The following is an 87108-nucleotide window of genomic DNA, read 5'->3' as shown; positions in this document are numbered from 1 at the left end:
TGGCTATCACTCATGCACACCCCTACGGCTCGGCCTGCCCCCAACCACACGAACCTACTGGCCTTCGACCTTGACCAAACACATAGGGGCACCCCCCCGCGCCGCGGCGTCCTGGCACGCGGTGAGGACCAGGCCGGCGCTGTCGCCCGCCCGGGCCGCACAGGCACTGCACCGCATCTTCGGGCTCCCGGTCAGACAGCCCGGGAGAAACTCGACGTCTCCCCCGCCGGGGACGGACTGTGCCGGTGGCTGACGTACGGACCGTCCCGGCCGAGCAGGACCCGCCAGGGGCTCAGCCACGGGTCTCGGACACCGTGAAGGACTGATCCCCGTAGTACTTGTCACCAGGCTGCACCCGCGCGCCTTCGGTCTTCGCAGGCCCGGCCCACAGGCTCGCCATCAACATGAACTCTGCGACAGGGGATCCGTTCGCCCTCGCCACACGCAGGGAAGCGCCCGGCCGCCTGCGGCGAAATCCTCACAGAACCGTCCCCCGACGCCAGAGCCCGGGTGGCGAACCGGTCGCACGGTGCTCGGTGAGACGGCGGTGACGCGGCTGCCACCGACGCGACGGCGACGGCTCGTCCTGCCGCTGCTGGCCCCTCGGTCCCGCCGATCCCGTTCTTCCCGACACCGCCGATGCCCGTGGCGCTGTCGCCGCCGGCCCTCTCCTGGACGGGCCTCGGCAGGTGATCGCCCGGCCGGCCGGGCTCGGGTCAGCGGGTGCGTTCGTAGTGGCGGCGTGCCTTTTCGCGGTTGCCGCAGACGGCCATTGAGCACCAGCGGGCGCGGTTGGCGCGGCTGCGGTCCAGCAGGAACATCTGGCATTCGCCGTTGGCGCAGGGGCGCAGTCGGCCGGGCAGCCGCTTCTCGGTGGCCGCCCAGGCGAGCACCGTCTCGACGGCCAGCCGGGCGTGCGGAGGAGTCTCAAGCGTCCATTCCAGACCGTCCGACGTGATCTCCGGTGTCTGACGGACCCCGTCGAGCAACGGCTTGAGCACGTCGGGCGCGCGTTCCCCGCGTACGACGTCCCGCAGGGCGTCCCGGGCCGCACGCAGCAGCGCCAGTTCGGCGAGGCTGCCGTCGCCGCCGTGCTCCCGCGCCCAGCGGGTGCCGGTGGCAGGGTCGCCGAGCGCGTCCTGTTCCCTTCCGTCGACCAGCGGCCTGCTGTTGAGCAGGTCCAGCAGGGCGTCCATCGCACACCACCCTCTCTCTAACCAGATTGCGTCGCTTGACAGGTTAGTCCACCCCGTGCTTGCCTGGCGACACCTAACCACATCAAGCATCCAAAGGGGTTAGACATGAGTTCGGTGCACCACCGGACCGCCACCGTCGGCGGCCACAGGGTCTTCTACCGCGAGGCCGGCCCCGCCGACGCCCCCGTGATCGTCCTGCTGCACGGTTACCCGACCAGTTCGTTCATGTTCCGCGACCTCATCCCGCTGCTGGCCGACAGGTACCACGTCATCGCGCCGGACCACCTCGGCTTCGGCCACTCCGACGCCCCCCTCACCGACGAGTTCACCTACACGTTCGACGCCCTCGCCGACGTCACCTCCGGGCTGCTCGACCATCTGGGCCTCGACCGCTACGCCCTGTACGTCCAGGACTACGGTGCCCCGATCGGATGGCGCCTCGCACTCCGGCACCCCGAGCGGATCACCGCCGTCGTCACCCAGAACGGCAACGGCTACGAGGAGGGCTTCGTCGAGTCGTTCTGGAAGGACGTGTGGGCCTACGGGGCCGACCCCGGCCCTGCCACCGAGCCCGCCGTCCGTGCCGCAATGGACATCGACGCCATCCGCTGGCAGTACCTGCACGGGGTGTCCGAACCGAGCCTGGTCAGCCCGGACACTTGGGAGCACGACTTCGCCCTCGTCTCCCGCGAGGGAAACGACGAGGTCCAGCTCGCACTGTTCCGCGACTACCGGAACAACCGCCCGCTCTACCCGCTGCTGCACGAGTTCCTGCGCAGCAGTGAGGTGCCGGTGCTCGCGGTGTGGGGACGCAACGACGAGATCTTCGGCCCGGCCGGCGCAGAGGCCTTCGCCCGTGACGCCAAGGATGCGGAGGTGCACCTGATCGACGGCGGCCACTTCCTGCTGGAGAGCCGGCTCGACATCGTCGCGGGGTACCTGCGCGGCTTCCTCGGGCGGGTGCTGGGCTGAAGTCTGCCGGTGGATTCGAGTGCAGCCATTACCGAGGGGGGAACGACGCACGTCAACGACGGGCAGCACACCCCGGAGGGGCCGAGGTCGGGGCCGGCTCCGGGGGAGTCCTTCGGCTGAATGCGGAAGCGGGCCGGCTCGGGCCCGGCCCGGCAGGCCGCCCGCCGGCTGTGCACACGGCCGGTGGCTCCGAGACGCAGTCGGCACCGGCCACCCCGGTCTCTTCGCACTCACCGGGCTGCTGCCGGACCCGATGCCGCCGGTGCCCGGCTCGCGCATGGTGTCGGTCAGCAGCAAGGCCACCGCGTCCGGGTCTCCGAAGATCTCACCGGCGTGAAGTTTCCCGTCATTCGGCCCAGCGGAAGCGAGAGTGGTTCGCAACAGGGCGTGCACAGGTGCGAGTCCTTGCCCTCGTCGGCGCACGACTTGCCTTCTGCTTCATTCCGGCAACCTCGCGACGCCGACGTGGAAGGCGCTTCGCTCCGGCAGCGGCGCCGGGCCCTCCTGGTACCACTCGGTGGCGTACACCAGCCCCGGCGAGACGAGTTCCAGTCCCTCGAAGAACGGCTCGACCTCGCTGCGGGTGCGCAGCCGCAGCGGGATCGCGCCCTTCTCGAACCCGGACTCGATCCTCCTCCCCCACTCCGGGTGCTGGTCGACCGTCCCGTGCGAAAGCAGCAGGTGACTGCCCAGGGGGGAGACCCTTCACCAAGGTGCACACGACAGCGTAGGGTTCGCGTCGTCGGGCAGGAAGTGCCGGACCGCAAGCAGGGACAGGGCGATGGGCCGGTCGAAGTCCAGTACCCGGGCGGCGCGTTCCAGGAGGGCCTGCGGCCGACGCACATCCGCGTCGAGGTACTCGGTGGCACCTTCCGGGGTGCTGGTCAACAGCGCTTCCGCGTGCGGCAGGACGCTCGGGGATACCGGTGCCGATGTCGAGGAACTGGGTGATGCCCTTCTTCGCCAGCCAGGCGGTGGCGCGGTGCATGAACGCCCGGTTGCGGGCCGCAATGCCGCGAGTCTCCTCCGGCAGGTTCTGGGCGACCTCCCGGTCGGCGGGGTAGTTGTCGCTGCCGCCCAGGAGCCAGTCGTGGACGCGGGCGGGGTGGGGCTTGTCGGTGTCGATGCTGGGACGAGATGGAGCAGTGGTCACTGAGCACTCCTCGCTGTGGGGAATTTCGGTGCGACGGATCCAGGCCGGATGCCGTACCGGGTCCTGCGTCCGGCGTGGGTGGACGGCTCCGGTCGCACGGCGGACACGGCGCCCTCGTGGATGACGCGACTGCCCGCCACGCTCACGGATGGATTCAGCCGAACGCCGCGCCGCCACCGCCGATGACGGCGAGCCGGCCGGGAACCGTGCGCGCGGCGGCGGCCTCGCGCCTGCTCCACGGCTTCGCGTCGGCCAGACCGGGGGTGTCCGGCAGCAGCGCGGCGGTGCCGCCGGTCGCTACCACGACCACGTGTCGCGCGGTCAGCGAGGTCGTGGCGCCGGACTCGTCGGTGACCTCGACGACCCGGTCGGAGCCGTTCCGTCCGTGCGCCCGGTACAGGGTGATCCCGGCCGTCCCGAGCCGGGACACCTGCCCGTCGCCCTTCCAGTCCGAGGCGGAGACGTCGCGACGGTGGAGCACGGCCGCGACGGCGCGGTCGCCGGAGACCGCCTCCCGCACTCCCGGCAGTTGCCCGGCGGCGCGCAGCGCCGCCGGGTGCGCAGCAGCGCCTTGGTCGGCATGCACGCCCGCTGGGAACACTCGCCGCCCACCGGTCGACGGCACGGGCGGGAGAGACCGGCACGGGGCGGGCCTTCGGCGGTGGGCAGGCCGGCCCCGGGGCGTGGCTGCCTGGTCCCGCGCCCGTGCCGGAGCCCGGTCAGTGGGTCTCGGTCACCTTCGCCAGGGCGCGGGGGGCGTCGGGATCCTGGCCGCGGGCGACGGTGACCTCGTGGGCCAGCAGTTGCAGCGGAAGGATCTCCAGGATCGGCTGGACCTCCTCCGCCACCCCGCCCGGCAGGACGAAGCCGGCCGGTGCCGTGTCCACCTGGTCCCGCTGTCCGATCACCGCCAGGTCCGCCCCCTGTCCCCGGAGCCGCTCCAGCACCGGCCGCAGGGCGTCGCCGCCGCGCCCGTCGGGCACGACCGCGATCACCGGCGAGGCGGTGTCCACCATCGCCAGCGGCCCGTGCAGCAGGTCCGCCCCGGAGAACGCGAGAGCCGGGATGTACGTGGTCTCCATCAGCTTCAGCGCCGCCTCCCGGGCCGTCGGGTATCCGTAGCCGCGCGACGTGAGCACCAGCCGCTGTGCGAACCGGTACCGCTCCGCCAGCGCCCGGACCTCCTCACGGCGTTCAAGGAGGGAGGATGCCAGCTCCGGCACCACCCTCGCGGCCCCGCCGTCGGAACCGCGCAGCCCTTCCACCAACAGGTACAGCGACAGCAGTTCGGCCGTGTAGGTCTTGGTGGCCGGCAGTGCCTTCTCCGGACCTGCCAGGACGTCGATGTGGTACTCCGAGACCGCTGCCAGCGGTGAGCCGGCGTTGTTCGTCACCGCCAGTGTGATCGCGCCCGCTTCCCGTGCCGACCGGGTCGAGGCCACCAGGTCGGGGGACCCGCCGGACTGGCTCACCGCTATCACCAGGCAGTCGCGCAGGTCCGGCTCGGCGCCGTACACCGTCGCCGTCGACATCGAGGTCAGCCCGGCCGGTCTGCCGAGCACCACCTCGACGAGGTACTTGGCGTACAGCGCGGCGTTGTCGCTGGTGCCGCGCGCGGTGAGCAGGACGAACCGCGGGCCGCGGGCCGCTATCGCCCTCGCGACCCCGAGGATGTGCGGCGCCCCCTCGTCGAGCACGCGCTGCAGTACGGCCGGCTGCTCGGCGATCTCGCGCGCCATGATCTGGCCGGGGCGAGCGGAACCGGCGCCGACCGAAGGGGTGGCCGAAGGGATGGACATGGGGAAACCTCCAGGTGGATGGTCTGCAGGAGGGGGGATCGCGGGTGTGACCGGCGAGACCCTGGCCAAAAAGCAGAATACTGTTTATTGTCGCGGTGTGAACAGCATCGATGAGCCCCTCCTGAGCCGGAACGGCCTGGCGGCACGGCAACTCGCGGTGTCGCTCCTCGACCACGAGGAAGAGACCCGACTGCCGCGCCTGCGCGACTTCGCGGAGGAGCTGGGCGTGGGCAACGGCACCGTCCAGGCCGCCTTCCAGCTCCTGGAGGAGGCAGGCGCGATCAAGACGGTCGCCCGCGGGCACCTGGGCACTTTCCTGGTCCGCGCGGACCGGTCCGTACTGTGGCGCCTGTCCGGTCTCGGAACCCTGCTGGCCGCGATGCCACTGCCGTACTCACGCCGCTACGAAGGGCTCGCCACCGGCCTGCGCAGTGCGTTCGAACAGGCCCGGGCGCCGTTCGCGGTCACGTTCATGCGCGGCGCCCACACCCGTGTCGCCGCCCTGCTGGAAGGCAAGGTGGATCTGGTCGTGCTCTCGCGCTTCGCCGCCGACCGGCTGATGGCGCAGCACCCGCTGTCCCTGGTCGCCGACCTGGGTCCGGCCACCTACGTCGGTGCGCACGGCCTCCTGGTGCGCCAGGGCGTCGACGTGGAATCCGCCGGCCTGCGGATCGCCCTCGACCGCAGCTCCGAGGACCTCGAGCTGCTCACCCAGCGCACCTTCGCGGGCCGTACGGACGTGCGATGGGTGGAGGCGTCGTACATGCAACTGTGGGACCTGTTCGCCCGCGGCGAGGTGGACGCCAGTCTGGCGAACCTCGACGAGGCGCGGCGGCACAAGGGGGAAGGGGTCGACGTGCTGCCGCTCGGCGACGAGGTGAGCCGTGAGCTGGCCCTGCGCAACTCCTGTGCGGCGATCGTCGGCCGGGCCGACACCCCGAGCGCCCTGCGCGCGGTACGCCGATCCCTGGACCTGACGTTGGTGACCGCATTGCAGGACGAAGTGGTACGGGGCGAACGCCTCCCCTCCTACTGACCGGGCGTCAGCCGGCCCTCCTCGCGAGGAGCTGACGCGCCGTCGGAGAATCCAGAATCCCGAATACTGCTGAGTCAAACGAGCGGCGAGTGCCGCCGGACGGGCAGTGGACCAGGAAGGACCCACGCAGATGGAAGAGCGGCTCGCACTGAGGCTGCAGATGTTCCGCGAGGGCGGCCAGGCCGAGCCGCGGGTGACCGACTTCGTCGCCGGCGAACTCGATGCCCTGGCGGCCGCCGGAAACGTCGTCACCGAGGAAACCGCCGGCATGCTCACCAGCCATCTGGTCATGGCGCTCACCCGGCTGCTCAGCGGCGAGGCCATCGAACAGTTCCTCACCGACGAGCAGGTGGTGGCCGAACTGGCCCAGCACCCCGAGGCCGTCGCCTCGGCCCGTGCCGTGGCCGCACGGGCCGAGGCGGCGCTGGGGGCGGCCCTGCCCGAGTCGGAGATCAACTTCCTGGGCATGCACCTCGCCGCCCTGGCCCAGCACTCACGCACCTGACCCCGCTCCGGCCCCGCGGCCCCCAGACGGCCCACGACCCGGCAAACCCGGGTCACCCCGTACAGCCCGTACAGGACCTACGAGAAGAATCGAGGAAAGACCATGACGAAGATCCTCACCGGCGGTGTCGGCAAGACCGAGGTCGCCCAGACCGTCACCGCGATGGCGCTCGACGGCATCGAGGCCGTCGTCTCCAACGACATGGACGCGGCGATGAAGCTGCGTGCGGGCCAGGCCCAGTACTACCTGGGCACCTGCCACACCGGCGCGGGCGCCTCCCTCGGTGTCCTGGTCGGCCTGATGGGCAAGAAGGCCTGCCACACCTTCGGGCGCTCCGTGCCCACCGAGGACGAGGTCACCGCGCTGCTGGACGACGGCATCAAGGTCTTCGGTTTCAGCATGGACCAGATCGACAGTGTCGCCCCGGTGATCACGCGTGCCATCGCCGCGAAGAGCAACTGACCGTTCCCGACCCGCAGGGGCAGGGAAAAGGAGCCACCCTTGACCACGTTTCTCGCCGCCGGCAGCACCGATCTCAGCTTCTCGCTGCCCCAGGCAGCCGTCGTCATCGCCCTGTGCGCCCTGACGGCCCTCATATCGCACCAGGCCCTGGCGGTCTTCAACGACGGAGTCCGGCCCTTCATGCTCGACTTCATCCGGGGCGAGAGCACACGCAGCGCCACCACCGCGGTGTCGTTCGGCCTGTCCGCCGGATTCATCTTCGGCCTCGGGGCCCCGATGGCCCTGTCCACCGGCGTGCTGAACCCGTGGCTGGTGTTCCTTCCCACCGACATCCTCGGCATCCTCTCGCCGAAGCGGTGGCTGGCGCCGATCCTCGGAGCGGCCTGGGGCGCCGTCGTGGTCTTCGGCCTCGGCGGCGCCAACAGCGCGGCACACCGCCTGCCGGTCGACTTCCTGACGGCCCTGCAGGAGATGTCCACTCCGATCCTGTTCCTGTTCACGCTCTTCCCGGTGCTCGCCATCACCAAGCAGTTCGGCAGGCTGCGCGGCGGCATCGCGGGCGTGGTCGAACTGGCGCTGGTCGTCGCCACGATGAAGCTGTGGCCGAACGTGTTCGCGGGCTCGATCGCGATGGCCGCGGGCGTGCTGATGCTCATCGGCTTCGCCGCCTCCCGTGACATCCGCCAACGCCGCGCCGAGCGGGCCGCCGCCACCGGCGGCGCCACGGGCCAGGACACCGCGGGCACCGAGGACGACGACCCGATGGCCTCGCTGTTCGGCGCGAGCGCGGCCCGGCTGCGCAAGCACCTGCCGCTGTTCATGCTGCTGGGAGCGGGCGTGTGTCTGCTGGCCCAGCTCCACATCTTCGGCGGCGGCGAGGCCACCAGCTTCCTGATCGCCAAGGGCGACTACAGCGGGGCGGCCCAGGTCGACTTCTACCGCGTCTTCGGATTCATCCCGCTGATCGCGACGACCGCGCTGGCCTCCGGCGCCTACGGCATCGCCGGCTTCACCCTGGTCTACCCGATCGGCTACCTGCTGCCCAACCCATGGCTGGCGCTGGTCTGCGGTGCCCTCGTCTTCGCCGCCGAGGTGCTGCTGCTGTCCCGCCTGGGCAAGCTGCTGAGCGTGTTCCCCTCGGTCCGCGACAGCTCGGAGCACCTGCGCAACGCGATCACCGAGACCCTCGCGCTGGCGATCCTCTTCGGCTCGCTGATGGCCGCCAACACCATGGGCGGCGGGCTCGGCATCCTCGTCGTCGGCGGGCTGTACCTGCTGAACGAGGCCATGGGCCGGCCCGTGGTCCGCATGGCCGCCGCTCCCGCCGCGGTCATCGTCGGCGGCGTCGTCCTCAACCTCCTGTACTGGCTGGACCTGTTCACGCCCGTCAAGGGCTGAACGGGAACCGGAAGGCACCCTCATGCACCACATCCGGACCGTCACCGGTCCACTGGACCCCTCCACCGTCACCGGCCCCGTCCTCGCCCACGAGCACCTCGCCCTCGACCTGCGCCGCGACAGCGACGACGAGGCCGTGCTCGACGCGCGGCACGCCGACCCGGTCATCCGTGAACTGGCCGGCCTGCGCGAAGCGTTCGGGCTCTCCCTGGTCGTCGAGCAGACCTGTCGCGGCATGGGCCGTGACGTGGCGTCGCTGGCCCGTCTCAGTGCGGCCTCCGGCGTCGCCGTGATCGCCGCCACCGGGTGGTACTACGAGCCCTTCCACCCGCAGGAGGTGGGCGCGACGGACGTCGGCCTGCTCACCGACACCCTCGTGCGCGACGTCCACGAGGGCATCGACGGCACCGGCATCGCCCCGGGTGTCATCGCCGAGGTCGGCAGCCACGGGGAACGGCCCAGCGAGCCCGAGCGGCGCACGCTCACCGCCGCGGCCCGCGCCGCCGTCCGTACCGGGCTGCCGGTCGCCACCCACGCCCACCTGGGCGTGGGCGGCCCGGCCCAACTCGCCCTCCTCACCGCCGAGGGCCTGCCCCCGCACCGGGTGGCCCTCGGCCACCAGGACCTCCTCGACGACCCGGCCGTGCACCGCCGGCTGGCGGCCGAGGGCGCCTACGTCTCCTTCGACACCGTCGGCAAGAACGGCTACCAGAGCGACGAGACGCGGCTGCGGCTGGTGCTGGAACTGATCGAGTCCGGACACGCCGACCGCGCGCTCCTCTCCTGCGACATCTCCCGCCACGGCTACCTGACCGACGAGGGCGGCACCGGCTACGGCCACCTGTTCCAGTCCTTCCTCCCCGCACTGCGGAAGGCGGGCGTCGACGCGGACACGCTCGACCTGATCACCCGCCGCAACCCGCTGCGCTTCCTGGCCGGCGCCGACCCGCGGGAGAGCTCCGATGACTAGTCCCGCACCCCGCCTGCCGCAGACCTTCCCGCTGCCGACGGTGCCCCTGGACGACGCCGTCGCCACGCAGTTCCGGCTGCTGGAGTGCACCGCCCGCCACTTCGAGGGCGAACAGCTCTTCGCGGCCGACGCCGGAGTCGTGCCCGGGCTGGGCCGTCCCCGCACGACCGCACGCGTGGAGGCCGTACTCGCCGACTTCTTCGGCGCCGACGCCGCCGCCCTCGTCCAGGGCGCGGGCACGGGAGCCATCCGGGCGGCGCTCGGCGCCGTGCTCGACGCGGACGCCGAACTGCTGATCCACCGCGCGCCGGTCTACCGCACCACCGCAGCCACGCTGCGCGCGCTCGGTGTCCGCACCGCCGAGGTCGACTTCAACGACCCCCGCGCCCTGGACGAGGCCCTGGCGTCCGGACGGTTCGCCTGGGCGTACGTCCAGCACACCCGGCAGCGGCTGGCCGACCGCTACGACCCGGGCGCGGTCCTGGCCGCCTGCCGCGCCCACGGGGTACGCACCGTCGTCGACGACAACTACGCGGTGATGCGTGTCCCCGCCTGCGGCGTGGAACTGGGCGCGGACGCCTCCTGCTTCTCGCTGTTCAAGCTGCACGGCCCGGAGGGCGTCGGCGTCGTGGTCGGCTCGCGGGACCTGGTGGAACGCGTCCACGCCGACAACTACTCCGGCGGCGGCCAGGTCCAGGGCCACCAGGCGCTGGACGCGTTGCGCGCCCTCACCCACGTACCGGTGATGTGGGCCGTCCAGTCCCGGGCGGGCGCCGAGGCGGCCGAACGGCTCGCCGCCGGGGAGGTCGACGGTGTCGCCGAGGTCCGCGTCGCCAACGCCCAGGACCGCTGCCTGCTGGTTCGTCTGGAGCGGCCCGTGGCCCGGGAACTGCCCGCCGTCGCCGCGCGGTACGGCGCCGCGCCCTACCCGGTGGGGTCCAACTCCCGCTACGAGGTGGCGCCGCTCTTCTACCGGATGTCCGGATCGAACCTCGACGACGCTCCCGAACTCGCCGACTGGACGGTCCGCATCAACCCCATGCGCGCCGGCGCGGACCTGGTGCTGGACATCCTGCGCCGTTCCCTCGCCGACCTGTACCACCGCAAGGACGACTGACCGTGTTCCTGGACACCGTGCTGACCCGCAATCCGGAACTGGTGGAAAGTGCCGCCGAACTGCACACCAGTGGCGCGATCCCGCCCGACACGTACGTGATCGACCTCGACGCCGTCGAGGCCAACGCGCGGCTGCTGGCCGCCGAGGCCGAACGCCTGGGAATGACGCTGTGGTTCGTCGCCAAGCAGTTCGGCCGCAACCCCGAGCTGATTCGGGCGATCGCCCAACACATCCCGAGGTTCGCCGCCATCGACCTGCCCGAGGCCCGCATCCTGCACGCCTCCGGGGCCCGGGCCGGAAACCTCGGCCACCTGGTGCAGATTCCCACCCGCTCGCTGCCCGAGGTGCTCGCCTGGCGCCCCGAGGCCGTCACCGTTTACGACGCGGCCAACGCGGAGGCCGTGGGCCGGGAAGCCGAACGCCTGGGCACGGTCCAGGACGTCCTGGTCCGGCTCCAGGGCGCCCCCGGAACCGTCTACCCCGGCCAGGAGGGCGGCGTACCCCTCGACCGGCTGGACGACTTCGCCGAGCGCGTGGAGCGGCTGCCCGGCGTACGGATCGCGGGTGTCACCGCCTTCCCGTGCGTGCTGTGCGACCCGGTCACCGGAGAGCCGGAGCCCACCGCCAACCTGCCGCTGGCAGTGGCCGCCCGGGACCGGCTCGCCGCCCGTGGGCACGAGGGCCTGAAGCTGAGTGCGCCCAGCGCCAGCTCGGTGACCACGCTCGCGCTGCTGGCCCGCCACGGCGCCACCCACGCGGAGCCCGGACACGCGCTGACCGGCACCACCCCGCTGCACGCCGTCGACACGCACCAGCCCGAGCGCCCCGCCTACGTCTACGTCACCGAGGTCGCGCACACCCTCGCCGACGGCCGCCCCGCCGTCCTCGGCGGCGGTTTCTACCCCCGCGCCCGGATCAAGCAGGCGCTGCTGCCCCGCTCCGGAGCGCGGCTGGCCGTGCAGGACGCGCCCGCCGAGAACATCGACTACTACCGGCTGCTGGACGTGCCGGCTACGCCCGACGCCGCCCGGATCGGCGACACGGCCGTCCTCGCCTTCCGCACCCAGATCTTCGTGACCCGCAGCAACGTCGCCGTCGTCGCCGGACTCTCCCGCGGCACGCCGAGGTTGTGCGGCCTCTACGACGCACTGGGCCGGGCCCTGGACCAGGAGACCCCCTCATGAGCAAGACCGTCATCGTCGTCCTCGACGGATTCGGCGTCGGTGCCATGCCCGACGCGGGAACCCTGCGGCCCGGGGACGCCGCCGCCGACACCCTCGGCCACCTCCTCGACCACTGGCGCACCGCCCACGGCCGGGACCTGAAGCTGCCCGCCCTGGCCGGCCTCGGTCTGGGCCTGGTCCACCCGCACCCCGCTCTGGCCGCCCGCACCGGCCTCCCGGTGGCGGTGGGCCGGGCCGCCCTCGGTTACCCGGGCGCGGACACCTACGCCGGCCACCAGACGATGATGGGCGCCGACTTCAGCGCGGTGACCGTGGCCCTCCTGGCCGACCACCTGGACCCCGTGGCCGGTGCGCTGCGGGCCGCCGGGCACGCCGTGGAGCCGCTCAAGGACCTGCCGGTGCTGGTCGTGGACGGGACTGCGCTGGTGCACGACAACCTGGAGGCCGACCCCGGCATCAACTGGAACGTCTCCGGCCGCCTGGAGGACCTGTCGTTCGGGCAGATCCTCTCCATCGCCGAAACGGTGCGCTCGGTGGCGCCCGTCGCCCGCGTCATCGCGGTCGGCGGCCACGCGGACGGCCCGCTGTCCGCGTTCGTCCGCCGCGGCGACGGCGGCACCGTCGGTCTGGACACACCCGCCAGCGGCGTCTACCGCAACGGCGGTCTCGAGGTGCAGCACCTGGGCGCTCCGCTGGACCACACCCGCCAGCTCCCCGACCTCGCGGCCCGTGCCGGAATCCCGGTCACCCTCGTCGGCAAGGCGGCCGACATCCTCGCCTGCGACGCCGCGGTGCGCCGGCCGGCCGTGCCGACCGCCGACGTCCTCGCCCACGCCCTGGAAGCCGCCCGCGCCGACGGCGACGCCCTGGTCGTCGCCAACGTGCAGGAGACCGACCTCGCCGGGCACCAGCAGGACGCCGACCGCTACGGCACGGTACTCGAACGCGCCGACCAGGGGCTGGGCGACCTGATCGCCGTGCTGGACTCCCCCGGCGACCGCCTGATCGTCACCGGCGACCACGGCAACGACCCCACCCTCGGCCACGCCTTCCACACCCGCGAGTACGTGCCCGTCCTGGTGCGCCGGCCGGGCACGGCCACCGCGCACCTGCCCGACGCCGCCAGCCTGGCCGACCTCGGCGCGACGGCGGCCGAGAGCCTCGGCCTCGCGCCCGCCGGAATGGCCAACGGCACGGCTCTGTCTGTGTCCTGACGCTCCGTCACTACTACACGCGGTCCGCCGGTCCGACCGGCGGCCGCTCCCGACGAAACCCCCGAAACAGGCTCCCGAAAGGAACACCGCCCATGCCCAGCATCCAGGCCACCGTCGCCGCGGCCGAGGGGCTGCACGCCCGCCCCGCCTCCCTGTTCGTCCAGGAGGCCGCCCGCCAGCCGGTCAAGGTCACGGTCGGGCGGCCGGGCTCGGCGCCCGTCGACGCCCGCAGCCTCCTCGCCGTGATGACGCTGGGCGCCCGGCACGGCGAGACGCTCGAGCTCAGCGCGGAGGGAGACGAGGCGCTTGCGGCCCTGCACACCCTCGCCGCCCTCCTCGCAGCCGACCCCGTGCAGTAGGCCCTCGCCGCCGGAACGGGCCCCGGGCCGTGACGAGTTGCCGGTGCCGGCGCTCTCACGCCTGGTGCACGGTCTTCACCGCCCTGCATGCGGTCTCCGCCGGAATCGTCGACGCCGCCCGGGTCGGACTCATGGGCGGCAGCTACGGGGGGTTCATGTCCTCCTGGCTGGTCACCCAGGACACCCTCTTCACGGCGCGGTCCCCGTCTCCCCCGTCACCGACCGGTACAGCCAGTCCCTGACCGGCAAAGTCGGTAAGTGGGGCAACTCCTTCCTCCGAGCCGACCACACCGAGCCGGAAGCGCCCGCCCGCACACGCAGCCCCGCGCTCCGGGCTCGCGGGGCGCACGCCCTGTCTGGTCGTCTCGTCCGTGCCCGGCGGACCGATCATGGGGGATCTCCCCCGGACCCGAGGACGCGGGCCTGGAGGGGGGTTCTACGTCGCACCGACCGTATTCGCCAACGCCGGCAACGCCCAGGCCATCGCCCGCGAGGAGACCTCCCGTCCGGTACTGTCCGTGATCCCCCACACCGACGAAGACGAGGCGGTGGCGCATCGCCAACGACTCGGAGCACGGCCTCGGGAGCACGGGGTGGACGGACGTGACGAGCACGGCATGCGTGAGAACCCTCCGACCGGTGGTCGTGTCCCGTCGCACTGCGGCCGGACACGACCACCGATCCGTCATCGAGCCGTTCTTGCTCCTCGAGTCCCGGCAAGGGCGAGGGCTCATCCGGCGGCGCCCGTTCCTGACGTGGCGTGAGGCGCGGCGTCCGGCCCCTCTCATACCCCGTCAGGAGCACTTCCAGCTACCAGCCCCCGCCCGTCGACCCACCCACGGAGGCATTCATGTCCGCTTTCGCGGTCGGACCAGCCTCGACCGGACGTGGTGCTGCCGTCGAGGGAGGTACAGGTCGGCCTCGGCCTGCGCGGAGGACTGGTCCTGACCGCGTCTGACGTCCGCGGCGCAGACCGGCATGCCCGCCGCCGTCGTCCGGCAGCCGGAGATGGAACAGGGAGCGGTAGGGCATCTGCCACCAGCGGAACCGCCGGAGCGGCCGGCCGTCCCCAGGGGTGATCCGCCGGGCGGCACTGCGGTTTCGCATCGCCTCGAACATCTCCGGCTCCTTTGTCACTCGCTCACTTGGCCGGTCGCGCCGCACAGGCGAGGTCCCGCGCAGGACGTTCACCGGTAGTCAGGAACCTCGTCGCCGCGTCGTTGGCGCAGGTGTTGCGGCCGTACGGATAGACACCGTGGCCGCCCTGGTCGACCGTCACCAGCGTGGCCCGCCCGCCGAAGGCCCGCCGCAGCTCCCGGGCGCCGGCGAGCGGGGTGCCCGGGTCTCGCTCGTTCTGCAGCATCAGCACGTTGGACGGCCCCCTGCCGGTGATGCGTACCGGCGGTTCCGTCCGCTTCCGGGACCAGAACGCGCAGGGGTTGATGCTCGACGTGGAGCCGCCCAGCATCGGATACCTGAGCCGGTCGGCGGCGACGTTGCGCTGGTACTGCCGTATCGTCCCCGGCCAGCGCGAGTCGCCGCAGACCACGGCGAAGCGCGAGGCCATGAGGTTCTCCAGGTCCGCGGGTGGCTCCGGGAGGGGCAGTTGCGCGCCGGTGTCGGCCGCCTGCCAGAACTCGGCGAGTCGCGGCATGGAGCCGTCCGCGTAGAGCAGTTCGAAGGTGTGCGCGCGGAACGCGGTCCCGTCGACGTCCTGTTGCGGCTTGGCGTCCAGTCGGTCCGCCAGCTCGAAGAACTTGGCCCTGATCTGCTGCGGCGTGGAGCCCAGGCCGTACTCCGGGTGCGCGACGGCGAACTCGGCGAAGTCGGGGAAGCGGTCCTCCAGCCCGCGGGCGAACAGCCGCATGGCCGTGATGTCGTAGCCGCCGGGCCCCATGTTGCTGTCGAGCACGATGCGGTCGCCGCGCCGCGGGTACAGCGTCGTGTAGACCGCGCCGAGGTAACTTCCGTAGGAGGCCCCGAGGTACGACAGCCTCGGCTCGCCCAGCGCCGTCCGGATGCGGTCCATGTCGCGTGCCGTATTGGCGGTGGTCGTGTGCGGCAGCATCCACGCCGTCCGCGAGCTGTCGCACTGTTCGGCGATCTTTCGCGCGGGCCCGGCCACCCGGGTGACGTGGGCCGCGGTGTGCGCGTACGGCGGGAAGTTGCCGCGCCACTGCTGCTCCCGCGTCAGATCGCAGGTCACCGGCGTACTGTGGCCGACGCCGCGCGGGTCGAAGCCAATGATGTCGTAGGAGTCGAGCACCTTCTGGGGCAGCCCGGAGACGGCGAGCACGGCCGGGTACAGAAGACCGGAGGCGCCCGGGCCGCCCGGGTTGGTCAGCAGGACGCCACGCCGCTGTGACGGCTTCTCGCTCGCCAGCCGGGAGACGGCGACCTCGATCCGGCGGCCGTCCGGGTCGCGGTAGTCCAGCGGCACCCGGAGCGTGGCGCACTGCAGGCGGGGAGCGGCGGCACCCTCGGGGCACGGGCCCCACTGCAGGGCGCCCGGCGGTGCCGTCGCGGCCGCAGACGGTGACGGCGCCGCGGTCACCGCCAACGCGGCGGCGGCGAGAGCGAGGGACAGGCTTTTGCGCATGAGGTGTCCTCCTGTGGGGGGGGGCGACCGGGACGTGAACGAGTCTGTTCATCGGGCGCGGTCGGCACATCGGCCCGGCGGACGGCTCCGCCTCCGACCGCGGGAGAGGCAGCGGTTAGACCTGGGTCGAAGGCGCCTCGGTCCCCGGTCTGATCCGTCGGTCGCACGGTCTGGCGACAATGGCCTGGTGAACAATGACGTTGTGCCGCGGCTCGGAGAGTGGCAGCACGCATGGCGGCTGCTGGTCGCCGCGGTCCTGAGCGTGCCGGTCTGGCTCGCGACCGTCGCGCTGGCGCGGAAGGGGTCCGGCGACCCGGGGTTCTGGATCCTCGTCGGAGATCCGCTGGTGGCCCTGGGCTGCCTGACGGTGCTCCGGTGGCGGCGGCGGTGGCCCCGCGCGGTCGCGGTGACGGTCACGATCGCCTCGGCCGTGTCGGCGCTCGCCACCGGCGCCGCGCTGTTGGCCCTGTGCTCGGTCGCCACCCGTCGTCGCCCGGTGGAGATCGGGGTCGTCGTCGTGGCCTACGTGGCCGCGTCACAGCTGGCCGGCGGGGTCTACCCGGTGCAGGACGTGGCCGAGGGACTGTGGTGGGTCCAGGTCGTGGTGTCGGCGCTGACCGCGGGAATCGCGGTGGCCGCCGGCATGGCGGTCGGGGCACGGCGGGTCGAGGTACGGTCCCTGCGCGAACGAGCGGAGAGCGCGGAACGGGAGCAGCACGCGCGGGCGGCGCAGGCACGGGCCCTGGAACGCAACCGGATCGCCCGCGAGATGCACGACGTCCTCGCGCACCGCATCTCCCTGGTCGCCATGCAGGCCGGGGTACTCGACCACCGCGGTGACCTCTCCGCCGACGAGAGCCGGGTCCTGGTCCGCGGTATCGCCGAGGGCTCCCACCAGGCACTGGAAGAGCTGCGGGAGGTCCTCGGCGTGCTCCGCGCCGACCCCGGCAGCCCGGAACCCCCGCAGCCCTCCCTCGACCGCATTCCCGACCTGGTGGCCGACACCCGCGCCTCGGGTCTCGACGTCAGGCTCACCGACACCGTGGCGGGGACCCCGCCCGACGGCGTGGGACGGACCTGCTACCGGATCGTCCAGGAAGCGCTGACCAACGCCGCCAAGCACGCCCCCGGCGCGGTCGTGCGGGTCACCCTCGGCGGCGCCGCGGGCGGCACCCTCGACATCGGCGTCCGTAACGGCCCGGCCCCGCTTCGCCCCGCAGGGCCGCCGGCCTCCGGTTTCGGCCTGCTGGGCCTCGGCGAGCGGATCACCGTCGCCGGCGGCGAACTCGGCCACCGCCCCACATCCGACGGCGGGTACCTTCTCACCGCCCGGCTCCCCTGGCCGCACGGCCCCGCCCACCGCCACGAAAGGGGCGCATGAGTGGACACTCGACGTGATCCCGTACGGGTTGTCATCGTCGACGACGAGCAATTGGTGCGCATGGCCCTGCGGCTCGTCGTCGACGGCGAACCGGACCTGACCGTCGTGGCCAAGGCGGCCGACGGGAACGCCGCTCTCGCCGTGGTGGCCGAGCAGCGGCCCGACGTGGTGCTGATGGACGTACGGATGCCGGGCCGGGACGGTCTGGAGACGACCCGGGAGTTGCTCACCCGGCCGGCGCCGCCGCGGGTGCTGATGCTGACCACCTTCGACTCCGACGACCTGGTGCTCGGGGCCCTGCGCGCCGGAGCGCTCGGCTTCGTCCTCAAGGACACCCCGCCCGCGGGGATCCTCGACGCGGTGCGCACCGTGGCCGACGGCCACCCGATCCTGTCCCCGGCGGCCACGGCACGAGTGATCGCGGCGGCCACGGGCCCGGACTCCTCGCACGTTCGTGGCCGTTCCCGCGAGGACGCGCGCGAGCGGCTGTCCGTGTTGACGGAACGGGAGCGGGAGACCGCCCGGGCCGTCGCGGACGGACTGGGCAATCCGCAGATCGCCGAGCGGCTGCGCATCACCGTCGCGACAGTCAAGGCCCACACCGGCAGCCTGTTCGCCAAGCTGGGGGTCGAGAACCGGGTGCAGATCGCGCTCCTGGTCCGCGATGCGGAGGATCCTCCGCAGGCGTGACCCGGCAGCCGTTGACACGGCCGTGCCGGACCGGCACGGCGGCGGGTGCCCGCCCGCTCTGTGCCCGTCGGTCTCGGCGGCTCCCCACCGTCAGCGTGGTCCGTCGGTGTGGTCGGTAAGCCGGATCACGTTACCGTGACCCGGCCCTCTCAGAACCGGACGTGCGCCTTTCAGCGCATCCGGTTTCAAACAAGCCCCGTGGGCTTCGCAGGTCAGCAGGGTTATGTGGCCCTTTTGCCGTCGCCAGCGTGATGTTGGCGGTGGCGTTCGGAGTGCACGAGGCGAAGGTTGTTCCGCTCGTCCGTGCCTCCGTCTCGCCGGTAGGTGAAGTGATGCCTGTGGAGCATCTTCTTCGAGGCTGCGAACCAGTTGATCCACTCGCGTGGGCTGTCTGGTTCGTACTCGGCTCCGACGATCAGCGCTTGTTTGCAGAGAGAGCAGAGGCCCTCCTGCCGGACCGCGAGGAGAAGACTCTTCTTGTCCATCGGCGGTGGCGCCTTCCTGCGGCGGCGATCCCGCCAGTACTCGGTCAGCGCGAGGTCGTCCGGGGACGTCTCCGCCCTTGACGAGCTGGTGGCGGACGATGCCCGTCCAGCGAACCTGATGAGGAAGGCCCGTACCTCGACTTGTTGCGGTGACGACGCCTGGCCCATTTGAAGGTCAGCCGCCACACGCAGTGAGCCCGTTTCAACCTGACGTTGCTGGTCGCGGGGCTGGTGGGGGTGCGGTGGCCGGTGCCCGTGCAGGCCGTACGCGGTTGCTGAGCATCGTGATCGTCTGACAACGAGCCCCGATCGATTCCGTGGCCGGCCGCGACGTGCGCGACGGATCGACATCCCGCTGTTCAGGCTTGCGGACGGGGTCAGTCCTTGCGGATGCTGAGCAGGTCGCCGGGTTGGCAGTTCAGTTCGCGGCAGATCGCGGTGAGGGTGGAGAAGCGGATCGCCTTCGCCCTGTCGTTCTTGAGGATGCAGAGGTTGACCACTGTCACCCCGACCCTGGCCGCCAGTTCGGACAGGGTCATGCCGCGCTCGGCCAGCAGTCGATCCAGGTGGACCTGAACCCGGTGCTCCTCTTCTGGAGGCATCAGACCAGCCCCTCCATATCAGCGCGCGGCTTGGTTCCGCGTCGGAAGACTTCCCCCAGCGCAAGGATGAGGAAGGCCAGTAGCACGTACTCGCCGGTGAAGGTGACCGAGAACGGAACCTGCTCGGCCATGGGGGTACCACTTACCAGCATTCCTGTGGTGAGGGTCGGCAGTACCGGGGCGAGGACGGCGTACACCAGCACCACGAGCCCTATGACGCTCAGGCGTCGCGCGTTCACGGGCACGAAGACGTCGCCGCCGCGCAGGGTCCGGGCCATCTTGAAATGGAGGGCGAGGATGAGGAACAGGAGTGGGCCAGCGACGATTTCGGGCAGGGCCAGCAGCAGGCGCTGACCCAGGTCGGGGTCGGCAAAGACGAGATCCGCCTGGTGGGTGCCGGCGAGAATCACATCGTGCCCCGCCACCGCATCAGTCACGATGTCCGGTACCTGGGTCGCCGTCGCGGCCTCAACCTCGCGGGTGTACGTCGGCTCCCTCAGACCGGCCACTCCGAGGGCCGGAAACAGTACCCCGAAGACGCCGACCACCAGAGCAGCCAGGCCCAGAGCTGCCTCCAGCAGCCGGCTGTCGGTCTGGCTCCACCAGGACTTGGCACCCATGTTTTCCCTCACCCACTGCATCCCGCCCGCATCCGCCCCTGCACCTCCTGGGCCGACGGCGCCGCCCTCGCCTCCGCCCCGCACCGCAGGGACCGCCGCTGACCGGCACGGTCCTCGCTCTGCCGGCCCTGGTACCGCTCGGCCTGCCGGCCGCCACGCACCGTACGGCGGCACCGGCACCGGCACGGGCACCCGCACCGGACCGGCCGAACGAACAGGCAGGCCAGGACCTCGCCTCCGGCCAGTCGGCACCTCGGTCCGTCACCGATCCGGCCGACACCCGCGGCGTTGCTCCCACCCCTGGACCGTCGTCCCGCCGACGCTGACCACACCCCTCCCTCCCGAAGGAGCACCCATGCGATACCGCAAGCTCGGCAGCTCGGACCTGGAAGTCTCGGAGATCTCCCTCGGCTCCTGGCTGACCTACTCCGGCGGCATCGACGCCGACCGCACCCGCGCCTGCACCGAAGCGGCGTTCGACGCCGGCATCAACTTCTTCGACACCGCCAACGTCTACGGCCAGGGCGCAGCCGAGACGGCCTGGGGCGAGATCCTCTCCGCCCACCCCCGGGACTCCTACGTCCTGGCCACCAAGGTCTGGGGCCCGATGTCCGACGACCCGGCCGACCAGGGATTGTCCCCGGCGCAGATCGCCAAGCAGATCGACGCCTCCCTCACCCGGCTGAACACCGACTACGTCGATCTCTATCAGGCGCACCGCTTCGATCCGGCGGTTCCGGTCGAGGACATCGTCGAGGCGTTCCAGAAGGTCGTCGAGCAGGGCAAGGCCCGCTGCGTCGGCTTCAGCGAGTGGACCCCCGAACAGATCCAGGCCGCGATCGACATCGCCGGAGCCGACCTGTTCGTCTCCTCCCAGCCGCAGTACTCCATGCTGTGGCAGGCCCCCGAGGCCCAGGTCTTCGGTCTGTGCGCCGCGAACGGCATCTCCCAGATCGTCTGGTCCCCGCTCGCCCAGGGCGTGTTGACCGGCAAGTACAAGCCCGGCCAGCCCGTCCCCGAGGGCAGCCGCTTCGCCTCCGCGGACATGGCGGTCTCCCAGGACCTCGTCTACAGCGACGCCGCTCTTGAAGCGGTCCAGCGCCTCGTCCCGATCGCCGAACAGGCCGGGATGAGCATGCCCACCCTGGCCCTCGCCTGGGTCCTGCGCCGTAGCGAGGTCGCCTCCGCGATCACCGGCGCCTCCCGCCCCGAGCAGGTTCACGCCAACGCCGCCGCCTCCGGCGTCCACCTGTCGGACGACCTCCTCACGGCCGTCGACCAGGCCCTCGGTGACGTCCCCGTCACCGAACCCACCCTCGCCCCCGGCGCCCAGCCCGGCATCCTGCATCGCTGACCGGCCCGTCCCTCACCCGGCCCCGCCGGACAGCGCATGGGGTATGTCCACGTCGCCGACTTCGCCGGGTACAGGCTCTCCGGAAGCGTGCCACAAGCCGGGTGAGGGCCTGATCGGCGCTTCACACACCTGCCTCCGGCAGTTGCTCGAAGCGACGCTGCTCCGGGGCGAGGCCAGGGCCGGCCTGCTGATGCTGATGGCCGAGTCAAGACACAAGAAGCCGGGAAGCGTCCGCCGCTACGTCAAGCCCTCGCCCGAACGCCCTTGTGGAGAGCAGCAGTTGCTTCGCGCCAGGCGCCAGCAGGCGCTCATCGCGGCGCCTGCCATGAGGTGGGGTCGGCCCACAGATCGGTGCTGTGGGCCCCGATGAGTGCGCTGATGTGGGCGAGTGCGTCACTGACCGGCCGCGGCGCGAGGCGACGTCCGTCACGCAAGCGCAGTGCGACGTGATCGTCGGCGGTCTCCTTGGCACCGATGACGGCTTGGTAGGGAACCAGGCGGGCCTCTCGGATGCGGGCGCCCAGGCTGCCGCGGTCCGGTCCCGCGATCTGGGCGCGCAGTCCGAGGCGGGTGCAGCGTTGGGCGAGGGCTGCGGCGTTCGGCAGTTCGGTGTCGGAGATCGGGAGGATCTCCATCTGAGTGGGGGCGAGCCAGGCGGGGAAGGCACCGCCGTGCTGTTCGATGAGATGGGCGACGGCTCGTTCCACGCTGCCGATGATGCTGCGGTGGACCATGACCGGGCGGTGTTTGGCGCCGTCCGCGCCGATGTAGTGCAGGTCGAACTGCTCGGGCTGGTGGAAGTCGACCTGGACGGTGGACAGGGTGGACTCCCGGCCGGCGCCGTCGGTGACCTGCACATCGATCTTGGGGCCGTAGAACGCGGCCTCTCCCTCGGCTGCCTCGTAGGGCAGGCCGGAGCGGTCCAGGACGTCGGTCAGCAGGGCGGTGGAGCGCTGCCACTTCTCGGGTGCGGCGACGTACTTGCCGCCGGGCCCCGGGAGGGAGAGCCGGTACCGAGTGGGGGTGATGCCGAGCGCCTCGTACGCCTGGCGGATCATCCCCAGCGCCGCCTGCGCCTCCTCGGCGACCTGGTCCAGGGTGCAGAAGATGTGCGCGTCGTTGAGCTGGATGGCCCGCACCCGGGTCAGCCCGCCGAGCACGCCAGAGAGTTCGGAGCGGTACATGCCGCCCAGTTCTGCCATCCGCAGCGGCAGTTCGCGGTAGCTGTGGGAGCGGGAGCGGTAGATCACCGCGTGATGAGGGCACAGGCTCGGCCGCAGGACGACCTGCTCTCCGCCGAGGTCCATCGGGGGAAACATGTCGTCGCTGTAGTGCGCCCAGTGCCCCGAGATCTCGTACAGCTCCCGCTTGCCGAGGACCGGTGAGTACACGTGCTGGTAGCCTGCCCGGCGCTCGGCCGCACGGATGTACTCCTCCAGGGTGTGCCTCACGGCCGCACCGTCGGGCAGCCAGTACGGCAGGCCGGCGCCGATCAGCGGATCGGTGTCGAACAGGCCCAGTTCACGGCCGAGCCTGCGGTGGTCGTGCACGGCGGTCATCGCGGTCTCCCTGCTGGTTGCGGAGCAAGTGACCCGGGCCTACGACGAAGCCCCGGGGCACTCGCCCCGGGGCTTCGGATCAGATCGTCTGTCAGCGCGCCGGGACACTCTCCGGCGTCGTCGTCACAGCGGCGCGCTTCATGTCGCAGACGTTAGCAGGACGCAGCGATGTCCACACGGTCATTCCTCGTCAGGGTGACCGGGTCACGCAGAGGTCGCAGGCCGCCGGGCAGAGCACGAAGCGGGAAGGAGTACCGGCCCAGCATGGTGATGTGACGCCGTACAAACGGTGAGAGGCGGGCCACGTCCTCGACCCTCACGATGTGCTCCTCCGCACCGGCGCGAGCCTCGGCCAAGCCGGCCAAACCAGCCAGGCCGACGCCGCCGCCCACTTCCATCGCTTGGCCGAGACCATCGGCCACCGCCTGGGCCCTGAAGGGGAAATGGCCGTTGAGGAGTCAACCATTTCCGCGAGCAGCGCACCGTCACCGCCGTCACGCATGGTGACTTCGTTCACCTGCCCGTTCCCCGACTCAGATACCGTGCGCCGATATCGATGCTCGTCATTGAGAGGCCAGGGCATGGACACGTCCGCTCCACCGGCCGGACCGGGAGAACTGAAGCGGCACCTGGGCGTGTTCGACGCCGTGGTGATCGGCCTCGGCTCGATGATCGGCGCGGGCATCTTCGCCGCCCTCGCCCCCGCCGCGGCGGCCGGTGGCTCCGGGCTGCTGCTCGGCCTGGCGCTCGCGGCCGTGGTCGCCTACTGCAACGCCCTCTCCTCCGCCCGGCTCGCCGCCCGCTACCCGCGGTCCGGCGGCACCTACGTCTACGGCCGCGAACGCCTCGGCGACTTCTGGGGCTACCTGGCCGGCTGGGGCTTCGTGGTCGGCAAGACCGCCTCCTGCGCGGCGATGGCCCTCACCGCCGGCTCCTACGTCTGGCCCGCCCAGGCCCACGCCGTCGCGGTCGCCGCCGTGGTCGCGCTGACCGCGGTGAACTACGTCGGCGTGCAGAAGGCCGCCTGGCTCACCCGCGCGGTCGTCGCCGTGGTCCTGGCGGTGCTCGCCGCCGCAGTCACCGCCTGCCTCACCGGCTCGACCGCCGACACCGGCCGCTGGACCATCGGCACCGGCAACGGATGGCACGGCGTGCTCCAGGCCGCCGCCTTCCTGTTCTTCGCCTTCGCCGGGTACGCGCGGATCGCCACCCTCGGCGAGGAGGTCCGAGCCCCGGCCCGTACCATCCCCCGCGCGATCTCGACCGCGCTCGGCATCACCCTGGTCGTCTACGCCGTCGTCGCGCTCGCCGTGCTCGCGGTACTCGGCCCCGACCAGCTCGCCCGTACCACCGCGCCACTGGCCGACGCGGTCCGCGCCGCCGGCGTGCCCGGCCTGGCCCCGGTGGTCCGCGTCGGCGCGGCGGTCGCGGCCACCGGCTCGCTGCTCGCGCTGATCCTCGGCGTCTCCCGCACCACCCTGGCCATGGCCCGCGACCGCCACCTCCCCCACGCCCTGGCCGCCGTCCACCCGCGCTTCCAGGTCCCGCACCGCGCCGAACTCGCCGTCGGCGCCATCGTGGCGGTCCTGGCCGCCACCGCGGACGTGCGAGGCTCAATCGGCTTCTCCTCCTTCGGCGTCCTCGCCTACTACGCGGTCGCCAACGCCTCCGCCTGGACCCTCACCCCGGCCGAGGGCCGCCCGCCGCGCATCGTGCCCGTGCTCGGCGCCGCCGGCTGCCTCGTGCTGGCCTTCGCCCTGCCCGGCGCCTCGGTGCTGTGGGGCTCGGTCGTGCTCGCGCTCGGCGCCGCCGCCTACGGCGCGCGCCGTATCCTGCACCGCGGCTGAGCGGGCGTCAGGGCGGGAGCTGGTCCGGAGGAGCACCTCGCGGCCAGCTCCGCCGTCGCCGACCGGTCCTCCTCCAACGCCCGTTGTGCGCATCCCGTACGAGCGGTGCGTGCTCGTGTCGCTGCGCGACGCGGTACGGCGCCGGGACGGGTGGTGGGCGCGGACCGGTGGCGCAACAGCGCGATGCCACGCTTGGAGTCGTCGCTCACACCTCGGTGTGTTCCATGCGGGTGCTTCAGGAGGCACGTCTTTCGCAGTAACTCATGAACCATGACTGCCGCAGGCTGACCGCCGGGCGGTCGGGTGTTTCACGGGCACACCTATGGAACGCGCCGAGGCGAAGCCGCACTATCGGCGCGGGTCTCCGGGCCGTGTTGGGTGATCAGCTGTCTGCTGGAAGTGGTCTTGGCGCCGGGTGGCGTGCAAGGAGCCGAGCAGGTGGAGGGAGTGGGCGCTGGGGCTGCCGGGTTCGGCATGGTAGATGACGAGCTGCTGGCCGGGTGCCTCGCGTACGTCGAACGCCTGGTAGGTGAGCGTGAGCGGACCGACGTCCGGGTGGAGGAAGTGTTTGGCGTCCTGCGTCTTGCCTCGCACGGTGTGGGACTGCCACAGGCGCACGAATTCCGCGCTGTACTCGGTGAGGGTGCCGACGAGTTCGCGCAGCCGCGGGTTGTCCGGTTCGAAGCCGGTCGCCTCGCGGAGGTTGGCGACAGTGGCTTGTGCCGCCCGGTTCCAGTCCGTGTAGAAGGTGGGGCCGGCCGGATCGAGGAAGGTCATGCGGGCAAGGTTGTCCGCCGGGGTGAACGCCGAGTAGAGGGCCTGGGCCAGCGCGTTGACCGCGAGGAGGTCGAGGGTGCGGTTCATGACGAACGCCGGGGTGTTGGGGTAGCCGTCCATCAGCTGTCGCAGGGCTGGGCTGACGCGCCCGGTGGAGTGAGGCGAAAGTCGGTCGCCGGGCGTGGCCCCGGCCAGTCGGTACAGGTGCGCCCTGGCGTCCTCGTCGAGGTGCAGCGCATGACTGAGAGCGTCGATCACCTGGGGCGAGGGGTTGCGTTCGCGGCCCTGTTCCAGACGGGTGTAGTAGTCGGCGTTCACTCCGGCCAGGACGGCGACCTCCTCGCGGCGCAGCCCCGCGACTCTGCGGGTCCCGTGGCTCGGCATCCCGACGTCGTGCGGGCGCAGGGCGGCGCGGCGGGCGCGCAGGAAGTCCCCCATGCGGTTGTCGTCCATGCCTTCAGGCTAGGCGGCGCGCCGCCGGGCTGCCTGGGTGTGGTGCACCCAGGCAGCATGCGTCCTGGTTGGCCGCCGCTGACCTGCGCAGACTCGGTGGAGCGGAAGAGACCGCACCGTTCGAGGAGAGGGGGCCGCCATGGCCGAGATCGAGGACGGCCACGTGGATGTGGTCGGTATGTGGGTGACCGAGGACGGGCACATCCGGCAGGAGCTGCTGCCGGACGGCCGTTACGACGAGGCTCGCGGCGAGCGGGCCAGTGCGTACACCGGCCGTTACACGGTCACCGGTAGTCACCTGGACTACGTCGACGACACCGGGTTCACCGCCACAGGAGACATCCGCGACGGAGTGCTCTACCACGAACACCTCGTGCTGTACCGGGAGTCGCGCCCGTCGTAGCGGGACAACGGAGTTCGGGGGCGGTCGCTCCGGTCGGGGAGACCGACTCCTCGTGGGAGGGGACCGGCTGCCGAGGCCGGCACCAGTCAGCAGTCAGCAGTCAGCAGTCAGCAGTCAGCAGTCAGTGACAGGCGTATCAACGCAAGGAAGGACCGTATTCATGACCGGACGACGCCTTGAGGGCAAGGTGGCCCTGATCACGGGAGCGACCGGGGGGATCGGTGCGGCGACCGCGGAACTCTTCGCCCAGGAGGGTGCCCGGCTGGTGATCACCGATGTGGCCCAGGAACCCCTCCAGAAGCTGGCGCGGCGCATCGAGGCGGGTGGCGCGGAGGTGGCGACCGCCCTCCTCGATGTCTCCTCCGCCCGGAACTGGGAGGAGGTGACGGCCCTCGTACGCGATCGTTTCGGCGTGCTGGACGTGCTGGTGAACGTCGCTGGAATCCTGGACTGGCCGGGTATCGAGGACACGCGGGAGGAGGTGTGGGACCGCGTGATCGACGTGAACCAGAAAGGCACCTGGCTCGGTATGAAGGCGGCGATGCCGCTGCTGCGAGCGAGCGGCAACGCGTCGGTGATCAACACCTCGTCCGTGCTCGGCCTGGTGGGCAGCGGCGCGGCCGCGGCCTACCAGGCGTCGAAGGGCGCGGTGCGCCTGCTGAGCAAGACGGCCGCGGTCGAGTACGCCAGGCAGGGCGTACGGGTCAACTCGATCCATCCCGGAGTGATCGCCACACCGATGATCCAGGACCTCCTGGAGGAGCAGGGCGACCAGCAAGCGGACATCCAGCGCACCCCCATGCGCCGAGCCGGCCGCGCCGATGAGATCGCTCCCGCGATCCTCTTCCTCGCCAGCGACGACTCCTCCTTCGTCACCGGCTCGGAAATCGTCGTCGACGGCGGCCTCACCGCACACTGAACAACCCGCCCGCCGAGCGTCCACGACGCCACCGGTGCGCACGCCCGGCAAGCGCGCTGTGTCGTCTGCCTCGTGAGTGCGTGACCGTACAGCAGCCCAGACAGTCGGCGCGGGAAACCGCGCGCGACCCCGATCCTTACGAGAGGGCCTCATCATGACGCCCACCGCCGCTTCTGCCGAAGCATCCGAGTTCGCCGGGAAGACCGCGCTGGTCACCGGGGCCGCGCGCGGCGTCGGCAAGGAGACCGTGGCACTGCTCCATGCCCGCGGCGCCCACGTGGTAGCCGTCGACCTGCGTCCCGACGTCACGACCCTGCAGGAAGAATTCCCCGGTGTGCTCGCGATGCGGGGCGACATCACACGGGAGGAGACCGCCGTCCACGCGGTCCTCGCCGGCCAAGGCATCCTGGTCGTACCGGTCGCCCGCACCTACACCCTCGACCAGATCCAGGAAGCGGCCAAGCTCAGCCAATCCCGCCGCCCCGGCGGCAAACTCGTGCTCGTCCTGTGATCACCTTCCTGGCTTGGTCAGGCGAAGGTAGTCCACACACCCCGATGATCACACGGTGACCGCACCTGCCGCACCACAACGGCGGCACTCCTGGGCTGACCACACCCCTCCGTCACCACCGACTACGGAACAGACCCAATGGTTCGGTGTAACTCCCGATCATGGACGACGCATCCATGACCAGTGGGACCGGTTGATCGATGAGCCGGTCGGCCGGGCCCAGGCCGAGGGGCCCTCAGTTGACCGGCGAGGGCGGGCTGCTTCAGCATCTGACCAAGCGACTCCACCTCGGCTATGACAGGCACGATGCGGTCGGCAAGGACGGCGGCAACTCCCGCAACGGCAAACGCTCCAAGACAGTGCTGACCGACGTCGGCCCGGTGGAGACAACCGTGCCCCGTGACCGTGACTGCTCCTTGGCACCGAAGATCGTCAAGAAGCGGCAGAAGCGTCTGACCGGCATAGACGAGATGGTCATCTCACTGGCCGTGAAGGGCCTGACCACCGGCGAGGTTCAGGCCCACCTGACTGAGGTCTCTGTCTCACAGCCCCACAGGCGTGCAGTCGACTTCGCCCACCTGGGGAAACGGCCTGTGAGCCTGCCGGCATCACCGCGTGACACCACCTGGGGGCGGGTCTGTCACTGACCCGTGGCGGCGAACTTGGACCGGTTGCCGTCGAAGAGGGACCGGCCGCAGTGCGGTGTCGGTGTCGGTGTCGGCTCAGGATTCGACGCCTCGGGGATGGCTGCGGAGAATCCGGCTGCGGACGGACACGGAGCGCCAGCCGCTGGTCAGCGCGAACGCTGTCCCATGAAGAGGCGGTACAGCAGGAGCACGATCACTGATCCGACGATCGCAGCGATCCACGTCGAGAGGTGGAAGAAGCCGTTGATGGAGTGCACGCCGAAGATCACCTTGCCGAGCCAGCCGCCGAGCAGACCGCCGGCGATGCCGATCAGCATCGTGACGAGGCAGCCACCCGGGTCCTTGCCGGGCATGAGCGCCTTGGCGATGGCGCCCGCGATGAGGCCGATGAGAACCCAGGCGATGATGCCCACGGTGTGCGTCCTTTGCTGTAGGTGTGCTGTGGGTGCCCGACGGGGGTTCCGCCGGGTTGTATGCCAGTTGCTCCGCGCGAACGACCGGCGACGTACGGATATCCGTTCGGGATCACTCCACACCTGACCAGGTCCCGTTCTCTCCGACTGGCCCACTCAGCCCGTCGGCCGATCCGGTATGCGGCGGGTTCGGTTGACGGCGGATTCGGTCGACCTGCGAAGAGCGAACGATGGACAGTCCCCCTCGGGGGCGCTGGTGGCCACCAGGTCCTCGGTCGCACGGACCGCACGCTCGAGAGCCCCTTCGCCGGTCGCGTCCTGGGTGCACCGTTGGTGAGTACGCCCCGTGCACACCACGTGGCTCACCGGTAGGCCCGGGGCGTACTGGGCTGGGGCGCGTGACGCATCCGTCGGCCCGCCTGAAAGAATCGCGTGTATGGAGCAACGAAGTGGGACGGGTGCTGAGCCGATCCTCGGTCGGGAAGAGCGCTTGGTCGTCGTGGCTGCATCCGTTGTCGAGCAAGGACGGTTGCTGGTCGTGAGCAAGAAGGCGGCGCCGAAGGTGTTCTACCTGCCCGGCGGAAAGCCCGACCCGGGTGAGACGCCGGCCGAGGCGCTGGCGCGGGAACTCGACGAGGAACTCGGGGTCCGCCCGGTGGATCCCCAGTTCCTGGCTGACATTGAGGCCGTGGCCGCATTGGAGAGGGTGCCCATGCGCATGACGGTCTTCACTGCGGGGATCAGCAACCTCCCCCAGCCCGCAGCCGAACTGGCGGACATGCGGTGGATCAGCGGCGACGAGCCGGATGTCCAACTGGCTCCGGCGGTGAAGGATGACGTTCTGCCGCTCCTGAAGCGCAGCGGCCTGCTGGCTGCGTAGGATCCGGCCACAGCGGCGTGCGGATCAGGTCGTGGTCGGAATAGGCAAACTGAGGACCATCTCGCGGCCCGCGCGGCGCAACGTCACCTGCCGACCGCCGTTCCAGCAGGGCCGGCCCGCAAGAATTGGCGTCTCTTCCATGTGTTCCGGCATGCGCCGCAACCGCATCTGTGCCCATGCTGCCACCGACCGTCTGCTGGGCTCGGCGCAAACGTGGCAGGCGGTGACGGCCCTGGGCCGACCGGTGTCGAGGGTGGCGTCCCGAGACCGTCGAGCCGCCCCGGGCATGACACCCCGGACCATGCCCGGCCAGCCCCTCCCCCGGCCTGCGCGGGAGGAGGCCGGACGGGGACCGGCCTGACGGGGGGGGGCGTGCGTGCTGCAAAGTCCAACGACGCAGTTCCCCGGGCCTTGTCCCTTGTGGGTGGACATCGTTCGAAACTCGCCGTCGCTCGCCGGCAGATACGCGATGTCCCCGACGTACTTGGTGTTCGGCACCGCGGCGGCGAAATCGCCTCGCAGCGGGTCAGGTAGGGCTGCGGCGGACGGTTCCGGCACCGTGGTGACCCAGTTGGTGCTGTGACCGCGTAGGTTCGCCGGTTCGGATGCCTTACAGGTTGTTCGCGTAGAAGCTGGTGAGTCGTTCGACGGCGGCGTCGACGTATGCGGGTTCGTCGTACATCTCGTAGTGGCCGGCGCCGTCGATCACCATGAGGTCGACGGGGTTGGGGGCCAGCTTCCACAGCTGCATGCCGGTGTCGTAGGAGCCGGTGTTGCCGATGCGTCCGGCGAGGATGACCTGCAGTGGCTGGGTCATGAGCTGATCGACCAGGTGGAACGCGTCGTAGCCCAGCAGGAGGGAGTCGCTGCGCGAGAGGCGACGGTTGGTGGAGTGCTCGCTGCCACCCCGCTCCGTGCGGTAGTAGGTGATGGCCTGGGTGGTGTCGATGTCGGTCAGACCGGCTGCCGCGGCGTCCTCCAGGGTGTCGGGCAGCCAGTTCACACGGGTCATCTCGCCGGAGCGTGTCTCTTCGATGCGTTCGTCGGCAAGGGCGTCGAGTGCGGCTGCCGGACCGTCGGGCTGGAAGCTGCGGAACGAGGTGCCCATGTTGCCGGGAACGACGGTCGCGACCGCCTTGATGCGGTGGTCCGTGCGGGCGGTGTGCACAGCGTAGCCGCCGCCGGCGCAGATGCCGAGGACGCCGATGCGCTGCGGGTCGATGCCGGGAATCGTGCCGAGTGCGTCGATGGCGTAGGAGATGTCCTCACCGCGGACGTAGGGGTCTTCGAAGTCGCGGGGCTCGCCTCCGCTCTGCCCTTGATGAGCCGGATCGAAGACCAGCGCCGCGATGCCGCGGGCGGCGAGGCGGGACGCGTAGTTCGCACCGATCTGCTCCTTCACGCTGCTGCCGGGCGTGGAGACCACCACGGCGCGCAGCGGCGCGGCGCTGTCGAGGTTGCCGGGCAGATGGAGGTCGGCCGCGAGCTCGATCGGTCCGCGGGGAATCGTGAGGTGCTGAAGCATGCGTGGCTTCCTTAGAAGATCGTTGCCCCATAGGGGTTCAGTACAGAATGGCACCTAGTACGATCTGGAACTAATACGAAACTGTACCACCTGGACGGAGGCTCGCATGTCAGTCGACGGGGCGGAGCTGTGGACGCTGAACCAGCGGCTGCTGGGCGTCGTGATGGATGCCTGCACTCGGGAGCTGGCGGAACTCGGGTTGGAGACGAAGGAGTTCTTCGTCCTGGCCGAGGTGGAGGCGTCGCCGTACCCGGCCGAGATCGCCACTGCGCTGCTGCTGCCCAAGGCGAGCGTGACGGTCTACGTTCGCAATCTCGTCGCCAAGGGCCTTGTCCGCCGCGAGATCGACGAGGCGGACTTGCGGCGTCATCGGCTCGAACTGACCGCCGAGGGCACACAAGCACGTGATCGAGCACTTGCAGCGCTCGCGGCGGAGTACGACCGAAGGCTGGCGCTGGTTACTCCCCAGGACCGCGTCGAGCTGCACCGCATCCTCAAAGCGATGCTTGCCTCGCCCGCGTCAGGCCGTACGCGCGACTGATTCGTCTGTCCGGTGCTCTGCTGCACCTTCGGGCCGCGACCGCATGGATTCGCCAGACCGTTCAGCTTGCGACGGCAAGGGATGCCCACTCCGGCGGGTGCCCTTCTCGCTTCGGACACGGACACGGACACGTTCGCGACGCTGCGCCGCGAGGACGTCGGGGGGGGCGGGAATTGGTGCTGCCCCGGCGCACGATCTGCTTCAGCTTCTGCCCCTCGTGGTCGGTCAACCTGCGCAGACGGACAGGCTCCGTCACCGCACTCCCAACGGTCGGACCGGACGTCTCCGGACATCCAGCACTCCAGCACCTGACACAACCGCTGCACGCCCCGGCCTGCCGGCCCTCGATGAACCGGCAGCGGTTCAGCAGTTCATCTCGGCGGCGAAGCACTTCGTCGCCTTGCGCGGCTTCGGGGCCTCGCCCGCCAGGGTGTCCTTCGTGTTGCCGCCACCCCCGCGGCGGGTCCGATCCAGCAAGGACGTGGCTGCGCGGTTGCACTCCACCCCGCATGCGGTGGGCCGGTGGCGGAAGCGGTTCGTCGAGCACCGGATCGCCGGCCCGGGCGGCATACCACGCTCCGGTGGGCCCCCGGACGGCCCCCGGCAAGCAGGTCGCCCCGTGGTGACCAGGACGCTGGGAGAACCGCCACCGGCCCGCCCGTGCGGTCAGTCACGACGGCCCGGGCCGCCAGATCCGCCCAGACATACCGGGAAGGCTTGGAGGGGCCGGATCGCCACGCCTGGCCTCCGGCTGCCGGGGCCTGCGTCCCTTTCGCGACCCGGACGGGCCCGAGGGCGGCGATGAGTAGCGATGAGTAGCAGTGAGCCCGACCTCGCATAAGCGGTACTAACCGATTCCGCCACAAAAGCTAAATGGAACTTTTCGTTCCGGGCAAGCATGCTGGACCGCATGCAGCCGAGCCCGATGTCCTCTCGCTTTCTCGCCCTGACCGGCACCGTCATCCTGTGGGCCTCCGCCTTCCCCGCCATCCGGGTGGGGGTCGACGGTCTGGGTGTGCAGGCGCTGTCGTTCCTGCGGATCGTGATCGCTGCGGTCGCCCTGCTGCTGGTGGCGCCATTCGCCAAGGTCCGCATGCCCCGGTGCCGCGATCTGCCCATGATCGCCCTGTGCGGGGCAACCGGCATGACCGCCTACCAGCTCCTGCTCAACTGGGGCGAGGTGAACGTCGCAGCCGGTACGGCGAGCTTGTTGATCGCGACCGTCCCCGCCTTCAGCGTGCTGCTGGGAAGTCTGTTCCTCCAAGAGCGGCTGAGCCGCAGCATCGTCGCCGGCAGCGTCGTTGCGCTCACCGGCGCGGCCATCGTCAGCCTGGCCAAGGGCACCGGCGGGTTCACCGTCTCCGCCCTCATCGTCCTTGCCGCCGCCGTGGTCCAAGGGGTGTACCACGTCGCCACCAAGCCCCTGCTGCGTCGCTACACCGGCCTGGAGGTCGCCACCTACGCGATGGTCGCCGGCACGGTCTTCGCCCTGCCACTGGCCCTCGCCGCCTGGCACGCGGCCCTGAGGGCGCCGGCCGGTGCCTTGGCCTCCGTGCTCTACCTGGGCCTGCTTCCTTCCGCGCTCGGCTTCGTCATCTGGGGCTACGCCGTCGCCCGCCTGCCGCTCGCCACCTCCACCGCCGCCCTCTACCTGGTCGCGCCGGTGACCCTGGTCGTCTCCTTCGTCTGGCTGAGCGAGGTGCCCCACCTCGTCGAGCTGCTGGGCGGAGCGGTCAGCATCGCAGGAGTGATCATGATCAACCGGCGCAGCACGGACCAGCGCCGCCGCGGAGAGCAGGGACGTGCCTCCGGCAGCGACAGCGTCCCCCGCGGTCCGCGACTCACCGTGGAACCCGTCATCGGCCCCGGCCCGACCAAGGAGTAGAAGACCATGCTCGACGTACGCCGCCTGCGCATCCTCCAGCACCTCGCCGCGTACGGGACCGTCGCGGCCACCGCGGAGGCTCTCCACCTGACGCCACCAGCGGTCTCCCAGCACCTCGCCGCCCTGCAGAAGGAGGCCGGCACACCGGTGGTGGAGAAACAGGGCCGCACGCTGCGACTGACCGCGGCCGGGGAACTGCTGGTGGCTCACGCCGAGATCATCCTCGCGGAACTCGCGGCAGCCGAGTCCGGGCTGGCCGCCCTGCAGAGCGGCCGGCGGGGCATCGTGCGGATCACCGCCTTCGCCTCCGCCGCCCGGGCTCTCGTCGCGCCCCTGTGGCAACGGCTGGCCGGCATCGACCCCAGCCCCGGACTGTCTCTGCGACTGTCCGTGCAGGAACCCGACGAAGCCCTCGACGAACTGCACAAGCGTGCCACCGACCTTGCCCTGGTCCACAGCTACACCGTGCTGCCACGCAGCTTTCCCGCAGCCTACGAGCAGGCTCTCCTCATGGAGGAACCGGTGCTGCTCGCCCTGCATCCCGGCCAGGCCGGGGAGTGGGGCCTGCAGCCCGGTCAGCCGGTGGACCTGTCCCGCACGGCGGACCTGCCCTGGCTCACCCCTGGACCGGAGACCTCCTGCTACGAGATGATCCAACGCGCTTGCGGCGCGGCCGGCTTCGTCCCGGACATCAGGACCCGCAGTGGCGACTTCAGCGTGCTGGCGGCTCTGGTCGCCGCGGGAGCGGGCACCGCCCTCATCCCGCGCATGGCACTTCCCGACGCCACCGAGTCCCTCAGCCTCCATCCCCTGCTCCACCCCGTCTCCCGGTCCGTCTACACCGTCAGCCGTGCAGGCACCCGCAAGCGCCCCGACCTGCGACGCGTCCTCCAACTGCTCCACGGTTCGGCCGCATCTCCGACACCCCACGACGCACAAGAATGACGCCGTGCAGTGACCCTCTTGCGCGAGTCGCGTCGCCACAGTGAGCCGCCTCCAGCCGGGGATGCCGGGCGGGGGCTCTCACTCCGCTCCTTGGAGGGAACCGGGGCCCTCAGGTCGCGGTGCAACCGCCGTCCACGGCCAGGACGGATCCCGTGACGGCTGTGAAGTCGCGGTCCAACAGGTCCGCAGCCCGCGCCGCCGGGTGGTGTGCGGCGTGCCTCACTCGCCCGACTGTGCTCGTACCCGGCCATGCCCGTCGCGGCCCGCTGCTTCGAGCACGCGGGCCGGAGCAGCGCAGACGCGCGGCTCCGGGAATCGGTACGGGTGCGCGGTCACGAACAGGCGTCGCGTCCCGGGTCGCATCGCGTCTCGCCGACGCGGGCCCTGAGTACGGCGGCGACCAGCACAGTCGGCGGCCGGCGTCGGAGGAGGCCGCGCCGAATCGGGCGAGGGCCCGTGTCGTGCGCGCACTCCTGAGCGGTCGTTGAGTCCGCCTTCGGTGGCTGCCTGCCGTCACGGGGCGGGGCGCCTTCAGCCGGCGCCGTTTCCCGCCCGCACCAGGCCCAGTTCGTAGGCGGCGATGACGGCTTGTGCTCGGTCTCGCAGCTCCAGTTTCGCGAACAGCCGGTTGATGTGGGTCTTCACGGTGTGATCCGTGATGGTGAGTCGCGCCGCGATCTCCGCGTTGGACAGTCCCCGGGCGATCAAGGTGAGTACCTCTGCCTCACGCGCCGTCAGTTCCCCGACGGAGTGGACCGGCAGCCGTGACGCCCGCGCGTGCACGTACTCGCAGATCACCCTCTTGGTGATCTCGGGCGACAGCAGTGCGTTCCCGGCGGCCACCACCCGGACCGCGTGCAGCAGTTCGGGGAAGGTGGCGTCCTTGAGGAGAAAGCCGCCCGCCCCGGCTGCGAGAGCGTCGTACACGTACTCGTCGAGACCGAAGGTCGTCAGCATCAGGACTTTCGTCGCGCCGTCGGAGGCGGCCAGGATCTCGCGGGCCGCGTCGATGCCGTTCTTGTGGGGCATTCGGATGTCGAGGAGCGCGAGGTCGGGCCGGGTCAGGGCGGCGATGCGCACGGCCTGTACGCCGTCCTCGGCTTCGCCCACGACCTGGATGTCCTCCTGCGTGTTGAGGAGGTTGACAAAGCCGGTGCGGACGACTGCCTGATCGTCGGCGACCAGTGCTCTGATCACTCTCGGCTCCCTCTCCGTTCCGACCATCCGGTCCCCCAGGGAAGCTCTGCCTCCACCAGGAACCCTCCTCCGGGGCCCGCTCCCGCGCTGAGCCGGCCGCCGACCAGGGCCGCCCGCTCGCGCATCCCCGTCAGGCCGTGACCTGCGCCGGAGCCCGGGCGGGGCTCCGGGCCGGGGCCGTCGTCGTGGATGCGGAGCGTGAGCAGCCGACCGGTGCCGTATGCGATCTCCACTACGGTACGTGCTCCGGGAGCGTGCTTTCGGGCGTTGGTCAGTGCCTCCTGGATGATCCGGTAGGCCGACAGCTCCCATGCCGCGGGCAGCGGCACCCGTTCCCCCGTGATCTTCAGCTCTGCTTCGCCGCCCACGGCCCGGTGCTGTTCGATCAGTTCCGCGAGATGGTCGAGGGTCGGCTGTGGGGCGGTGAGGCTCGTGTCCCCTCGGGTCTGCGGGGTGCGCAGGACACCGAGGAGGCGGCGGAGTTCGGCCATCGAGGAGCGGGCGGTGCCGGCGATCTGCTGGAAGCCGTCGCGGGCCTCGGGGGTGAGGCCGGGGGTGGTGTAGGTGGCGCTCTCGGCCTGGACGGCGATCATCGATACCGAGTGCGAGACGATGTCGTGCAGCTCGCGGGCGATGGCGGCTCGCTCGGCCTCGGCGGCCTGTTGTCGTTCCATCGCGATCAACTGGTCCTGCGCCAGGTTGCGTTCATGGCGGCTCTGCTCGCGGGAGCGTACGGCGTCGCCCATCATCACGGCGGCGAAGATGACCACGGTCAGCAGGAAGGACTCGGCGAACAGACCGAGTGAGTCCTTCTGCCACAGCGGCGGCACCGGCAGGTCCATCCGTGACCAGGTGTTGATGTGCACCAGGTTCACGCACACGGCCCCCAGCGCCCCGCCCACAACGGTGACTGCCGGGTGGCACACCCGGTAGCGGCCCAGGGTGTAGAAGCCGATCAGCCCGCTGGCCGTGATGGAAATGTACAGGCTGACGTCCCCGGCGAACCCCAGCAGCCCGGCGGCGACCGTGACCACCGCCACGGGCGGGAAGGACCGTCGCCACATCAGTGAGGAGGAGGAGACGAGGACCCCGATCACGGTGGTCACGGATCCGGGATAGGCGATCAACTCGGCCACCGCACCGACGGCCAGGGCCCCGCCGGTGACCCAGGGGTAGGCGGGGGCGGCGATCCAGGCACGGAACCGCTGCTGAAGGGACGGACGCATGCGTCCATGGTCCGTGCCGACACGGCAGTGCGCATCACCGCACGGGTTGAGTCTGAGGCCCGATGTCATGCCACGGGTTGAGTGTCAGGTGCGGAGCGCCGGTTGACGCCCTCCCACCTGCTGATTCCTACCGTCGATGAGCATGACGAAGCGGCTTGGACAGCACGTACGGCATGCCCGGTACGTACGCGACGAACGGTGGGTGTGGGCCGTGTACGCCCTCGTCGCGCCGGCATTCGCCCTGGTCTCGGATCTGGGGCCGCACCAGGCGTGGGGTGCGGCGGCGACCGCGGGTTACGCGGTCGCGGCGCTGCTGGCGTGGCGGGTGGGCCCCCGCCCCGCCGCTCGGACGGCCGCGGTGGCGGGGGCCGTTGTGGTGCCGCTCGTCTCGTTGGTGACGGCCGGGCTCGGGCAGTTGGAGATCGCGGTCGTCGAGCGGTCGGGGCATCTGCTGCTCACCACCGGCAGCCCGTATGTCACCGCCCCCGCGGTCGTCGCCGACGTCAACCCCTACCTGCCGGGGATGGCGCTCCTGGGCGCGCTGCCCGGGGACGCGCGTTGGTGGACGGGCGGGGTCTTCGCCGCGGCCCTGGCCGCGGTCGGCCTGCATCGTGCCTGGCTGCTCGCCTGCCCTGTGGTCGCGCTGCCGCTTGCGGTGGGCGGTGTCGATCTCCCGGTGGTCGGCCTGATGTGCCTGGGTGTCGTGCTCGCGGGACGGGGGCGGCCGGTCCGGGCGGGTCTGGTGCTCGGCGCCGCGGCCGCGCTCAAGTGGACGGCATGGCCGGCGCTGCCCGTGGCGTTGTCACTGATCGCGGTACGCCGGGGCCACTGGTGCGCGCTGCGGTATGCGGCCGTGGCCCTGACCACCGCGACGGCGACAGTGCTGCCCTTCGCCCTGGCCGACCCGGTGGGTTTCTACCGCAACGCCATCGCCTTCCCACTCGGCCTCGCCGACATCGCCTCGCCGGCCGCGAGCCCGCTGCCCGGCCGTCTGCTTGCCGACTGTGTCCCGGGCGGAAGGGTAATCGCGCTCGCGCTCCTTGCGGCGACCGCGCTGCTGCTCGCGGTGTCGCTGGTGGCGCGGCCTCCGGGCAGGACTCGCACGGCGGCCGCCCGGCTCGCGCTCGGTCTGGGCCTGGCGATGACCCTGATGCCCGCGACCCGCTTCGGCTACCTGATCTATCCGCTGGTCCTCGGGGCGCTGGCGTCCAACAGGCCGCAGCACGAAGCCACTCCTGGCGCCACCCCCGCCCTTCCTGTCGCACCTACCGCGGAGAAGGCCCTCGCATGACGAACGACTCCCACCGGCGCACGCTGATCGTCACCAATGACTTCCCGCCCCGGCAGGGCGGTATCGAGACGTTCGTCCGTGAACTGGCCGACCGGTTCCCACCCGACGAGGTGGTCGTCTTCACCTCGTCGCCGCACCCGGTCACGCCACAACCGGCGTCGGACGGCGCTTTCCCGTACCCGGTGGTCCGCCACCCGGTGCGCACGCTTCTGCCCACCCCGCGGGCCACCGCGCACGCCGCGTCCGTGGCCTGCCAGTACGACTGTGACCGGGTGTGGTTCGGCGCGGCGGCACCGCTCGGCCTGATGGCCGGCCGACTGCGGCAGACGACGGGCATCCGCACCGTCGTCGCCACCACGCACGGCCACGAAGTCTGGTGGGCCCGCACCCCCGGCGCCAGGACGCTGCTGCGCCGCATCGGCACGCAGGCCGACACGCTCACCTGGCTCGGTACGAGCACCCGCCGCCCCATCGAGGCGGCCCTGGCACCCGGTACCCGCACCGCCCGCCTGGTCCCCGGCGTGGACACCACGGTGTTCCGCCCCGGCCTGGACGGCGGCCCGGTGCGCGACCGTTACGGACTGGGCCGCCGCCCGGTGATCCTGTGCGCGGCCCGGCTGGTCCCGCGCAAGGGCCAGGACACCTTGATCCGGGCGCTGCCCTGGGTCCGCAGGACGGTCCCGGACGCCATGCTCCTCCTGGTCGGTGACGGCCCGAACGCCCTCGAACTGCGGCGACTGGCGCGGGCGGAGGGTGTCCTGGACTCGGTGGTTTTTGCCGGGGGTCATCCCCACCACGCCCTCCCCTCCTTCTACGCCGCCGCCACTGCCTTCGCCATGCCCTGCCGCACCCGGAAACGCGGTCTGGAGGTAGAGGGCCTGGGCATCGTCTACCTGGAGGCCGCGGCATCCGGACTCCCGGTCGTGGCGGGCGACTCGGGAGGCGCCCCCGACGCGGTGCGCGAGGGGGAGACCGGCCATGTCGTCGACGGGCGTTCGGTGGCGGCGACGGCGGACCGCCTGACCAGGCTCCTCCGCAATCCCGAACTCGCCCGCGCGATGGGCGAAGAGGGTCGCCACTGGGTCCGGACGGAATGGACCTGGGATCGCTCCTACGCCACTCTGACAGGGCTGTTCGACTCGGCGGGGTCCACGGAATGAGTGAGCACAAGCCGTCTCCGAGCGGCTTGGCAGCATCCCCCGGTGTCAGCTCTTCACGGGGCCGCCGTCGATGGCGACGCGCTGCCCGTAGCGCGCGGAGGGGTAGTAGTCGTACGTCGCGTGGTGCTGGACGCAGCGGTTGTCCCAGAAGACGAGCGTGCCCGGGGTCCGGCGGACGCGGCAGTGCGGGACCGGCCTGCGGGCGACGAGGGGGTGTTCGCTCTTGGGATGACGTAGCCCGCGGGCGGTGTGTGTCCCGCCAGGGCCTGCGCGCCGTCGTGTGTCGCGGTGAGCGCGTCGAACAGGGAGCGCATGGCCGGTGAGAGCATGTCGTGGGCGAGGTGCATGTTGGCGAAGAGGGTGTCGCCTCCGCAGCCCGGTTCGGGTGTCGCGGTGATGCAGAGCATCGACCCCAGCGGCGGTTCGGGGTCGGCGTTGCCGTCGGCGTGCCAGCAGATTGGCCCGGCAGCAGTGGGCCAGCCTCTCGGCGTACGGCTGCGCGTGCTCGGTCGGCAACGACACCTTCCAATGGTCTTCGTCTACCAGGACGAGTCGTTCGGTCCCGGTCTCGACGGGGCGATCCGGTCGGCCCTCCCGATGACACGGGGACCGGTGGCCCTCGTCCTTCCGGACACCGTCGTCACGGGGCCGGAGACACGGGGCAAGCTCCTTGACGCGCTGCGGCAGACGGACGTGCCGGGCTGGAGCGTGGTGGCCGCCGAGGAACGGGATCACGACACACTGCGGCAGATGGGCGCGTTGGCCGTGACCGGGACGGGAGCTGTCCTGACAACACTCCCATGTGACCCCGTGGGCCGCGCTCTGCCGACCGTCGACGGGCACATCTCGGATTCACGTGCCGCCCGCGTGTCTCAGGGGGTGGTGAAGGCCGCCACCACCAGGTCGGTCAGGAGGGCGCCCGCGCTGCCGTCGGGGTCCAGGTCGGGGTCGTAGATGGTGATGTTGAGGCCCACACAGCGCGGGGACCGTACGAGCGGGCGCAGCAGGGCGGTGAGTTCGCCGGGCAGCAGGCCGTCGGGGTCCGGGCTGTCGACCGCGGGCATCACCGAGGGGTCGAGGACGTCGGCGTCCAGGTGGACCCAGAAGCCGTCGAGGGCCGTCGCCTCAAGGTCTTCGGCGGTCGCGGCGCCCAGATCGGCGGGGTCGGCGCGGCGCAGGTCGGAGACGGTGGTGACGGGGACCTTCAGCGCGCGCAGTTCGGCGACGTCCCCGTCGTCCACGAACGCGTCCCGGGTGCCGAAGAGCCGGATGTCCTCGTCCCGGAGGTAGGGCCGCAGTCCTTCGAGGTCGGTCAGGTCCTGCTGCCCGCGCCCGGTGGCGAGGGCGAGTTCCTCGCCACCGGCGGCGCCGATCCGGTCGGAGGTGCCCGGGTGACGGAAGTCGGGAGAGGCGTCGATCGAGACGAGGCCGTACCGGCCGAGGCGGCGCAGGGCGAGCGCGGCGCCGAGCTGGATGGAGCAGTCCCCGCCGAGGACCAGGGTGAAGTGACCGGCGGACACGTGCGCCTCGATGCGGTCGGCGAGGGTGCGCGTGTAGGCCGCGATGGCGGGTGCGTTGAAGACGCCGTCGCCCTCCTGCCAGTCGCCCCGGTCGTAGCGGGGCGGCACGACGACACCCCCTTCGAGGGCGCCGAGTCTGCTTACGATCCCCTTGTCCCGCAGCGCCCCGGCCAGTTTGTAGCAGCCGGGGACGGTGCCGGGGGCCGGTGGGCGCAGGCCCAGGTTGGAGGGGGCGTCCAGGATCACGGTGCTTCGCATGGAGCCATCCTTGCTGGCGGGCCGACGGCCTTCAACCGTCCTGTCGCAAGGCGTGGGTTGTTCGTCGGCCGGCGATCCAACCGGGGCCGTGGCTCCGGCTTCCGGGCCGGTGGCCGCCCCGGCCGGCTGCGGACCGTTGTTGCGAGCGTTGTCGAGTGCCGTCGAGGCAGTCAGAAGTCGCAGGCGAGGAGCGGCTGGCGCGCGCGGTTGCCGCCCGGTTCCCGCCCGGCGTCCCATGCTCCGCTCGGTGCCAGGCACCTCACTTCGGCCGAGGCCGTGGGCCGCGGATGTCGGACGGTCGTCGAGGCACGGTTCTCACAGTGATTGGTTGATCCAAAGTGTTGACCTTGCTGTCTGGCGCGCCTTAATCTCCCGACATTGGTTAAACCAATCTGTTCGGCGGCTCGGGAGGGCGCCGGCGTGAGGAGGCTTTGATGGCCATGGACCTGGGCCAGTTGGTGCGTGCGCTCTCGCAGCAGAGCACCCCGGACGCCGACGGCGGGCCGCTGCGGCTGCCCACGGAGCGGGCGCTCGTGGAGAGCCTCGAGATCAGTCGAGGGGCACTGCGCGAGCAGTTGTCGATCCTGGAGCACCTCGGTTTCCTGGACCGCACCCAGGGCCGGGGCTCCTACCTCACGGCACCGAACACGGGCTTCCTCCAGCTCTACTTCGATCTGGCGGGGCAGCTCGGACACCTGACCCAGCCGCAGTTCCGCGACGCGCGGGAGATCCTGGAGACCGCGCTGGCCGAGGCCGCGGCCCGCCGCGCCACCGCCGACGACGTCGACGCACTGCGCGCGCTGGTCGACGAGATGGTCCGGGCCACCACCGCCGGGGAGCACGGCGCCGCACTCGAAGCCGACCTGGACTTCCACCGCAGGCTGTGCGAGATCGTCGGCAACCCGGTGTTCAGCATGCTGCACGACGCCCTCAGCCATGCGCTGCGCAGTGAGCTCGTCGAACGGCGCGAGCTGGCCGGACGCGTCCCGCTGCCGGCCGGCCGCAGCCTCGTCATCGACACCGTGCACTACGGAATCGTCGAGGCGATAGACGGACGTGACGCCGAGGGCGCGCGCGCCGCCATGCGCCGCCACTTCGAGGTCTGGTCCACGCTCACCGACGCCTCCGCCCACGAGACGGTCCGCCCCCGCTCCGCTTCGGACCACTGACGGGGACCGGCCTCCGTTGCCGGTCGCGCGAATCACGATCCGATGCCCGTGACCGGGCGGCCGCGGGTTCGCGGGAGCCGACACGGCCGCCGGTTCATGGCCCCGCCCGCAGCCCAGGGGCCCGACCCCGCCAAACCTCCGACCTCGCCCCAGGTCGCTGAAAGGAACAACCGCATGACTCCCCTCCCCGTCAGCTTCGTCGGCATCGGTGCCATCGGTCTGCCCATGGCCGCGCGCATCGCCGCCGCCGGGCACCAGGTCACCGGTGTCGACCCCGCCCCCGGCACGGCCGACCGTGCCCGGGATGCCGGGCTCGCCGGAGTCGTGGCATCGGTGGACCGGGCGCCGGACGCCCTGGTCACCGTCGTCATGGTGGCCACGCCCGAGCAGTTGACCACCCTTGTGGACACCGCACTCGACGCCCGTCCCGACCAGGCCGGACGCCACTGGGTGATCATGAGCACGGTCGGCCCGGAGGCGGTGCGCACCGAGGGCGAACGGCTCGCCCAGGCCGGGGCGCACGTCGTCGACGCACCCGTGACCGGTGGCGTCGCCCGAGCCCGCACCGGCGAACTGACCATCTTCGCCGCCGGCGAGAGCACGGACCTCGCCACCGTGACCCCGGTACTGAGCGCCTGCGGCACCGTGCGCCCCGTCGGGGGCCGGCTCGGTGACGGCCAGGCCATCAAGGTCGTCAACCAGCACCTGTGCTCGGTCCACATCGTGGCCGCCGCCGAGGCGCTCAACCTCGCCGACGCCCTCGGCCTCGACCCCGCCAAGGTTCTCGGCCTGGTCGAGACCGGTGCCGCCGGATCGTTCATGCTGTCCGACCGCGGCCCGCGGATGCTCGAGGGCACCGACACCGAAGTGACCAGCACCGTCTCGATCTTCGTCAAGGACAGCGGGCTGGTCGCCGAGGCGGCCCGCGCCGCCGGCGCCGACACTCCGCTCCTGGACGACGCGCGCCGGCGATACCTGGCCGCCGTCGAGCGCGGCCTCGCCTCCCGCGACGACTCACGAGTGATCGAGACGTACCGGAAGACCCCCTGACCGTCCCCGCAGGGCGCCGGCGCCGCCCCCTGAGCGCCGACCCGGGCAGGCCCCGTCCGCCCGGCACATCAAGGAGCCGCCGATGAGTGCCGTCAGCAACGCCGCCGACGCGTCCCACCGCGACAACCCCGCCAACCCCGCCAAAGTCTCCGTCGCCTCCATGGTCGGATCGGCGGTGGAGAGCTACGACTTCTTCATCTACGGAACAGCCTCCGCCGCCTACTTCGGCACCGCCTTCTTCCACACCGACAACAAGCTCGTCGGTGTCCTCGCCTCCTTCGCCACCCTGGCCGTCGGCTTCTTCTTCCGGCCCCTCGGCGGCTATCTCGCCGGCCACTTCGGCGACCGCATCGGCCGCAAGACCGTGTTGAACGCCTCCCTGCTCCTGATGGGGACGGCCACCGTTCTCGTCGGCGTACTGCCCACCTACGCGCAAGCCGGCATCGCCGCACCGCTGTTGCTGATCCTGCTGCGCATCCTGCAAGGCGTCGGATTCGGCGCCGAGTGGGGCGGCGCCGTCCTGATGGCCGTCGAACACGCACCGCCGCACCGCCGCGGCTGGTTCGGAGCCGTACCGCAGATCGGCATACCCGCCGGCCTCATCCTGGCCAACGGCGCTTTCCTGATCAGCGAGCAACTGTTCACCGGTACCTGGGTGTGGCGCGCACCGTTCCTGCTGTCCGTCGTGATGGTGGCCGTCGGGCTCTTCATCCGGCTGCGGATCGAGGAGTCGCCCGAGTTCACCGAGATGAAGGACCGGGGCGAGATCCGCAAGACACCCGCGCTCGACGTGCTGCGCCGCGACTGGCGGCTCATCCTGCGCATCACCGCCCTGCGGCTCGCCGAGACCGGCGGCTACTACATCGCCACCAGTTTCGTCCTCTCCTACGCCGGTCTCGCCGATCTCGGCACCAGCAACGACGTACTCCTGGGCACGATCATCGGTTCCGTCGTCGGCCTGGCCAGCCACCTCTTCTTCGGTGCCCTGTCCGACCGCATCGGCCGCAAACCGGTCTTCCTCATCGGCGCCGTCTTCACCATTGCCTTCGGCTTCCCGATGTTCCTGCTGGTCAACACCGGTACCACCGCACTGATCGTGATCGCCGTCGTGCTCGCCCTCGTACTGAGCCACGATCCGATCTTCGCCGTCGAATCCTCCTGGTTCTCCGAGCAGTTCCCGCGCGAGGTCCGCTCCTCCGGCATCTCGCTCGGCTACAACCTCGCCTCGCTCATCGCCGGTCTGCTGCCCTTCGCCGCCACCGCCCTGTACGGCTGGGTCGGCTGGGTGGGACCCGCCGTCCTGTTCTGTCTCCTCGGCGTCGTCTCCGCGGCTGCCGCGATCGGCGCCCCGGAGACGGCTCCGGCCCGGACCGGTGTCGCCGAGCCCTCCGAGGACATGCCCACCGCTTCGTCCGCCGTCCTGATCTCCGAGAAGGTCCGATGACTGCCGCAACCTTGACCGGGGGCCGCGACACGGCCCGCACCCTCCCCGAGCGCATCGCCCACGTCGGCGAGGCCGCGTACCGCATGCGCCACCACATCCTGACCATGGCCGAAGGACAGGGCCAGGGGTACGTCGGCCAGGCCCTCGGCGCCGCCGACACCCTCGCCGCCGTCTACACCGACCAGTTGCGGCTGCGTCCCGAGGACCCCGAGTGGCCCGACCGCGACCGCTTTCTGCTGTCCACCGGCCACTACGCGATCGGCCTCTACTCCGCGCTCGCGGAGGTCGGCACCATCCCCGTCGGCGAACTCGCCACGTACGGCACCGACGAGTCCCGACTGCCGATGTCCGGCATGGCCTCCTACACGCCCGGCATGGAGGTGTCCGGCGGATCCCTCGGGCACGGCCTGACCGTCGCCGTCGGCATCGCCCTCGGCCTGCGCCACCAGGGAAACGAAGCACGCGTCTTCAACTTCCTCTCCGACGGCGAACTCGACGAGGGCTCCACGTGGGAGGCGGCCATGGGCGCCCACCACCACGAGCTCGGCAACCTCACCGCACTGGTCGACATGAACGCCCTGCAGGCCGACGGCGCCACCGGCACCGTGCTGTCCGTCGAGCCGGCCGAGGAGAAGTGGCGGGCCTGCGGCTGGTTCACCCAGCGCGTCGACGGCAACGACGTCGAGGCCCTGCTGCGCGCCCTGGACGCGGCAACCGAGCAGGCCGCCCTCGTGGGCCGGCCCTCCGTGATCCTGTGCGACACGCGCGTCGGCCGCGGCGTCCCGCTCCTGGAGAACCGCGAGAAGGCCCACTTCATGCGCATCGACGCGCACGAATGGGCGATCTGCCGACAGCAGTTGACGACCGGGCACGACACCACGGCCACCACCGGAACGGAAGCCTGAGCATGACCACCACCACGGCAACCGCTGCCGCGTCCACCGCACCTGCCGCAACGGGCGCACCTGCCGCTCAGCCCAAGCGCCTCACCACCTCGGCCATGATCGCCTCCTTCGCCGACCCCGGCCAGCGCACCTCGCCCGCCCCCTTCGGCAGGGCCATGGTCGAACTGGCCGAGCGCGACCCGCGGGTCGTCGGCCTCACCGCCGACCTCGGCAAGTACACCGACATGCACGTCTTCGCCCAGGCCCACCCCGGCCGGTTCTTCCAGATGGGCATGGCCGAGCAACTGCTCTTCGGCGCGGCCGCCGGCATGGCCGAGACGGGGCTGGTTCCGTTCGCCTCCACGTACTCGGTCTTCGCGGCCCGCCGCGCGTACGACTTCATCTGCCTGGACATCGCCGAGCCGAACCTCAACGTCAACGTCGTCGGCGGCCTGCCCGGTCTGACCACCGGTTACGGGCCCAGCCACCAGGCCACCGAGGACGTCGCGATCTTCCGTGGCATGCCCAACCTCACCATCGTCGACCCGTGCGACGCCCTCGACATCGAGCAGGCCGTCCCCCAGCTCGCCGCCCACGAAGGTCCCACCTACCTGCGCCTGCTGCGCGGCAAGGTGCCGCTCGTGCTCGACGAGTACGACTACACCTTCGAGCTCGGCAAGGCCAAGGTGGTACGAGGCGGCCGGGACGTCGTGCTCGTCTCCAGCGGTCTGATGACCATGCGTGCGCTGCAGGCGGCCGAGAAGCTCGCCGCCCACAAGGTCGATGCGGCCGTGGTACACAGCCCCACGCTCAAGCCGTTCGACGAGGAGACCGTGCTGCGTGAGCTGGCGGGTGACCGTCTGGCGGTGACCCTGGAGAATCACACCGTCGTGGGCGGCCTCTTCGAGACCGTCGCCTCCGCCGCCGTCCGCACCGGACTCGGCAAGCAGATCCTCCCCGTCGCGCTGCCCGACGAGTTCATCGACGCCGGTGCTCTGCCCACCCTCCACGACCGCTACGGCCTCGCCACGGACCGCGTGGTGGAGCGGGTGCTCGCAGCGATGTGAACACCCGCCCCCGGCCCGCAGGTGTCAGCCACTCCTCAGAGATCTGCCCCGGCACCGGCCATGGTTCCACCATGTCGGACACCGACGCTTTCAACGCCCCTGGGCTGAAGCGTCACCGGACCTCCTGCTTCCTCGTTCGGTTGTTGCGGTGGCCCGGCAGCACATGGCCGGGCCACCGACCGTTCAGGGGGTGGCGGTCCGCTTCTCGAGACGGGTGCCGTTGCGCAGAGTGATCGACATCAGGTCGCTGGGGGCGTCCAGTTCCAGGCGGTGCCAACGGCCGCGGGGCACGATCACGGCGGTACCTTCCTTCAACCGCACCATCTCCTCGGCGTCACCGGGCCTGTCGGGGCGGAAGTGGACGCGGACGCCGCCGGCCAGGCAGCACACGGCTTCCTCGGCCTCCGGGTGCATCTCCCAGTGGTCGGCGTGAACGTCGGCGTCGGTCTCCACGTGGAACGTGGCGATCTGCCAGGCGCCGGAGTCGCCGCTCGTCATCTGCCGTTCGACGGCTCGGACGTCGCCGTCGGGGCGGAAGTGCAGCGCCGAGGCGAACAGGTCGACGGTGGTGGTCTTCATGACGGTGTTCCTTCCAGTTCGTTCTCTTCGGGGGCGGTGGTTTGCGGGACTGGTGCGACGGGCCGGCGGCGGCGCGGCAGCACACCGATCGCCACGACCGCCGCGAGCACGAAGACGGCGGCGGCGACGGCCAGCCCCAGGCCGTAGCCGTCGTTGAGCGCGGCGGGGTCGGTTGCTGTGCCGGTGTGGTGCGCGGCGAGGGTGGCCAGGACGGCCAGGCCGATGGAGCCGCCGAGTTGGCGTGAGCTGTTCATGAGGCCGGAGGCCATTCCGGCCTCCCGCGCGGCGACTCCCGTGGTCGCGGCGGCGGCGACCGGGGCCAGGACCAGTCCGGCACCGACGCTGGTGACGAGGGAGGGGCCGAGCACGTCAGTGAGGAAACTGCCGTCGGGACTGATGAGGGCGAACCAGGCCAGGCCCGCGGCGGCCAGCAGGGCGCCGGGCACCAGGGAGGCGCGGGGGGTGCGTGCCGCGGTGATGCGGGTCGCGACGACGGTCCCCGCGACCAGGCCCAGGGAGAAGGGCAGGAATGCGATGCCGGTGGCTGCGGCACCCATGCCCAGGACCTGCTGCATGTACAGGGAGACGAAGTAGAACGCCGTGAACTGCCCGGCCGCGGCGAGGAACACCAGCACGTTCGCGCCGGCGACCCAGCGGCTGCGCAGCAGGCCGAGGCGCAGCAGCGGGGCGTCGGCCCGCGACTCGGCGAAGACGAAGGCGGCCAGCAGTACGGCCGCGGCGGCGAGGGTCCCCCACGTGAGCGGGGAGTCCCAGCCAAGGGTGTCGGTGCGGACTACACCGAGCACCAGCAGCCCGACTCCGCCGGTCGCCAGGGCGGCGCCCAGCGCGTCCAGCCTTTCGCGCGGCGCGGACGCTGCTGTGGCGGGCACCCCTGCGGCAACGAGGGCGAGGGCCGCGGCGACGATGGGCAGGTTGACCAGCATGACCCAGCGCCAGCCCGCGTACTCGGTCAGCAGCCCGCCCGCCAGCACGCCCAGCGCGCCGCCCGCGGCGTTCACCGCGCTCCACACTCCGAGCGCGCGGACCCGCCGGGGGCCCTCGGTGAAGGTGGTGGTGAGCATCGCCAGCGCGGCCGGTGCGGCTGCGGCGGCGCCCAGGCCCTGCCCGGCGCGTGCGGCGATCAGCTCCCAGGGCGTCTGGGCCAGCCCGCCGGCCAGCGAGCACAGGCCGAAGACGACCAGTCCCAGCACGAACATCCGACGCCGGCCGTACAGGTCGCAGGCGCGGCCCCCCAGCAGCAGGAACCCGCCGAACGTGAGGGCGTACACGTGCACGACCCACGACAGGTCGAGTGGTGCGAATCCCAGGGCGGTACGGATCGCGGGCAGGGCGACATTGACCACGGACAGGTCCAGGGCGACGACGAACTGGGCGACGGCGGCCGCCGCCAGCACCACGCCCGGCTTCTCCCGAGAGTTTCTATACATGTAAGAAAAGTAGCGCCGCGGGCCGCCGCTGTCGACACCCGAGGGATGATGGGGGCATGCCGCAACCGTCCGCACCGCGCAAAACCCTGGGCCGGCCTCCCCGTATCTCCCGCGAGGAGATCATCGAGACGGCCCGCCGGATCGTGACCGAGAAAGGCGTGGACCGGCTGACCATGCGGCGGCTGGCCACGGAGGTCGGCAGCACGCCGATGGCGCTCTACCACCACGTCCGCGACAAGGAAGAGCTGCTCCTCCTCCTGCTGGACGACTACGCCGCACGGACACTGCGCCGGCCCGAACTGCCGGCCCAGCCTCGTGAACGGATCGTCGTCGCCGCCACCGCGATCCACGAGGCGCTCGCCGCCTGTCCGTGGATCGTGGAGGTACTGACCGCCGACGACCTGTTGTCCACCTCCGCGCTGTGGTTCGTCGAGCAGATCGTGGACGGGCTGGTCGAATGCGGCCTCTCCCTCGACCGGGCCGTACACGGCTACCGTGCGATCTGGTACTACACCGCCGGAGAGATCGTGGTCAGGACGACAGCCGCCCGGCGGCGCGCGGACGACGACCGCGCGACCTATCGGGAGCAGGTCTTCGCCGATCTCGACCCGAGCGAGCTGCCCCGCCTGGCGCAGGCCGCGGACCGCTGGGCGCCGCTGACCGCCGAGGACATCTACCAGGACGGGCTCCGAGCCCTGGTGGACGGCCTTCTCACCGGCCGCTGACACGCGCCGCCGACGCGCCCGGCCGCACCCGCACCAGGGGCGACTGCGGCCGGGCCCCGGCGCCGGCTGCGCCACGAACCAAGCGGTCGCCCCCGGTTCGGGCGCCTGGGGTGCGGTCCCCGCCTGTTCGACTGCGGGGAGCAGCGGTCTCGGGGTTGAAGTTGCCGTTGCGGCAACTCCTACCGTTCTGAACAGGGCCGGAGGGACCGGCCCGACGACACATGTGCGAGGGAGACGTTGATGGACTGGCCGATCGCGGAGGTCGCACGGATGTCCGGCGTGACTGCCCGGACGCTACGGCACTACGACGAGATCGGCCTGCTCCCGCCCGCCCGAGTCGGAACCAACGGCCACCGCTACTACGGGGAGCCCCAGATGCTGCGGCTGCAGCAGATCCTCGTCCTGCGGGCCCTGGGCCTGGGGTTGCCCGAGATCGGCCGGGTCCTGGCCGAGCAGGTCGACGAGGTGGAAGCGCTGCGGGGCCACCACAGGCGGCTGCTCGCCGAACGCGACCGCCTCGACGCCCTGGCCGGCACCGTCTCGCGCACGATCGCCGAGCTGGAACAGTCCAGGAAGGACGGCAGACCCATGACCATCAACCGACCGGAGAACCTGTTCGAGGGCGTGACGGCCGCCCAGTACCCGCAGACCCTGCGCGACTTCCCCGAGCACGCCCAAGCGGTGGCCCACCGGGTCGCCGGGATGAGCCCGCAGGACATCGAGGCCGGGCAGCGCGAGCGTACGGCGCGGATGGTCCGGCTGGCCGAGCTCATGGCCGCCGGGCACCGTGCCGACGCCGAGCCGGTGCAGGCCGAGACCGACTCCCAGTACCGCCTCCTGACCGCGCTGCGCACCGTGACCGTCGACGAGTACCGGGCCATGGGCCGCTCCTGCGTCGACAACGACGCCTGGCGCGCCGCGTACGAGGCGATCGCCCCGGGGCTGGCCGCCTACCAGCGCGATGCCATCGAGGTGTACGCCACCACCCGGCTGAGCTGAACACCGGCGCGACCGCCATCGCGGGACCGGCCCGCGATGGCGGTCGCGGTCGCACTGTGCCACGGTGTCCGGAGCTCTCCCGACAGTCGGCTCAGTAGTTGCCCAGGCCGCCGCAGACGTTCAGGGCCTGCGCCGTGATGGAGGCGGCGGCGTCCGTGACCAGGTAGCCCACGAGGCCCGCCACCTCCTCAGGGGTGGAGTAACGGCCCAACGGGATCTTGGCGTTGAAGCGCTCATGGACCTCCTGCGCGGTCACGCCCCAGTGCCGTGCGTAGCCCTCGCGGACCCGCTCCGCCATCGGCGTCTCGACGTAACCGGGGCAGACGGCGTTGACGGTGATGCCCGTCTTGGCCAGTTCGAAGCCGACGGACTTGGTGAAGCCGACGACGCCGTGCTTCGAGGCCGTGTAGGGGGCGGCGTACATCACTCCCTGCTTGCCCCCGGTGGAGGCGATGTTGACGATCCTGCCCCAGCCCGCCTCGCGCATGCCCCCGGCCCGCAGCACCTCCCGGGTGACCCGGAAGACACCGGTCAGGTTGGTGTCGAGGACGTCCGCCCAGAGGGCGTCGTCGAGGTCGGCGGTCTCCCCGCCGCCGTTGCGGCCGGCGCTGTTGACCAGGATGCCGATGGGGCCGAAGCGCTCCACGGCGGCCGCGACGGCGGCACGCACCTCGTCGGTCGACGTGACGTCGCAGGAGGACCCGTCGACGTCGTGACCGGCGGCGCGCAGACCCTCGACCGCGGCCGAGACGTTCTTGGCGTCCCGGGCGCATCCGAAGACGGCGACCCCCCGGGCGGCGAGGGTGCGGGCGACCGCCAGGCCGATTCCGCTGCTGACCCCGGTGATGAAGGCGGTCTGGGGACGGGACATGGTCGGATCCTCCGATTCGTCGGGTGCGGACGGGCCGGTCAGGCCGCGCAGGGGGGCAGGCCGCCGTGGAGAGCGACCATGTCCTGGAAGGCCGCCGCTACGTCGATGCGTCCGCCCGGCGGCATTCCCTGCGCCTCGGCGCAGGCCCGGTGCAGGTTGGCGGCCAGCCGCTCCGGGTCCTGTAGCTCGCCGAAGGGACCCAGGTCAGCCGCCCGTGCAGCGGCGAGCGGGGTGCGGCCGGCGCGCAGCCCCTCCCGGGCGACGTCGCCGAGGAGGCGGAGGTACGCCTCGGTGGCGTCCAGTGCCTCGGTGCCGGACACCGGTCCGTGCCCGGCGACCACCACCTCGGGCCGGAGACCGCGCAGGCGCTCCAGCGCCTCCAAAGAGCCCTGTACCGAGCCCATCAGGACGAACGGCGTGACCCGGGACCACACGACGTCCCCGGCGAAGAGCACCTTGCGCTCCGGCACCCAGGCCACCACGTCGCCGGGGGTGTGCGCGGGTCCGACGTGCAGCAGACGGACCGTCAGGTCTCCGGCATGGAAGGTGAGTTCGTCCTCGAAGGTCACGTCGGGCAGTACCAGGGGAATGTCGCCCCAGTCCACCGTCGGCCACAGCCGGCAGAGCCCGTGTCCGGACTCCGCGACGTCGGACCGGGTCTGTTCATGGGCGACGACGGTGGCCCGGGGGGCGAACTCGACGTTGCCGAAGACGTGGTCGCCGTGGAAGTGGGTGTTGACCACGATGTCCGGACCGCCGGGCGCCACCGCGTCCACCGCTTCGGCGAGATGCCGGGCCCGGGCCCGGGTGGCCGCGGTGTCGACGAGGACCGCACGGCCGCCGCAGGCCACCAGACCGGCGTTGTTCAGACACCAGCCGCCGGGCAGTTGTTCACGGGCGTAGACGCCGTCGGCGATCTCCAGCAGGCCGGGGCCGGCGACGGTGTGCGGAACGGCCATCACACCGCCTCGGCGAACCGGGCCAGCGTCTCACCGGGACTCGGCCCGTCCAGGGCCTTGAAGATGCGTTCGCCGTCGCTGTCGCCGAGCCTGTCGAGCCGGGTGTGCGCCAGCTCGACCCGGGTGCCGCCGCCCGGTTCCGGGGTGAAGGTCACCTCGATCTCGCTGGCCCGTTCGTCGTCGGGCAGCGGCCGGAAGGCGCCGTCCACCCGCCAGGTCAGCCGCAGCAGACGCGACGGCTCCCACTCCAGCACCCGGCCCCACACGGCCTCCCGGCCCTCGGCGTCCCACTCGTGGTAGCGGCCGCCTACCCGGGGTTCCATCGCGAGGCCGACCCGCGGCGTGGTGAGGAGCACGTGGGTGGGCGGCCACCAGTCGGACAGCCTCTCGGTGAACGCCCGGAAGCAGACGTCGGGCGAGGCGGCGACGACGACCGACTTGCGTACGTCGGGGATCGCGTGCGGGGCCATCGGTGTTCCTTTCCCGGGAGGGGGCGGTGCTCGGGTGCGGATACCGTCGCCGCGGCTCCTCGACCGCCCGTGGAGCCCCGCTCGACAGCGGGGCGGTCACGGGCGGCTCCGACGCGCCTGGAGCGCGAGTCGAGGGGCGGGCCGCACGCTGCCGCCACCGAACTCTCAAGGAGGTCCCATGGTCCGAGACACGCCCCGCAGGGCAGTGATCACCGGCATCGGCGTGACCGCACCGGGGGGCATCGGGGCCGACGCGTTCTGGCAGCGACTGGTCAGCGGCAGGCCCGCGACCCGGACGATCAGCCGGTTCGACGCGAGCGGCCATCGGTGCCGGGTCGCCGCCGAGTGCGACTTCGACCCGTTGGAGCAGGGTCTGACCCGGCAGCAGGCGCGGCGGACCGACCGCGTGGTGCAGCTCGCCCTGGCCGCCGCGCGGGAGGCGCTGGAGGACAGCGGCCTGACCGTCGACGGCGAGCGCGCCGAGCGCACCGGAGTGGCGCTGGGCAGCGCGGTCGGCGGCACGACCACCATGGAGCAGGAGTACGCCGTGCAGTCCGCCGAGGGCCGCGACTGGCTGGTCGACCCCTCGTACGCCGTGCCGCACCTGTACGACTACTTCGTGCCCACCTCGCTGGCCGCCGAGGTCGCGCTGCTGACCGGGGCGCTGGGCCCGGCCTCGGTGATCTCGACCGGGTGCACGTCGGGCATCGACTCCGTCGGCTACGCCGCCGAGATGATCCGGGAGGGAACCGCCGACGTCATGGTCACCGGCGCTTCCGACGCGCCCATCTCACCGATCACCCTGACCTGCTTCGACGTCATCAAGGCCACCTCCGCCCGCAACGACGACCCGGAGACGGCCTGCCGCCCCTTCGACCGCACCCGCACCGGGCTGGTGCTGGGCGAGGGCGCGAGCGTGCTGGTACTGGAGGAGTACGAGCACGCCAAGCGGCGCGGCGCCCGCATCTACGGGGAGATCGCCGGCTACGCCTCCCGGTGCAACGCCTACCACATGACCGGTCTGAAGGCGGACGGTCTGGAGATGTCCGAGGCGATCGACGCGGCGCTCGACGAGGCCCGGCTGAACCCGGTGGACATCGACTACGTCAACGCCCACGGCTCCGGCACCCGGCAGAACGACCGGCACGAGACCGCCGCGGTCAAGCGCAGCCTGGGCGAGCACGCCTACCGCACGCCGATGAGCGGCATCAAGGCGATCGTGGGGCACTCGCTCGGCGCGATCGGCTCGATCGAGATCGCGGCGTGCGCGCTGTCCCTGCGGCACGGGGTGGTGGTGCCCACGGCCAATCTCGACGAGCCCGACCCCGAGTGCGACCTGGACTACGTCCCGCACACCGCGCGGGAGCGGCGGCTGGACGCGGTGCTCACGGTGGGCAGCGGTTTCGGCGGGTTCCAGAGCGCCATGGTGCTGACGGCTCCGGGACGGCCCGCATGAGCGACGCGCTGATCACGGGCATCGGAGTGGAGCGACGCGCTGATCACGGGCATCGGAGTGGCCGCCCCCAACGGGGTGGGCCTGGAGAACTACTGGGCGGCCACGCTCAAGGGAGTGTCCGCCGTCCGGCCGGCGACGCGCTTCGACACGGCGGGGCACCCGGTCGTGCTCGCGGCCGAGGTCCCCGAGTCGGAGGCGGAGGCCGCCTTCCCCCGGCGGCTGCACCCGCAGACCGACCGGCTGACCCGGCTGGCGCTGCTGTCGTCCGACGAGGCGCTGGCCGATGCCGGGATCGACCCGGCCACGCTGGACGGCTACGCGATGGGCACGGCCGTCACGGGCGTCACCGGCGGGCTGGAGTTCGGCCAGCGGCAGCTCCAGTTGCAGTGGGGCACGGGCTGGGAGTCGGTGAGCCCGTACATGTCGTTCGCCTGGTACTACGCGGTGCACACCGGACAGGTGTCGATCCGGCACGGGATGCGCGGTCCGGGCGGGGTCGTGGTGTCCGAACAGGCCGGCGGCCTGGACTCGCTGGCGTTCGCGCGCCGCCGGGTGCGGACCGGGACGGCGGTGATGACGGCGGGCGGCTTCGACAGCATGCTGTGCCCCTACGGCATGTCGGTGCTGTCGGTGGCCGGCGGAGTGAGCCGGGACGGCGATCCGGCCCGGGCCGGGCTGCCGTTCTGCGCGGCCTCCACCGGCTTCGTGCCGGGAGAGGGCGGCGCCGTCCTGGTGGTGGAGCCCGGTGCCGGGGCCGCGGAACGCGGGGCGCCGCACCGCTACGGGCTGATCGCCGGACACGGCGCCGCGTTCGACCCGGACCCGGCGGGGTCGGGGGGCTCGTCGCGCAGCGGCCTGCTCAGGGCGGCGCGCGCGGCGCTGCGGGACGCCGGGCTGACGCCGGACGACATCGGCGTGGTGTTCGCGGACGGCGTGGGCAGCGGGCCGCTGGACCGGGCCGAGGCGGCCGTCCTGGCCGGGCTCTTCGGCTCCCGGCGGGTGCCGGTGAGCGCGCCGAAGGCGTTGGTGGGGCGGATGCTCTCCGGGGGTTCCGCGCTGGACGTGGTGGCCGCCCTGCTGACCCTGCGCGACGGCCTGATCCCGGCCGTGCCCGGCGTCCGGCGGGAGGACGTCGATCCGCGGGTGGAGCTGGTGGTCGGTGAGCCGCGCGCCGAGCGGGTCGACTCCGCGCTGGTGCTGGCACGGGGGCACGGGGGCTTCGCCTCGGCGCTGGTGCTCACGCGGGCGTGAGCCGGCCGCCGTGGGGGACGCGCAGGGCCCCCACGGCGGCGGTCCGTCGTTCAGGCGGCCTCGGCGACCTGGCGGTTGACGGCGGCGAGGAGGTCCGCCGGGGTCTCCACCTCGGTGGTCGCCTCCTCGGGCAGTTTGACGCCGAAGTGGCGCTCCAGCCGCCCCAGGGTGTCGATCACGGCGAGCGAGTCGAAGCCCAGGTCGACCAGGCGGACGTGGAGGATGTCGCCGGACAGCTCGACGCTCTCGTCGTCTCCGGCCGCGCTCAGCAGGAAGCGCTTGAGCTCGTCGAGGGTCAGTTCGGCCATGGCGGTGTTCCCTTTCGTGTGGTGGTGGGGGGTACGGGGTCGGTTCGCCTCGGCGAAGGCGCGGGCCCGCGCCATGGTCGCCCTGCTGTTGGCGCCGAGCGCCTCGCGTACGGCGGCCCGCGCGGCGGCGAGCGACTCGGGCGGCTCGGGGAGACCGGCGATCCCCTCCGGGTCGAGGATCACCTGGTGCCGGGCCGTCACACGGACGGCGCCGTCGCCCGTCTCCTCGACGAGCCACTCGCCGTTGTGCGCCTGGAGCACGGGCGGCAGTGTCGTCTGCTTGTACACGATCCGCCGGCCCGGCTCGCAGACCCGGCCGGAGACCGTCGTGTGCACGGACCCGTCCGGGGCCCGGGTGTCCATCCGCAGGTGCTGCAGTCCGGGCACGTCCTCGCGTACCTCGACGTGCGCGACGTGCGGGATGCGCTCGGGCCATTTCGCGGCGTCGTAGAGGAAGGCGTACACCTCCTCCGGCGGGCCGGAGACGGTCTCGGTGTCGGCGAACTCGAACAGCAGCTCCGGCTCCTGTCCGGCCCGCAGCACGGCGCGCCGGAGGTTGTCCAGCTCCGCCGTGCTGTTGTGCTCCACGGCCCGCGCGATGCGGGCCAGGCGCGCCGGGTCGTCGTCGACGGCGCGGTAGTGGTGGTCGAGGACGACGGTGCATCCCTCGCCGCGCTCCTCCAAGGTCCAGGAGCCGCCCATCGCGGCCACGGGGTCGCGCGGCCGTTCCTGCTCGAACTCCACGCGGTGCGCGGCCGGGTGGAGCCGGCGGCGCGACTGCCAGGTGCGCAGTTCGCCGTCCGCCATGGCCCAGATACGGATCCGTTCCTCGACGCCGTCCCAGGAAAGGCGCTCGGCGCGCACGGTGGGCGGGAAGTAGAGCGGCCACAGGCCGACGTCGGCGACGATCCGGTAGACGGCGTCCGCCTTCGCCTCGACGTCGATGCGGTGGGTTGCCCGCGTGGTGGTCAAGACGCCTCCTCGTGAGTGTCGGTGGTGGGCAGCAGGGCGGCGCGGGCGGCCGCGACGGCGTGCCGGTCCGCCTCCTCGCCACGCGGCCGGTCGGGCAGCAGCGGCAGGACGGCGCAGCGTCCCTCGGCCACTGCGGGCTTGCGGCGGGCCAGCATGGTGAGGCTGTTGCCGGGGCCCGCCTCCACCAGCACGCACGCGTGGGCGGCCAGCAGGGCGGACAGCGTCGGGGCGAAGTGCACGGTGCGGGACGCCTGCCAGGCCCAGAAGTCGGGATCGCGGGCCTCGCCCTCGGTCAGGACGCCACCGGTGTAGGCGGAGTAGAGCGTCAGTCGCGGGGGCGAGAGCCGCAGCGAGCGCCAGCCGGGCAGGGACGCCTCGACCGCCCCGTCCACGAGCGGGGTGTGGAATGCCTGCCTGGCCAGCACCTCCCGGCACACGATCTCCCGCTCACGCAGGACCCGGGCCGCCCGCTCCAGCGGCTGGGACGCACCGGCCAGCAGCAGTTGGCGGGAGGCGTTCACGGCCGCCAGGTGAACGCCGTCGCGCAGCAGGCCGGACACCTCGCCCACCCCTGCCGACACGGCCAGCATGCCGCCGGGCGGGGTGCTGGCGAACAGCTCCCGGCGTTCGCGCATCATCCGGACGCCGTCGGCGAAGTCGACGACGCCGGCGAGGGTGGCGGCGGCGAACTCGCCCACGCTGTGTCCGAGCAGGGCCACCGGACGCACACCCCACTCCAGCACGGTCCGGCCCAGCGCGTGGTCCACGGCGTACAGCAGCGGCTGGGCCACCGACACGTCGTCGAACGCGGCGAACGGGCGCTCGGCCAGCCACTCCTGCCGCAGCCGCGCGCCGTCCGGTCCGAGCAGCCGGAACGCCTCGTCCATCCAGTGCGTGAACACCTCTTCGTGCCGGTAGAGTCCCGCGGCCATCCGCGGGTGCTGTGCCCCCTGCCCCGGGAGGAGCAGCGCCACGTCCTTGCGGGGTCGTACGGTCACTGCGTTTCCCGCCTCCTCGTCCGCGCGCGTCGGTTTCGTGGCGCCCAGCCTGGCGGGGAGGCGTCGAGGCACGCCTGAGGACGGTTGGAGCGCCGGGGTCGAGTCCTGCTCCACGCCTGTTCGAGGCCCAGGCGGCAGTCTCGCCGCCATGACCCGTGACGCTCAGCCGCCGTCGTCGGCGGCGTTTCACACGCAGCGCCCCACGTGGGCCCCCGCGCCGTCGGGCGACGGAGTGGAACACGCCACCGTGCAGGTGCCGCTCGACTACGCGGACCCCGCGGGCGCCACCCTGACGATCGCCGTCAGCAGACGCAGGGCCACTGATCCCGCCCGCCGCCGCGGCGTCCTGCTGGCACTGAACGGCGGGCCGGGGGGCTACTTCGGGCTCGGCCGGCGCTTTGCTCAGGTGCTGGCGGCCACGCCTCTGGCCGAGGTGTACGACCTGATCGGCTTCGACCCGCGCGGCACCGGCGGCTCCACTCCGCTGCACGCGGAGATCACCCCCCGCCGCACGCCCGTGGACTCGCGTCCGCCGGAGTCCGCCTTCCCCCTGCTCGCCGAGGACGCGCGCGACCGGGAGGAGGGGAACCGGCGCGGCGGCGGGGAGCACCGGCCGCACTTCAGCACCCGCAACGTCGCCCGGGACATGGACGTCCTGCGCGCGGTGCTCGGCGAGCCCGTCATCAACTACCTGGGCTACACGTACGGGACGTACGCGGGCGCCGTCTACGGCGCGATGTTCCCCGAGAGGCTGGACCGCAGCGTCCTCGACTCCTGCGTGCACCCGGACTGGACCTGGCGCGAGCAACTGATGGCCCAGGGCGCGGCACACCGGGCGAACGTCGACGCGTGGGCTCAGTGGACGGCCCGCCGGCGCGGGCACTTCGGGCTCGGCTCGTCGGCCGCGGAGGTGCTGGACGCCGTGGAACGGACCGTGGCGCATGTCGAGACGCTGCCCGACGGGGTGCGGCTGCGAGACGGTCATGCCGACGCGACTGCTCGTAACAGGCGGAGCGGGTTTCATCGGCTCGCACTACGTGCGCACGGTACTCGGCCGGGAGTCCGCCGGCGCGGCGCCCGGTGTACGGGTGACCGTCCTCGACAAGTTGACGTACGCGGGAAACCGGGCCAATCTCGGGCCGGTCGCCAACGACTCCCGGCTGCGGTTCGTGGCGGGCGACATCTGCGACCCGGAGGTGGTGGACCGCGTCGTCCGGGACGCCGACGAGATCGTCCACTTCGCCGCCGAGTCGCACGTCGACAGGTCGCTGGTCGAGGGCGACGCGTTCGTGCGCACCAACGTGCTCGGCACCCAGGTGCTGCTCGACGCGGCGCTGCGCCACGGGGTCGAGCGGTTCGTCCATGTCTCCACCGACGAGGTGTACGGCACGATTTCGGAGGGGTCCTGGGCCGAGGGGCAGCCGCTGAGCCCGCGGTCGCCGTACGCGGCGTCCAAGGCAGGCGCGGACCTGGTGGCGCTGGCCTACCACCGCACCCACGGGCTGGATGTACGGGTCACCCGCTGCAGCAACAACTACGGCCCCTGCCAGTACCCGGAGAAGATCGTTCCACTGTTCGTCACCCGGCTGCTGAGCGGGCTGACGGTGCCCCTGTACGGCGACGGTTCCCAGGTGCGGGAATGGCTGCACGTCGACGACCACGTGGGGGGCGTGGAGCTGGTGCGCACCCGCGGTGCGGCCGGCGAAGTATATCACATCGGCGGCGGTGCCGAGCTCACCAACCGAGAGCTGACCGGCCTGCTCCTGGAGGCGTGCGGCGCCGGCTGGGACCGGGTCGAGCAGGTCGCCGACCGGCCGGGGCACGACCAGCGCTACGCGCTCGACTGGACGAAGGCCCGCAGCCTGCTCGGCTACCGTCCCCGGCGTGCTTTCGCGTCGGCGCTGGCGCAGACCGTGCTCTGGTACCGGGACCACCGTGCGTGGTGGGACGCCGGCGCCCGGGTTGCGAACCCGCTCCAGTGACCTGGGCCGGGTTCGGCGAACGCCGCTCGGTCTGACGGTCAGGCGCGTGGGCAGGGCTTGGGACTCCTGGCGGCATGCATCGAACGCGGCCGGTGCTCAATGACGGTACGCGGCCGCCGCTTCCTCGATGAACGACCGGATCAACGGATTGGTGTCCCGTTCATTGCACACCGCCACCACTCGGCTGGGCTCCATGTCGACCAGCGGCACCACGGTGAACTCGACGGGCAGGTCGTGCCCGAGCGGGGCCAGGCCGACCGTGCCGTTCCACAGCACGGCCTGCAGGCATTCCTGGACGGCACGCACCACTGGTCCCTCGCGCGGCCTCCCGCCGTTCCAGTACGACTGCCAGACGGGGTCGGTGCCCTGCGGGAACTGGAACCAGCGGCGGTCACACAGCTCGGCCAGCCGCAGTCCGTCACGGCCGGCCAGTGGGTCGTCGGCGCGCAGGACCACGCCGACCGGATCTCGCCGCAGCTCTCGCACCGTCAGGGCGGTCTCGTCGAACGGCGCCCTGGTGAGAGCCACGTCGACCAGTCCGGCACGCAGTCCGCACGTCGGGTCGGTCAGGTCGGTGTCGCGGACACGGATCTCGACTCCGGGGTGGTTGCGGCGGTAGGCGGCGGCCAGCCTGGCCACTCCCGGGTCGGTGCCGTCGCCCAGGATGCCGACAGTGATGGTCGCGACGCCGGCTGCCGCTCTCACGCGTCCCCGGACGCGGTCGGCATGGTCGAGCAGTGCCCGTGCCTCGTCGAGCAGCACCGTGCCCACCGGAGTGAGCGTGATGCCGGCCGTCGAGCGGATGAAGAGCAGAGCCCCGACCTCGGCTTCCAACTGCTTGATCGCCCGGCTCAGCGGCGGCTGGCTCATGTGCAGTCGGGTGGCGGCCCGGCCGAAGTGGAGTTCCTCGGCGACCGCCACGAAGTAGCGCAAGGTCCGTAGCTCCACGCTGCAACGATACCCATGCGGTATCGGCTCTGCCGAAGAGGTCTTGGACACCGGCGGGGTCCCGGCGGTGCACTGTTGGACGTGACCGATGAAATGAAGACCAGCGAGCCGCAGGCCGATCCCGCCGTATCGGTGGTGGGGCCCCGTGACGGCGAGACGATCGTTCTGGGGACCACGCGCATGCGGGTTCTGGAGGACGGCAGCCACACCGGACACCGCCTCGCGATTGCGGAGTCCGTCCTCGCCCCGCACACCCAGGGACCGCCCCAGCACCGCCACTCGCAACACGACGAGGGCTTCTACATCCTCTCCGGCACCGTGCGGTTCACCGTAGGGGACGCGGAGCACGACGCCACCGCGGGCACGCTCGTCATGGTTCCCCCAGGCACCCCGCACACCTTCGCCAACCCGAGCGACCAACCCGCCGTCATGCTCAGCACATTCACCCCCGACCTGTATGTGCAGTACTTCCGAGACCTCCAGGAGGTGCTCGCCGACGGCCGGCCGCTGACGCCCCAGGCCAACGCCGACGCGATGAGCCGCTACGCGACGCAGCCCGCCACCGACCTCGACTGAACTCCCCCAGCATTCGACGCAACCGACAGGCCCCCGCATCCCCCGGGGCCGTGAACGGAAACCATGAACCTCGCCTATTGGATCGTCGCGGGACTGCTCGCGCTCTTCTACCTCTACGCAGGCACGCTGAAGGTGATCCGCAGCCGCGATGAACTCCGGCCGATGATGGCTTGGGTCGACCGTATGCCCCTTCCCGCCGTCAGAGCGCTGGGAGGGGTCGAAATACTCGGCGCCACCGGTCTGATCCTGCCACCGCTGACCGGTACCGCTCCGTGGCTGGCGTCGGCCGCAGCCATCGGCTTCGTGCTCCTGCAGGCCGGTGCGATCGCCGTTCACCTGACCGGCGAGGATCGCCGGGTCACACTCAATGCCGGACTCACCGCGGCCGCGGCGGTGACCGTCTGGTTGGCCACCCAGTGGTGATCGCGACCCGTCTGGGCGGCAAAACCGCTGGCCAGGAGGCGTCTTCCTGTGGCAGGGTCCCCGCCGTGACAGAGACCGACAGCATCGTGATCACCCCGCTCGCCGAGCGTCCGTCGCTGCTTTCCCGTATCTACGAGATCGCTGAGACGTGGCCGGCCTTCATACCGCACGATCCGGTGGCCGAAGCCTTGCTGAGCCGGGTGGCCGAGGACTTCCCCCACTACTGCGTAGTGGCGACGGACGGCGACCGCGTCGTCGCGCGGGGCCTGAGCGTGCCGTTCAACGCCGCCTCGGAAGGCCGTGAGGAGATGCCGGACAAGGGCTGGGACCAGGTACTTGTCTGGGCGTTCCAGGACCGGCGCGACGGGCACCCACCGACAGCGGTCAGCGCGTTGGAGATCACGGTGGACCGCGCGTATCTCGGCCGCGGCCTGTCCTACGGGATGCTGGCCGCTCTGCGGGAGGCCGTCGGCCGGCAGGGCCACGACACGCTGTTGGCCCCGGTCCGTCCCACGGCCAAGCACCTCGAACCGCGCGTCACCATGACCGACTACGTACGGCGACAGGGCGACGACGGACTTCCGACCGACCCCTGGCTCCGAGTACACGTCAAGTCCGGTGGCGGCATCCAACGGATCGCCCCGGCATCGATGACGGTCAGCGGCTCACTGGCCCAGTGGCGGCGGTGGACCGGCCTGCCCTTCGACAGCGACGGTGACATCGACGTACCAGGTGCCCTTGTCCCGGTGCACTGTGACACCGCGCATGACCGGGCCGTCTACGTCGAACCCAACGTGTGGGTCCGGCACGGTGTGAAGCCGCCCACCGTCTGATCAGGCGCCGGCGCCGCCGTCGACCGGCAGGATCGCGCCGGTCACGTAGGAGGCGCGGTCGCTGAGCAGCCACGCGGCCGCTTCGGCGATCTGGCAGGGCTCGGCCATCCGACCGAGCGGGATCGTCGCGGTCATCTGCTCGACGATGCCGGGAGTCGCCGCCTCCCAGGCGTCGATCATCTCCGTGGAGGTGCCTCCGGGGGTGATGCCGTTGACCCGGATTCGGTCGCCGGCCCAGTTCACCGCGGCAGTCTCGGTAAGGCTGTTGAGTGCGCGCTTCATCGCGCCGTAGGCGGGCAGGGCGGGATTCGCGCGGCGGCTGCCGATGCTGGAGGTGTTGACGATCGCCCCGCCACCGCCCCGGCGCATGAGCGCGGCCTCGGCGGTCATGGCAGTCCAGTGCGCACGGAAGTTCACGGCGAACTGCTCGTCGATGTCCTCCTCGGTGGTGGTCTCGACCGGGCCGACCTGCCGCTGAGGAACCGCGCCGTTGTTGAAGGCGCCGTCCAGCCGCCCGTGCAGCGAGTCGACTTGGCCGACGGCGGCGCGGACGCTCGCGGGGTCGGCGAGGTCCAGGGTGACGGCGTCGGCGACGCCGTCGTCGGCGCGGATCTCCTTCACGATGCGGTCCAGGGCACCGGTGCTGCGGGCGGCGAGCACGACTGCGGCGCCCTCGGAGGCGAAGAGCCGGGCGGCGGCCGCTCCGATGCCGCGGCTGGCGCCGGTGATGAAGATGGTCTTGCCGTGAGCAGGCCGATGGGTGCACGGTCGGGGACGTACGTCGTGTTCGTGGTGCTCGTTGTGCCCGTGGTATTCGTGTGCGTGGTGTTCGTGTGCGTAGCGTTCGTGTGCGTGGTGTTCATGGTGTTCGTCATGGCAACAGCGTCCGGCCGGCTGCCGAGCGGATACAGGCACAGGCTGTACCAGGATCCGCCGCCGGTCCGCGCGCACACTGGTCGTATGGACAAGCAGGAACTCGGGGCATTCCTCCGCAGCCGCCGCGAGCGGCTCATGCCACAGGACGTCGGTCTCCCTTCCGGCCCACGCCGGCGCACACCGGGTCTTCGCCGCGAGGAGGTAGCCGTCCTCGCGCACATCTCCACCGAGTACTACGTCCGCCTCGAACAGGGCAGGGCACCACGCCCGTCGGGCGACGTCCTGGCGGCGATCACCGGCGCGCTGCGGCTCACCGAGACGGAGTCCGACCACCTGCACGTCCTCGCGGGCACCGCGCCGAACCGCACCGGACTGCTCCGGCGCGACGTCCGCCCGAGCATCCTCGCACTTCTGCAACGACTGCCGCAGACGGCCGGCTTCGTGATGTCCGCCGCCTTCGAGGTCCTCGCATGGAACGATCTCGCGGCCGCGCTCATGGAGGACTTCGACCCGCTCACCCCTCAGGACCGCAACCTCGCGCGCCGGGCCTTCCTCAGCCCGCAGCGCGCCCGTGCGACGCTCTACGGGCTCTCCGACGCAGCCGAGTTCCGGCTGAGCGTCGTGACGCAACTCCGCACCACCCTGGCCCGCTACCCCACCGATCCCACGGTGACCGGTCTCGTCGGCGAACTCCGCGACGCCAGCCCCGACTTCGCCCGTCTCTGGGAACGGCACGACGTACAGACCGCGCCGACGCTCACCAAGACCTTCAGCCACCCGGCCGTCGGGGAAGTCACCGTCGACTGCGACGTCCTCGCGCTCACCGACCGGGACCAGTACCTCGTGCTCTACACCGCGCCGCCGGGGTCTCCCAGCGCCGAGGCCCTGGCCCTGCTGAACGTCCTGGGAGCGCAGGCCAGTCACTACACGTAGACACCGAGACCGGTGCGGGTGCGGGTGCGGGTGCGGGCCGGAACGGCTGCGGACACGACAGGGCTATGGGAGTCCGGCGGGCAGCCTCGTATCCGCGTCGGTGCGGGCCGCATCGAGCTGCTTGCGCGTCAGGTTCTTCACGTGGGACAGGTCTGCGCCCGTCAGGTCCGCCTCGGCCAGGTTCGCGCCCTCCAGGTTGACGCCGTCCAGGATCACGCCCACCAACGGTGTGCCGTGGTGTTCCTCGTTCACCGTGCTCAGGTCGGCACCTTTCAGATGGGCACCGGTCAGGTCCGCGCCGGTCAGGTTCGCGCCGGAGACCCCGGCGGACGCGCTGGTGAAGTCCACGCCTTCGAGATTCGAACCGCTCAGGTCCGCGCCTTGCAGATCCGCACTGCGCAGGTTGGCGTCTTCCAGGTGCGAACCGCTCAGGTTCGCGCGGGACAGCCGCGCACCGCGCATTTCCGCGGAGCGCAGATCGGTACCGGAAAGCTCGGCCTCGGTCAGGAACGCGTGCCGCAGATCGGCGGCGAACAGCTTCGCCCCTCGCAGGTCTGCCTTGTCCAGGAACGCGCTGGACAGCCTCGCAGTGGTCAGGTCTGCGTTGCGCAGGTCGGCGTTGCTCAAGTTGGTGGCCCGCAAGTCCGCGGAGGCCAGTTTCGTGCCCCGCAAATGTGTGCCGCGCAGGTCCGCCTGGGCCAGGAGCGCAGGTTGGTGGGGAACCTGCCGCCCGATCTCGGTTCCGGAGAGCCAGACCGAGCGAAGGTCCAGTCGGAAGTCGCCGTCGTGAGAGGTGTCGCGGGTGGTGAGGACGGTAAGGGCGGCGCTGACGTCTGCCGGGACGTCCTGGCCGTGCGCCGGCGGTTTCGTGGCGTGGAGCCGGATGTACGTGGCGAGGACGTTGGCGATGGTCGAATGGTCACGGGGAGAGTCCTGCATGATGCGCTCCAGGGCATAGACGCCGCCCAGACGCACATCCATCTTGTCCGCACCAAGATTGCTCACCGCCGCGGTGTAACGGTCGGTGATCTGCCCCTCCTTCATCAACGCCCGCTCTTGGCGCGCCTGGTCCATTGCCTGTTGAGCCTGGACGTTGGAGTACCAGAGGCCGGCCACCGCCACGGCAGACGCCACCAGAACCGACACCAGCTCGACACGCCGTGCCCAGTCCATGCCTCCCGACCCGCTCCGCGGGCCGCGCCCCGCCGCTCGCAACCGGCTGCGCACGAGAGTGGACCGGGCGGGTCGGCGCAACCGCGGACGGCGTGAGGACCTTGGCGTCATACGGACATTCGATCGCGGACGTCGGCCCACCACAACCGTTGAGGCCGTGGCGGCTTCCCGGTTCGTTCCAGCGATGTCCGCTCGCTTCGAGTGCTGGGGCAACCTCACCGTCGCCGCCGGACTCGACGTCTTCCGCGAACGCCCCGCCCCACCGGCAGCACCGGGCGCCCACTGCTGTACTTGTAGAGATTCACGGGCAGTTGACGCATCACCACACGAAGCGGTCCGCGTTCCGGCCGGGTCACCGAACTCGCCTTCGCCCTGCCGGGACGCGGCGCTCATCACCTGAAGGAGCAGTGACGTGCGCGCACGGGGCATCAACTACGACACCGGGTTCCTCCCCGGGCAGGACCTCTCCCGCAAGACGTTCGATCCCGAAGCGGTCCGGCACGACATGGCGGTGATATCCGACGAGTTGCACTGCGACGCCGTACGCGTCTCGGGCCGCGATCCCGAACGGCTGAGCGTCGCCGCCCGGTGTGCGGCAGCCGCGGGCCTCGAGGTGTGGTTCGCCCCGTTCCCCGTCGACCTTCCCGCCGACCGGCTGCTGCCGTTCTTCGCCGACTGTGCCGGCCGGGCCGAAGCCCTACGACGTGGTGGCGCCGAAGTCGTCTTCGTCGCGGGCTGCGAGATGACCGCGTTCTGCGGCGGCTTCATGCCGGGCGAGACCTACGGCGACCGACTGCGGACCATGGCCGGGGCGGACATGGAATGGTGGAACGGCCTCGGCCCGGTACAGGAACGGCTCAACGCCTTCCTCCCGCAGGTGGCCGCGACGGTACGCGCCCGCTTCGGCGGCCTCGTCACGTACGCCTCGGCGCCCTGGGAGTTCGTCGACTGGCACCCGTTCGACCTCGTCGGCGTCGACGCCTACCGTGCCGCGTACAACGCCGACACCTTCCGGTCCGAACTGCGGGGGCACCGCGCACACGGCAAACCCGTCGCCGTGACCGAGTACGGCACCTGCGCCTACCGAGGCGCGGGTGAGCGCGGCGGCTCGGCCTGGCAGGTCCCCCACGACGCGGTTCCGGACGAGGACGAGCAAGTCCGCTACCTCACCGAACTGCTGGACGCCTTCGAGGAGGAAGGGGTGGACACCGCGCTCTGGTTCACCTTCGCCGGCTACAGCAGGCCCGGAAGGGCCGACCTGGGCTCCTACGGCGTGGTCCGCATGCTCGACGAGAGCCGGTGGGAACCGAAGAAGGTGTTTCACGCGATGGCTGCCAGGTACCGCCGCGACTGAGCGACGGTTCGACGCCGGCGCCCCGGTCCGGGGCGCCGCCGGACCGGGTGGTTGGGGAAGACTTTGCGCGTGGCCGAATCCACGCGAACCGCGCCCTGACTGAGGGCGACCGACGGTATCGCGCTCGCAAAGGATGGCCGAAAACGGAAGATGCCCTGTATACGTTCCGTCGCGGCCGCGTTGACCTCGCTTACTCCGGTGTCGCACGCTCGAAATATAGATGGAACCTACAACTGGTTCGTCGTCGATGCGCTCGCAGTCGCAAAACGGCTGGCATTGGCGAGGTCGTCGGCGGGCCGGACTCAGGAGGTTGCGTATGTGCGGCATCACCGGCTGGGTCTCCTTCGACCGCGATCTCGGCACCGAGAGGGCGGCACTGGACGCGATGACCGAGACGATGGCGTGCCGCGGGCCGGACGACCGCGGCGTCTGGACGCAGGGGCCCGCCGCGCTCGGTCACCGCAGGCTCGCCGTCATCGACCTGCCCGGCGGCCGACAGCCGATGAGCACCGAAACCCCCCACGGCACGGTCACGCTCGTGTACTCGGGAGAGACCTACAACTTCACCGAACTCCGCCGTGAACTCGCCGACCGCGGGCATCGTTTCACCACCGGGTCCGACACCGAGGTGGTGCTGCGCGGCTACCTCGAGTGGGGTGACGCGCTCCCCGAGCGCCTCAACGGCATGTTCGCCTTCGCGCTGTGGGACGGCCGCGAGGACAAACTGGTCATGGTCCGCGACCGCATGGGCATCAAGCCGCTCTACTACCACCCCACCGCGGACGGGGTGCTGTTCGGCTCCGAGCCCAAGGCGATCCTTGCCCATCCGTCGGCCCGCCGCCGGGTCCGGCTCGACGGCCTCAGGGAACTCCTCACCATGATCAAGACGCCCGGTCACGCCGTCTGGGACGGCATCCGCGAGGTCGAACCCGGCACCGTCGTCACGGTCGACCGCTCGGGCCCGCACCGGCGTCGCTACTGGGAGCTGGAGACCCGTCCGCACACCGACGGCAGGGACGCCACGGTCGAGCACGTACGCTCGCTCCTCGACGACATCGTGCGCCGCCAGCTCGTCGCCGACGTGCCCCGCTGCACCCTGCTCTCGGGCGGACTGGACTCCTCCGCGATGACCGCCCTCGCCGCCCGGCAGTTGGGTGAACGCGGTGAGAAAGTCCGCAGCTTCGCCGTGGACTTCACGGGGCAGACCGAGAACTTCGTCGCCGACGAACTCCGCGGCACCCCCGACACCCCCTTCGCCCACGACGTCGCCCGCGCCTCGGGCACCGACCACCAGGACATCGTGCTGGACGCCCGGACCCTCGCCGATCCCGCGATCCGCGCCGAGGTCGTCCGCGCCCGGGACCTGCCGGCCGGCCTCGGCGACATGGACGCCTCCCTCTACCTGCTCTTCCGGGCGATCCGCGACCACTCCGTCGTGGCCCTGTCCGGCGAGTCCGCCGACGAGGTCTTCGGCGGCTACCTGCAGTTCTTCGACGAGGAGGCACGCCGCGCCGACGCGTTCCCCTGGCTGGTGTCGATGAGCCGCCACATGGGGGAGGACACGGATGTGCTGCGCCCCGACCTGGCGGCGGAGCTGGACCTCAGCACCTACGTGGCCGACGGCTACCGCGACGCCGTGGCAGGCATCCGGCGCCTGGACGGTGAGAGCGACTTCGAGTACCGGATGCGGCGGATCTGCCACCTCCACCTGACCCGCTTCGTACGCGTGCTGCTCGACCGCAAGGACCGCGCGAGCATGGCCGTCGGCCTGGAGGTCCGCGTCCCCTTCTGCGACCACCGGCTCGTCGAGTACGTCTACAACACTCCCTGGGCGCTGAAGTCCTTCGACGGCCGGGAGAAGACACTGCTGCGCGAGGCGACCGCGGACGTGCTGCCGAAGTCCGTGTACGACCGGGTCAAGAGCCCTTACCCGGCCACCCAGGACCCCAAGTACACGGCAGCCCTGCAGGACCAGGCCAGGGAGCTGCTCACCCGCTCCGGCCACCCCGTCTTCGACCTCGTCGACCCGGGTCGGCTGCGGCGGGCCGCCGAGCGGGAGGCGCCGACGAGCAGTCAGGCGGGCAGGCGCGGCCTGGAACGGGCCCTGGACCTCGCCCTCTGGCTGGACCTCTACCGGCCGGAGCTGGACCTGAGCTGAACGAATCGCCCGTGGGCCTGTCCCGCCGGCGCGGGGCTCCGGGGGCGGCCCAGGGGCCCGGCGGACCGGTACTCGGCGCGGGAGGCCGGCCGGACACCGGGCGGACACCGCCGGGCCGCTCGTACGGAGGGGAAGGGCCGTCAGTCCTTCCTGTCGCCCAGCTTCCCGATGTAGTCCTGGGCCTTGTCGACGGCGGCGTCGATCTTGTCACTGTGCTTGCCGCCGGTCTTGTCGTCGATGAGGTCGCCGGCCTTCTCCAGACCACTGCTGATCTTGTCGCCGTGCTCCTCGGCGACATCCTCGAGCTTGTCCTTGAGGTGCTTCAGGCTGTCGAACATGAACCGTCCCCCTTCTACAGGGCTGTAGTAGTCAGGTTCTCATGATCTCATCCACGCACGGCCCTGGCGGACGCCCGGCGTTCACCGCACCATCGCGAGGGCCACCGCGGCGAGCAGCGCGACGTACGTCCAGGCGTGCAGGCGGTCGGGGAGGCCCGGCGGGCGTCGGCGCAGCACCGCGATCACCGGCAGGGCGCCCAGGAGCAGTGCGCCGGCCGCGCGCAGGTCGACGAGGCCCACCAGGGTCACGTCGGCCCGGGTGCCGACGGGACCCCCGGAGCCGGCCAGGAAGACGGCGGCGGCCGGGAGGGCGATCGCGAGGGTCAGCGGGTTGGCCAGCGCGGTCGCCACATGCATCGTGTGCCCGGCCCGCCGCATCGCGGGGACGGTCATGACGCTGCCCCCCACCCCGAGGAAGGCGGCGACCGCGCCGACGGGTGCACCGACGACCGCCGGCAGGGGGCGCGGGACAGCCGGAGCTTCCGCCGCCGGGGCGCGCGGGCGCAGGAAACCGGGGCGCAGCAGCAGGTCCACGACGGTGAGGACGACGTACGCCACGAACGCCCAGCGGATCAGCCAGGCCGGTGCATGGCGGGCGGTCAGCGCGCCGGCCGAGGCGCCGGCGCCCAGCAGGAGGAGCAGCGGGCCGCTGCCGCGCAGGACGCCCAGTACCCGCCGCGGCGTGACGGCGGTGGCGAAGGCGGCGTTGGCCACCATGACCAGGGCCGAGGTGGCCGTCGCCACCCGCATCGCGTCCGCGCCGAGCGCGGAGTCCGCCCACACCACGACGGGGACGGTGACGAAACCGCCGCCGAACCCGAACAGGACGGTGGTCACACCGGTCAGGAGCCCGATTCCGAGCAGAGCCACGAATTCCACACGGGTCACTCCACCAGTTCGGCGGCGGTGCCCGCATTCGATGTCCGGCACGAGACTTTCGCGACCCGGCCAGGACGGCCGTAACCTGGCCGGGTGAAGAACGTCCCCCTGGCCGACGTCGACGCGGTGGACCGGGCCGTGCTGCCGATCGGGACCGACTACCCGCCCGGGCACCTCCTGGACTGGCACGAGCACCGGCGCGCTCAGTTCCTGTACGGCGCCACCGGAGTCATGGTGGTCGACACCGACGACGGCACCTGGACCGTACCGCCCGAGCGCGCCGTCCTGATCCCGGCCGGTACCCGGCACCGGGTGCGGATGCTGGGCGTGAGCACCCGCAGCCTGTACATCGAACCGGACTCCGTACCGTGGTGGCCCGACACCTGCACGGTCGTGGACGTGCCGCCGCTCCTGCGTGAACTCCTGCTGGCGGCCGTGGAGTTCGAGGCCGACTACAGCCTGGCCGGGCGCGACGGCAGCGTGGCCGACCTCCTGCTGCACGAGATCGCGGCGCGCGCCCCGCTCCCGTTCCACGTCCGCATCCCCGCGTCCGCGGATCTGGCCACGCTGTGCCGGGAGTACCTGGCCGCCCCGGACGCCGGCGTCACCAATGCCTCCTGGGCGGCGCGTACGCACCTGAGCGAGCGGGCGTTCACGCGGCGCTTCCGCGCCGAGACGGGCGACAGTCCGGCCGTCTGGCGGGGCCGGGCACGCCTGCTCGCGGCGGTGCCGCTGCTGCGGTCCGGCTCGGTCAGCGAGGTCGCGGGCCGGCTCGGCTACGCCTCCCCCGCCGCGTTCACCGCCGCCTTCACCCGCACCTTCGGCGTCCCGCCGTCCCGGTTCACGCGGGGGCACCCGGGGCGGTCCCACCACACGGGAGCCGATTGGCTCGCCGTCCGCGAACCGAACGCCCCGGCTGCCCGCTGACACGCACCCCCGGTTGCCCGCCTCCGTCGGCACCGACGGGTCCGCGGTGGACCGGGACCGGGGATCTGCGCATCGGCACCGACGGACTCACCGTCGGGCGGGTGGCCGCCGATGCGATCGCCGCCGATGCCGCGGTGCCGATGCCGTGGTCCTCCTTGTCGGGGCAGTGAGCGACGGCACCGGCTTTCCCGTGATCCACCTCACGACACTCGTAAAGTTGCGCAACCCATAAACTGTCGCCATGGAGACTACGGAAGCGACGACCTGGGAGACCGCGGTGCTCACGGGGGGCCCGGTCGACGGGGCGCACATGAAGGTGACGGGGCGGCCCTGGGTGATCCAGGTGACCCGCCCCTGCGCGCCGGACGACGTGCCCGACGGAGTGCGCGTGGAGGCCGTGTACGTCTACCGGCGCGACGCCCGGGTGAAGGACCAGCCGCTGCGGTACGGCTTCGACGCGGCCAGTCCCTGATCCGGGGTCGCGCCGCCCTCAGCGGGCCGAGTCGCCCCCGGCGGCCGGCCGGACCTCCCCCTGCGCGGTGCCGCTCACCCGCGGCACCGCGGCGGCGGTGGGGGTGGACGCATCCCCGGCCGCGGCGGACGGCGCGGAGTCGTCCCCCTTCATGGCCCTGGCCTCGCTCTTGAGGATGCGCATCGACTTGCCCAGGGCGCGTGCGGTCTCGGGCAGCTTCTTCGACCCGAACAGCGCGATGGTCACGATCGCCACGATCAGCAGGTGCCAGGGTTCCAGTCCGTTGCGGAGCATCCCGCCCACTCTCCTTGTCACCGGTCGGCGGCCCGCGCCGGACGGCACGGAGCCAATAATTGCTATATTGCGCAACTGTACAACCATGGGGGTGGGGTCAGTCGTCCCCTCCGTATGAGCCGGCTGGATGAGGACGTATGAGGACGTACCAGTGACCGCCACGCACGATCGCACCAACCCGTCCCACCGTCGGCGCCGGGCGGACCCGCCCCGCCGCGGTGGGTCCGCCCGGCGCCGCGCCGCCGCGGCACGGCGCCGCAGGCGCAGCCCGCTGCGGATCACACTCCTGACCGCGCTGGCCGTGGTGGTGCTGGGCACCGCCGGTCTGGGGTGGATCTACCTGAAGCTCAACGGCAACATCGACACCTTCGACGGCGACGGCCTGTCCAAGAACCGTCCCGAGGCCGGCTCCTCCAAGGGCGAGAACGTCCTCGTCATCGGCTCGGACGCGCGCACCGACGGCAACAGCGCGCTGGGCGGCGGCAGCAAGGACGACATCGGCCGCTCCGACACGGCGTTCCTGCTGCACGTCCACGCCGATCACAAGCACGCCACGGCCGTCTCGATCCCGCGCGACACCCTGCTGACCATCCCGCCGTGCAGGCTTCCCGACGGGACCTGGACGACGACGCAGACCAACGCGATGTTCAACTCGGCCTTCTCGGTGGGGCAAACGGCGAAGGGCAACCCCGCATGCACCCAGAACACGGTCGAGGAGCTGACCGGTCTGCGCGTGGACCACACCGTCGTCGTCGACTTCAAGGGCTTCGCGGCACTGACGGACGTCGTGGGCGGGGTGGACGTGTGCCTCCCCGGCGACGTGCACGAGAAGGACCTCAACCCCCACCGCACCACACAGGGCCGACTGCTGTTCAAGAAGGGCGAGCAGACCGTCTCCGGGCAGCAGGCCCTCGACTACGTCCGTCTCCGGCACGGCATCGGCGACGGCTCGGACATAGGGCGCATCAAACGCCAGCAGGCCTTCGTCGCCAGCCTCATCGGCAAGATCAAGAGCAACGGGCTCACCCCGGCCAAGCTGCTCCCCCTCGCCGACGCGGCCACCAAGTCGATGACCGTCGACCCGGGCCTGGGCACGGCCGACAAGCTGATCTCCTTCGCGATGTCGTTGAAGGACGTCGACCTGCACAGCACGAAGTTCGTCACCATCCCCTGGCGGTACGAGGGCAGCCGCGTCGCGATCGTCCAGCCGGACGCCGACCGGTTGTGGGCCGCGCTCAGAGCCGACCGCACCATCGACGGCACCGACGCCAGCGGCAGGAGCACGGCACAGGCTTCCGCCTCCCCCTCGCCGGAGAGGGAGGAACGGGTTTCCGGCGACGGCATCGAGGTCGCGGTCCACAACGGCACCACCGTGCCCGGCCTGGCCTCGAAGGCCGCGGCGACACTCACCGAGCACGGCTTCACGGTCACCGGCACCGCCAACGCGAACAGCCAGGACCACGCCACCACCGTGATCGAGTACGGCGCGGGCCTCGAAGCGCAGGCCCGGACGGTCGCCGGGGTCTTCCCCGGTGCTCAGCTCCGGTCCACCGGCGGGGCCGGCGTCCGTGTGGTCCTGGGAGCGTCCTACGCCGCCGACGGCGGTTCCGCCGCGCCGGAGCCGACCACCGTGCCCTCCTCGGTCGCGGACGGGGCCCGCTCCGCCGACGACGACCTGTGCTCGGACCTGTCCTACGGGTGACGCCGGCCACGGGCCGGACGGGTGCGCCCGGCCCCGGGCCGTCGCCGGTCGTCGTAGCGCCTCCTGGCCGCCGTCAGCCCGGCCGCGTAGAGCACGAGGACGACGGCGAGCAGCACGTAGTACAGGACCGGCAGGGCCGTGAGACCGAGCACGGAGCCGAGCGGCGAGAGCGGCAGCAGCAGCCCCGCTGCGGCCAGCGCGGCGGCCGCCCAGGCGACCGGTCCCGGGACGCGACCCGCACCGCGCAGGATCAGCATCACCAGGGCCTGGGTGACCAGGTTCTCGGTGAACCAGCCGGAGTGGAAGACCGCCTCGTCGTCCAGGCCGTCGGGCCCGTACAGGGTGAGGGCGAGGACACCGAAGGTGGCCAGGTCGGCGACGGCGTTGAGCAGGCCGAAGCCGGTGATGAAGCGCAGCAGCCCGCGCGGGCGCAGCAGCGTGGGCCGGTGCAGGGCCCGCGGATCGGGCCGGTCGTGGGCGAAGGCGAGCTGGGCCGCGTCGAAGCAGAGGTTCTGGGCGAGGACCTGGGCCGGGAGCATCGGCAGGAAGGGGAGGAGGAGACCCGCGCCGAGCATCGCGATCACATTGCCCAGGTTCGAGGACAGGATGATGCGCAGATAGGTGGCGATGTTGGCGCCGGAGTGGCGCCCCGCCGTGATGGCGTGGTCGATCGCGGTGAGGTCCTTGTCCGCGAGGACGACGTCGGCGCTCTCCCTGGCGACGGCCACGGCGTCGCGGTGGACGATGCCGACGTCGGCCGCGTGCAGGGCCGGCAGGTCGTTGACACCGTCGCCGAGGAAGCCGACGGTGTGCCCGCCGGTGCGCAGGGCGGCGGCGATCCGGGCCTTGTGTTCGGGAGTGCAGCGCGCGAAGACGGTGGCACGCCGTGCGGCGGCGGCGAGGGCGTCGTCGCGGAGCCCGTCGACGCCCTCGGCGGTGAGGACGGACTCCGGGCCGACCTGGACGCCCAGGTCGCGGCAGGTCCGCACAGCGGTTCCCGGGTGGTCGCCGGTCAGCAGCTTGACCGTGACGCCTCGCTCCGCGAGGACCGCCAGCGCATCGGCCGCGGTGGGCGCCGGCGCGTCCTGGAAGGTGACGAAGCCGCGGAAGAGCAGGCCGCGTTCGTCGGCCGGGGTGTAGTCGCGGGTGCGGGCGGGGCGTTCGGCGGTGGCGACCGCCAGCACCCGCAACCCGTCCTCCGCCTGCGCGGTGGCGCGGGCGAGCAGGCCGTCGCGCTCGTCGTCCGCCAGCGCGCAACGCTGGAGTACGGCCTCCACGGCTCCCTTGACGACCAGCGTGTGCGCACCCAGCCGGCCCGGTGTGCGGACGACGGCGGTGGCAAGGCGCCGCACCGGGTCGAAGGGCAGGACCGCCACCGCGTCGTACGGCATGAGTTCGTCTTCGTCCACGGCGTCCAGGACCGCCTCGTCGAGGGCGTCCGGCGCGGGCAGATCGGCCAGGTGAAGGGTCGACCAGGCGTTCACCGCGGCCCAGCGCAGCACCTCGGGGTCGTCGGTGCCCGCCGGCTCGACGGCGCGGTGGACGACGGGACGGTCCTGGGTGAGGGTGCCGGTCTTGTCCAGGCAGAGGACGTCGACGGCGCCCAGGTCGTGCAGCGCCGTGAGCCGTTTGACGATCACCCCGTGCGTACGGGCCAGCAGCGCCGCCCCGCGGGCCAGGCAGGTGGTGACGACGACCGGCAGCATCTCCGGGGTCAGCCCGACCGCCACGGCGACGGCGAACGGCACCGTCTCCAGACCGCGCCCGCGCAGCGCGGCATTCGCCATCAGGACCAGCGGCGGGGTCAGCAGCATGAACCGGATCAGGATCCACGAGATGCCGCGCACCGAGCGGTCGAAGGCGCCGGCCTCCCGCGGCACGGCGAGGCGGCCGTGGGCCTCGGCGAACCGGGTCCGCGCCCCGGTCGCCACGACGACCGCAGTGCCGCTGCCCGAGGCGACGCTGCTGCCCTGGAAACAGAGCTGGGGTTCGTCGAAGGCCCCCACTCCCGGTTTCGCGCCTCGCGCGGGGGAGCCCGTGCCGGAACCGGCCGCTCCCGGGGTGTCGCGGGCGTCCTTGGCCACGGGGGCCGACTCCCCCGTGAGCGCGGCCTGGTACACCGTCAGCCCGCGAGCCCGCAGGAGCCGTACGTCGGCCGGAACCGGATCGCCCGGACCGAGGCGTACCACGTCACCGGGCACCAGCTCGTCCACCGGGATCTCCTGGAGTACGGGAGCCGCGCCGTCCTCCGTGCGGCGCTGGGTCGCGGCGGTGGTGGCGACCATCCTGCGCAGCGTGGCCATGGAGCGGTCGGCCCGGAGTTCCGGGGTCGCCCGCAGGACGCAGCTCACCCCGACGAGCAGCAGGATCACACAGGCCGTGCCCCAGGAGGCGACGGCCGCCGACACCAGGCCGAGACACCCCAGCACCGCCGTGAACGGGTCCCGCAGACTGCGGACGAAGAGCCGCGGCCACGAGGCTCCGCGATGCACGGGGAGCGTGTTCGGCCCGGACCGCGCCAGCCGCTCCTGTGCCTGCGCCTCGGTCAGTCCTCGCGGCGTGCTGTCCAGTTGCCGCAGCACCTGCAGCACGGTCGGAGCGTGCGCACCGGCGACGGGGGCACCGGCGGCCGAGAGCTCCTCCAGCACCGGCGCGGCACCGTGGGCCGGCCCCTCACCGCCGGGTTGCGACGCCGGGGCCGTCTCACGCACCGGACCCGCGCAGCCGGCGCACCGGGGCGGACGCACCCTGGGCGCGGGCGGTGAGCTGGCCGACCATCAGACGCACCACGGTCACCACGTCGGAGTCGTCGACGAAGTAGACGACCCGTCGCCCTTCCCTGCGGGAGCGCACCAGACCGGCGAGCTTGAGCTTCGCCAAGTGCTGGCTGACCGCGGGAAGCGCCCCGCCCACCCGGTCCGCGAGGTGACTCACATCACTCTCGCCCTGCGACAACGCCCACACGATGTGCAGCCGGGCGGACGACGCCAGCAGCCCGAACGCGGCGGCCGCCTCCGTCAGCACCTCGGCGGGCGGATCCTCGGACCCACCGACGTCTGCCGCCACGGTCCTTCTCCCTTCCGGCCTGATCACCAGCTCCGTGCTCTGCGCCGACCAGTCTAGGTGCCCGTACTCGCGGGCCGGTCCGTGCCGAGGGGCCACGACCGGCCGGACCGGCCCGGCGGTGCGCATCCGCCGGGCCGGTCCGGCCGCGGGGCGTCCTACAAGGTCACGGCCTTGCCGCCAAGGGTGACGACCAGCTTGCCGTCCGTGGCGAACGACCAGCCGAGGGCACCGCTGTAGGAGGAGCAGCGGGAGCCGTTCGTGCCCGTCCAGAACTGGTTGGTGCTGTCCGCGTTCCCGACGGTCTTGTCGTTCGAGCCGGACACGGAGAACCGGCAGGAGGTGTTGGAGCGGTACACCGACGTGCCCTTGTCGAACGAGTAGTTGCGTTCGGCGTTGTCGACGCTCAGGTTGCCGGAGATCGCCATGCTGCCCGGGTTGCTGTTGTACGTGAACCCGTGGTGGCCGTTCTTGAAGGCGATGCTGCGGCGGACCACGTGGTCGACGGCGATGCCGTCGCCGCCGAGCTTGTAGCCGTTGCGGTCACCGTTGTCGTTCACGGTGCCGTCGCTGAGCGTGCCGTTGCCGTACGCCAGCGAGTCCTCGATGGTGACCGGGCCGATCGCCCCGGTCTCGGTCTTGGTGTACAGGTCCCAGCCGTCGTCGATGTTGTGGTGGGAGACGGCGTAGCGGAAGACGTTGCCCGTGCCCGTGGTGAGTTTGGCGGCGAAACCGTCCGCGTCCTCGCCGTCGGAGTCGGCGTTGTCGTGCGACTCGGCGCTCAGGATCAGGTTGTTCGCCGGCCACTGGCTCGCGGGCGTGCTGGAGGAGATCCGGCCGAGTTGCAGGCCGGTGTCCCGGTTGAAGCGGGTGACGGTGCGCTCGATGACGTTGTTGCTGCCGCCGATGTAGATGCCGTTGTCCCCGGCGTGCTCGACGACGATGCCCTTGACGTGCCAGTAGGAGCCGTTCACCTGCAGCCCGCGGTTCGAGGAATTCTCGCTCTGGGCCGCGAAGTTGAGCACCGGCTTCTCGCTCGCGTAGGCGGTGATGGTGGTGCGCGCGGACGCGGTGCCGTTCGCACCCTCGGGCACGGTGACGGTCTGGCCGTACGCGTACGTCCCGCCGCGCAGATAGATCGTGCCGCCCGGGGCGACCCGGCCGATCGCCGAGGCCAGTGTCGTCGGGTCGGCGAGGGTGCCGGCGGCGCCCTCGGTGCCGGACGGTGCGACGTACACCGTCGCCGCGGCCTGCGTCGCGGCCTGGGCGGTGGCGCCGGAGGCAACGGCGGCGAGCGAGCCGGCGAGCAGGCCGAGGGAGGCGACGAGAGGTCTCATTTTCATCGTTCGATCTCCAAGCGTGGGGGTGGGTCGAGGGCCGGAGCGCGGACCTGGCGCCGGGGGAAAGCGCTCTCTGTCCGGGACCGTAGCCACACAGCATGAGCAGGTCAAGATTCATGCATGTGATTGACAGTCATCCACACGAACATTTGAGGCATCGACAGCCCACGGGTTCCGCCGTCTCGCAGCACCCGGACGCCCGCCTTGCCCGGCCTGGTATCTTGCTTTGCATGGAACCTGGCGACTCGACCAAGCAGGCCCGCGCAGCCACCCAACTGCGCAAGGGCGTGCTGGAGTACTGCGTACTCGCCCTGATGCGGGACCGCCCCCGCTACGGCGTGGAACTCCTGCACGCCCTGGAGGAGTCCGGGGCCCTGGCCACCAGCCAGGGCACGGTCTACCCCCTGCTCTCCCGGCTCCGCCGGGAGGACCTGGTCACCACCACCTGGCAGGAGTCCGCCTCCGGCCCGCCCCGCCGCTACTACGCGCTCACGGCGAGCGGCCGGGCCGCGCTGGACGAGTTCACCCATGTCTGGCCCGGTTTCCGCAACGCCGTCGACACGTTCCTGACCGTCCCGCACCACTCCGCCGGAGACCCCACATGAAGACACCGACCGATCCCACTCGCGACTACCTCGCCGCCGTGGAACGCGAGGCCTCCGCGCTGCCCGCCGAGCGCCGCCAGGAACTCCTCGCCGACCTCGCCGAACACATCGAGGTGACGCGCGCCGAACGCCCCGACGCGACGCCCGCAGAGATTCTCGCCGAGCTGGGCGATCCCCGCGCGATCGCCGCGACGGCGCTGGCCGAGTCCGGGAGCGGCGGGGAGCCGGCCGCGGCCCTCGGCGGCGTGGGCGCACCCGTGCGGCGCGGCAGGGTGCACCCCCTGGTGCCGCTGCTCATGCTCACCGTCCCCTACCTCGTCACGACGTTCCTCTGGGACGTTCCCGGCCTGGCGTTGTGCAGCGGCCTGATCCGCATCGCCGGCGGGGTGCTGCTGTGCACCTCGGTGCACTGGACGCCGGTCCGGAAGACCGTCGGCGTGGTGCTCACGCTCGTCGCGCCCACAGTCGCCGGGATCGTCTGGCGGGAGACCACCGTCGCCCCGGCCGGCGACACCCCGGCCCTGGTGGCCAACCTGGTGGCGCTCGCCGTCGTGGCCGGGACGTCGGCCTGGCTCTGGTCCTCCCGCCGTCCCTGAGCCGAAGCGCCGGACGGCACCCCCCTCGGCGGTCATCCGGCGGGAGCCGCACGCACCTCCACCCTGGCCCGGGTGCCCCAGCTTCCGACCTGCCAGCAGGTTGCCATGGCGTACAGGTACAGAGGGCGGAGCACCACCAGCCTCCAGAGCCCGGCCAGCGGGGAGAACAGGAACATCAGTGCCTGGTGGCGCAGCGTCTCGTCGGTTCTCCGGATGGCGAACAGGCGCAGGCTGATGAGGTAGTTCATCGCGCAGGCCAGGACGAGCGTGTACTGGAGCAGCGAGCCGGTCTGCTCGCGCAGTTCCGGGGTGGCGAGGACCGCCACGGGCACCAGGAGGGCCAGGACGAGGTGGGCGTACTCGACCACGGGCATCCAGAAGGCCAGTGAACGCAGCGGCATGTGGCGCAGCCACCACAGGTGCCGCACGGTGGTGCCGCGCATCCAGCGCAGTTGCTGGCGGAGGTAGTGGCGCGGCCTGTCCGGCACCAGGGTGAAGCACACGGCGGAGGGCTGGTGCACCGTCCGGCCCTCCAGGCGCGCGTACATGGTCAGCATGGAGTCGTCGTTCATCTGCATCGGAACGCCGCGGAAGGTCTCCTGCTCGTAGACGCCGGCGTGCCGGCGCACGACGTCGGCCCGGTACAGGGCCAGCGTGCCGGAGTTGATGAGGACGGAGCCGAGCACGGACTGCGCGCTGCGCAGGCCCCGGGTGAAGGGGACGTAGAGCAGCGTGGTGAGCCGGGTCAGCGCGTTGGTCCTCACGTTGAGCTGGACGACGAGCCCCGCCACCGACTTCACTCGCGGGTCGGCGAACGGCTTGAGACCCTCGGCCACGGCGTGCTCGTCCATGACGGAGTCGCTGTCGAGGGTGACGAAGACGTCGGCGTCGTCCTCGGCGAGCACGTGCATCTGCGCCCAGCGCTTGCCGCGGTTGGGCGTGCGGTCCCAGGTCGCCTCGATGCCCAGGCTGTCGGCCTGCCGCAGGAAGTAGGCGCGCTCGGCTTCGTAGAGCAGCGGTTCGCCCGTGGCCGCGTCGACGGAACCGTCGTCGACGACACGCACCCGCTGCACACGCCGGGACTGGGCGAAGACGGACCGCAGGCAGGCGTGGAGTGCCTCGGGGTCCTCGTTGTAAACGGGGATCTGGATGGTCACGCGCAGTGCGTCCACGCTGCGCTGTTGCGCCTCCGTGACGGTGGCCGGGCGCTCCAGCCAGCACACGGGAAGCCACCACAGCAGGCAGAACGACACCAGCCAGACGACGCCCATCCCCGGGTCGGCCTGGTGCCGCCACACGGTGAGCTGCAGCAGGTGCCAGGCGGCCCAGCCGACGGTGACGGCGAAGGGCAGGACGCCGAGCGCCCCTCTCGCGCCCACGGGAAGGTACCGCGCGCCGGGGAGGCGGTGCTCGTGCCGCACGTTCGACGTGCGCGGTGGTCCGGATCTACGCCTCATGCGCGTCCTTGCCCCGTCGGAACGTGGCCCGGACCAGCAGGGCGCCGCCCAGGGTCAGGGCGAAGGCGAGCGCGACCAGCCAGGTCTGGCCCAGTGCGACGCCGAACAGGGACAGTCCGGAACCCGTCGTGGCCAGTTCGTCATAGGTCATGCCGCTTCCTCTCTCTTGGCCTGTTTTGCGGCACAACGTATAGAACGATGTCCTGATTCGGGCGCATTCGACGCAGGTGTCGCGGCTCGGCGGACGCCTGCTCAGCGTCCGGACCCCTCGGCCATCCGTCTGCCGACGCGGGCGGCGGTCTCGCGCAGCCAGAGGTGGGCCGCGTCGTGGGTGTGCACCGGGTGCCACCACATGGCCTCCCGCAGGGGCACGGCCTCGTAGGGAGGCTCCAGCACGCGTACGGCGGCGAGCGGGGCCAGGAGCCGCGCCAGGCGTGCCTGGACCAGGGCGATGCGCCGGGTGCCGCTGACCAGCAGGGGCATGATCTGGAAGCCGTCGACGGAGACCTCCACGCGGGGCTCGACGCCCAGCATGCCGAGCTGGCGGACGGCCGGGGCGTCGTAGGTGCGCTGGTAGGTGACCCAGGGCAGCCGGGCCAGGTCTTCGCGGGTGAGCCGGTCCCCGACGCTCGGGTGCTCCTCGGCGACGAGGAACACCCACCGGTCCTCGTAGAGGTCGGTGGCGGGGAAGTCGCTGATGACGCCGTGCGGCATGAGCAGGCCGTCGGTGGTACTGAGCAGGGTGTCCGTGTCGTCCACGACGGTGGTCGGCGTCTGGGTGAAGCGCAGCCGGATGCCGGGGGCCTCCCGGTGCACGACCCGGGCGAGTTCGGCACCGAAGACGGCGACCGCGTAGTCGGACGCCAGGAGCCTGAACTCCCGGCTCTCCCTGGCCGGGTCGAAGTCCGCCTGGCTGGCGAAGAGCCGCTCCAGGAGGTCGTAGGCGGTGGACACCCGGTCGAGGAGCATCTGGCCGAGGGCGGTGAGTTCGTAGTGGCCGCCGACGCGGGCCAGCAGGTCGTCGTCGAAGTGGCGGCGCAGGCGGGAGAGCGCCGCGCTCATCGCCGGCTGGCTGAGGCCGACGCGCCGCCCGGCACGGGTCACGTTGCGTTCCTCCAGCAGGGCGCGCAGGGCGACGACGAGATTGAGGTCCAGGCTACTGAGATTCACGGCGGTTTCCCTGGCTGTCCGGCGGCGACCTGCGGGAATTCGCACCGTGGATGACCGTCATCCACGGAATTGATTTCCCTGATCCAGAAGGGCGGGTCCACATTAGTGCCACCGCAATCAGGAGGACATGTCCGTGAAACCTGAAGCCGCGTCCGCACTCTTCGCCGGACCCTTCGCGCTGGCGACCCTGTCCGCTCCCGAGGGCCCCGCCTTCCCCGCGCTCGTCACACCCGACGCGCAGGTGCTCGACCTGCGGCCCGCCCTCGGCGGCACCCTCCCGACCGTGCGCGGGCTCCTCGAGGCGTGGGACTCGCAGGCGCCGCGCCTGGCCGGCCTGGCCGGGGACCGTTCCCTCGTGCGCAGGCCGTTGACGGAGTTCCGCGTGCACGCCCCCGTCGAACCGCGCCAGGTGTTCCAGTCCGGCGCCAACTACCGTCAGCACGTCATCGACCTGCACGTCGCGCACCGCGCCCCCGGTGACGACCGGCCGGAGGCTCAGCGGCGGGCGGAGGCCGCGGAGATCATGGACCGGCGGGCCGCCGAGGACCTGCCGTACGTGTTCGCCGGCCTGCCGAGCGCGGTCACCGGGCCCTACGACGACGTCGTACTGCCCGCGTGGGCCGAGAAGCCCGACTGGGAGCTGGAGTTGGCCGCGGTGATCGGCCGCCCGGCCCACCAGGTGACCGTCGAGGAGGCCCTGGAGCACGTCGCGGGCTACACGATCGCCAACGACCTGACCGACCGGGCCACCGTCTTCCGCCGGGACATGCCGCAGATCGGCACCGACTGGCTGCGCAGCAAGAACGCCCCCGGGTTCACCCCGCTCGGCCCCTGGATCGTGCCCGCCTCCTCCGTCGGGGACACGGGCGACCTGCGTCTGACACTGAAGCTCAACGGCGAGACCATGCAGGACGAGTCGACCAAGGACATGATCTTCGACGTGGCGCGGATCGTCTCCTACGCCTCCCGGACCGCCCGGCTGCTCCCCGGCGACCTGGTCCTCACCGGCTCCCCCGCCGGCAACGGCATGCACCGTGGCCGGCTGCTGCGCGACGGCGACGTCATGGACGCCGCCATCACCGGGCTCGGCGCCCAGCGCACCCGCTGCGTGACGGAGGTGCCCCGGTGACCCCGGACCGCACCGACCCCGAGGGTGCCGTGGCGCGCGCCGCGAAGGCGTACTCCAACTGGGGCCGTTGGGGCGAGGACGACGTGCTCGGCACGCTCAACTTCCTCGACGAGGAGAAGCGGCGCGAGGGCGCCGCGCTGGTCCGACGGGGCGTCAGTTTCTCCCTGTCGCAGCGTTTCGGCATCGACGGGCCGCAGAAGGGCTGGCGCAGACGCACCAATCCGGTGCACACGATGCTGGACACCGGCACCGACGCGGCCCTCGGCAACCAGGGCCTGCCGCACGGCATCGGCGGCGCCGACGACGTCATCGCGATGCCGCTGCAGTGCTCCACCCAGTGGGACGGGCTCGGCCACATCTTCGACCACGGCAAGGCGTGGAACGGCCGCCCGGCCGAGCAGGTCGTCACCTCCGACGGCGACCTGGTCACCGGCATCGAGCACATGGCCCCGCACGTCGCCGGGCGCGGGGTGCTGCTGGACGTCGGCCGGGTCGTGGGCGAGGACGGGGAGCTGCCGGACGGCTTCGCGGTCACCGAGGAGCACCTGACCGCCACCGCCGAGGCCCAGGGCGTCACGGTGGGCCGCGGTGACCTCGTCCTGGTGCGCACCGGGCAGCTCGCCCGGGTCCGCCGCGAGGGCTGGGGCGACTACGCCGGCGGGCCCGCGCCCGGGCTGTCGTTCACCACGGCGGGCTGGCTGCACGGCACGGAGATCGCCGCGATCGCCACCGACACCTGGGGCTTCGAGGTCCGCCCCAACGAGTTCGAGCACGCCTTCCAGCCCCTGCACCAGGTCGCCATCCCCCACCTCGGGCTCCTCATCGGCGAGATGTGGGACCTCGAAGCCCTCGCCGACGACTGCGCCGACGACGGCCGCTACGAGTTCTGGCTCACCGCCGCCCCCCTGCCCATCACCGGTGCGGTCGGCTCGCCCGTCAATCCGGTCGCGGTCAAGTAGACCGAGGAACAAGGGAGTTCTCCATGCCCCAACCCCGCACGGTACTCGTCGTCGGCGGCGGCGCGGCCGGCAACGCCGTCACGATCCTGCTGCGCCGCGCCGGGATCGCGGTGGACCTGATCGAGGCCGACGAGGACTGGAACGCCACCGCGGGCTCCGGCATCACCCTCCAGGGCAACGCGCTGCGCGTCCTGCGCGAACTCGGCGTCTGGGAGCAGGTGCGGGCGTCCGGCTTCGGCTTCGCGTCGGTCGGGATCACCGCCCCCGACGGCACCGTCCTGCACGTCCAGGACGACCTGCGCACCGGCGGGGACGACCTGCCCGCCACCGTCGGCATGCAGCGGCCGCGGCTCCAGCAGATCCTCGTCGAGGCGGTACGGGCGAGCGGCGCGTCGGTCCGGCTGGGCACCACCGCCGGCCCACTGGAGCAGGACGCGGACGGTGTCTCGGTGCGCTTCAGCGACGGCACCGAGGGCCGCTACGACCTGGTGGTGGCCGCCGACGGCCTCGGTTCCGCCACCCGCGCCGCGATCGGCGTCACGGACAGGCCCGAGCCGACCGGCATGGCCATCTGGCGCGTCACCGCCCCGCGGCCCGCGGGCGTGACCCGCACCGACCTCGCCTACGGCGGCCCGGCCTACATCGCCGGCTACTGCCCGACCAGCGAGACCACCTTGTACGCCTACGTCGTCGAGGCCTGCCGCGACCGCGCCGGGATACCACCCGCGGCGTACGCGGAGGAGATGCGCCGCCTGGCCCGGCACTACGGCGGCTTCTGGCCGGAGATCACCGAGCACATCACCGACCCGGCGCTGGTGAACTACACCTGGTTCGACCGGATGCTGGTCGAGGGCTCCTGGCACCGCGGCCGGGTCGTCCTCGTCGGTGACGCCGCGCACTGCTGCCCGCCCACCCTCGCGCAGGGTGCCGCGCTCTCCCTCGAGGACGCCTGGGTGCTCGCGCAGATGCTGGCCGGGGCCGAGGCATGGGACGACGCGCTGTTCCAGGCGTACCACGACCGGCGGATCGGCCGTGTCCGGCCGGTCGTGGAGGCTTCCGTGCAGATCGGGCAGTGGCAGCTCGACGGGGTGCGCGACGCCGACCTGCCCGGCCTGATGGGCCGCACAATGATCATGCTCCGGGAGCTGCCGTGACCGCCGTGGGCGCGCCCACCGTGGACGTGCACGCCCACGTCCTGCTGCCCGAGGCCGACGCGCTCGTCGCCGGACTGCCCGGCCACGCCGAGGCCCGGGAGCTGGACGCCCGCCGCAACGGCCGCGCCGCCCTCGCCGTCAGCGGCCCCATGGTGCGCGAGCGCATCCCCCGCCTGACGGACGTGACCGTGCGCCTCGCGGCGATGGACGCGCAGGGCGTGGACGTCCAACTGGTCAGCCCTTCCCCCTCGCACTACCACTACTGGGCCGGCCGGGACCCGGCCGAGAAGCTGTACCGGCTCGCCAACGAAGCCACGGCCGCGCACTGTGCGGCTGCCCCCGAGCGGCTGCGCGGGCTGGGGCTGGTCCCCCTCCAGCACCCCGAGCAGACGGTCCCGGCCCTGGACCACGCCCTGGAGCAGGGCCTGGCCGGGGTGGAGATCTCCAGCCACGCCCCGGGACGCGAGCTGTCCGACGCGGCGTACGAGCCCTTCTGGGCAAGGGCCGAGGAAACCGGCGCGCTGGTCTTCCTCCACCCCTTCGGCTGCACCCTGGACGAGCGGCTGGACCAGTGGTACCTGTCCAACACGGTCGGCCAGCCCACCGAGAACGCCGTCGCGCTCTCCCACCTGATCTTCTCCGGGGTCCTCGACCGGCACCCCGGGCTGAAGGTGATCGCCGCGCACGGCGGCGGCTACCTGCCCACCCACCTCGGCCGCGCCGACCATGCCTGGTCCACCCGCTCCGACGCGGGCGCCGGGTGCGCGCACCCGCCCAGCAGCTACCTGAAGCGGCTGTACTTCGACTCCCTCGTCCACGACCCGTACGTGCTGCGGGAGCTGGTCCGGGCGGCCGGCGCGGACCGGGTCCTGCTCGGTTCCGACTTCCCCTTCGACATGGGCACCGAGGACCCCGTCGGCGCCCTGCGCGCCGCGCGCCTGCCGGACGCCGGCTTCCACGCCGTCCGCGGCGGCAACGCGGCCACCCTCCTCAGGAAGGACTGACACCATGCGTCTGCTCACCCACCTGCGGCACGTCGACCTCGCCGTGCCCGACTACGACAGGCAACTCGACTTCTACGCGGGCGTCTGGGGCCTGACCAAGGTCGCCGAGGACTCCGGCATCTCCTTCCTCGCCGCCGAGGGCTCCCCTGAGCAGTACGTCGTCCGGCTGCGCAAGGCCGAGGAGAAGCGCCTCGACCTCGTCTCCTACGGCGCCGCGAGCGCGGCCGACGTCGACACACTCGCCGAGCGACTGCTGGCGGGCGGAGTGCGGCTGGTCTCCCGGCCGGGCAACGCCGACACCCCCGGCGGCGGGTACGGCTTCCGTTTCTTCGACGTCGACGGCCGCACCGTCGAGGTCCTGGCCGACGTCGAGGTCCGGCGGCACCGCAAGATCGAGGAGAAGGAGTCCATCCCGGTCAAGCTCTCCCACGTCGTCCTCAACTCCCCCGACCTGAACCGCACCCGCGCGTGGTACGAGCGCCACCTCGGCTTCGCCCTGTCCGACACGCTCGGCTCACCGCACATGGGCGAGGTCATGCACTTCATGCGGATCAGCAGCCGGCACCACTCCATGGCCCTGGCGAAGGGCCCGCACACCTCCCTGCACCATGTCTCCTTCGAGATGCGCGGCCTCGACGAGTACATGCGCGGCTCCGGGCGCGTCATCCGCGCCGGGTTCAGGAAGATCTGGGGCCCGGGCCGGCACATGGCGGGCGACAACACGTTCACCTACTTCCTCGATCCGCACGGCAACACCGTCGAGTACACCACCGAGTTGGAGTGCGTGGACGAGGACACGTGGCACCCGCACGTCTACGACTTCTCCCGGCCCGAGGTCTCCGACCAGTGGGGCACGGCCAACCCGATGAACGAGCTGGTCGCCAAGGAGTCCTTCAACGACCCGGACCGCGGCGTCTTCGTCGCCCCGCCGGTCTGACCCCTCCTCGACCGCGCCCACCGCCCCCCCCCCGTTACCGTTTTCGCGGCTCCGCAATGGAGCCTCCGGCCTTCGGGTCCGGCATGACTTCCCCCTCCTGTTGTTGATGATCCGGGGGGTGGT

Annotated in this window: 81 protein-coding genes and 7 pseudogenes; 53 read left to right on the top strand and 35 right to left on the bottom strand. The window is 71.7% G+C overall.

Features of this window, described 5'->3' with window-relative positions:
* Positions 1-716: 716 nt before the first annotated feature.
* The gene (locus tag IG88_RS0122940) at positions 717-1196 is read right to left on the bottom strand and encodes a CGNR zinc finger domain-containing protein (RefSeq protein WP_030401097.1); all 480 of its coding nucleotides are present in this window, start codon (positions 1194-1196) and stop codon (positions 717-719) included.
* Between the two features lie 105 nt (positions 1197-1301).
* Here IG88_RS0122940 and IG88_RS0122935 point away from each other — a divergent pair, with 105 nt between their 5' ends.
* A complete protein-coding gene (locus IG88_RS0122935; protein WP_031044285.1) occupies positions 1302-2168 on the top strand; it encodes an alpha/beta fold hydrolase in 867 nt (288 codons plus the stop codon).
* A 438-nt stretch (positions 2169-2606) separates the two neighbouring features.
* Here IG88_RS0122935 and IG88_RS38890 read toward each other — a convergent pair.
* From IG88_RS38890 to IG88_RS0122920, 3 genes and pseudogenes are all read right to left on the bottom strand, one after another.
* Positions 2607-3321, bottom strand: a pseudogene (locus IG88_RS38890) (SAM-dependent methyltransferase).
* Between the two features lie 154 nt (positions 3322-3475).
* Positions 3476-3907, bottom strand: a complete 432-nt coding sequence (locus IG88_RS0122925) for a hypothetical protein (protein WP_199807487.1) — start codon at positions 3905-3907, stop codon at positions 3476-3478.
* Positions 3908-4040: 133 nt separating this feature from the next.
* Positions 4041-5120 (bottom strand): SIS domain-containing protein, encoded by a 1080-nt coding sequence (locus IG88_RS0122920; RefSeq protein WP_031044281.1) that lies wholly within the window; start codon positions 5118-5120, stop codon positions 4041-4043.
* A 97-nt stretch (positions 5121-5217) separates the two neighbouring features.
* On the opposite strand from IG88_RS0122920, the gene yhfZ reads away from it, so the two are divergent.
* The 11 genes from yhfZ (at position 5218) to IG88_RS45150 (ending at position 14129) form a co-directional block, all read left to right on the top strand.
* Entirely contained in the window at positions 5218-6156 is a 939-nt protein-coding gene (gene yhfZ / locus IG88_RS0122915) for a GntR family transcriptional regulator YhfZ (RefSeq protein ID WP_031044278.1), read from the top strand.
* Between the two features lie 130 nt (positions 6157-6286).
* Entirely contained in the window at positions 6287-6661 is a 375-nt protein-coding gene (locus IG88_RS0122910; protein WP_031044276.1) for a PRD domain-containing protein, read from the top strand.
* 102 nt (positions 6662-6763) lie between these two features.
* Positions 6764-7123 carry a DUF2620 domain-containing protein gene (locus IG88_RS0122905; RefSeq protein ID WP_031044273.1) on the top strand — a complete coding sequence of 120 codons (360 nt, stop codon included), beginning with the start codon at positions 6764-6766 and terminating at the stop codon, positions 7121-7123.
* 39 nt (positions 7124-7162) lie between these two features.
* A complete protein-coding gene (locus IG88_RS0122900; RefSeq protein WP_031044270.1) occupies positions 7163-8521 on the top strand; it encodes a YhfT family protein in 1359 nt (452 codons plus the stop codon).
* 22 nt (positions 8522-8543) lie between these two features.
* Positions 8544-9491 carry a phosphotriesterase family protein gene (locus IG88_RS0122895; protein ID WP_031044268.1) on the top strand — a complete coding sequence of 316 codons (948 nt, stop codon included), beginning with the start codon at positions 8544-8546 and terminating at the stop codon, positions 9489-9491.
* A complete protein-coding gene (locus tag IG88_RS0122890) occupies positions 9484-10608 on the top strand; it encodes an aminotransferase class V-fold PLP-dependent enzyme (RefSeq protein ID WP_031044264.1) in 1125 nt (374 codons plus the stop codon). Before IG88_RS0122895 ends, IG88_RS0122890 begins: the two co-directional genes overlap by 8 nt.
* Positions 10609-10610: 2 nt before the next feature.
* Positions 10611-11792, top strand: a complete 1182-nt coding sequence (locus IG88_RS0122885) for an alanine racemase (RefSeq protein WP_031044262.1) — start codon at positions 10611-10613, stop codon at positions 11790-11792.
* Positions 11789-13006, top strand: a complete 1218-nt coding sequence (locus IG88_RS0122880) for a phosphopentomutase (RefSeq protein WP_031044259.1) — start codon at positions 11789-11791, stop codon at positions 13004-13006. The genes IG88_RS0122885 and IG88_RS0122880 overlap by 4 nt, the downstream gene beginning before the upstream one ends.
* Positions 13007-13098: 92 nt before the next feature.
* On the top strand, positions 13099-13365 hold the full coding sequence (locus tag IG88_RS0122875) for an HPr family phosphocarrier protein (RefSeq protein WP_030401108.1): 267 nt from the start codon (positions 13099-13101) through the stop codon (positions 13363-13365).
* A 29-nt stretch (positions 13366-13394) separates the two neighbouring features.
* Positions 13395-13607: an alpha/beta hydrolase family protein gene (locus IG88_RS44980; RefSeq protein WP_267884665.1), complete on the top strand. Its 213-nt coding sequence runs from the start codon at positions 13395-13397 to the stop codon at positions 13605-13607.
* A gap of 147 nt (positions 13608-13754) precedes the next feature.
* Positions 13755-14129, top strand: a complete 375-nt coding sequence (locus IG88_RS45150) for an aldehyde dehydrogenase family protein (RefSeq protein WP_324609007.1) — start codon at positions 13755-13757, stop codon at positions 14127-14129.
* Positions 14130-14506: 377 nt separating this feature from the next.
* Here the strand turns inward: IG88_RS45150 and IG88_RS0122865 are convergent, their stop codons facing one another.
* Positions 14507-15964, bottom strand: coding sequence for an alpha/beta hydrolase (locus IG88_RS0122865; protein ID WP_031044254.1), 1458 nt, complete (start codon positions 15962-15964; stop codon positions 14507-14509).
* Between the two features lie 187 nt (positions 15965-16151).
* Between IG88_RS0122865 and IG88_RS0122860 the strand changes: the two genes are divergently transcribed.
* Positions 16152-17345 carry a sensor histidine kinase gene (locus IG88_RS0122860; RefSeq protein ID WP_420712094.1) on the top strand — a complete coding sequence of 398 codons (1194 nt, stop codon included), beginning with the start codon at positions 16152-16154 and terminating at the stop codon, positions 17343-17345.
* Complete coding sequence (locus tag IG88_RS0122855) at positions 17346-18035, top strand: response regulator transcription factor (protein WP_031044249.1); 690 nt, start codon at positions 17346-17348, stop codon at positions 18033-18035.
* Between the two features lie 862 nt (positions 18036-18897).
* Here the strand turns inward: IG88_RS0122855 and IG88_RS0122845 are convergent.
* Together IG88_RS0122845 and IG88_RS0122840 are read right to left on the bottom strand one after the other, a co-directional pair.
* Complete coding sequence (locus IG88_RS0122845) at positions 18898-19122, bottom strand: helix-turn-helix domain-containing protein (protein WP_031044245.1); 225 nt, start codon at positions 19120-19122, stop codon at positions 18898-18900.
* Positions 19122-19742, bottom strand: coding sequence for a DUF2975 domain-containing protein (locus tag IG88_RS0122840; protein ID WP_031044242.1), 621 nt, complete (start codon positions 19740-19742; stop codon positions 19122-19124). The genes IG88_RS0122845 and IG88_RS0122840 overlap by 1 nt, the downstream gene beginning before the upstream one ends.
* Positions 19743-20097: 355 nt before the next feature.
* Between IG88_RS0122840 and IG88_RS0122835 the strand changes: the two genes are divergently transcribed.
* Positions 20098-21096 (top strand): aldo/keto reductase family protein, encoded by a 999-nt coding sequence (locus IG88_RS0122835; protein ID WP_031044239.1) that lies wholly within the window; start codon positions 20098-20100, stop codon positions 21094-21096.
* A gap of 308 nt (positions 21097-21404) precedes the next feature.
* On the opposite strand, the gene thrS is transcribed toward IG88_RS0122835, so the two are convergent.
* Positions 21405-22646, bottom strand: coding sequence for a threonine--tRNA ligase (gene thrS, locus IG88_RS0122830; protein ID WP_037836459.1), 1242 nt, complete (start codon positions 22644-22646; stop codon positions 21405-21407).
* Positions 22647-23236: 590 nt separating this feature from the next.
* On the opposite strand from thrS, the gene IG88_RS0122820 reads away from it, so the two are divergent.
* Entirely contained in the window at positions 23237-24502 is a 1266-nt protein-coding gene (locus tag IG88_RS0122820; RefSeq protein WP_031044233.1) for an APC family permease, read from the top strand.
* A gap of 348 nt (positions 24503-24850) precedes the next feature.
* On the opposite strand, the gene IG88_RS0122815 is transcribed toward IG88_RS0122820, so the two are convergent.
* Positions 24851-25732, bottom strand: coding sequence for a helix-turn-helix transcriptional regulator (locus tag IG88_RS0122815; protein ID WP_031044231.1), 882 nt, complete (start codon positions 25730-25732; stop codon positions 24851-24853).
* A 139-nt stretch (positions 25733-25871) separates the two neighbouring features.
* On the opposite strand from IG88_RS0122815, the gene IG88_RS0122810 reads away from it, so the two are divergent.
* From IG88_RS0122810 to IG88_RS38875, 4 genes and pseudogenes are all read left to right on the top strand, one after another.
* Positions 25872-26135: an Atu4866 domain-containing protein gene (locus IG88_RS0122810; RefSeq protein WP_030401157.1), complete on the top strand. Its 264-nt coding sequence runs from the start codon at positions 25872-25874 to the stop codon at positions 26133-26135.
* A gap of 160 nt (positions 26136-26295) precedes the next feature.
* Positions 26296-27054 carry an SDR family NAD(P)-dependent oxidoreductase gene (locus tag IG88_RS0122805; protein ID WP_030401158.1) on the top strand — a complete coding sequence of 253 codons (759 nt, stop codon included), beginning with the start codon at positions 26296-26298 and terminating at the stop codon, positions 27052-27054.
* Positions 27055-27208: 154 nt separating this feature from the next.
* Positions 27209-27484: pseudogene (locus IG88_RS38880) on the top strand (SDR family NAD(P)-dependent oxidoreductase); the annotation flags it as partial.
* 302 nt (positions 27485-27786) lie between these two features.
* Positions 27787-28101: pseudogene (locus tag IG88_RS38875) on the top strand (transposase); the annotation flags it as partial.
* Between the two features lie 257 nt (positions 28102-28358).
* On the opposite strand, the gene IG88_RS0122790 reads toward IG88_RS38875, so the two are convergent.
* A complete protein-coding gene (locus IG88_RS0122790; protein WP_031044223.1) occupies positions 28359-28625 on the bottom strand; it encodes a GlsB/YeaQ/YmgE family stress response membrane protein in 267 nt (88 codons plus the stop codon).
* Positions 28626-29061: 436 nt separating this feature from the next.
* Here IG88_RS0122790 and IG88_RS0122785 point away from each other — a divergent pair, with 436 nt between their 5' ends.
* The gene (locus IG88_RS0122785) at positions 29062-29505 is read left to right on the top strand and encodes an NUDIX hydrolase (protein ID WP_051852015.1); all 444 of its coding nucleotides are present in this window, start codon (positions 29062-29064) and stop codon (positions 29503-29505) included.
* Positions 29506-29928: 423 nt separating this feature from the next.
* Here the strand turns inward: IG88_RS0122785 and IG88_RS44365 are convergent.
* Together IG88_RS44365 and IG88_RS0122780 are read right to left on the bottom strand one after the other, a co-directional pair.
* Positions 29929-30069 (bottom strand): annotated as a pseudogene (locus IG88_RS44365) (IS3 family transposase); the annotation flags it as partial.
* Positions 30070-30115: 46 nt separating this feature from the next.
* Positions 30116-31030: an alpha/beta hydrolase gene (locus tag IG88_RS0122780; RefSeq protein ID WP_031044216.1), complete on the bottom strand. Its 915-nt coding sequence runs from the start codon at positions 31028-31030 to the stop codon at positions 30116-30118.
* A 106-nt stretch (positions 31031-31136) separates the two neighbouring features.
* Between IG88_RS0122780 and IG88_RS0122775 the strand changes: the two genes are divergently transcribed.
* The 3 genes from IG88_RS0122775 (at position 31137) to IG88_RS0122760 (ending at position 34401) form a co-directional block, all read left to right on the top strand.
* A complete protein-coding gene (locus tag IG88_RS0122775) occupies positions 31137-31571 on the top strand; it encodes a MarR family winged helix-turn-helix transcriptional regulator (RefSeq protein ID WP_031044213.1) in 435 nt (144 codons plus the stop codon).
* A gap of 925 nt (positions 31572-32496) precedes the next feature.
* Positions 32497-33456 (top strand): DMT family transporter, encoded by a 960-nt coding sequence (locus tag IG88_RS0122765; RefSeq protein WP_199807486.1) that lies wholly within the window; start codon positions 32497-32499, stop codon positions 33454-33456.
* A gap of 6 nt (positions 33457-33462) precedes the next feature.
* Positions 33463-34401, top strand: coding sequence for a LysR family transcriptional regulator (locus IG88_RS0122760; RefSeq protein WP_031044206.1), 939 nt, complete (start codon positions 33463-33465; stop codon positions 34399-34401).
* A 531-nt stretch (positions 34402-34932) separates the two neighbouring features.
* Here the strand turns inward: IG88_RS0122760 and IG88_RS0122755 are convergent.
* Positions 34933-35625, bottom strand: coding sequence for a response regulator (locus IG88_RS0122755; protein WP_031044202.1), 693 nt, complete (start codon positions 35623-35625; stop codon positions 34933-34935).
* Positions 35595-36824, bottom strand: a complete 1230-nt coding sequence (locus tag IG88_RS0122750) for a sensor histidine kinase (RefSeq protein ID WP_031044199.1) — start codon at positions 36822-36824, stop codon at positions 35595-35597. The genes IG88_RS0122755 and IG88_RS0122750 overlap by 31 nt, the downstream gene beginning before the upstream one ends.
* A gap of 142 nt (positions 36825-36966) precedes the next feature.
* On the opposite strand from IG88_RS0122750, the gene IG88_RS0122745 reads away from it, so the two are divergent.
* Positions 36967-38115, top strand: a complete 1149-nt coding sequence (locus IG88_RS0122745) for a glycosyltransferase 87 family protein (RefSeq protein WP_107452271.1) — start codon at positions 36967-36969, stop codon at positions 38113-38115.
* On the top strand, positions 38112-39275 hold the full coding sequence (locus IG88_RS0122740) for a glycosyltransferase family 4 protein (RefSeq protein WP_031044194.1): 1164 nt from the start codon (positions 38112-38114) through the stop codon (positions 39273-39275). The genes IG88_RS0122745 and IG88_RS0122740 overlap by 4 nt, the downstream gene beginning before the upstream one ends.
* 45 nt (positions 39276-39320) lie before the next feature.
* On the opposite strand, the pseudogene IG88_RS41510 reads toward IG88_RS0122740, so the two are convergent.
* Positions 39321-39727, bottom strand: a pseudogene (locus IG88_RS41510) (TauD/TfdA dioxygenase family protein); the annotation flags it as partial.
* 420 nt (positions 39728-40147) lie between these two features.
* On the bottom strand, positions 40148-41053 hold the full coding sequence (locus IG88_RS0122735; RefSeq protein WP_031044191.1) for an arginase family protein: 906 nt from the start codon (positions 41051-41053) through the stop codon (positions 40148-40150).
* Positions 41054-41487: 434 nt separating this feature from the next.
* Between IG88_RS0122735 and IG88_RS0122730 the strand changes: the two genes are divergently transcribed.
* The 5 genes from IG88_RS0122730 (at position 41488) to IG88_RS0122710 (ending at position 46667) form a co-directional block, all read left to right on the top strand.
* A complete protein-coding gene (locus IG88_RS0122730) occupies positions 41488-42222 on the top strand; it encodes a FadR/GntR family transcriptional regulator (RefSeq protein WP_031044190.1) in 735 nt (244 codons plus the stop codon).
* Between the two features lie 174 nt (positions 42223-42396).
* Positions 42397-43272 carry an NAD(P)-dependent oxidoreductase gene (locus IG88_RS0122725; protein ID WP_031044189.1) on the top strand — a complete coding sequence of 292 codons (876 nt, stop codon included), beginning with the start codon at positions 42397-42399 and terminating at the stop codon, positions 43270-43272.
* A gap of 82 nt (positions 43273-43354) precedes the next feature.
* The gene (locus tag IG88_RS0122720) at positions 43355-44716 is read left to right on the top strand and encodes an MFS transporter (RefSeq protein WP_051852014.1); all 1362 of its coding nucleotides are present in this window, start codon (positions 43355-43357) and stop codon (positions 44714-44716) included.
* Positions 44713-45621 (top strand): transketolase, encoded by a 909-nt coding sequence (locus tag IG88_RS0122715; RefSeq protein WP_031044187.1) that lies wholly within the window; start codon positions 44713-44715, stop codon positions 45619-45621. Before IG88_RS0122720 ends, IG88_RS0122715 begins: the two co-directional genes overlap by 4 nt.
* A 2-nt stretch (positions 45622-45623) precedes the next feature.
* Entirely contained in the window at positions 45624-46667 is a 1044-nt protein-coding gene (locus IG88_RS0122710) for a transketolase family protein (protein WP_031044186.1), read from the top strand.
* A gap of 183 nt (positions 46668-46850) precedes the next feature.
* On the opposite strand, the gene IG88_RS0122705 is transcribed toward IG88_RS0122710, so the two are convergent.
* Together IG88_RS0122705 and IG88_RS0122700 are read right to left on the bottom strand one after the other, a co-directional pair.
* Positions 46851-47246, bottom strand: a complete 396-nt coding sequence (locus tag IG88_RS0122705) for a cupin domain-containing protein (RefSeq protein WP_031044183.1) — start codon at positions 47244-47246, stop codon at positions 46851-46853.
* Entirely contained in the window at positions 47243-48694 is a 1452-nt protein-coding gene (locus tag IG88_RS0122700) for an MFS transporter (RefSeq protein ID WP_031044180.1), read from the bottom strand. The genes IG88_RS0122705 and IG88_RS0122700 overlap by 4 nt, the downstream gene beginning before the upstream one ends.
* Before the next feature lie 56 nt (positions 48695-48750).
* On the opposite strand from IG88_RS0122700, the gene IG88_RS0122695 reads away from it, so the two are divergent.
* Complete coding sequence (locus IG88_RS0122695; protein WP_031044178.1) at positions 48751-49419, top strand: TetR/AcrR family transcriptional regulator; 669 nt, start codon at positions 48751-48753, stop codon at positions 49417-49419.
* A gap of 240 nt (positions 49420-49659) precedes the next feature.
* The gene (locus tag IG88_RS0122690; RefSeq protein ID WP_031044176.1) at positions 49660-50418 is read left to right on the top strand and encodes a MerR family transcriptional regulator; all 759 of its coding nucleotides are present in this window, start codon (positions 49660-49662) and stop codon (positions 50416-50418) included.
* A gap of 91 nt (positions 50419-50509) precedes the next feature.
* On the opposite strand, the gene IG88_RS0122685 is transcribed toward IG88_RS0122690, so the two are convergent.
* From IG88_RS0122685 to IG88_RS0122675, 3 genes are read right to left on the bottom strand one after another with little or no spacing between them, the layout of a single operon-like run.
* On the bottom strand, positions 50510-51289 hold the full coding sequence (locus IG88_RS0122685; RefSeq protein ID WP_031044174.1) for an SDR family NAD(P)-dependent oxidoreductase: 780 nt from the start codon (positions 51287-51289) through the stop codon (positions 50510-50512).
* 38 nt (positions 51290-51327) lie between these two features.
* Positions 51328-52248 carry an MBL fold metallo-hydrolase gene (locus IG88_RS0122680; protein ID WP_031044171.1) on the bottom strand — a complete coding sequence of 307 codons (921 nt, stop codon included), beginning with the start codon at positions 52246-52248 and terminating at the stop codon, positions 51328-51330.
* The gene (locus IG88_RS0122675; RefSeq protein ID WP_051852013.1) at positions 52248-52718 is read right to left on the bottom strand and encodes an SRPBCC domain-containing protein; all 471 of its coding nucleotides are present in this window, start codon (positions 52716-52718) and stop codon (positions 52248-52250) included. The genes IG88_RS0122680 and IG88_RS0122675 overlap by 1 nt, the downstream gene beginning before the upstream one ends.
* A gap of 178 nt (positions 52719-52896) precedes the next feature.
* Here IG88_RS0122675 and IG88_RS0122670 point away from each other — a divergent pair, with 178 nt between their 5' ends.
* Together IG88_RS0122670 and IG88_RS0122665 are read left to right on the top strand one after the other, a co-directional pair.
* Positions 52897-54174, top strand: coding sequence for a beta-ketoacyl-[acyl-carrier-protein] synthase family protein (locus IG88_RS0122670; protein ID WP_031044165.1), 1278 nt, complete (start codon positions 52897-52899; stop codon positions 54172-54174).
* 39 nt (positions 54175-54213) lie between these two features.
* On the top strand, positions 54214-55425 hold the full coding sequence (locus IG88_RS0122665; protein ID WP_031044161.1) for a beta-ketoacyl synthase N-terminal-like domain-containing protein: 1212 nt from the start codon (positions 54214-54216) through the stop codon (positions 55423-55425).
* Positions 55426-55475: 50 nt separating this feature from the next.
* On the opposite strand, the gene IG88_RS0122660 is transcribed toward IG88_RS0122665, so the two are convergent.
* Together IG88_RS0122660 and IG88_RS0122655 are read right to left on the bottom strand one after the other, a co-directional pair.
* Positions 55476-56705, bottom strand: coding sequence for an SRPBCC family protein (locus IG88_RS0122660; protein ID WP_063760635.1), 1230 nt, complete (start codon positions 56703-56705; stop codon positions 55476-55478).
* On the bottom strand, positions 56702-57703 hold the full coding sequence (locus IG88_RS0122655) for an acyltransferase domain-containing protein (RefSeq protein WP_037836438.1): 1002 nt from the start codon (positions 57701-57703) through the stop codon (positions 56702-56704). The genes IG88_RS0122660 and IG88_RS0122655 overlap by 4 nt, the downstream gene beginning before the upstream one ends.
* Positions 57704-57851: 148 nt before the next feature.
* Between IG88_RS0122655 and IG88_RS41495 the strand changes: the two are divergent.
* Together IG88_RS41495 and rfbB are read left to right on the top strand one after the other, a co-directional pair.
* Positions 57852-58586: pseudogene (locus IG88_RS41495) on the top strand (alpha/beta fold hydrolase); the annotation flags it as partial.
* A gap of 100 nt (positions 58587-58686) precedes the next feature.
* Positions 58687-59685 (top strand): dTDP-glucose 4,6-dehydratase, encoded by a 999-nt coding sequence (gene rfbB, locus IG88_RS0122650; RefSeq protein WP_031044154.1) that lies wholly within the window; start codon positions 58687-58689, stop codon positions 59683-59685.
* A 96-nt stretch (positions 59686-59781) separates the two neighbouring features.
* Here the strand turns inward: rfbB and IG88_RS0122645 are convergent, their stop codons facing one another.
* Positions 59782-60633: a LysR family transcriptional regulator gene (locus tag IG88_RS0122645; protein WP_234332250.1), complete on the bottom strand. Its 852-nt coding sequence runs from the start codon at positions 60631-60633 to the stop codon at positions 59782-59784.
* A gap of 93 nt (positions 60634-60726) precedes the next feature.
* On the opposite strand from IG88_RS0122645, the gene IG88_RS0122640 reads away from it, so the two are divergent.
* The 3 genes from IG88_RS0122640 to IG88_RS0122630 all read left to right on the top strand — a co-directional run bounded on the left by IG88_RS0122640 (position 60727) and on the right by IG88_RS0122630 (position 62465).
* Positions 60727-61209 carry a cupin domain-containing protein gene (locus IG88_RS0122640; RefSeq protein ID WP_199807488.1) on the top strand — a complete coding sequence of 161 codons (483 nt, stop codon included), beginning with the start codon at positions 60727-60729 and terminating at the stop codon, positions 61207-61209.
* A gap of 63 nt (positions 61210-61272) precedes the next feature.
* Positions 61273-61632 carry a DoxX family protein gene (locus tag IG88_RS0122635; protein ID WP_031044145.1) on the top strand — a complete coding sequence of 120 codons (360 nt, stop codon included), beginning with the start codon at positions 61273-61275 and terminating at the stop codon, positions 61630-61632.
* Positions 61633-61697: 65 nt separating this feature from the next.
* Positions 61698-62465 (top strand): hypothetical protein, encoded by a 768-nt coding sequence (locus IG88_RS0122630; protein ID WP_031044143.1) that lies wholly within the window; start codon positions 61698-61700, stop codon positions 62463-62465.
* Here IG88_RS0122630 and IG88_RS40290 read toward each other — a convergent pair.
* Positions 62466-63418, bottom strand: a pseudogene (locus IG88_RS40290) (SDR family NAD(P)-dependent oxidoreductase).
* Positions 63419-63425: 7 nt separating this feature from the next.
* Between IG88_RS40290 and IG88_RS0122620 the strand changes: the two are divergent.
* On the top strand, positions 63426-64274 hold the full coding sequence (locus IG88_RS0122620; protein ID WP_031044141.1) for a helix-turn-helix transcriptional regulator: 849 nt from the start codon (positions 63426-63428) through the stop codon (positions 64272-64274).
* Positions 64275-64337: 63 nt separating this feature from the next.
* Here IG88_RS0122620 and IG88_RS0122615 read toward each other — a convergent pair whose 3' ends face one another.
* Positions 64338-65447 carry a pentapeptide repeat-containing protein gene (locus IG88_RS0122615; protein WP_234332249.1) on the bottom strand — a complete coding sequence of 370 codons (1110 nt, stop codon included), beginning with the start codon at positions 65445-65447 and terminating at the stop codon, positions 64338-64340.
* Positions 65448-65859: 412 nt separating this feature from the next.
* Here IG88_RS0122615 and IG88_RS0122610 point away from each other — a divergent pair, with 412 nt between their 5' ends.
* Together IG88_RS0122610 and asnB are read left to right on the top strand one after the other, a co-directional pair.
* Positions 65860-66801, top strand: coding sequence for a hypothetical protein (locus tag IG88_RS0122610; RefSeq protein WP_031044135.1), 942 nt, complete (start codon positions 65860-65862; stop codon positions 66799-66801).
* A 316-nt stretch (positions 66802-67117) separates the two neighbouring features.
* Complete coding sequence (gene asnB / locus IG88_RS0122605) at positions 67118-68959, top strand: asparagine synthase (glutamine-hydrolyzing) (RefSeq protein ID WP_031044134.1); 1842 nt, start codon at positions 67118-67120, stop codon at positions 68957-68959.
* 140 nt (positions 68960-69099) lie between these two features.
* Here asnB and IG88_RS0122600 read toward each other — a convergent pair whose 3' ends face one another.
* Both IG88_RS0122600 and IG88_RS0122595 read right to left on the bottom strand, forming a co-directional pair.
* Positions 69100-69297: an antitoxin gene (locus IG88_RS0122600; protein ID WP_031044132.1), complete on the bottom strand. Its 198-nt coding sequence runs from the start codon at positions 69295-69297 to the stop codon at positions 69100-69102.
* A gap of 81 nt (positions 69298-69378) precedes the next feature.
* The gene (locus IG88_RS0122595) at positions 69379-70176 is read right to left on the bottom strand and encodes a sulfite exporter TauE/SafE family protein (RefSeq protein ID WP_031044130.1); all 798 of its coding nucleotides are present in this window, start codon (positions 70174-70176) and stop codon (positions 69379-69381) included.
* A 93-nt stretch (positions 70177-70269) separates the two neighbouring features.
* On the opposite strand from IG88_RS0122595, the gene IG88_RS0122590 reads away from it, so the two are divergent.
* Positions 70270-71103 (top strand): AraC family transcriptional regulator, encoded by an 834-nt coding sequence (locus IG88_RS0122590; protein WP_234332248.1) that lies wholly within the window; start codon positions 70270-70272, stop codon positions 71101-71103.
* Positions 71104-71344: 241 nt separating this feature from the next.
* Positions 71345-71575, top strand: coding sequence for a hypothetical protein (locus tag IG88_RS0122585; RefSeq protein ID WP_031044126.1), 231 nt, complete (start codon positions 71345-71347; stop codon positions 71573-71575).
* Between the two features lie 18 nt (positions 71576-71593).
* Here IG88_RS0122585 and tatA read toward each other — a convergent pair whose 3' ends face one another.
* Positions 71594-71869, bottom strand: coding sequence for a Sec-independent protein translocase subunit TatA (gene tatA, locus IG88_RS0122580; protein ID WP_031044123.1), 276 nt, complete (start codon positions 71867-71869; stop codon positions 71594-71596).
* A 151-nt stretch (positions 71870-72020) separates the two neighbouring features.
* On the opposite strand from tatA, the gene IG88_RS0122575 reads away from it, so the two are divergent.
* Complete coding sequence (locus IG88_RS0122575) at positions 72021-73571, top strand: LCP family protein (protein WP_031044120.1); 1551 nt, start codon at positions 72021-72023, stop codon at positions 73569-73571.
* Here the strand turns inward: IG88_RS0122575 and mgtA are convergent.
* From mgtA to IG88_RS0122560, 3 genes are all read right to left on the bottom strand, one after another.
* On the bottom strand, positions 73562-76219 hold the full coding sequence (mgtA, locus tag IG88_RS0122570; protein WP_051852017.1) for a magnesium-translocating P-type ATPase: 2658 nt from the start codon (positions 76217-76219) through the stop codon (positions 73562-73564). The genes IG88_RS0122575 and mgtA overlap by 10 nt on opposite strands.
* Positions 76220-76274: 55 nt before the next feature.
* The gene (locus IG88_RS0122565; protein WP_031044115.1) at positions 76275-76637 is read right to left on the bottom strand and encodes an ArsR/SmtB family transcription factor; all 363 of its coding nucleotides are present in this window, start codon (positions 76635-76637) and stop codon (positions 76275-76277) included.
* 155 nt (positions 76638-76792) lie between these two features.
* On the bottom strand, positions 76793-77977 hold the full coding sequence (locus IG88_RS0122560) for a pectate lyase (RefSeq protein WP_031044110.1): 1185 nt from the start codon (positions 77975-77977) through the stop codon (positions 76793-76795).
* A gap of 227 nt (positions 77978-78204) precedes the next feature.
* Between IG88_RS0122560 and IG88_RS0122555 the strand changes: the two genes are divergently transcribed.
* Both IG88_RS0122555 and IG88_RS43815 read left to right on the top strand, forming a co-directional pair.
* A complete protein-coding gene (locus IG88_RS0122555) occupies positions 78205-78579 on the top strand; it encodes a PadR family transcriptional regulator (RefSeq protein ID WP_031044107.1) in 375 nt (124 codons plus the stop codon).
* Positions 78576-79175, top strand: a complete 600-nt coding sequence (locus tag IG88_RS43815) for an HAAS signaling domain-containing protein (RefSeq protein ID WP_031044104.1) — start codon at positions 78576-78578, stop codon at positions 79173-79175. The genes IG88_RS0122555 and IG88_RS43815 overlap by 4 nt, the downstream gene beginning before the upstream one ends.
* A gap of 32 nt (positions 79176-79207) precedes the next feature.
* Here the strand turns inward: IG88_RS43815 and IG88_RS0122545 are convergent, their stop codons facing one another.
* The 3 genes from IG88_RS0122545 to IG88_RS0122535 form a co-directional block, all read right to left on the bottom strand.
* Positions 79208-80632 carry a glycosyltransferase gene (locus tag IG88_RS0122545; protein WP_234332247.1) on the bottom strand — a complete coding sequence of 475 codons (1425 nt, stop codon included), beginning with the start codon at positions 80630-80632 and terminating at the stop codon, positions 79208-79210.
* Entirely contained in the window at positions 80622-80783 is a 162-nt protein-coding gene (locus IG88_RS43810) for a hypothetical protein (protein ID WP_199807484.1), read from the bottom strand. Before IG88_RS43810 ends, IG88_RS0122545 begins: the two co-directional genes overlap by 11 nt.
* 101 nt (positions 80784-80884) lie before the next feature.
* Complete coding sequence (locus IG88_RS0122535) at positions 80885-81802, bottom strand: LysR family transcriptional regulator (protein ID WP_031044100.1); 918 nt, start codon at positions 81800-81802, stop codon at positions 80885-80887.
* Between the two features lie 127 nt (positions 81803-81929).
* On the opposite strand from IG88_RS0122535, the gene IG88_RS0122530 reads away from it, so the two are divergent.
* From IG88_RS0122530 to IG88_RS0122510, 5 genes are read left to right on the top strand one after another with little or no spacing between them, the layout of a single operon-like run.
* Complete coding sequence (locus IG88_RS0122530; RefSeq protein WP_031044098.1) at positions 81930-82931, top strand: fumarylacetoacetate hydrolase family protein; 1002 nt, start codon at positions 81930-81932, stop codon at positions 82929-82931.
* Positions 82928-83890 carry a cyclase family protein gene (locus IG88_RS0122525; RefSeq protein ID WP_031044096.1) on the top strand — a complete coding sequence of 321 codons (963 nt, stop codon included), beginning with the start codon at positions 82928-82930 and terminating at the stop codon, positions 83888-83890. The genes IG88_RS0122530 and IG88_RS0122525 overlap by 4 nt, the downstream gene beginning before the upstream one ends.
* Positions 83891-83913: 23 nt before the next feature.
* A complete protein-coding gene (locus IG88_RS0122520; protein WP_031044093.1) occupies positions 83914-85044 on the top strand; it encodes an FAD-dependent oxidoreductase in 1131 nt (376 codons plus the stop codon).
* Positions 85045-85049: 5 nt separating this feature from the next.
* Positions 85050-86048: an amidohydrolase family protein gene (locus tag IG88_RS0122515; RefSeq protein WP_031044090.1), complete on the top strand. Its 999-nt coding sequence runs from the start codon at positions 85050-85052 to the stop codon at positions 86046-86048.
* Between the two features lie 4 nt (positions 86049-86052).
* Positions 86053-86985, top strand: a complete 933-nt coding sequence (locus IG88_RS0122510) for a VOC family protein (protein ID WP_031044087.1) — start codon at positions 86053-86055, stop codon at positions 86983-86985.
* Positions 86986-87108 lie beyond the last annotated feature (123 nt).

It is taken from the genome of Streptomyces sp. NRRL F-5650 (genome assembly GCF_000721365.1).
Classification (GTDB): Bacteria; Actinomycetota; Actinomycetes; order Streptomycetales; family Streptomycetaceae; genus Streptomyces; species Streptomyces ardesiacus.
Note: the sequence above shows the minus strand (reverse complement) of the source record. Positions and strands in the feature narration are given on the sequence as shown.

Coding starts and splice junctions, on each gene's coding strand:
- IG88_RS0122940 (WP_030401097.1), bottom strand. CDS start 1,196: ATGGACGCCCTGCTGGACCTGCTCAACAGCAGGCCGCTGGTCGACGGA.
- IG88_RS0122935 (WP_031044285.1), top strand. CDS start 1,302: ATGAGTTCGGTGCACCACCGGACCGCCACCGTCGGCGGCCACAGGGTC.
- IG88_RS0122920 (WP_031044281.1), bottom strand. CDS start 5,120: ATGTCCATCCCTTCGGCCACCCCTTCGGTCGGCGCCGGTTCCGCTCGC.
- IG88_RS0122910 (WP_031044276.1), top strand. CDS start 6,287: ATGGAAGAGCGGCTCGCACTGAGGCTGCAGATGTTCCGCGAGGGCGGC.
- IG88_RS0122905 (WP_031044273.1), top strand. CDS start 6,764: ATGACGAAGATCCTCACCGGCGGTGTCGGCAAGACCGAGGTCGCCCAG.
- IG88_RS0122895 (WP_031044268.1), top strand. CDS start 8,544: ATGCACCACATCCGGACCGTCACCGGTCCACTGGACCCCTCCACCGTC.
- IG88_RS0122890 (WP_031044264.1), top strand. CDS start 9,484: ATGACTAGTCCCGCACCCCGCCTGCCGCAGACCTTCCCGCTGCCGACG.
- IG88_RS0122880 (WP_031044259.1), top strand. CDS start 11,789: ATGAGCAAGACCGTCATCGTCGTCCTCGACGGATTCGGCGTCGGTGCC.
- IG88_RS0122875 (WP_030401108.1), top strand. CDS start 13,099: ATGCCCAGCATCCAGGCCACCGTCGCCGCGGCCGAGGGGCTGCACGCC.
- IG88_RS45150 (WP_324609007.1), top strand. CDS start 13,755: ATGGGGGATCTCCCCCGGACCCGAGGACGCGGGCCTGGAGGGGGGTTC.
- IG88_RS0122865 (WP_031044254.1), bottom strand. CDS start 15,964: ATGCGCAAAAGCCTGTCCCTCGCTCTCGCCGCCGCCGCGTTGGCGGTG.
- IG88_RS0122845 (WP_031044245.1), bottom strand. CDS start 19,122: ATGCCTCCAGAAGAGGAGCACCGGGTTCAGGTCCACCTGGATCGACTG.
- IG88_RS0122840 (WP_031044242.1), bottom strand. CDS start 19,742: ATGGGTGCCAAGTCCTGGTGGAGCCAGACCGACAGCCGGCTGCTGGAG.
- IG88_RS0122835 (WP_031044239.1), top strand. CDS start 20,098: ATGCGATACCGCAAGCTCGGCAGCTCGGACCTGGAAGTCTCGGAGATC.
- IG88_RS0122820 (WP_031044233.1), top strand. CDS start 23,237: ATGGACACGTCCGCTCCACCGGCCGGACCGGGAGAACTGAAGCGGCAC.
- IG88_RS0122815 (WP_031044231.1), bottom strand. CDS start 25,732: ATGGACGACAACCGCATGGGGGACTTCCTGCGCGCCCGCCGCGCCGCC.
- IG88_RS0122810 (WP_030401157.1), top strand. CDS start 25,872: ATGGCCGAGATCGAGGACGGCCACGTGGATGTGGTCGGTATGTGGGTG.
- IG88_RS0122805 (WP_030401158.1), top strand. CDS start 26,296: ATGACCGGACGACGCCTTGAGGGCAAGGTGGCCCTGATCACGGGAGCG.
- IG88_RS0122785 (WP_051852015.1), top strand. CDS start 29,062: ATGGAGCAACGAAGTGGGACGGGTGCTGAGCCGATCCTCGGTCGGGAA.
- IG88_RS0122780 (WP_031044216.1), bottom strand. CDS start 31,030: ATGCTTCAGCACCTCACGATTCCCCGCGGACCGATCGAGCTCGCGGCC.
- IG88_RS0122775 (WP_031044213.1), top strand. CDS start 31,137: ATGTCAGTCGACGGGGCGGAGCTGTGGACGCTGAACCAGCGGCTGCTG.
- IG88_RS0122765 (WP_199807486.1), top strand. CDS start 32,497: ATGTCCTCTCGCTTTCTCGCCCTGACCGGCACCGTCATCCTGTGGGCC.
- IG88_RS0122760 (WP_031044206.1), top strand. CDS start 33,463: ATGCTCGACGTACGCCGCCTGCGCATCCTCCAGCACCTCGCCGCGTAC.
- IG88_RS0122755 (WP_031044202.1), bottom strand. CDS start 35,625: ATGGTCGGAACGGAGAGGGAGCCGAGAGTGATCAGAGCACTGGTCGCC.
- IG88_RS0122750 (WP_031044199.1), bottom strand. CDS start 36,824: ATGCGTCCGTCCCTTCAGCAGCGGTTCCGTGCCTGGATCGCCGCCCCC.
- IG88_RS0122745 (WP_107452271.1), top strand. CDS start 36,967: ATGACGAAGCGGCTTGGACAGCACGTACGGCATGCCCGGTACGTACGC.
- IG88_RS0122740 (WP_031044194.1), top strand. CDS start 38,112: ATGACGAACGACTCCCACCGGCGCACGCTGATCGTCACCAATGACTTC.
- IG88_RS0122735 (WP_031044191.1), bottom strand. CDS start 41,053: ATGCGAAGCACCGTGATCCTGGACGCCCCCTCCAACCTGGGCCTGCGC.
- IG88_RS0122730 (WP_031044190.1), top strand. CDS start 41,488: ATGGCCATGGACCTGGGCCAGTTGGTGCGTGCGCTCTCGCAGCAGAGC.
- IG88_RS0122725 (WP_031044189.1), top strand. CDS start 42,397: ATGACTCCCCTCCCCGTCAGCTTCGTCGGCATCGGTGCCATCGGTCTG.
- IG88_RS0122720 (WP_051852014.1), top strand. CDS start 43,355: ATGAGTGCCGTCAGCAACGCCGCCGACGCGTCCCACCGCGACAACCCC.
- IG88_RS0122715 (WP_031044187.1), top strand. CDS start 44,713: ATGACTGCCGCAACCTTGACCGGGGGCCGCGACACGGCCCGCACCCTC.
- IG88_RS0122710 (WP_031044186.1), top strand. CDS start 45,624: ATGACCACCACCACGGCAACCGCTGCCGCGTCCACCGCACCTGCCGCA.
- IG88_RS0122705 (WP_031044183.1), bottom strand. CDS start 47,246: ATGAAGACCACCACCGTCGACCTGTTCGCCTCGGCGCTGCACTTCCGC.
- IG88_RS0122700 (WP_031044180.1), bottom strand. CDS start 48,694: ATGTATAGAAACTCTCGGGAGAAGCCGGGCGTGGTGCTGGCGGCGGCC.
- IG88_RS0122695 (WP_031044178.1), top strand. CDS start 48,751: ATGCCGCAACCGTCCGCACCGCGCAAAACCCTGGGCCGGCCTCCCCGT.
- IG88_RS0122690 (WP_031044176.1), top strand. CDS start 49,660: ATGGACTGGCCGATCGCGGAGGTCGCACGGATGTCCGGCGTGACTGCC.
- IG88_RS0122685 (WP_031044174.1), bottom strand. CDS start 51,289: ATGTCCCGTCCCCAGACCGCCTTCATCACCGGGGTCAGCAGCGGAATC.
- IG88_RS0122680 (WP_031044171.1), bottom strand. CDS start 52,248: ATGGCCGTTCCGCACACCGTCGCCGGCCCCGGCCTGCTGGAGATCGCC.
- IG88_RS0122675 (WP_051852013.1), bottom strand. CDS start 52,718: ATGGCCCCGCACGCGATCCCCGACGTACGCAAGTCGGTCGTCGTCGCC.
- IG88_RS0122670 (WP_031044165.1), top strand. CDS start 52,897: ATGGTCCGAGACACGCCCCGCAGGGCAGTGATCACCGGCATCGGCGTG.
- rfbB (WP_031044154.1), top strand. CDS start 58,687: ATGCCGACGCGACTGCTCGTAACAGGCGGAGCGGGTTTCATCGGCTCG.
- IG88_RS0122640 (WP_199807488.1), top strand. CDS start 60,727: ATGAAGACCAGCGAGCCGCAGGCCGATCCCGCCGTATCGGTGGTGGGG.
- IG88_RS0122635 (WP_031044145.1), top strand. CDS start 61,273: ATGAACCTCGCCTATTGGATCGTCGCGGGACTGCTCGCGCTCTTCTAC.
- IG88_RS0122620 (WP_031044141.1), top strand. CDS start 63,426: ATGGACAAGCAGGAACTCGGGGCATTCCTCCGCAGCCGCCGCGAGCGG.
- IG88_RS0122615 (WP_234332249.1), bottom strand. CDS start 65,447: ATGGACTGGGCACGGCGTGTCGAGCTGGTGTCGGTTCTGGTGGCGTCT.
- asnB (WP_031044134.1), top strand. CDS start 67,118: ATGTGCGGCATCACCGGCTGGGTCTCCTTCGACCGCGATCTCGGCACC.
- IG88_RS0122600 (WP_031044132.1), bottom strand. CDS start 69,297: ATGTTCGACAGCCTGAAGCACCTCAAGGACAAGCTCGAGGATGTCGCC.
- IG88_RS0122585 (WP_031044126.1), top strand. CDS start 71,345: ATGGAGACTACGGAAGCGACGACCTGGGAGACCGCGGTGCTCACGGGG.
- tatA (WP_031044123.1), bottom strand. CDS start 71,869: ATGCTCCGCAACGGACTGGAACCCTGGCACCTGCTGATCGTGGCGATC.
- IG88_RS0122560 (WP_031044110.1), bottom strand. CDS start 77,977: ATGAAAATGAGACCTCTCGTCGCCTCCCTCGGCCTGCTCGCCGGCTCG.
- IG88_RS0122555 (WP_031044107.1), top strand. CDS start 78,205: ATGGAACCTGGCGACTCGACCAAGCAGGCCCGCGCAGCCACCCAACTG.
- IG88_RS43815 (WP_031044104.1), top strand. CDS start 78,576: ATGAAGACACCGACCGATCCCACTCGCGACTACCTCGCCGCCGTGGAA.
- IG88_RS0122545 (WP_234332247.1), bottom strand. CDS start 80,632: ATGAGGCGTAGATCCGGACCACCGCGCACGTCGAACGTGCGGCACGAG.
- IG88_RS43810 (WP_199807484.1), bottom strand. CDS start 80,783: ATGACCTATGACGAACTGGCCACGACGGGTTCCGGACTGTCCCTGTTC.
- IG88_RS0122530 (WP_031044098.1), top strand. CDS start 81,930: ATGTCCGTGAAACCTGAAGCCGCGTCCGCACTCTTCGCCGGACCCTTC.
- IG88_RS0122520 (WP_031044093.1), top strand. CDS start 83,914: ATGCCCCAACCCCGCACGGTACTCGTCGTCGGCGGCGGCGCGGCCGGC.
- IG88_RS0122510 (WP_031044087.1), top strand. CDS start 86,053: ATGCGTCTGCTCACCCACCTGCGGCACGTCGACCTCGCCGTGCCCGAC.